Here is a 93,309-nt window from a genome sequence, read left to right on the forward strand (position 1 = left end):
CGTACGCATCGTGGCCGAGCGCGAACCCCGTATCCCCGCGCCGTGGAAGCCGTTGCCCGAGGCCGACGCGGAGCTGCTGGCCCTGACCGGGCCCTGGTACTGGGGACCGGCGCCGTACGTGGTGCGCCTCGCCGCCGGCCGGGCCCTGGAACTGGCGCCTCTTGCGGATACGGGCCGCGCCTCCCGGTTCCGGGCCGAGGAGGACGGGACATGGACCGGGCTGGACGGCTACTACGCGGGCGAGACGCTGCGGGTGGTGCGGGCCGCGGACGGGTCGGTGACCCATCTCGACCTGGGCTCGTTCGTGTTCACACGCCGTCCGTACGACGCCGGGGCCCCGGTGCCGGGCGGAGTCGACCCGAACGGCTGGCGGCCTGCGTAGGCGACCCGCAGGACGGCGGCCCGTGCAACGACGGCCGCGGCGGGCAGGCCGACACAGATCGGCCTCGGTGGCGGGGCCATGAGGAGGCGAGCCGGCGCCCCGCGAGCCCGGCCTTCGCCTCGGCGACGGGGAGGGGCGGTATGGGCTCGGCGGGCACCCAGCGGAACTGGCTGGAGGTCCAGGCTCCGCGTCCGCCCCCGCCGGATCCGCCCGTCGGCGGCCAGACAGCGCAGCACGCGGGTGGCGGGGCTGCTCGGGCCGATGGCCGCCACCGCCGCGACCAGCGGTGAGAGCGTGCGGCCGATGGGGCCGACGGCCGTGACGAGGCGGCTGTCAGCCCGTCGCCGCCATCAGGGGCGCGAAGCGGCGTCGATGATCGCCGGGGAGGTCCCGGGCGCCGTGCACCATCACGGTGCCGGCCGTGACCGCGGTGACGCCCCGGCTCTCCAGCCAGTCCTCCAGCTCCGGGTGGCGCGCGTCCACGTCCAGCCGTACCTCGTCGTCGAAGCCGTCCGTACCGACCGCGAGGTCGGCGATCAGCCGGCGGGCTGCCGCCGTGTCCTCGGCGACGACGGGGCCGATGACCGTGGTCCGCCCGCTGCGCCAAGCGGCGGCGAAGCCGAGGAGACGGTCCCCCTCCTCGACGACCCGGACCTGCTCGGCGAACGCGGGCAGCCGGGTCAGCAGATGCGTCCGGTCCGCGCCGAACACCTCGGCGTCCAGGCGGAGTATCGCCGGGAGATCCGCCGCGGTCGCGGGCCGGGTGGTGACGGTGGTCCCCGGCTCCGCCCGGAAACGGCCCCTGCGCGTCGACGTGTTGCCGAGGGGAGTGAAGCCGAGCTGTTCGTACAGCGGGCGGCCGCTCTCGGGGGTGACGAGCCGGACCGGAGTGCCCTCTGCCTCCTCCAGAGCGTGGGTCATCAGCCGGTGGCCCACCTCGTGCGCCGCGTGCCGGCCGTCGACCAGCGGGGTGCCGGCGCACGCGGTCTCCGAGCCGTAGCGGGTGAGGACCAGACACCCGATCAGGCCGTCGCCGTCCGGGTCGTCGATGCCGTATCCGGTGCCCGCGGCCAGCAGCAGCTGCCAGGCGCGGCCCTCGCGCGGCCAGCCCGAGCCGGTGGACAACTCCAGGCAGCGGGGGACATCGGTACGGGACAGACGGCGGATCGGAGCGGTCGTCAGCAGCGTCATGGAGCCAGGCTGTCCGACGCGGCCTTCGTCCGTCGACCGGAATTGCCAACAGCGGGAGAACGTGCGGTGTCGCGTGCGCGCTGCCCGCGCCGGGTGAGGCCCCATGGCTTGAGGACCGAGATCGCGGTGGCGAAGAGGTACGCGGCCGTGGCGACCGACGGCGCGACCACCAGATCGGTCGCCGTCGCACCGACCGGCAGCCCCGCCGCGACAGCCGCCGCCGCGTCGTCGATATGCGAGCGCAGCGCGACGATCGAGGCGATGACCGCGGCGAGCGTGATCCAGAACTTGGTGAGCACCCAGCGGTGCCGGGCCAGACCCCAGGGCGTACCCAGTGCCAGAACCACTCCGCTGACCAGCGAGAGCAGGCTGACGGGGACGACCAGCCAGTCGCCGAAGATCTTCATGGACCGATAGGCGGCCTCGGCGGTGGCGGCGGAACCGGTGCCCACCGCCGTGATGCCCAGGACGAGGAGCCCGGTGGTCAGACCGAGCCAGCCGACGGATGCACAGACGTGGACGACGAGGGTGGCCCGACGGGCGGGACGGGAGAGCTGCATGCCTCCACGGTCGCGGCGGAGGGGGCCGGAGCGCGTCCCACGGCGGGAGTATCCCCCGCTACGCGCGGGCGAGTACGTCTACGCTCGCGGCATGGCGACACTTCACCTCTTCGACCTCGACGGCACCTTGATGTACGGATCCGCCGCCCCGGTCGAGATCTCCCGGCAGCTCGGTCTGGCCGAGGAGATCGTCGAGATCGAGCGGGCGTTCGCGCGTCGGGAGATCGAGCCGCCGGAGTTCGCCGCCCGGGTGCGCGACCTGTGGGCGGACCTCACCGAGGCCCATGTGACGGCCGCGTTCGAGGGGGCTCCGTGGCTGTCGGGCATCCGCGAGGTGTGGGCCGACGTCCGGGCGGGCGGCGACTACTGCGCGGTGATCTCCCTGTCGCCGGGCTTCTTCGTGGAACGGCTGCTGGGCTGGGGCGCCCACGCGACGTACGGCTCGCGCTTCCCGGCGGTGCCCTTCCGGGAGCCGGTCGACCCGGCGGGCATCCTCTCCGCGGCCGCCAAGGTGCGGATCGCCGATGAGCTGTGCGGGAAGTTCGGCGTGGGCCGGGCGGACTGTGTGGCGTACGGCGACTCGATGTCGGACGCGGAGCTGTTCGGGGCTCTCCCGGTGTCGGTCGCGGTGAACGCGGACCACCATGTGAGCGATCTGGCCTCTCATGCGTACACCGGTCGTGATCTTCGCGAGGCTTACGAACTGGTGAGTAACCGTCGGTAATTCATTACTTGTGAGTTGCCTGGTGAATTCCGTGGAATGTGGGCGAGATCACGGAAATCGGGGGGTTTCCGCATGTGATCAAGATCGGGACTTGTGGTTTCATCCGCGCCCGGTATGGTCGACTCCGGTTCAGCCGCGGTTCGCTGCAGGACGTCGAGAGGGGCATGACAGCCTAACGGGAACGCGGCCCCCGTTACCCGGACATCCGGCTATTTGTACCCGGAGGTCGCGGGGAGTGGCAGGCTGCGTGGCAGGGAAATGCGGCCCATGTCACGTCAAGCGGCTTTTACCCGCCGCGTGTTGGCTTGCTGGCACTGGTGTAAGTCGTCAAGAGTTCTGACCCAGAGCGAGTAATTGCGGGCATATTCCGACGTCGGATGTGCGAAGACCGACCGAAAGACGTTCGAGGCGAGGCAGACCATGGATGCTCCGACCACTACGTCAGCCGATAACGGCGGCTCTGGCGGCAGCGGTGGGGACTGGGGCTGGTTCACTCCGGGACCGAACAGGAAACGGACCGGCTCCGGGAGCGACCAGCAGGAGCAGGAACGGGACCAGGAACAGCCGGAGCGGATACCCAGCCGTCCGGTGAGCCAGATACGTCCGGTGGGCGGCCGCGGGCACGACCGGCGGCCGGCTCCGCCCACGGGGCCCTCCCGTACGGAGCCGGAGCCTGAGCCGCGGTCCGCACCCGCCCCCAGCGCCTTCGGCAGTGGCCAGGAGCACCAGCGGCCTGCCGAGCGGGGCCCCGGCGACGGCGGTCCGTACGCCGCGGGAACCAGGCCTGCCGCTCCTGCCGATCGTGGTGCGTACGGTCCGGGTGACGGGCCTGCTGAGAGCGGCGAAGCACCCGTGTCCTATTTCGCGCGCCGTCCCGGCAATGTCGGCATGGCCGCGGAGGGCACGGTCGGGAACCAGCAGCAGCCCCCCGGCGGTGGCGTCCCTGCGGCTGCCCGGCCACAGCACCAGCCTGCATCAGGCGGCCCCTCCCCCGCCGCCCCCTCCGCCAACGGCTCCCCTGCCGCCCCCACCAGGCCCGCAGCCGCCTCCGGTGGCCGCCCCGCCTCGCCGGACGCGATCCTCCTGCGCCGCACCATGGCCGAGATCGAGCCCATCGCCGACAAGGTCACCTCGTACTTCTACGCGATGCTCTTCGTCCAGCACCCCGAACTGCGGGAGCTCTTCCCCGCCTCCATGGACTCCCAGCGGGACCGCCTCTTCAAGGCGCTGCTCACCGCTGCCCAGCGCGTCGACGACTCCGTCAGCCTCACCGAGTACCTCTCCCACCTCGGCCGCGGACACCGGAAGTACGGCACCCGCCCCGAGCACTACCCCGCCGTCGGCGAGGCCCTGCTGACCGCGCTCTCCCGCTACGCCCCCGGCAGCTGGAGCGCCGAGACCGAAGCCGCCTGGGTGCGCGCGTACACCGCGATCTCCCAGATCATGATCGACGCGGCCGCCGAGAACGAGCGGCACGCACCTGCCTGGTGGAACGCCGAGGTCGTCGCCCACGACCTGCGCACCCCCGACATCGCCATCGTGACCGTGCGCCCCGACCAGCCCTATCCCTTCCGGGCCGGCCAGTACACGACGTTGGAGACTCCCTGGTGGCCGCGCGTCTGGCGGCACTACTCCTTCTCCTCGGCGCCCCGCTCCGACGGGCTGCTCTCCTTCCATGTCAAGGCGGTCCCGGCCGGCTGGGTGTCCAACGCCCTCGTGCACCGCGCCCGCCCCGGCGACACGATCCGCCTCGGCCCGCCCGGAGGCTCGATGACCGTCGACCACAACACCGACAACGGACTGCTCTGCCTCGGCGGCGGCACGGGCATCGCCCCCATCAAGGCGCTCGTCGAGGATGTCGCCGAGCACGGTCGTCAGCGCCCCGTCGAAGTCTTCTACGGCGCTCGCAGCGACCACGACCTGTACGACATCGACACCATGCGGCGGCTGGAGAAGTCGCACCCCTGGCTCTCGGTCCGCCCGGTCGTCTCCGACGGTCCGACCCACGGCCTCAGCGGCCCCCTCCCGGACGCCGTACGGCAGTACGGCCCGTGGAACGCCTACGACGCGTACCTCTCCGGTCCCCCCGGCATGATCCGCAGTGGTGTCGACACCCTGGTCAGGATCGGTATCCCGTCCCACCGGATACGGCACGACTCCCTCGAAGAACTGGTTGCGGCAGAGGACTGACGAAGGTGGACGCGGACGTGGACGTGGACGTGAGGCACGCCGGAGATGAGCAGGAGAGGGGAACCACGGTCCGTCCCGCCCGCCCGGGCAGCGACGGGGAACACGCGCTCCAGAGGCGGATGGGCACCACCGGCCGGGCCGACCGGTTCTACGACGAGCAGGTCCTCGACCGGCTCAACGACCGGATGCGCGAGTTCGTCGGCCGCCAGGAGATGTTCTTCCTGGCCACCGCCGACCGCCACGGTGAATGCGACAGCACCTTCCGGGCCGGTCCCCCCGGCTTCCTCCAGGTCCTGGACGAGAAGACGCTCATGTACCCCGAGTACCGGGGCAACGGCGTGCTGGCCAGCCTCGGCAACATCGAGGAGAACCCCCGGCTCGGCATCCTGATGATCGACTTCCTCCGGGACCGGATCGGGTTGCATGTCAACGGCATGGCGAGGCTCGTACCCGACGAGGAGGTACGCGCCGCCCACCCCGGGCTGCCGGTCGACCCGGTGCCCGGCCGACGGGCTCAGCTGTGGGTCGAGGTCACCGTCGAGGAGGCGTACATCCACTGCGCCAAACACATCCCCCATCTGCAGAAGGTCCCCGCGCAGCAGCGCGGCCGGGCCTGGGGCACCGATGATCACAAGCGCAAGGGCGGTGACTTCTTCGGCGCCGCCGCGGAGTCCGCGGGCCGGCCGCCGTACGACCGCCCGGCCCGCGAGGCGATACCGGCGTGGGCGGAGGAGGGCAGCGAGGGGTGGCGCCGTGAAGCCGAGCGCGCTCTCGCGGAGGCCCGCCGGCGCGACGCGGCAGCGAACACCCGCCAGGCGTTCAGCGGCTGGTTCCGCTAGGGCGTGTTTCGAAAGTAGTTCCGCAGGCCCGCGACGCTGCCCCCTCCTGCGCCCCACTGGTTCCCAGCGCGGCTGGGGACCGCTCGGGCCCGTAAGAACGGCGACCGTGGGCGGACGGTACCGGAGCGCGTGGCGCCGTGGCGGTTCTTGACCGAAGCGGACGCGGACGGGGTCCGTGACCGAAGCGGAGGGCCCGGCCTCCTACGGGAGCGGCCGCAGCCGCTCCCGTACGCGAGGGAGCGCACGGGGAGATGGCACCCGGCAGCGCTTCCGGGTTCAGCCGAGATCCGGAGCGTGCATCGCGCGTACGCCCTCGATGTTGCCGTCCAGATAGTGCCGCAGGGACAGCGGTACGACCTCCACCGAGGCGATCCCGACCCGGGTGAACGGGATACGGACGATCTCGTAGTCCCCGCACGGCTCCTCGACCTCGGGGCCGTGCCGCTGCGAGGTGTCCATCGACTCCAGCCGGCACACGAAGAAGTGCTGCACCTTCACCCCGGTCACCCCGCCGCCGCTGATGTGCTCGACGGTGTCGACGAAGACCGGGACGACATCGGTGACCTTCGCGCCCAGCTCCTCGTCCACCTCGCGGTGGAGGGCGTCGACAACCGTGGCGTCCTCCGGCTCGACCCCGCCGCCCGGAGTGATCCAGTACGGCGCGTGGCCCGGCTTGGTCCGCTTGATCAGGATCATCTCGTCGCCATCGAGCAGGATGGCACGGGCGGTTCGCTTGACCACGGGGCGATCGGTCATGGGAGAGATGTGGCCCGGGACAGGCCTTCCGAAACGTTCCGGAGGAGGTCCTTCCTCTCGCGTCACCAGTCGACGGCAGCGCGCAGCAGCCACTCGTGCGCCCGCGCAATGTGCGGTAGCGCCAGAGTTCCGGCGCGCACCACGAGGAAGTAGGTGCGCAGGGGTGGCACCGGCGGATCGAGGAGCGCGACGACCTCGCCGGTGTCCAGCGCGTCCTCGCACAGATAGCGGGGGAGCACAGCCAGCCCCGCTCCGGCGGCGACGCAGGTCAGCACCGCCCGTAGATCGGGAGCGACGACCGCGCCGGAGGCGGCGGGCTTGGCGTCGAACACCGAGGCCCAGTAGCGCGAGATCAGGGGCAGGCTCTCATGCACCTCGACCACCGGCAGCTGCTCCAGTGCGGTGGGGCCCCGCGCCTGGACACCGCCGGACGCACCGATCCGGGCAGCCCAGCGGGGTGCCGCGATCAGGACATGCTCTTCGTCACACAACGGGACCGCGGCGAGCAGGCCTCCACGTGGCCGGGCGGTGGTGATGGCCAGATCGTGATGTCCGGCGGCGAGACCGTCGAGCGTTTCCTCGGCGCTGCCGAAGGTGGCGCGCAGCGCCAGCCCCTGGGCGGTGAGCGGGGTGAGCGCGGGTAACGCGCGCAGGGTGGTGAACTCGGGGGGGCCCGCGAGATGGAGGGTACGGCTGCCCACGTCGTCGTCCAGACCCGCCTCGGCGATCTCCACCAGCGCGTCGAGATGCGGGGCGATCCTGTGCGCCAGTTCGTCGCCGATGGTCGTGGGCGTGACACCGCGCGCCTGGCGGAGGAACAGGGGGCGGCCGAGCTGGCGTTCGAGGGCGCGTATCTGGCTGGTGACGGCCGGCTGGGACAGACCGAGCAGCGCGGCGGCACGGGTGAAGGACCCGGCCCGGTGCACGGTCACGAACGTACGGAGCAAGGCCAGATCCATGACGCCCCTCCGCTTGTGACTCCGGACAGTCCGCCAACTATAAATATGTCGATAGGTCTGTGTCGCTACGGTGATTGGACACTGACGCAGAGTCAACTAGCCTTGACTCCGCGGTTCGTTGCTCATTGAACCGGGGCGGCTCGAGCCATGAGGGGGGAGGCTCGAGCCGTCCGTGCGACCGGATCGATCATCGCGGAGCGCGATCCTCCGCGCTCTCGTCCAGCGCCCGTTCCACATCCGCCACCAGGTCCTCCTGGTCCTCGATCCCCACCGAGAAGCGGATGAAGCCCTCCGGTACGTCGTCCCCGCCCCACCGTCCGCGCCGCTCCGCCGTGGACCGCACACCGCCGAAGCTCGTCGCGCCGTCCACCAGCCGCAGCGCGGCCAGAAAACGCTCCGCCCGCTTCCGGTCCGGCAGTGTGAAGGACACCACGCAGCCGAACCGTCCGCCGCGCATCTGTCGCGCGGCGACGGCGTGGGAGGGGTCGTCCGGCAGGCCCGGGTGGCGCAGACCGGTCACCTCGGGCCGGTGGCGCAGCGCCTCGGCGAGGGCCAGCGCGTTCGCCGCCTGCCGGTCCACCCTCAGCTGGAGAGTGGCGAGTGAACGGTGCGCGAGCCATGCCTCCATCGGACCGAGGATCGCCCCGGCCGTGCTGCGCCACCGCCGTACGCCCGCGGCCAGTTCGGGGTCGCGGCAGGTGACGTAGCCCAGGAGTACGTCGCCGTGCCCGGTCAGCGCCTTGGTGCCGCTGGCCACCGAGAAGTCCGCGCCGAGCTCCAGAGGCCGCTGGCCGAGCGGGGTCGCGAGGGTGTTGTCCACGGCGACGAGCGCCCCGGCCTCATGCGCCGCGTCGGCGAGGCGGCGGATGTCGCACACCTCCAGCCCCGGGTTGGACGGTGACTCGATCCACAGCAGCTTCGCGCCGTCGAGACGGTCGAGCTGTGCGTCCCCCGCGGTGGGCGCGGTGCGCACCTCGACGCCGTACGCCTCCAGCTGTTCGCGCACCAGGGGCAGCGCCTGGTAGCCGTCGTCCGGCAGCACCACCGCGTCACCGGAGTGCACCTGGGAGAGCAGTACGGCCGAGACCGCGCCCATCCCGGACGGGAAGCCGACCGTCCCGACCGCCTCGCCGGGGGCCTCCAGCTCTCCGATGGCCCGCTCCAGACCGCCCCAGGTGGGGTTGTCATATCGGCCGTAGGTGTACGGGCCGACGGGCTCGCCCGGCAGGTGGTAGTGGGCGGCGAACACCGGTCCCGGCATGCTCGGCTCGTGCGCCACGGGCTCCGGCAGCCCGGCCCGTACGACCCGGGTTCCGTCACCGGTCATCGGCGGCCTCCTCGAGGAACGCATAGCGGATACGTCCGCCCATCATCCGTTACCGCCGATCAGTCCTTGTCATCGGGCAGCACCATGTGGAGTGCCCAGGAGACGATCGAGACGATCAGTCCGCCCAGCACGGCGGTCCAGAAGCCATCCACATGGAAGGCGAGATCGAGGGAGCCCGCCAGCCAGGAGGTGAGCAGGAGCATCAACGCATTGATCACCAGGGTGATCAGGCCCAGCGTGAGAATGAACAGCGGAAACGACAACAGCTTGACCACGGGCTTGACGACGAAGTTCACCAGGCCGAAGAGCAGGGCGACCAGTATGAGCGTGAGCGCTTGGCGCCCCGTGTTGCCGCCGGTCAGCGTGATGCCCTGGAGCAGCCAGATGGCCACCGCCAGGGCACCCGCGTTGGCCAGTGTCTTGACTACGAAATTCTTCATGGTGGGATCGTCGCAGAGATGACCGGATCAGTAAGGGGTGGATCGTGAAGGCCTTCCGGCTGGACGAGCTCGAAGCGGAGCGGGCCGCCAATGACGGTGCGTACCTGCAGTTTCTCCGCGAACGGAATATGTCGGTCGGCCTGTACGCGCTGGACGCCGGCACGACCGACCCGCAGCAGCCCCACCGGCAGGACGAGGTCTACTTCGTGGTCAGCGGCCGGGCCTCGATCACCGTGGGCATGGAGACCACACAGGTCGCCCGGGGCAGCGTGGTCTATGTGCCCGCCGGGGTTCCGCACAAGTTCCATCACATCAGCGAGGACCTGAGGGTCATGGTCGTCTTCTCTCCGCCCGAGAGCTGATCCGGAAGGCCTGGTCCCGTAGGGGAACGGTCAGGGAAGGACAAGGGCCCTCAGGCGTCCGTCGGCCACCTCGCCCCGCCTAGCATCGAAGACATCCCGGAGGAACCGGGCCGGCGAGAGCGGAAGCAGGGACCACAGTGGCAGTCAAGGAGATCTTCACGGGCCTGCCGGGGTGGGTGAAATGGGTCGCGGTGCCTGCCGTCGTGCTCCTCGTCTTCGGCGGGCTGAGCGTGATCGTGACCGTGGTCGGTGTCTTCGTCGGCGTGCTGTTCAAGCTGCTGCTGTGCGTCGCGATCATCGCCGGACTGGCGTACGTGGTGCGGAAGTTCAGCTCTTCCTCCCCGTCCTCCCGCGGCGACTGGTGACCCGGAGAGCGGTCAGCCGTGGCCCGGTGGGCCCCTGAGGCCCTGTCTGACAAATCCCGCCCGGCCCTGGACGCTCCCCCGGACTCCGTCTGGGTGAAGGTCTTCCCGGCCGGAGGCTGGGGGAGTGCCCCCAGCCAAGCCCGCCTGCTGTGTTGTCGGAGCATCCAGTAGCCCACTACGAGCACGCTCTCCCCCAGCCTTCGGCCGGGGGTACCCCCACCGCCTTGCAGCCGCCCCCACCTGGAGGCACCTCCCAGCTCAGCGGTAGCTGGGGGGCCGTAGGCCCGGCCTTGCCGCGGACGACGCCATGTCTCGGACAGGACCTAGCCCAGCCGGGCGACAGGCTGAATGAAAGCCCCCTGCGCCGGATGCCCTCCCGTTACAGTGCCGACGGCCGACGCTGGGGGTGTCAGTGGCTACGGTGCACACGGACGGGGCTTCCCATCCAACGCTGATCGGATCCGTGCAGCGGGCGCTGCGGCTGCTCGAAGCGGTCGGCAACCACAGCGACGGAGCTCCGGCGAAGCAGCTCGCGCGCGAGGTCGGACTACCGCTCCCCACCGCGTACCACCTGTTGCGCACCCTGACCCATGAGGGTTATCTCCGTCGGGAACAAGGTGTCTTCGTCTACGGCGATGCCGCCGCGAGCCTCACGGCGAACAGCGACCGGCAGCGCCGGCGCGCCTCCCTCGCCGCATCCGTGGAAACCATGAGCCGGCACCTCGGTGTCCCCGTCTACTTCGCCGTCTACCGCGACGGTGAGATCGATGTCGTCGCCGTCTCCGACGGGCCGGCGCTCCCCGCGGTCGAGGAGTGGGCGGACTTCCGGGAGACCGCGCACGCGCACGCTCTCGGTCAGTGCCTTCTCGCGCAACTGGACGAGGAGGGCCGGCAGGACCACCTCTCCCGGCATCCGGTCCGGGCGATCACCCCGTACACCATCGGGGACCAGCGGGCCCTGCTGAGCCGGCTGGCCTCGACCGATCTCCGGCAGCCGGTCGTCGAACAGCAGGAATACGCCCTCGGCGCCGTCTGTGCCGCCTTCCCCGTCGCGGCCGGATCCTGCGCCGCCACGATGGCCATCTCTCTCCCCTCGCACCAGGCGTCACGGCTGCTCCCCGTGGCCGAGGAGCTCCGCGGGCGCCTCGGGAGGCTCCTCGACTCCTTCGCTTTCACTATCAGTATCTGAAAACTCACTCCTTGTGATCTTTCGGGGTGTGATGGACGATGGCCCCCATGCGCGACGCGATTCAGGCAGAGCTGATGATGAGTTTCCTCGTCTCCGAGGAGCTCTCGTTCCGTATTCCGGTGGAGCTGCGGTACGAGGTGGCGGATCCGTATGCTGTCCGGCTCACCTTCCACCTTCCCGGGGACGCCCCCGTGACCTGGGCGTTCGCAAGGGAGTTGCTGCTCGACGGGCTGACCGCGCCGACCGGCGACGGAGATGTGCACATCCGCCCGATCATGCCCGGCTTCACCGCCGACGTGCTGATCAGGCTGCACGTCGGCCCGGACCGGGCCGCCTTCCGCGCCGGCGCCTCTCCACTGATCGCGTTCCTCGACCGCACCGAGCGTCTGGTCCCGCGAGGCCGGGAGCAGTGGTTCGCGGACTTCGAGGGCACCCTGGAGGCCGCACTCGAGGACATCCTCACCACGGAGCAGAACGCCGGCTGAGCGGCCCGGTCCCGGCCGGGCTCCGCCGTCCGGGCCGTCGCGGGCCGCATGGGGCGCGGCGCGGCGGACCTGGCGGCTGGGTCGGTGCTTCAGCGCGTACGGCGGAGGCCGCGGTTTCAGTGCTGACGACGGCGCTCTGCGGGTCAGTGCTGACGACGGCGGCCTCGGTCTCAGTGTTTACGACGGCGGCCGCGACCGGTCCGCCCGGCCGCCGATGCCGGCCCCGCCGTCTCCGGCCCGGGCGCCGGACGGTCGGCCGAGACGACCAGCGCGGCCAGGACCGTGGTCACCGGCACCGACGCGACCAGCCCGATGCTGCCCACCAGGGTCCGTACGATCTCCTCCGCCACGATCTCGCTGTTCGCGACCGTCCCCACGCTGCTCTGCGCCACGGAGAACAGCAGCAGAAGGGGCAGGGCCGCGCCCGCGTAGGCGAGCACGAGGGTGTTGACCACCGACGCGATGTGGTCCCGGCCGATCCGCAGCGCCGCCCGGTACAGTTGACGTACGGACATCGTCGGATCCGCCTGCTTCAGCTCCCACACGGCCGATGTCTGAGTGACCGTCACATCGTCCAGCACCCCCAGCGAACCGATGACGACCCCCGCCAGCAGCAGACCGCTCAAATCGATGTCCGGGTACAGACCGTGGATCAGCCCCGTCTCATCCGAGGTGTTGCCCGTCAGAGCGGCCCAGTCGATGAACAGCGAGCCCAACACCCCGATCAGCAGCAGCGATATCAGCGTGCCGAGCACGGCCACGGACGTACGGGCGGTCAGCCCGTGGCACATATAGAGCGAGATCAGCATGATGGCGCTGCTGCCGACCACCGCGACCACCAGCGGATTCGAACCGTGAAGGATCGCCGGAAGAATGAAGAAGGACAGCACGGCGAAACTGACGGCCAAGGCGATCAGGGCGAAGAGCCCCCGCAGCCGTCCGACGGCGACCACCGCGAGCGCGAAGATGCCCGCCAGCAGCGCCATCGGGAATCCCCGGTCGACATCGGTCACCGAGTACTGCAGATTGCGCGGGGCGTCCGGCGCATACGCCACGACGACCCCCTGCCCGTCCTCCAACTGCCGGGGCGCGTCCGGCTGGACGATCTCGGTGAACGTCCGGCCCTCGTCCTTGCCGGAGGTGACCTCGACGGTCGCCTTCTTGCAGCTGCCGCCCTGGCCGGCCCCGGCTCGACCCGGCGCCGACTGGGACGAGCCGCCCGAGGAAGGCGGCTGCTGAGGCTGGACGTTGGCGCTCGCACAGCTGATCTTCTCGATCTTCACCACCCTCCCCGACTCGGTCTGCCGGTCGAAGCCGACACCACTGGGCTTGTGGCCCGGAACGCCGCCCGGCCAGAGCACCACCAGACCAACGGCGACCGCCGTGGCGAACGGGATCAGCACCGCCGCGATGACCTTGCGGAGGTGCTTGGAGACGGGTGCGGCGGGCCCGTGGCTGTGGGCGTGGACGTGGGCGTCGGGCGAAGGGGTCACCGACCGATCATCGCAAGAGCCGGCGCCGGATCTACCCCGGCTCGGCCGTTCGGCCGACCCGGCTCACCGCCCGAACCGCCTTTGCCCGGCTTTGCCCACCGGGGGCCACCCCCTTTCCACCGTCCCGAACGACCCGTTACGGTGGTGGCACTTTGCACACGCGGGAGCTCGGAGCACCGGGCTGAGAGGGCGCTACTGGACTGGACCGGGGAGACCCCCGGACCCCGAGCTGCGTCGACCGCCGAACCTGTTACCGGGTAATGCCGGCGTAGGGAGTAGGTCTCATGACCATCCAGGATGCACACACGCCTGCCTCGACTTCTTCGGACGAGGCGAAGACGATCGGATGGCACAAGGGCTATCTGAGCGGCTCGCGCCCCGACCTCCGGGTCCCGGTGCGGCAGGTGCACCTCACCAACGGCCGCGATGTCACGCTGTACGACACCTCCGGCCCGTACACCGACCCCACCGTCGACACGGACGTGCGCCGCGGCCTCGAGCCGCTCCGCGAGAACTGGATCATCGGCCGGGGTGACACCGAGACGTACGCGGGACGTCCGCTGCGCCCCGAGGACGACGGCCTCAAGCACACCGCTCCGCGCGGGGGCTTGAAGAACCTCGACGCCGTCTTCCCGGGACGGCCGCGGCAGCCCCGCCGAGGCCGGGACGGCGCGGCGGTCACCCAGCTCGCCTACGCCCGGCGCGGCGAGATCACCGCGGAGATGGAGTACGTGGCGCTCCGCGAAAACGTCTCGCCCGAGGTCGTCCGTGACGAGATCGCCGCGGGCCGCGCGGTGCTCCCCGCCAACGTCAACCACCCGGAGATCGAGCCGATGATCATCGGCAAGCGGTTCCTGGTGAAGGTCAACGCCAACATCGGCAATTCCGCGGTCACTTCCTCCATCGAGGAGGAGGTGGAGAAGATGACCTGGGCGACGCGCTGGGGTGCCGACACGGTCATGGACCTCTCCACCGGCCGTAACATCCACACGACGCGCGAGTGGGTGCTGCGCAACTCCCCCGTCCCCATCGGCACTGTCCCCCTCTACCAGGCCCTGGAGAAGGTCGACGGCAGAGCCGAGGAACTGACCTGGGACATCTACAAGGACACCGTCATCGAACAGGCCGAGCAGGGCGTCGACTACATGACCGTCCACGCCGGAGTCCTGCTGCGCTACGTTCCCCTCACCGCCCGCCGCAAGACGGGCATCGTCTCGCGCGGCGGCTCGATCATGGCCGCCTGGTGCCTTGCGCACCACAAGGAGAGCTTCCTCTACGAGAACTTCGAAGAGCTCTGCGACATCCTGGCGACCTACGACGTCACGTTCTCCCTCGGCGACGGCCTGCGCCCGGGCTCCATCGCGGACGCCAACGACGAGGCGCAGTTCGCGGAGCTCAGGACGCTCGGCGAGCTCAACACCGTGGCCAAGGCCCATGGCGTCCAGACGATGATCGAGGGGCCGGGCCATGTCCCGATGCACAAGATCAAGGAGAATGTCGACCTCCAGCAGGAGATCTGCGAAGAGGCGCCCTTCTACACCCTCGGCCCCCTGACCACGGATGTGGCACCGGCGTACGACCACATCACGTCCGGCATCGGCGCCGCGATGATCGCCTGGTGGGGCACGGCGATGCTCTGCTATGTCACACCCAAGGAGCATCTGGGCCTGCCGGACCGCGACGATGTGAAGACCGGTGTCATCACGTACAAGATCGCGGCCCACGCGGCGGATCTCGCCAAGGGCCACCCGGGTGCACAGGAGTGGGACGACGCCCTCTCCGACGCCCGCTTCGAGTTCCGCTGGGAGGACCAGTTCAACCTGGCCCTCGACCCGGACACGGCGCGCGCCTTCCACGACGAGACCCTCCCGGCGGAGCCGGCGAAGACGGCCCACTTCTGCTCCATGTGCGGCCCCAAGTTCTGCTCGATGAAGATCTCCCAGGACATCCGGCGTGAGCACGGCGGAGACCCGGAGCTGGACGCCGACGCCGGAATGCGCCAGAAGTCCGAGGAGTTCGCCGCGAGCGGCAACCGGGTCTACCTCCCGATCGCGGATTGATACGAGGATGAGCGGGGCCCGAAGCCGCACCTTCGCCACGCGACTTCGGGCCTGCTCCCCGCTGCGAGGCGGCGAACTCCTCGTCCCGGCGGAGGTTGCGTTCTTCCAGCCGGACGATCGCCTCGACCACGTCCTTCGGCATCGCGTAGGCGGTGCTACTGCCGGTCGCGGCCGGTTGTACCTCTGACTGCTACGCCGGTCGCGGGCGCGTCGCGCCAGATGGAGACGGCGGCGGCCCACATGGTGTACCGGTTTCCGTTGCTCGAGCGAGTACGAGCCCTCCCGCTGGACGGCCATGACCACATGGGTCACCCACCGCTTGAAGGGTTCCGCTTCCGGTTCGGTGCAATTGTTTGACGGGCCGGATGGGGCCTGGGAGGTTGACGAGCTCGTATCTCGTCGCCACTCCCGGCCTGCGGGAAGCGCTCAATAGGTGTGACATGGGCTGTTCAGCTGCCCGGCGCGTACACCGGACCTGCGAGCCCTGTGCCCTGCAGCCCGTCCTGCGCCGAGGTCTGTTCAGGAGCTTTTGTCGCCCAGTGCCGTGAGGGCCTCCTTGGCGACCTTGAGCGCGCCGTCGCGCATGTCCGCCGCCGGCGCGCCTTTCCGGGTTTCGAAGTCGCTGCCGTTGTACGTCACCGTGACCACCGCGTTCGCCTGACGTACGACCACCACCGCTCCACGGGTCTCCTGCCCGTCCTCCTCGGTGGTCTCCGTGTCCGCGGACGCCTCGTCGCCCAGGCCGGACACGGCCGTTCCGCGCTTGCGCGCGGTGTAGAACGCGTGAGCTGCCTCCGTCTCGCCGGCCTCGGGGGAGACCTCGAATGACACATCGAGCCAGCGGTACTCGTAGCCCTGCAGCGCGTTCCACGAACAGCCCGTACGGCGGTCGGTGTCGCTGACCTCGAGCTCCGTTCCCGCTGTTCTGGCGCCCGGTACGAGCTCCTCGACCGTCCCCGTGCCGACCGCCGTGCACGGCGTGGGCGGCTTGGCGTACGTCGGGGCGGTCGCCGCCTTCACCGACGGGCGGGAGGCAGCGGAGGTGGGGGTGTTGGCCTCGGGCTCGGACCCGGCCGTCAGACCCCAGCCCGCGGTGGCGAGCACGGCGACGGGCAGCAGGCGGGCGACCAGGACGAGAGGCAGAGACAGCACAGCGGTGTTCTCTTCGGTCGTGGAGGGGCGACGGAAGACGAGACTGTCATATGAATCTGGCCACGAACAGTCGTGTTGGTGACCGCATCGCGCCTTCTTTGGGTCGAACAGCGCCCATATGGAGCTCCCTCGCAGGTCACGAAGCTTTTGAGGGCGTCCGTTCCGTGACGGATGACGCTCCAACGCCGTCTGTGCGAAGGAGCATCCGGGTCTCCTCCGACGCATCCGGCAACCATCGGCCTGCGGCGCGACGTGCCGGATCGCCCCTACTGGTCGGGCTGGTGCTCCGGGCCGCCATAGTCGGGGCTCGTGTAGCCCGGGCTCTTGAAGCTCGGGCGGGTGGCCGCGCTCTCCTCCGCGCCGCTCTCCGTCGCCGGGCTGCTGAAGCCCGGGCGGGAGTAGCCCAGATGCGGCGTACGGGACGGCAGTGCGGGGTCCCCGCCGTAGGCGCCCTCCGCGTTCCGGGGGACCGCCGGGTCGGTCAGAGCTTCCTGGAGGAAGGGGAGCATGCCGCGCTCCAGCAGCGCCTGCCGCCAATCTTCCCTGGCCTCGGCAACCGCCGTGGACCGCTCGTCCTCCACCGGGGCCCGCACGGAACTCGAGCCGTTGCGCAGCGCAGTGATCAGCAGTCCGGCCATGGCCACGACGATGCCTGCCGCGGTCAGGGCCACGAAGGCCCAGCCGGCGTTGATCAGCGGGTCGGCCACCGCCCGGTCCCCGCTGACCGCGTGCAGCAGATAGCCGATGAACAGGAAGATCACGGCGGCGGTGCCCGCCAGGACCGGCGCCAGGACGGAGACGACGGCCACCAGCCCCGCGCCGGAGGCGTCGGCGGCCTCTCCCATGGCGGTGGCCAGGCCGACCGAGGCGCCTCCCCGTTGCTCGTCGTCCCCGGGCTCGGGCCGGGTGCCGGTCACCGGCTCGCGTAGCTCGTCCCGGAGCTTGACGTAGTGCTGGTACTCGGCGGCCGCGCACGCGGAGATCGCGGCCGCGGCAGCGAGCGCCATCGTGCGCAGCTGCTCGGTGTTGAGCCGTCGGCCGTTGGCGGCCGGATTCTGACGCTCACTCGCCGTGCGCAGCGCGTCACCGAGGATCCGCTCGAATTCCGGGCGGTCCTCGGGAAGCAGATGCGGAGCGCTGTTCATGTGCATCCCCCGATGCTCCGTAGGCCGGCGTGCCGGCTCTCACCGGGCAGTTGGGCGGAAACGGAGGAGAGCCTGCTACGGATAAGCCGATGGTAGAGCGCTTCCGGCACGTGGTGACAGGGTGTTTCCGGAAAATGGCCGTTCCCTGAGCGCAGCGGATGCCCCCATGCCGTCCCGGATACCGGTCAATCAGCCAGGGGGAGTTGGACGACCAGAAGCTTTCCGGCCATGGTGACGCCACCGTCCATCGCGATCGCCAGTCCGTCGGCGTAGATGTGCGGCGAGTCCACGGCGGGTGCTCCGCCGTCTTCCCCGTCCTCCGAACCCACCTCGCCGAGCAGATACGGGATCGGGCTGTGGCCGTGGACGATGCGCTGCCCGCCGTACGCCGCGAGCAGTTCGTGCACCGCCTGCGGCCCGGACTCGTCGCGGAAGGCGAAGCGCTTGGTGAACTTGCGGAAGAGCTCCCAGCATTCGTCGGCGTCGCTGCGCTGGAGGATCTCGGTGACGGTGTCGTTGACGGCCTCGATCGAGTCGCCGTACTCGAGGTAGGCGGTGGTGTCGGAGTGCACCAGCAGATGCCCGTCCTCCTCCACGACCGCGTCGAGCCGGGACATCCACTGCAGGTGGTGGTCCTCCATCCGCTCCATGTCGGTGCGCTGGCCGCCGTTGAGCAGCCAGGCCGCCTGGAAGGAGGCCGTGCCGGCGCCGGAGGTGACGGGTGTGTCCCCGAACCGTTTGGCGCCGATGAGCAGCAGTTCGTGGTTGCCCATCAGGGCCTTGCAGTAGCCGCCGGCGGCCGCGGCCTCGGCGGAGAGCCGCATGACCAGGTCGATGACGCCGATGCCGTCCGGGCCGCGATCGGTGAAGTCGCCGAGGAACCAGAGCCGGGCGTTGCCCGCGGCCCAGCGGTCCTCGTCGTCGATCAGCCCCTGGGCGGCGAGGGCTTCGCGCAGCTCGTCGAGGTAGCCGTGGACATCGCCGACGACGAAGAGCGGTCCGGGACCTTCCGCCGAGGCTGCCGCGCCCTCGGTATCGAGCACCGTGTCCACCACGGTGTCGGTCGGGGTGACCGGGGTGAGGGCCATCGTCGCCCGGTCCGTGACGCCGTCACGGTGGATCACCGGCAGGTCGTGCCGGGTCGGTGTGTACTCCGGTGGCATGTCCGCAGGTACGGGGGCGTGCGCGCGTACCGGGGCATACGGGGGTACGGACTGCCCGCCCTGCGCGGGCGCGGGCGGCATTCCCGCCGCGGCCCGTACCGCGGGTCCCTGACCGGCCCCCTGAGTCATCGACCCCTCCACCATCGCGCCGCCGTGCACCGGTCGGACCTGCCTGGTCGGCGGCGGTCCGCGGTGTCGTGCGCCCATCATAGGAATGCTGCTCGCGGGTTGTGACGCACCAGGGGGCCGGGAATCGCGGTCGCGGCGTCGATCGCAGCGTATTTATCCCGAAATCACCTGGTACATCCTGCACGGGGAGCGTCTGGAGGAGCCCGGCGGCCGCGGTCGGGTCTGCGCGTCGCCCCCCGTGCGTCTGCTTCGGTGCGCCGGCCTGTCAGGTCCGCGGGGCCGGACGCGGTGCGCTGACCGTGGTGCGCGGTGGCCGGCGCTGCGAGGAAGTCCGCACGATGAGCTCGGTCGGTATGACCTGCTCCACCGGATGCTCGCCGTCCAGGCCCTCGATGGCGTCGATGAGCAGTTGGACGACGGCGGTGCCGATCCTGCGGGGTTTGAGGGAGAGCGTGGTGACGGGCGGGTCGGTTGCGGCGTACACGGTGGACTCACTGCAGCAGACGAGCAGCAGATCATCGGGTACGCGCAGACCGTAGCGGTGGGCCGCGGCGAGCAGGTCCGTGCCGTTGGGGTCGAACAGCCCGTAGACGGCGTCCGGCCGGTCGGGCCGGGCGAGCAGCCGGTCCGCGGCGACGGCGCCCGCACAGGGGTCATGAGCGGGGTACTCCTCGTAGACCGGGTCCTGTCCCACGCGCTCGCACCAGGAGAGATACGCGGTCGTGGACAGCCGGGTGTACGTGTCCGTGGTGGTGCCGGTGAGCAGGCCGATGCGCCGGGCTCCGGCGTCGGCGAGATGGTCGAGGAGGCCGAGGACGGCTGCCTCGTGGTCGTTGTCGACCCAGGCGGTGACGGGGAGCGAGCCGGTGGGCCGTCCGTCCGAGACGACGGGGAGACCCTGCCGGACCAGCTCGCTGACCATCGGGTCCTGGTCCGAGGGGTCGATGACGACGGTGCCGTCGAGAGCGACGTTGGACCACACGTCGTGGCGGGATGTTGCGGGGAGGATGACGAGCGCGTAGCCGCGTGCGAGGGCGGCGGAAGTGGCGGCGCGGGCCATCTCGGCGAAGTAGGCGAACTCGGTGAAGGTGAAAGGTTCATCCCCGTACGTGGTCACGGTCAGACCGATGAGGCCGGACCGTCCGGTACGGAGGGTGCGGGCGGCGGCGGAGGGGCGATAGCCCAGCCGGTCGGCCACCTCGCGGACGTGGCGGCGGGTGGCGTCCGGGAGCCGTCCCTTGCCGTTGAGTGCGTCGGAGACAGTCGTGATCGAGACACCGGCGGCGGCGGCCACGTCCCGGATACCCGCCCGTCCCAGCCGGCGGCCGGTCGACCGGCTCACCTGGTGCTTCCCTGCTGCTGTCATGGCGAGCCGATAGTAGGGCTCGGGTGGTACGTTCGCGGGAGTCCGCCGACGGCCTGTCGCAGGCACGTTTCTGCATGAGCGACTGCGGTCAACTGACTGGGAAGTGAAGGCAGTTGTCGTGAGCAGCGGACATCCGGCCGGGAGTGCGGGGTCCTCGCCTGCCGATTCATCTGTGTCCCGAAGAGCTCTCAAGTCACCCTCACGGGGGACGCGCGCCAGGGGGTGAGCCACCGGCGCGCGCCACGATACGAAGCGCTCCCCCAGAGCGCCGCCGCACCGCGGCTGCCGTGCCTGGGGGCGGGACGTCCGGCAGGGGGACCGTGAAGCCCAGCCCTCATAGGGTGTGGAGTATTGCTGCTGCTGAGCACAACGGTCGAGGAGGACCCGCGGTGACTGAGAAGATCCCGAAGCTGCGCGAGGCGCTGGACGGCATCCCGACCTACAAGCCCGGTCGGCCGGCCGCGGCGGGCGGCCCGGTGGCGTACAAGCTGTCCTCCAACGAGAACCCCTACCCGCCCCTGCCGGGTGTGATGGAGAGCGCGCTCGCGGCGGCAGGATCCTTCAACCGCTATCCGGATCTGGCGTGCACCGCGCTCATGAACGAGCTGGCGGAGCGCTTCGACGTCCCGGTCGGGCATCTGGCGACGGGCACCGGTTCGGTGGGCATCGCCCAGATGCTCGTCCAGTCGACCTCCGGACCCGGGGACGAAGTGATCTACGGCTGGCGGTCCTTCGAGGCGTACCCCATCGTGACCCGGATCAGCGGCGCGACTCCCGTGGAGGTGCCGCTGACCCCTGGTGATGTGCACGACCTGGAGGCAATGGCGGACGCGATCACCGACCGGACCCGGCTGATCTTCGTCTGCAATCCCAACAACCCGACCGGCACGACCGTGCGCCGAGCCGAGCTGGAGCGCTTCCTCGACCGGGTACCGTCCGATGTGCTGGTCGTCCTGGACGAGGCATACAAGGAGTTCATCCGCGACCCCGAGGTGCCGGACGGACTCGAGCTCTACCGGCGGCGGCCGAACCTCTGCGTGCTGCGCACCTTCTCCAAGGCGTACGGCCTGGCGGGGCTGCGGGTCGGGTTCGCGGTGGCCCATGAGCCGGTGGCGGCAGCCCTCCGCAAGACGGCGGTGCCGTTCGGCGTGAGCCAGCTGGCGCAGGACGCGGCCATCGCCTCCCTGCGCTGCGAGGACGAGCTGCTGGGGCGGGTGGGCTCACTGGTGTGTGAGCGCAAGCGGGTGGCGGAGACCCTGGCCGAGCAGGGCTGGACGATTCCCGAGTCGCAGGCGAACTTCGTCTGGCTGCGGTTGGGGGAGCAGACGGCCGGGTTCGCCTCGGTGTGCGAGAACGCCGGCGTAGTGGTCCGGCCGTTCCCGGGGGAGGGCGTGCGGGTCACGATCGGCGAGACCGAGGCGAACGATCTCTTCCTGCGGGCTGCCGAGTTGTTCCGCAAGGAGATGTAGGACCGGGCCGGGCGGCGGGGGCCGGTTGCGCCGCCCGCCGCATGACCGGACCGTGGACGGCTGGCGCTCGATGGTGTCCGAGCGCTGCGCGGCGGACGGACCGGACCAGGCACTCCCGTAGGCCCAGCTGCCGGAGGCGGCTCTGCCTGGGCAGAGCTCGGTGTGCCTCCGGGACCCCCCGCCCGAAGATCCCGAAAGCCTGTGCGGCATAATTGCTTGTGAATGTGAACGCGTTCACAAGCGCGTCCCGATCGCCCCGGAATGGGGCGGTTCAGAGGGACAGGCTGCCCATGCGACCACGGCGAGTAAGGAGAGACGACGTGGACCTGGCTCTGGCGCCGGAGACTCTGGCGCGCTGGCAGTTCGGCATCACCACCGTCTACCACTTCCTCTTCGTCCCCCTGACGATCTCTCTGGCCGCCCTCACGGCGGGCCTCGAGACGGCCTGGGTGCGGACAGGCAAGGACAAGTACCTCCGGGCCACCAAGTTCTGGGGGAAGCTCTTCCTGATCAATATCGCCATGGGTGTGGTCACCGGCATCGTGCAGGAGTTCCAGTTCGGTATGAACTGGTCGGACTACTCCCGCTTCGTCGGCGATGTCTTCGGGGCACCGCTCGCCTTCGAGTCGCTGATCGCGTTCTTCTTCGAGTCCACCTTCATCGGGCTGTGGATCTTCGGATGGGACAAGCTCCCGAAGAAGATCCACTGTGCCTGCATCTGGACCGTCTCGTTCGGCACCATGTGCTCGGCCTACTTCATCCTGGCGGCCAACTCCTGGATGCAACACCCGGTCGGCTACCGGATCAATCAGATCACCGGCCGTGCCGAGCTCACCGACTTCTGGCGGGTGATCAGCCAGAACACCACGCTGGTCGTCGTCTTCCACACCCTCACCGCCGCCTTCCTGACCGGCGGGGCCTTCATCGTCGGCATCGCCGCGTACCACCTGGCCCGCAAGAAGCACATCCCGGTGATGCGCACCTCCCTGCGTCTGGGCCTGGTCACCCTGGTCGTCGCGGGTCTGCTCACCGCGGTCAGCGGGGACCAGCTGGCCAAGGTGATGTTCAAGCAGCAGCCCATGAAGATGGCCGCGGCCGAGGCGCTCTGGGAGACCGAGGCGCCGGCGCCCTTCTCCGTGTTCGCGTACGGAGATGTCGACGAGGGCCACAACAAGGTGGCCGTCGAACTGCCGACGCTGCTCTCCTTCCTCGCCGAGGGCGACTTCTCCTCCCCGGTGCCCGGTATCAACGACGTCAACAAGGCCGAGGAGGCGGCGTACGGGCCGGGGGACTACCGGCCCAACATCCCCGTCGCGTACTGGGGTTTCCGCTGGATGATCGGCTTCGGTATGGCCTCCTTCGCCATCGGGGCCGTCGGCCTCTGGCTCACCCGGAAGAAGATCTGGATAGCCCGGCAGCTGCGCACGTCCGAGGATGACGTGCCCCGTCTGGCGCTCACCAGGAACAGGGAACTCGGCCCGAAACTCACCGGGTGGTATTGGCGGATCGCTCTGCTCACCCTCGCCTTCCCGCTGGTCGCCAACTCCTGGGGATGGATCTTCACAGAAATGGGGCGTCAGCCCTGGGCGGTCTACGGGGTGCTGCGTACGGCCGACGCCGTCTCCCCCGGCACGTCTCAGGGCGAGGTCCTCACCTCGATGACCGTCTTCACACTCCTCTACGCGTTCCTGGCCGTCGTCGAGGTCCGGCTCCTCGTGAAATACGTCAAGGCGGGGCCGCCCGAGCTGACGGACAGCGACCGCAACCCGCCCACCCGGGTCGGGGGCGACGACCGGGACGCCGACCGTCCCATGGCCTTCTCGTACTAGGAACGGAGAGGAGCGAGCATGGAACTCCACGACGTCTGGTTCGTCATCATCGCCGTCTTCTGGGCCGGCTACTTCTTCCTCGAGGGCTTCGACTTCGGGGTCGGGGTGCTCACCAAGCTGCTGGCCCGTGACCGGCGTGAGCGGCGGGTGCTCATCAACACCATCGGCCCGGTCTGGGACGGCAACGAGGTCTGGCTGATCACTGCGGGCGCGGCGACCTTCGCGGCGTTCCCCGAGTGGTACGCCACCCTGTTCTCCGGTTTCTACCTCCCCCTTCTGCTGATCCTCGTCTGCTTGATCGTCCGCGGGGTCGCCTTCGAATACCGTGCGAAGCGCAGCGGAGAGCGCTGGCAGACGAACTGGGAGCATGCGATCTTCTGGACCTCGCTGCTGCCCGCCCTGCTGTGGGGAGTGGCCTTCGGCAACATCGTGCACGGGGTGAAGATCGACGCCGACAAGGAGTATGTCGGGACCCTCTTCGACCTGTTGAACCCCTACGCGCTGCTGGGCGGACTGGTGACGCTCTCTCTGTTCACCTTCCACGGGGCGGTGTTCACCGCGCTCAAGACGCTGGGCGACATCAGGATCCGGGCCCGCAGGCTGGCGACCGGACTGGGTGTGGTGGCCGTGGTCCTCGCGGCGGGGTTCCTCATATGGACGCAGCTGGACACGGGCGGCGGCGCGAGCCTGATCGCGATGCTGATCGCGGCCGTGGCGCTCGTCGCGGCGGTCGGCTGCACCATGGCAGGGCGTGAGGGCTGGTCGTTCGCGCTGTCCGGGCTGGCGATCGTGGCCACCGTGGCGATGTTTTTCCTCGCCCTCTTCCCCGATGTCATGCCGTCCTCGCTGAACGACTCATGGAACCTCACGGTCAGCAACGCCTCGTCGACGCCGTACACGCTCAGGATCATGACGTGGTGCGCGGTGATCGCGGTCCCCTTGGTGATGGTGTACCAGGGGTGGACGTACTGGGTGTTCCGCAAGCGGATCGGCACCCAGCACATCGCCGAGACGCACTGACCGGGCGAGGACGTTTCACGTGAAACCAGTGGACCCGCGTCTGCTCCGGTACGCCCGCGCCACCCGGTTCTTCCTCGTCGTGGCCGTGGTGCTGGGGCTCGCCGGGGCGGCGCTGGTCATCGCCCAGGCGCTGCTCATCGCCGAGGTGGTGGTCGGTGCCTTCCGGCACCACCTCTCGGCCGGTGAGCTGACCACCCCCTTGCTGTTGCTCGCCGCGGTCGCCCTGGGGCGCGCTCTGGTCTCCTGGCTGACGGAGCTGGCGGCGCACCGGGCGAGCGCGTCGGTCAAGTCCGAGCTGAGGCTCCGGCTGGTGGAGCACGCCGTACGGCTCGGGCCGGGGTGGATCGGGGGACAGCGGACCGGTGAGCTGACCGCGGTCGCCACGCGGGGTATCGACGCGCTGGACGACTACTTCGCCCGCTATCTGCCGCAGCTCGGGCTGGCGGTCGTGGTGCCGGTGGCCGTGCTCGCCCGGATCGTCACGGAGGACTGGGTGTCGGCGGCCGTCATCGTCGGCACGCTGCCGCTCATTCCCCTTTTCATGGTGCTGATCGGCTGGGCCACCCAGGCCAGGATGGACCGTCAGTGGCGCCTGCTGTCCCGGCTGTCCGGACACTTCCTCGACGTGGTCGCCGGCCTGCCGACCCTGAAGGTGTTCGGTCGTGCCCGTGCCCAGGCCGAGTCGATTCGCGCGATCACGGACGACTACCGGCGGGCGACCCTGCGCACCCTCCGTATCGCCTTTCTCTCGTCCTTCGCTCTGGAGCTGCTCTCCACCCTGTCGGTGGCGCTGGTCGCGGTCGGCATCGGCATGCGGCTCGTCCACGGGGATCTCGATCTGTCCACCGGACTGGTGGTGCTGATCCTCGCGCCGGAGGCGTATCTACCGCTGCGCCAGGTGGGGGCGCAGTACCACGCGGCCGCCGAGGGGCTGGCCGCGGCGGACCAGGTCTTCGCCGTCCTGGAGACCCCACCGGGCGCGGAGGGTTCCGGGAGCGCGCCCGACGCGCGGGGCGCGGCGCTCCGTGTGGAGGCCCTGTCCGTACGGCATCCGGGCCGCTCCGCCCCCTCGCTGCCCGAGACCTCGTTCACGGTCGCGCCGGGTGAGACCGTGGCCGTCGTCGGCCCCAGCGGGGCGGGCAAGACGACTCTGCTGAACGCGGTGCTGGGCTTCTCCGTGCCCTCCTCGGGGCGTGTGCTGGTCGGTGGCACCGACCTGGCGGACATCTCGCGGGCGAGCTGGTGGCAGCAGGTCGCCTGGGTGCCCCAGCGGCCGTATCTCTTCGCGGGCACCGTCGCAGAGAACGTACGGCTGGCGCGGCCGGAGGCGGATGAGGAAGCGGTGCGGTCCGCGCTGCGCGCCGCGGGCGCGCTGGACTTCGTCTCGGCCCTTCCGGACGGCGCGGACACGGCCCTCGGCGAGGACGGCTCGGGCCTCTCGGCCGGACAGCGGCAGCGGATCGCTCTGGCGCGCGCCTTTCTGGCGGACCGCCCTGTGCTGTTGCTGGACGAGCCGACGGCGAACCTCGACGGTGAGACGGAGGCCTCGGTCGTCGAGGCGGTCCGCCGTCTGTCCCGGGGCCGTACGGTCCTTCTGGTGGTCCACCGGCCGGCCCTTCTGCCGCTGGCGGACCGAGTGATCGGTCCGACCGGGCTGCCCGCCTCATCGGAGGCCGCGGCCGCCCCAGGCCCGGCCCGTGACGCAGGCCCCGGGGGAATGCCGGACGGCGGGTCCCTGGCGGAGTACGCGGTGGGCGACGGTGCCCGGGTGTGCGCGGCCGCGGAACCCGGCGGGCGGGACGGTGTCGTAGCGGACGACCGCAGCGATGGAGACCGGCTGTCCGCCTCCGCGCTCCCGGCCGCAAAGGACGCTCCGGTCCGGGGGGCGGACCGCCGGAAGCGGGCCGACGGTCCGGAGAGCGGCCTGCGCCGGATACGAGGGATGGCGCAGGCGCGGCGCGGTCGGTTCGTACTCGCGCTGCTGCTCGGAAGCCTCGCGCTCGGCAGCGCCGTCGGTCTCATGGCCGTATCCGGCTGGCTCATCTCGCGCGCCTCCGAACAGCCCCCGGTGCTGTATCTGATGGTCGCCGTCACGGCCACCCGAGCGTTCGGGATCGGACGTGCCGTCTTCCGCTACGCCGAGCGGATCGTCGCCCACGACGCCGTCTTCCGCATGCTCGCCGACCTTCGGGTCGCCGTGTACGCCAGGCTGGAGCGTCTGGCCCCCGCCGGCCTCGGGGAGACCCGCCGCGGCGATCTTCTCTCCCGGCTCGTCGCCGATGCCGACTCCCTCCAGGACTACTTCCTCCGCTGGCTCCTTCCCGCCGGAGCGGCCCTGTTCGTGGGCACCGGTGCGGTGGTTTTCACCGGGTGGCTCCTCCCCGAGGCCGGTGCCGTCCTCGCCGCCGGCCTGCTCGCCGCGGGCGTCGGGGTGCCGGTTCTCTCCGGCATGCTCTCCCGCCGCGCCGAGCGGCAGCTCGCCCCTGCCCGCGGCGCTCTCTCCACCCGTGTTGTCGACCTCCTCACCGGCACGGCCGAGCTGACCGTCGCGGGAGCGCTGAACGCCCGTACGGACGGTGTGCGCCGCGCCGACCGGTCCCTGACCAGGATCGCCGCCCGGTCCGCCGCCGCGGCCGGGGCCGGTGCCGGGCTCTCCGCGTTGTTCTGCGGCCTGACCGTGGCCGCGGCCGCGTGGACCGGGGCGCGGGCCGTACAGGACGGCCGTCTCGAGGGCGTCTGGCTCGCCGTCGTGGTCCTGACCCCGCTCGCCGCGTTCGAGGCGGTCGCGGGTCTGCCCCTCGCCGTCCAGTACCGGCAGCGCACCCACCGCGCCGCCGAGCGCGTCATGGAGGTGCTGGACGCACCCGAGCCCGTACGGGAGCCCGCCCATCCCGCACCGGCGCCCCCTTACCCGTTCCCCCTGACCGTACGCAATCTGACGGTTCGCCATCCGGGCCGCCGGGCGCCCGCGCTCGACGGTCTCGATCTGACCCTGGTCCCGGGCCGCCGGATCGTCGTGGTCGGGCCTTCCGGTTCCGGCAAGACCACGCTCGCCCGGGTGCTGCTCCGCTTTCTGGACGCCGACGCCGGTACGTACACGCTCGGCGGGACCCGGGCCTGCGCGCTCGACGGGGACGCCGTACGCCGGATGGTCGGCCTCTGCGCCCAGGACGCCCATGTCTTCGACAGCTCACTGCGCGAGAACCTCCGTCTGGCCCGCCCCGCCGCGAGCGACGACGACCTGCGCGCCGCCCTCGCACGGGCCCGGCTGCTCGACTGGGTCGAGAGCCTCCCCGTGGGCCTCGACACCCTCGTCGGCGAGCACGGGGCCCGGATGTCCGGGGGGCAGCGCCAGCGGCTCGCCCTGGCCCGTGCCCTTCTCGCCGACTTCCCCGTGCTGGTCCTCGACGAGCCGGCCGAACATCTGGATCTGCCGACCGCCGACGCGCTGACCGCCGACCTGCTCGCCGTCACCGAGGGCCGGACCACCGTTCTGATCACCCACCGGTTGGCCGGTCTGGAGGCGGTCGACGAGGTGATCGTGCTGGACCGCGGCCGCGCCGTGCAGCGCGGCACCTACGAGGAGCTGGCCGCCGAGGACGGTCCGTTCCGGCGCATGCTGGACCGTGAGGAGAGCGCGGATGCTCACCACCGTGCACTTTCCCTGACAAAAGCCACTCACTAGGCTCGGCACCATGTCAGCCACGGCAGGACCGGTCGATCCTGCGCCCCTCCCCGGCCCGGAGCCGGGCGGCGCGGGTCCCGGCGGCCGGGGGGCCGGACCTGCGGATTCCGCCGGTCCCGGGCCCGCGGAGTCCGGACCCGTGCAGGCCGCAGCAGCGGACACCGGCGGAGCGGTGGACACCGGCGGCGGGGACGGGGCCCCGGCAGAAGCGACCGTCGGCCTGGGAGACCCCGGTTCGACCGTCGCGGAGGAAGCGGCCCGCAGTCTCCAAGGACTGCCCCAGGAACTGGCTGTCCGCCTTCCCCAGCTCCTGGAGGCCATGGTTTCCGTCGGCACCGGACTGCAACTGCACAGCACGCTCGACAGCATCCTCGAGACCGCCGCGAGTCTCACCGACGTCCGCTACGCCGCGATCGGTGTCATCAACGACGAGCGCGACGGCCTCGCCGACCTGGTCACCTACGGCATCTCCGACGCCGAGCGGGAGCGCATCCGCCGTCTCCCCGACGGCGACAAGGGGATTCTCGGCACGCTCATCGAGGACCCGGCGCCGATGATGATGGCCGACCTGGGCGCCCCCGCGCGTACCACCGGCTATCCCCCGCACAACGCCCTCCTCGGGGACTTCCTCGGCATCCCCATCCGGGTGGGCGGCGAGCTCTTCGGGAACCTCTATCTCGCCGAGAAGCGCGACGGCGGCGAGTTCAGCGTCTACGACCTGCACATGATGAAGGTGCTGGCGACCGAGGCCGGGATCCAGATCGGCAACGCCCGGCTGCATGAGGCCACCAAGCAGCGGCAGCGCTGGATCGAGGGGGCCAACGTCCTCACCACTGCCCTGCTGTCGAGCACCGAGTCCCGCACGGACGACGCCCTCGCCATCGTCGCCGAGCAGGGCCGCAAGCTCGCCGACGCCGCCGCCGGAGTGGTGCTGCTGCCCTACGAGGAAGGCGGTCTGGAGATCGTGCAGGTCTCCTCGGACCTTCCCGAGCCCTTCGAGGGGCTCGGCATGGTGATCGAGCCGAGCAGCCCGGTGTACGAACAACTCATCGCGGGTCAGCCCGTTTTCGTGGACGACTCCGCCACCGACCCCCGGATGGTCACACCGGCCTCCCAGGCCTACGGGCCGAACATGCTGCTGCCGCTCAGCAGCAACGGCCGGGTGCTCGGCACCCTCGCCCTGCCCCGGCTGCGCGGGGCCCGCAGCTTCACCGAGACCGAGCGCACCCTGGCCACCCAGTTCGCGTCGCAGGCAGCCCTGGCGCTCGTCCTGGCCGAGGCACAGCGCGATCGCGAGCGGCTGGCCGTCTACGAGGACCGCGACCGGATCGCCCGTGATCTGCACGATCTCGTCATCCAGCGGCTGTTCGCCACCGGGATGATGCTGGAGAGCGCACAGCGCAGGGCGGGTGACCCCGAGCTGCGGACGGGGATCGGCACGGCTGTGGACGAACTGGACGTCACCATCCAGGAGATCCGCACGGCGATCTTCGCTCTGCAGCAGGGTCCGGTCGAGGCGCCGTCGGGTCTGCGCACCCGGATCGAGCGGGAGGTCAATATGGCGGCGGTGCCGCTGGGATTCAGGCCGTCGGCACGTTTCATCGGCGCGGTGGACGCCCGGGTCGGCGAGTTGACCGGCAGGAATCTCATCGCCGCTCTCCGCGAGGCGCTGTCGAACACCTTCCGCCACGCCGGTGCCTCCCGTATCGAGGTCGTCGTCGACGCGACGGCGAAGCTGCCCGACGGGCAGGAGGGCGTACGGCTGACCGTCGCGGACGACGGGGTCGGCATACCCACGGGCGGCCGCCGCAGCGGGCTGAGGAACCTGGCGAAGCGGGCGGAGTCGCTGGGCGGCTCGAGCACGTACGGGCCGGGCCTCGGGGAGGAGGGCCGTGGGACGAGCGTGGTATGGGAAGCACCGCTCTGAGGGGGGCGGATCCGAGGGGTGGGTGGCGGAGGACCCCCGGGCAGTCGCGGGGCCGGGGCCGCGGGCTCGCCCGGGTCCACACCGCCCGGTTCACCCGGGCGTTCGGACAAACGGGTTCAGACGGGTGGCTGAGCGGCCACGATCTCCTCGATGACGACCGCGACACCGTCCTCGTTGTTCGCGACCGTACGGGCGGAGGTGGCGGCCAGCACGTCCGGATGGGCGTTCGCCATCGCGTACGAGGTCCCGGCCCAGGACAGCATCTCCACGTCGTTCGGCATGTCGCCGAAGGCCACGACCTCCTCCGGCGCGATCCCCCGCTCGGCGCAGCAGTGCGCGAGGGTCGCGGCCTTGCTGACGCCGCGACCGCTGATCTCCAGCAGGGCGGTGGGGCTGGAGCGGGTGAGGGACGCGTGCTCGCCGGCGGCCGTACGGGCCAGGGCCAGGAAGTCGTCGGGGGCCAGCCGGGGGTGGTGGGCGAGCAGCTTGAGCACGGGCTGGTCCGCGCCATGCCATCCCTCGGCGAGCAGCTTCTCCGCGGCTGCGACGGTCGCCACCGGGTCGAGGTGGAAGGGCGGGTACTCCGGTTCGTAGTGGATGCCGTTGGTGAGCTCGACCGCGAACGAGGTGCCGGGGGCGGTGGTCCGGAGGGCCTTCACGACGGTGAGCGCGTCGGACCGCTCCAGCGGCCGTACCTCCAGGATCAGCCCGTCCCGGTGCAGATCGACGACGGCGGCGCCGTTCGCGCAGATGGCGAGGCCGTGGCCGTGGACGTGGTCGCTGACGACATCCATCCAGCGGGCGGGCCGGCCGGTGACGAAGAAGACCTCGATTCCGGCCCGCTCGGCGGCGGCGAGCGCCGCGACCGTCCGGTCCGAGACGGACTTGTCGTCGCGCAGCAACGTTCCGTCGAGATCCGTGGCGATCAGCCGTACGCGCCGCCGAGCGGGCGCCGAGGGGCGGAGTTCCGGCATCTGCGGCTCGGGCCGCTCGGTAGCTGAGGTCACAGATCCATCTTCCCGCATCTGTGTGCACAGGCGTGTGATGGGGCGCACAGGCGAGCACAGGCCGTACGTGGTCTTCCGGGGTTGTCCACAGCGGTTCCGGGCCTCACGGGGACCGCTTAGGGTCGGGCCATGGCAACCTCTCTGCGACTGAGCACCGTGATCCTTCCTGTCCGCCGCTGGCAGGAGGGCGGCCGGGAGGTGTGGCGGCGGGCCGAGGAACTGGGGTTCCGGACCGCCTTCACCTACGACCACCTCTCATGGCGCGGCAGCTTCCGTGACGGCCCCTGGTTCGGTGCGCTGCCGACCCTGACGGCCGCCGCCACCGCCACCGAGCGAATGCGCCTGGGCACCCTGGTCACCTCCCCGAACTTCCGCCACCCCGTCACCCTCGCCAAGGAACTCATGTCCCTGGACGACATCAGCGGCGGCCGGGTGACCCTGGGCGTCGGGGCCGGGGGCAACGGCTTCGACGCGACAGCGCTCGGCCGGAAGGCATGGACCCCGCGCGAGCGCGCCGACCGCTTCGGGGAGTTCGTGCCGCTCCTGGACCGACTGCTCAGCGAGGACGTCGTCTCGTACGAAGGCGAGTTCTACTCGGCTGAGGAGGTCCGGAACATACCGGGGTGTGTCCAGCGGCCCCGGCTGCCCTTCGCGGTCGCCGCGACCGGCCCCCGCGGGCTGCGGCTGGCCGCCCGTCACGGGCAGGGGTGGGTCACCACGGGCAACCCCAGGGTCTCCCAGGGGGGCACCCCAAAGGAGTCGCTGGCCGCCATCCGGGACCAGGTCGAGCAGCTGTCCGAGGCGTGTGCCGAGATCGGCCGCGATCCGTCCGGACTGGAGAAGAGCCTGCTCACCGGGTTCACGCCGGACCGTCCCCTGGACTCATTCGACGCCTTCGTGGACTTCGCCGGAGCCCATGCCGAACTCGGCTTCACCGAGATCGTGCTGCACTGGCCGATCCCGGATTCGATGTTCGCCGCCGATCAGAAGGTCTTCGAGCGCATCGCGACGGACGGCCCGGCACAGCTCGACGGGACCCGTTCCTGAGGAGAGATCTGCTCCAGGCGCCGCACAGTCCCTTTACGCCGTGTATATGCGGAAAAGGGGGAGAATCGAGGAAGGAGCAGCAGAAGACAGCCGCGCTCAGGAGGTGGCTGATGCCCAGGACCAGGACCCGATTCCCCCCCGACCGCGGACTCACCACGCGCATGGTGACGACGATGTTCCTGATCGGGTTGCTGTACGTGGTGTTCGTCGGTGTCCTGCTGACCTTCCTCCGGGGTGCCTGGCCCATCATCCTGATCATCGCGGGCGGCCTGTTCGTGGCGCAGTTCTGGTTCAGCGACCGGATCGCGGCCTTCAGCATGGGCGCCCGCGAGGTCACCCCCGAGCAGGAACCCGAACTGCACGGCGCGGTCGACCGGCTCTGTGCCCTGGCCGACATGCCGAAGCCGCGCGTGGCCATCGCCCACAGCGATGTGCCGAACGCCTTCGCCACCGGCCGTAACCAGCGCTCCTCGCTGGTCTGCGCCACCACCGGCCTGCTCCGCCGACTGGAGCCCCAGGAGCTGGAGGGCGTCCTCGCGCATGAGCTGTCCCATGTCGCCCACCGCGATGTGGCGGTGATGACGATCGCCTCGTTCCTCGGCGTCCTCGCGGGGATGCTCACCCGGGTCGCGCTCTGGGGCGGGTTCGGCCGAGTCGACAACAGCCGTGACCAGAACGCCGCCATCGTGGCCATCCTGATCCCCCTGGTGAGCGCGGTCGTCTACGTCATCAGCTTCCTGCTCACCCGGATGCTCGCCCGCTACCGGGAGCTGACCGCGGACCGCGCGGCCGCTCTCCTCACGGGCCGCCCCTCCGCCCTCGCCTCCGCCCTGACCAAGGTCACCGGCGAGATGGCCCGGATCCCCACCAGGGATCTGCGGAAGGCCGAGCCCTTCAACGCCTTCTGGTTCGCGCCGGCGTTCTCCTCCAAGGCGAGCCTCGGCCGGCTCTTCTCCTCCCACCCCACGCTGGAGCAGCGTCTGGAGCAGCTCGGGCGGATCTCGGCCCAGCTCAGCCACCAGTGATCACCGAATCGAGGTGCGTGCCATGGGTCTCCTCGACACCATCCTGGGCCGGAGCAAGCCGGTCCCGCCCGACCTCGACCAGCTCTTCGCGGTGCCCTCCGCCGCGGTCACCCTGCAGGCCGGTGCCGACTTCGCGCCGACCGGACTGGGGGCGGTCTGCTTCGCCACCGTCGAAGGGGGAGCGTTCGCCCAGCTCCAGCGGGACGTACGGGATCTGCTCGACGCCGACACCGGGCGGGGCGGTGTGCCGGTCGAGTTCAGCGAGGACACCTACGGGTACACCTGGCTTCTCGTACGCCATCCCGCCGACGATCCGGCAGCACTGGTCAACGATCTCCATGCCGTCAACACCCTGCTCCAGGACGCCGGTTTCGGGCCACAGCTGCTGTGCTCACTGATCGCCTTCCGCGACGCACAGCACCGCTCCCTGGCGCTCGTCTACCTCTACAAGCGCGGGACGTTCTACCCGTTCGCGCCTCTGCCGGGGGCTCGTGAGAGACGGGACAACGCCCTGGAACTCCAGGTGCGGGCGCTGCTCGCGGACGATCTGAGGACCGAGACCGATCTGGCCCGCTGGTTCCCGGTGTGGGGTGCGCCGGGTCTGTGACCGCCGGGTCGGTGATCACGGGAGACCGTCCGACGGCGGGACGTCCACCGGCGGAAGACATCGCCGGTGGTGTGCTCCAGGAAGCCGGAGGTGTGGGTACCGCTGGTAACGACCTGGGGGCGGGGCCCCCTACGGGACATCAGCCTCGAGACGTATGCCGAACCAGCCTCCTGGTCTGACGAGAAGTGTGGGCCGCGCCACTACCGTCGACGACGTGACTGTGATCGCGACCGAAAGCCTCAGCAAGCGGTTCCCCAAGGTGACCGCGCTCGACCGGCTCTCCATGGACATCACGCAGGGAGTGACCGGCCTGGTGGGTGCCAACGGAGCCGGCAAGTCCACTCTGATCAAGATCCTGCTCGGGCTGTCCCCCGCCACCGAGGGACGCGCCGCCGTGCTCGGACTGGACGTCGCCACCCAGGGCGGCGCCATCCGCGAACAGGTCGGCTATATGCCCGAGCACGACTGTCTGCCCCCGGACGTCTCAGCCACCGAGTTCGTCGTCCATATGGCGCGTATCTCCGGGCTCCCGCCGGCCGCCGCACGCGAGCGCACCGCCGACACACTGCGCCATGTCGGCCTGTACGAGGAGCGCTACCGGCCCATCGGCGGCTACTCGACCGGGATGAAGCAGCGGGTCAAGCTCGCCCAGGCGCTGGTCCACGACCCGCGGCTGGTCCTTCTCGACGAGCCGACGAACGGCCTCGACCCGGTCGGCCGGGACGAGATGCTGGGCCTGATCCGGCGCATCCATACCGACTTCGGCATCTCGGTCCTGGTCACCTCCCATCTGCTCGGTGAACTGGAGCGCACCTGCGACCATGTCGTCGTCATCGACGGCGGCACACTGCTCCGGTCCAGCTCGACCAGCGACTTCACCCGGACCACGGCGACCGTCGCGGTCGAGGTCACCGACACCGAACGCCATCCGGACGGGACCGGCGTCCTGCGCGGCGCCCTCGCCGCCGCGGGCATCGAGGCGCACGCGGGCGGCCGGGCGCCCGGCGCGGGGCACGTCCTGCTGCTGGACGTCGACGACGAATCCACCTACGACACCGTCCGCGACACTGTCGCCGAACTCGGCCTCGGACTGGTGCGCTTGGAGCAGCGCCGCCACCGGATCGCCGAGGTCTTCCGTTCGGAAGAGGACAACGGAGGAGGCCGTGATGGAGCCTGAGACCACCGCCCTCGCCGTCCCCGCGCAGACGGCGGACCCGACCCGTATCCACAACATCGGCTACCGCTCCTACGACGGCCCGCGCCTGGGCCGGTCGTACGCCCGCCGCTCGCTCTTCGCGCAGAGCCTGCGCGGTGCGTACGGTCTCGGCCGCTCCGCGAAGTCCAAGGTGCTCCCGATGCTGCTGTTCGCCGTGATGTGCCTGCCGGCCCTCATCGTCGTCGCGGTCACCATCTTCACCAAGGCCAAGGAGCCGCTGGTCGACTACACCCGCTACGCGCTCTATCTCCAGGCGGTGATCGGCCTCTATCTCGCCTCGCAGGCTCCGCAGTCGGTCTCCCGGGACCTGCGCTTCAAGAGCGTGCCGCTCTACTTCTCCCGCCCGATCGAGCGCGTCGACTATGTGGTCGCGAAGTTCGCGGCCATGGCCTCCGCACTGTTCATCCTGACCGCGGCACCGCTCCTCGTCCTGTATGTGGGGGCGCTGCTCGCCGAACTGGATGTCGCGGACCAGACGAAGGGTTTCGGGCAGGGGCTGGTGTCCGTGGCTCTGCTGTCGCTTCTCTTCGCCGGCATCGGTCTGGTCGTCGCCGCGCTCACCCCGCGCCGGGGCTTCGGCGTCGCCGCGGTGATCGCTGTGCTGACCATTCCGTACGCCGCGGTGACCACCGTCCAGGCCATCGCCTACGGGCAGGGCAGCTTCGACGCGGTCGGCTGGCTCGGCCTCTTCTCGCCGATCACGCTCATCGATGGCGTACAGACGACGTTCCTCGGCGCCGCATCGGCCTTCCCCGGCGGCTACGGCCCGCCGAGTGTCCTCGCCGGAGTGGTCTATACGGCCGTCGTCCTCGGCCTGATCGCCGGCTCCTACGCCCTGCTGATGCGCCGCTACCGAAAGGTCGGGCTGTGACCACTCACCTTCCACCGGCCAACGCCGGGAGGGACCCCGGACCCACCACCACCCTCCTCAGGAACGGGCCGCGCTCATGACCACGCTTCACATCGACCACACCTCCCGCTGGTTCGGAAACGTCGTGGCGGTGAACGACATCACGATGTCGATCGGCCCCGGAGTGACCGGGCTGCTCGGCCCCAACGGCGCGGGAAAGTCCACCCTCATCAATATGATGGGCGGCTTCCTCGCCCCCTCGACCGGCTCCGTGACCCTCGACGGCGCGGCGGTCTGGCGCAACGAGCAGGTGTACCGGCGGATCGGCATCGTGCCCGAACGGGAGGCGATGTACGACTTCCTCACCGGCCAGGAGTTCGTCCTCGCCAACGCCGAGCTGCACGGTCTGCCGAACCCCGGTGCCGCGGCCCGCGCGGCGCTCGCCACGGTCGAGATGGAGTACGCGCGCAAGCGCAAGATCTCGACGTACAGCAAGGGCATGCGGCAGCGCGTGAAGATGGCATCCGCGCTCGTCCACGAGCCGTCGGTGCTGTTGCTCGACGAGCCGTTCAACGGCATGGACCCGCGGCAGCGGATGCAACTGATGGAGTTGCTGCGGCAGATGGGCGAGGAGGGCCGTACGGTCCTGTTCTCCTCGCACATCCTGGAGGAGGTCGAGCAGCTCGCCAGCCATATCGAGGTGGTCGTGGCCGGGCGGCACGCGGCCTCCGGCGACTTCCGCAGGATCCGCCGGCTGATGACGGACCGGCCGCACCGCTATCTCGTACGGTCCAGCGACGACCGCGCCCTCGCGGCCGCGCTGATCGCCGACCCGTCGACGGCGGGCATCGAGGTCGACGTCGCCGAGAAGGCCCTGCGCGTACAGGCCGTCGACTTCCCGCGCTTCACCGAACTGCTGCCGCGGGTCGCCCGCGAGCACGGCATCCGGCTCCTCACGGTCTCGCCCTCCGACGAGTCCCTGGAGAGCGTCTTCTCCTACCTGGTCGCGGCCTGAAGGAGCCTGAACCGATGTACAACTCCACGGTCGCCCGGCTCACCTGCCGGGCGGTGCTCGGCCGCCGCCGGGCACTGATCCTCTTCGCGCTGCCCGCGCTGCTGCTGGTCATCTCGGTCAGCGTGCGGGCACTGACCGGCGCCGACGACCAGATCGCGGCCAATGTGCTCGGCGGGTTCGCGCTGGCGACGATGGTGCCGCTGATCGGTGTGATCGCCGGTACGGGCGCGATCGGTCCCGAGATCGACGACGGTTCGATCGTCTATCTGCTCGCCAAGCCGGTGAAGCGGCCGACGATCATCGCCACCAAGCTGATCGTCGCCATAGGGGTCACGGTCGCCTTCTCCGCGGTGCCCACCCTGCTCGCCGGCTACCTCCTCAACGGCAACAGCCAGCAGGTCGCGCTGGCCTACGCGGTCGCGGCGGCCGTGGCCTCGGTGGCCTACGCCGCGCTGTTCCTGCTGTTCGGCACCCTCACCCGGCACGCGGTGGTCTTCGGCCTGGTCTACGCCCTGGTGTGGGAGTCGCTGTTCGGCAGCCTGGTGCCCGGCGCGAAGACGCTCAGCGTGCAGCAGTGGGCGCTCGCCCTCGGCCAGAAGGTCGGCGCGGGCGATCTGGTCACCTCGGACGTGGGTCCGACGACGGCGGTGGTCCTGCTGGCCCTCGTCACCGTGGGCGCCACCCTCTACGCGGGGCAGAAGCTGCGCGGACTCACGCTGGCCGGGGAGGAGTGAAGGGCACCTCTACGGGCGTCGGCCGGGGAGGGGTTGAAGGGCACCTCTACGGGCCGGGGGCGTGCACCGCGCGGTGCACGCCCTTCGTCATGCCTCGTCGTCATACCTGCGCCGCGGCCGGTCCGGCGGAAGGCGATCGCCGGCGGGCGATGTCCGGGCCCGGTTCAGACGGCGGGAAAGAGCCGCTCCAGGACGACGGCGATGCCGTCCTCGTCGTTGGAAGCGGTGATCTCGTCGGCGACGGCCTTCAGCTCGTCATGGGCGTTGGCCATGGCGACGCCGTGTGCCGCCCAGCCGAACATCGGGATGTCATTGGGCATGTCGCCGAAGGCGATCGTGTCGGCGGCCTTCATGCCGAGCCGCCGGGCAGCCAGTGAGAGGCCGGTGGCCTTCGTCAGCCCGAGGGGCAGCAGTTCGACGATCCCCTCCCCGGCCATCGTCACGCCCACCAGATGTCCCGCGACCGCGAGCGCGACGCGTGCGAGCTCGTCGTCGTCGAGGTCCGGGTGCTGGAGGTAGAGCTTGTTCAGCGGCGCGGACCAGAGCTCGGCCGGGTCCTCGTAGGACGTCACCGGCAGCGGGCCCTCCTGGACCCGGTAGCCGGGGCCGACGAGCACCTCGCCCTCCAGCCCGTCCCGGCTCGCCGCCAGGGCCAGCGGGCCGGTCTCCGCCTCGATCTTGGCGAGCGCCAGTCCGGCGAGCTGCCGGTCGAGCGTCACCGAGGTGAGCAGCCGGTGCTCGCCCGCATGGTAGACCTGACCGCCCTGCCCGCACACCGCGAGACCCCGGTAGCCGAGGTCGTCCAGGATGTGCCGCACCCAGGGCACGGCCCGTCCGGTGACGATGATGTGCGCGGCGCCCGCCGCGGTGACCGCGGCGAGTGCCTCGCGTGAGCGGTGCGAGATCGTGTCGTCGGCGCGCAGCAGCGTGCCGTCGAGGTCGGTGGCGATCAGCCGGTACGGCAGCTCGGTCGAGCTCACTTGGCGACCGGCTCAAGAACCTCGCGGCCGCCCAGATACGGCCGCAGCGCCGCGGGGACCCGTACCGAGCCGTCGGCCTGCTGGTGGTTCTCCAGCAGCGCGACGATGGTGCGGGGCACCGCGCACAGCGTGCCGTTGAGCGTGGCCAGCGGGCGGACGTGCTTGCCGTCCCGCATCCGCACCGACAGCCGTCGTGCCTGGAACTCATTGCAGTTCGAGGCCGAGGTCAGCTCACGGTACTTGCCCTGGGCCGGGATCCACGCCTCGCAGTCGAACTTTCGGGAGGCCGAGGCCCCGAGGTCGCCCGTGGCCACATCGATCACCTGGAAGGGCAGCTCCAGTCCGGTCAGCCACTGCTTCTCCCAGTCCAGAAGCCGCTGGTGCTCCGCTTCGGAGTCCTCCGGCGTCACATAGGAGAACATTTCGACCTTGTCGAACTGGTGGACGCGGAAGATGCCCCGGGTGTCCTTGCCGTACGTACCGGCCTCACGGCGGAAGCAGGGCGAGAAGCCGGCGTAGCGCAGCGGCAGCTTGTCCGCCTCGACGATCTCGTCCATGTGGTACGCGGCGAGCGGTACCTCGGAGGTGCCGACCAGGTAGTAGTCGTCGTTCTCCAAGTGGTACACGTTCTCGGCGGCCTGGCCGAGGAAGCCGGTGCCCTCCATGGCGCGCGGCTTGACCAGCGCCGGGGTGAGCATGGGGGTGAAACCGGCGGCGGTCGCCTGCGCGATGGCGGCGTTGACCAGAGCGAGTTCCAGCAGGGCGCCGACACCGGTCAGGTAGTAGAAGCGCGAGCCGGACACCTTGGCGCCCCGCTCGACGTCGATCGCTCCGAGCAGCTGGCCGAGCTCCAGGTGGTCCTTCGGCTCGAACCCCTCGCTTGCGAAGTCGCGCGGGGTGCCGATGGTCTCCAGGACGGTGAAGTCCTCCTCGCCGCCGACGGGTACGGCGGGGTGCACGAGGTTGCCCAGCTGGAGCGCCAGCCGCTGGGTCTCCTCCGCGGCCTTGTCCTGCTCGGCGTCGGCGGCCTTGACGGCGGCGGAGAGCTCGCCGGCCTTCTTCAGCAGCTCGGCCTTCTCCTCGCCGGAGGCCTTGGGGATGAGCTTGCCGAGCGCCTTCTGCTCGGCCCGGAGCTCGTCGAAGCGGACGCCGGAGGACCTCCGCCGCTCGTCGGCGGAGAGCAGTGCGTCGACGAGAGCGACGTCCTCTCCACGGGCGCGCTGGGACGCGCGGACACGGTCGGGGTCCTCACGGAGCAGACGAAGGTCAATCACCCCCCCAGGCTACCGGTGTGCGCTCCGGGCGCTCGACCCGATATTCCATTACGCCCCATTTAGTCCGCTATGCCAGGTAAGTGAGAATGAGCAAAAGCGACGTCGGGGACAATGCCGCCGCATTCGCCGGAAGGGGGCGATTGTTCCTCTCGCCGGCCGGAGTGCACTGCGTGAGCCCGGAGTTGGGTGCTGGTTGTCCACAGGCTCGCGGCGAGTCGGAGCCTTTATCCACAGGCTGTGAGAAAGATCTGTGGAAGGTGGAATTGATCATTCAGCTCGCTCTGTGCTGGGCCATGGATTCCCCTCCCAAACCTCTCCCACACACTCATTAGGGTGGGAATGACTCCCTCCAAAGAGTTGATCAATGGAATTGGGCTGACGAAGGGTGACCTGCAGGCCTGTGGGCCGAGCTGTGCGCTGTGGGGCGATTTGTCGACCATGTCGTGTTCTCGTGTCGACTTATCCCCAGGTCGAGAACCGACCCTGTGGATAACTCCGTGGATAACCGCAATCGCAGGCGGGAGGGGTCAGGCCCGGCCGTCGAGGCAGCGGGTCAGCCAGTCGGACGCCGCCGTGAACTCGCTGTCCGACGTGCCCTGCCGCAGCGTCGGCACGTCCGACGGGTCCACACCGGCCCTCGGGTACGAGCCGAGGAACCGGACGTTCGGACAGATCCGCTTCAGCCCCATCAGGGCCTCGCCCACCCGCCGGTCGGTGATGTGGCCCTCGCAGTCCACCGAGAAGCAGTAGCGGCCGATGCCCTCCCCCGTGGGCCGCGACTCGATACGCATCAGGTTCACCCCGCGCGCCGCGAACTCCTGAAGGAGCTCCAGCAGCGCGCCCGGGTGGTCGTCGCCCAGCCAGATCACCACGGACGTCTTGTCCGCTCCGGTACGGGCCGCGGGCCGGGCGGGACGGCCGACCAGCACAAAGCGGGTCATCGCGTTCTCCGCGTCATGGATGTCGGTGACCAGCGGCTCCAGCCCGTACGTCGGCGCGGCGAACTCTCCCGCGAACGCTGCGTCGTACCGGCCCTCCTGCACCAGCCGCGCGCCGTCCGCGTTCGAGGCCGCGGACTCCCAGAGCGCGTCGGGCAGATGCGCCGCCAGCCAGTTGCGCACCTGCGGCTGGGCGACCGGGTGTCCGGTCACCGTCTTCACGTCCGAGAGCGCGGTCCCGGGCCGTACGAGCAGAGCGAAGGCGATGGGCAGCAGCACCTCGCGGTAGATCATCAGGGGTTCGCCGGTGGCCAGCTCGTCCAGGGTCGCCGTGACCCCGCCCTCGACCGAGTTCTCGATCGGTACGAGCGAGCCGCCGGCCTCCCCGGACCGTACGGCGTCGAGCGCCGCCGGCACCGAGACCATCGGCATCAGCTCGCGCGTCGCGGCCTCCGGAAGGGTCCGCATGGCGGCCTCCGTGAAGGTGCCCTCGGGCCCGAGGTAGGTGTAGCGGCTCGCCGACATCGTGCTTGGCTCCTTGCGTCCGGTGGGGACCGCCCATCCCCTGTCTTCGGGGCATCGGGTCTCCCAGGCGAAGCCCGGGGACGGGGCCCCAAGCCGGTGCTGGCAACGATACCGAGCCGCCGCGCCGCGCCGTACGCCTCCGGCCGTCACCCCTCGAGCAGCCGCTGTCCCACGTACTCGCCCGGCGCGCAGCCGCCCGGCACCGCGAACAGGCCGCTCGCCTCATGGCGGATGAAGGGTGAGAGCGCGTCCCCCCGGTCGAGCTTGCGCTGCACCGGTACGAAACCCGTGAGGGGATCGGCCTGCCAGCAGATGAACAGCAGCCCGGCGTCCGGCACCCCGTCGCTGTCGAAGCCGTCGTGGAAGGAGAACGGCCGGCGCAGCATGGCGGCCCCGCCGTTGGCCTCCGGTGCCGAGATCCGGGCGTGTGCGTTCGCCGGGATCACGGCTCTCCCCGAGGCGTCCGTCCTGTCCAGGTCCATCGGTGTCGCCTCGGTGCCGCCCGACAGCGGGGCACCGTCGGACTTCCGCCGCCCGATGACCCGCTCCTGCTGCGGGACGGACAGTTTCTCCCAGTCGTCGAGGAGCATCCGGATGCGCCGGACCACCGCGTACGAACCATGGGCCATCCACCCGGGTTCGCCTCCGCCCGGTACGAAGATCCGCCGGTCGAAGTCCTGGTCCGACGGGGCCGGATTGTTGGTCCCGTCGATCTGTCCCATCAGATTCCGCGCCGTCATCGGACGGGAGGTGGCCCCGGGCGCCCGGTTGAAGCCGTTCATCTGCCAGCGCACCCTCGCCGTGTCCCCGGCCGCCTTCTGCAGCGCACGCAGGGCGTGGAAGGCGACCAGCGCGTCGTCCGCACCGATCTGCACCCACAGGTCTCCGTTGCTGCGCCCGGCGTCCAGTGCGTCCGAGGAGAAGTCCGGCAGCGGATCGAGCGCCGGCGGGCGCTCCCTCTCCAGGCCCGTACGGTCGAAAAAGGTGCGGCCGAACCCGAAGGTGACGCTCAGCGACGACGGTCCGGCGTCGAGCGCGACGCCCGTGTCGTCCGCCGTCGCGCGGCCCGCCATCAGGTCCTCCGCCGTCCGCGACCAGCGCCGCAGGAGCGCGGCGGCCGCCTTGCGGTCCGTACCCGGCGCGAGGTCGAAGGCGACGAGATGGCCGCGGGCCTGCAGCCGGGTGGTGATACCGGCCTGGTGCCTGCCGTGGAAGGCCACGGCGGTGGAGCCCACGGTCGTCAGGGCGGTCCGTTCGTCACCCTGGGCGACGGCGGTCCCGATCGCGCCGCCGGTGGCGCCCACCGCCAGGCCGGCGGCGCCTGCCGCGCCCACCGTCCCCAGCAGCCGCCGCCTGGAAACGCCGTCGGAGCCGCCCTGCGGGCCGCCCTGGGAGCCGGTCGCGGAGTTGTCCTTGGTCCTTGTGTCGCCTGTCATCAGCCGATCTTCATGGTCTTGGTCTCGGTCACCTGGTCGATGTCGGAGGTGCGCACGGTCAGGGACACCTCCCAGTTGCCCGCCATCGGGAGCTGCACCCCGTTCGCCACCCAGTGGCCCGTCTCCAGATGCACGGGAGCGACGGTGAGGGGCCCGAGGTCCCGGGAGTCGAGCCTGAAGGAGATCTTCACCTCGGGTGCGTCCAGTGCCTTGCCGTTCGGCCTGGCGATCTTGAGGTCGAGGGCGTTGCCGCCGGTGACACCCGGATCGACGGTGATCCGGGCGGTGCCCTTGCCGTCCTCGCCCCCGGTGTCGAACGGGATCTTCACCGCGGCCTGGCGGAGCGGCGGGACCACCGGGGCGCCGCCGGCCGCCCGCGCGGTCTCCGCCGTACGCCCGGGCTCGGTGCTCGTCAGCGCGGTGGTCACGGCCAGCAGAACCGCGGCGACGGCTGCCTCGGCCAGTACGGTGCGGCGCAGCCCGGACCGCTCCGGGTCCGTGTCGCGGACGCGTTTGAGGCGCGCGGTCGCCCGCGCCGTCCGCTGGCGGGCCAACTGGGCGGCGCGCCGGGGGTCGGGGGGCACGGTGACCGGCTCCTCGACCCGCTCCTCCGCGTCCTCCCGCTCCTCCTGCTGCTCTTCCTGCTGCTCCTCCGGTGTCTCGCGGGCCGGCCCCGTCTCCGCCTCGGGGGTCGGGGCCGCCGAGAGCCGCGCCGTCCAGCGGCGCGAGAACCAGCCGAATCCGACCAGCACCGCCACGAGAGCGAGCTTGACCAGCAGCAGCCGCCCGTAGGACGTCGACGTCAGGGCGTTCCAGGAGCCGACCTGCCGCCATGACTGGTACAGCCCGGTCGCCGCGAGGAGGATCACGCTGCCGAACGCCAGCCGGGAGAAGCGGCGGACCGCCGTCCGCTCCACCGCGGGCCCCCGGTACAGCGCGACCAGCAGCGCGGCCAGCCCGCCCAGCCAGGCCGCCACGGCCAGCAGATGGAGGACGTCCACCGGCATCGCCACTCCCGGCTGGAGCCCGGTCGAGGCGTGCTCGGCGAGTGCCCAGGTCGCGGCGAGCCCCGCCCCGACGACCGCTCCGCCGACTCCCAGTCCGAAGGCGAGGTCCTTGCGTTCCTTGGTCTCCTCGCGCCGCGCGTACGCCCCGAAGAGAACGGCGACGAAGACCGCGGCGGCCGCGAGGAGCAGCAGCCGGGAGACCAGTGCCGCGCCCGTCTTGGTCTCCAGCACCGCCCGCAGACCGCCCAGGTCGAAGGCGTCGCCGAGCTTTCCCGAACCGGTGTACGGGCTGCGGAGCAGCAGCAGCACGAGGGTGGAGGCGGTGAGCGCGACCCATCCCCGGACGACCAGCTGCTGCAACGGCCGTACGGCGGCCCCGGCCGGCCAGCAGGTCAGCAGGAACGCGCCGCCGCCCACGAGCAGGACGAAGCCGGCGTAGGCGGCGTACCGGGCGGCCCCGTAGAGCGCGCCGACCAGGCCCCCGCCCGCCTCCTGCACGGGAGGTGCGGCCGAGGTCTTCGACGGCGCGCCGATGGAGAAGGTGAACGCGCCGGACACCGGGTGGCTGTCGGCGGAGACCGCCTGCCACGCGACGGTGTATGTGCCGTCGCGCAGCCCGGAGCGCAGCCCGACACCGTACTGGACGACATTTCCGCTGCTCAGATCGCGCAGCTTGCGGGTGTCGACCCGGTTGCCGCGCGGGTCCAGCACCCGGATCGAATCGTCGGAGAGGGCGACACCCTCGGAGAAGGTGAGGGCGATATCCTTCGGCGCGCTGCCGACCACCGCCCCCTGCTTCGGATCGCTCCCGGTCAGCGCGGCGTGCGCCGAGGCGGGTGAGGCTCCGGCGAGCAGCGAGCCGAGAGCCGTGGCCATGAGCAGCAGCAGCGTCACGGCCGCGGCGCGCACGGGGCGATGTCCCAGGGAGGGGGCGGCGGATGGCATGGCGTCAGTCCCTCACTTCCGCGGGTCGTAGTTGGTCGCCACGACCGGGACGTCCAACGTGATCGGCTCCGACGAGGCGAAGTGGAGCACCACGGACACCTTCTCTCCCTCGGCGGGCTTGTGCGCGAGGTTCATGAACATCAGATGGCTGCCGCCACGCTTCAGTTCGAGTTCTCCGCCCGCCGGGACCTCGAGGGACCGCACGGGGCGCATCGTGTTACCGACGGTCCGGTGCATCGTCACCTCGCCCGCGAGGTCGCTGGTGACCGACGTCAGCTTGTCCGCGGTGCCGCCGGAGTTCTTCACGACCAGATAGCCGCTCGCCATGTCGGCCATCACCGGCTTCGGTACGTACGCGCCCTCGGCCTCGAGCTCGGCGCCGGAGCCGGAGGAGCACCCGGCGAGGGCGAGTCCGGCCGTGAGCGCCACGGCCGTGGCGCTCACGTGGCGCCGCCGGGTCACGGATTCCTCCCCTTGATGATCTTGGGCAGGTCCTTGGCGTACTCGCCGGCGGTGGTGTCCTCGCCGTAGAGCGCGTGGGCCTTGCCGTCCTTCGGGGAGTAGGCGAGGACCTGGGCGCTGTGCGAGGAGACCCAGGTGCCGTGCTCCTTCTTCGGCTTGTCGAGGTAGATGCCGAGCGTGCGGGCGCCGGCCTGGATGGTGTCGAAGTCCCCGGTGAGACCGATGAAGGACTTGTCGTTCTGGCTCAGCCAGGCGCCGAGCCGCTCGGGCGTGTCCTGCTGCGGGTCGGAGGTCACGAAGACGACCCGCAGCTGCTTCTGCTCCGCCGGGGACAGCTGCCGTACGGCGATGGCGATATTGCTCATCGTCAGGGGGCAGGCGTCCGGGCAGTGGGTGTAGCCGAAGTAGAGCAGGGTCGGACGGCCCTTGGTCTCCTCGATGAGGTCGAACTTCTTGCCGTGGGTGTCCGTGAGGACCAGGTCCGGCTTGTCGAACGGTTTGTCGAGGACGGTCGCTGCCTTGGTCGGACCCGCGGAGACCTCGGCGACGGACTGACTGTCCTCGCCGCCTCCGCAGGCGGACAGGGTGAGTGCTGCTGCCGCAGTGAGCGCGGTAGCGAGCACGGTGGTCGTACGCATAGAGAAATGCCCCGGTTTGATGGGTGGTGGTGGGAGTGGGAGCCGGTCAGGCGGAGCGGCGGCGTCCGGCGAGGATGCCGAAGGCGACCCCGGCGAAGCCGACGACGATGCCCACGATTCCGAGCGCGCGGGCCGTGGTGTCGCTGCTGTCGGAGGACGCGTTCTCGGCCGTGCCGGACTCGCCGGACTCCTCCGTGCCCTCGGAGTCGTGACCGTGGCCGGCCTTCGCGTCCTCCGAGGAGCCGTGCGAGTGGCCGCCGGCACCCTTCGCCGGCTCGGTCAGCCGGAGGACCGGCGCGGGGTTCTCCGGCTCCTCGCCACCTTCCTTCGGCGCCTCGATCCAACGGACGGTCTCATCGTTGTCGTATGTCTGGATGGCCTTGAGCACCAGCTGGTCGGTGTCCTCCGGCAGCTGCCCGACGGACAGCGGGAACTGCTGGAACTGGCCCGGCCCCACCTTGCCGCCGGTCCAGGTCACCTTGGTGACGGCCTCGGTGATCTTCTCGCCGTGCATCTCGATCGGCTTGTCCAGCTTGGACTTGGTGACCTTGACGTCCCAGCCCGGTACCGGCTGCGGCATCACCGAGGCCAAGGGGTGGTCGGTGGGGAGGTTGAGCTCCACCTTCACGGTCGAGGCGTTGTCGCGCTCGTTCGGGACCTTCACGGCGAGGGTGCTGAAGCCGCCCTTCTCGGCCTCGCCGGGTTCCACGGTGACGTGGGCGAAGGCCGGGCCGGCGAGCAGCAGAACGGCACCGGCGGCGACGCCGCCGACGAGGGGGAGACGAGAGATGTTCATCGCTACGGTTGCTCCAGGGGGAAAGACGGGTCGGATGGCACGCATACGGCAACGGCGCGACAACCTCCCGACGGACGAACCGGAGCTACCGGTTCCCGGTGGAAGTGCCGCGTCTGGACGGCGCGTTGCACAAGTGGCGCACTCGGCCCGGAGGGCGGGGTCCGCCGAGGTCGTCCTCGTACGGGGTCACCACGCCGAAGGCCGGGGAGTACCGGGACGAGCCCGGCAACTCCGCGTGGGGGCCTCACCAGCGGTGGGGGAGCGTGCCAGGCCTCGCGGGGCCTGAGGGCACTCCCCAGCCGTCGGCCGGGGGTACCCCACCCGGACGCAGTCACGGGAGGGACTTGTGAAACACACCTAGGCCGCGAGGGCGAACGGGGGAGGCCCACGGCGGCTGACGGAGTGCTGCAAGGCAGGCGACGGTGGCCCCGCCGTCCCCGGTGCATGGGCGAAAGGGGCCCGCGGCGGCCCAGTGAGCGCACCTGGGAATCCCGAGCGCAGCGCGTGCACGAGCGCGAGGGCGGCGCGCAGAGACCGTACGAGCGCCCCCTCGGCGAAGCCTTCCGCGACGCCACGCGCCGACAGCCGTACGAGGCGGAACAGCGCGACTTCCCCGCGCCGCAGCAGCAGCCCCAGCACGACGGCGGCGAGCAGGTGCCCGAGCAGCATCGGCAGGGTGGGGAACAGGGCCTCGGCCGGAGAAGGGGACGGCGCGGCCGCGGCCGCGTGCAGGGCGCCGGAACCCGGCCCATGACCGCCGGTGCCGCCAGTGCCGTGCAACGCCTGGGGGGCGATGCCGGAGGAGCTGATGATCCGCCGGGCCTCGGCCACCGACAGCCGTCCGGGTGCGTCCCCGCACACCAGGTCCTCGGCGAGGGCGGTCAGCCGGGACTCCGACGACCGCTCCGGGGAGAAGGCGGCCGCTGTGTGCTGGCCCAGCCAGAAGAGCGCGTGCAGCGCCAGCTGGCCCACCGCCAGGGCGGCGGAGATCGCCGGCAGTGATCGCTCCCGGCCGGCCGGGAGCGCGGCTACGGCGAACACCGCGAGAAAGCCCAGGCCCAGCGTCCAGTACGGGACCCGCGCGCAGGAGGTCAGCACATGCCCGGCCGCCGACAGCACAACGCAGACCGCGGCGAACACCGCGGCCCTGAGCAGTCGCAGATCGGCGCCGGCGCGCGCGACGGGGGCAGACATGGCCGCGCCATCATCCCACCGCGCCCACCCGCTTCCCACGGCAGGGGTGGGGGGCGTGAGGGAGCGCACGGTTCTCCGCCATACACCGACGTCATGACCCCGCGCATCCGCTGAATGAGCGTAGTCACGTTCTTCGCACGCTTACGGACCGGTACGGGCGGCAATACGTATCGGTATGTCGAGCCGCAGCCAGGAGGCTGGAGCATGAGCATCTGGTGGTCCCTCCACTTGCGGCGCGAGGCTGCGAGCGTTCCGCTCGCCCGCCGGCTCCTGCTCGGCACGATGGAGACAGCGGGGGTCGATCCGGATATTTCCTACGACCTGTCGATCGCGCTCACCGAGGCGTGTGCCAACGCGGTCGAACACGGCGGGGGTCCGTCGTCGGACGGCTCACCGGGCATCTACCGGGTGACCGCCTATCTGGACGGGGAGAAGTGCCGTATCGAGGTCACCGACTCGGGGCCCGGTTTCCCCCAGGCGCGCACCGTGCGCCGCAGATCCCCCCGGCCGCCCGCCCTCGCCCCGGCCATGCCGGACGCCCAGGCCGAACACGGCCGGGGCCTGTATCTCATCGAGGCGCTCGCCGACCACGTCCATGTGCGGAACAGGCCGGGCCAGGGAGCGGTCGTGAGTTTCGACAAGATCCTCAAATGGCGTGAGGACGCGCTCGTGAAGGCCTCCTGACAGAAGCCTCCACCTCTCCGGGAACGTCCGCTCCCGGAGAGGGCGTGAAGCAGCGGAACGGCCGGACCCACCGGGGGCCCGGCCGTTCCTCCGGCGACGAGGTGACGTCAGCCCTTGAGACGCGCCATCCAGGACTCGACCTCGTCCGCGGCGCGCGGCAGCGCGGCCGAGAGGTTGCGGTTGCCGTCCTCGGTCACCAGGATGTCGTCCTCGATCCGTACACCGATGCCGCGGTACTCCTCCGGCACGGTCAGGTCGTCGGTCTGGAAGTACAGCCCGGGCTCGACCGTCAGGCACATGCCCGGCTCCAGCGTGCCCTCCACATAGGCCTCCCGGCGGGCCACCGCGCAGTCGTGCACGTCCAGCCCGAGCATGTGGCCGGTCCCGTGCAGGGTCCAGCGGCGCTGCAGACCCAGCTCCAGCACCCGCTCCACCGGGCCCTCGACCAGGCCCCACTCGACGAGCCTCGTGGCCAGCACACGCTGTGCGGCGTCATGGAAGTCGCGGTACTTGGCGCCCGGCCGGACCGCGGCGATCCCGGCTTCCTGCGCCTCGTATACCGCGTCGTAGATCCGGCGCTGGAGCTCGCTGAACCGGCCGTTGACCGGCAGGGTCCGGGTGACGTCCGCCGTGTAGAGGGTGTGGGTCTCCACACCGGCATCGAGGAGCAGCAACTCGCCCGCGCGGACCGGGCCGTCGTTGCGGACCCAGTGCAGCGTGGTGGCGTGGGGGCCCGCGGCGCAGATCGAGCCGTAGCCGATGTCGTTGCCCTCCACCCGGGCGCGCAGGAAGAACGTTCCCTCGATGTAGCGCTCGGAGGTGGCCTCGGCCTTGTCGAGGACCTTCACGACGTCCTCGAAGCCGCGGACGGTGGAGTCGACGGCGGCCTGCAGCTGGCCGATCTCGAACTCGTCCTTGACCAGGCGCAGCTCGCTGAGGAAGACCCGCAGCTCCTCGTCGCGGTCGGCGTCGAGCTCCTCGGCCAGGGCCTCCTCGAGCTCCGCGTCATGGCCCCGCACGATACGGACCGGGCCGTCCAGCGCCGTGAGCTCCTCGACGGCCTTGCGGACGTCCCTGCAGGCCACACCCAGCAGCTGCTCGCTCTCGGCGAGGCTGTACCGGCGCCCCACCCACAGCTCCCCCTGGCCGTCGAGCCAGAACTCGCCGTTCTCGCGGTCGGAGCGCGGCAGCAGATAGAGCGTGGTGTCGTGGCCGCCGTCCACCGGTTCCAGAACGAGGATCCCGTCCTGGGTGCGGTCACCGGTCAGATGCGCGTACTCGGTGGAGACACGGAAGCTGTACTCGGTGTCGTTCGACCGGGTCTTGAGACGGCCGGCCGGGATCACCAGGCGCTCGCCGGGGAAGCGGGCGGAGAGGGCGGCGCGCCGGCGGGCGGTGTGCGGAGCCTGCTCGACCGGCTGCAGGTCACGCAGCTCGGTGTCGGCCCATCCGCTCCGCATGTTCTCGGCGAGCTCGTCGGAGACGCCTGGGTACAGGCCGTTCTTCCGCTGCTTGATGGGCTCGTCGCCTTCGGGGTTCTCGGGCGCGGGCTGCTCGGTCACGGATTCCTCCTCGGCTGGGTCCGTCGTCCCCTGGCCTGCGACACGGGGGACCCCAACCATCGTATGGGCGGAAGCACGGACCCCGGCGTGGTGCCGAAGCGGCCTCGCTGAAGTCCGGTGCGGTCCGGTCGCGCCCCGAAGGGGCGCGGGGGAACTGCGCGACCAGCCACGACGCAGCCGCAGACGCATGACGGCACCTCGCGGCACTTCCCGCGGAGCGCTTCAGTCGAACCGAACGGCGAGCAGGACGACGTCCTCCGGGCCGTCCGCCGTGGCCCTGCCGTCCGGAAGGACCGTGTGCAGGACGTGGTCGGCGACGGCCTCCGGGTCGTCCCGTACGGATCGGGGCACGCTCGCCGCGGCCGCGTGCAGCCGTGCGAAGGCCCGGTCCATCGGCTCGCCCGTGCGGTGCAGCAGCCCGTCGCTGTACAGCAGCAGGGTCTCGCCGGGCTCGACCTCGAACTCGACACTGGGCGCCTCCCAGCAGGACAGCATTCCCAGGGGCGCGGACAGCGAGGTCTCCACGAATTCGGTACGGCGGTCGCCGACGATCAGTGGCGGGCAGTGGCCGGCTCCGGCCATCAGCAGGGTGCGGCCCTCACAGTAGGCGAAGAGGGCGGTCGCGGAGCGGGCGGGCTCGGTCAGCCGCAGCAGCAGTTCCAGGTCGGAGAGGACGGCGACCGGATCCTCCCCCTCCATCACCGCGTACGCCCGCAGGGAGGCACGCAGCCGCCCCATGGCGGCGACGGCGCTCGGACCGGAGCCGGTGACCCCGCCGACGGCGAGGCCGAGCGCTCCCTCCGGGAGCGGCAGGGCGTCGTACCAGTCGCCGCCGCCCCCCGGACCGGTGCGGTGCCGTACGGCGAGGCGGACCCCGGTCAGCCGGGGCAGCCGGCTGGGCAGCAGTTCCTCACGGATGGTCTCGACGGTGGAGCGGGCGCGGGTCAGGTCGAGATGGCGGGCGAGGTGTTCAGCGGCGTAGCGGGTGTACAGGCCCACCAGGTGGCGCTGCCGCTCGACGGGCTCGGTCGGCTCGTCGTAGAGCCAGACCGCCGCGCCGAGCCGGCCGTCGGCGTCGGTGGCGAGGGGGACGGCGTAGCTGGCGGCGTAGCCGAGCCGGGCGGCCACCTCACGGTGGCGGGGGTCGAGGTCGGGCTCGTTGCGAAGATCGGGGTGGGCGACCTCGAGGCGGTCGGGGCTCCCGGCGTCCTCCTGGGGGAGGCCGTCGAGGATCCGCCCGTAGGAGGCGGCGCTCCGCGGGATGGTCTCGATGGTGCCGATGTCGGCCTGGCCGAGGCCGAGTCCGACGGTGGTGTCCGGTCCGCGGCCGTCCGCGGGCTCGAGGACGATCATGCCGCGCCGGGCGCCGACGAGGGCGGCTCCCGCGTGCACCAGCTCGTGCAGCGCGTTGTCGAGGGAGTCGGTGCGGGCGAGCCGCTCGGTGAGCTCGTGCAGCGTGGTGAGATCGGAGATCCAGCCTGCGAGACGGTCCTGTACGACGGCGAGTTGATCGACGGGGCGGACGTCCTGGGCAGGGGGCACGGGGGGCCCGCCCTCGGTCCCGGCGGGGGTCTTCGAGGGCTTCGCGGCGGAATTATGCGCCGGTGCGGGGACGGCTGGATCGATTCCAGCCACTTTCGGTACGTGGGGTGCGCTCATGACTGGCGACTTTCGCCTCTGATCGGCGGCATATTCGGCCACAGGCCGGAATCACCCGGAGTTTGTGTCCTATTTGCACTGAAGTATGGCGCTTTGTCGAGTGGTGTTGCGGGACCGGTCCGACGGTGCATTTTTCGCAATAGCATCGCAAACCCCCATGTCATGCTGCGCCGCTACCAATGCCTCCACATCTACACGCAGCCGTGGGGTGTGTCCAGCATTGTGCAGACGGGGTTGTTGGTGTCTATGGTGGTTGCAAGTTGGCTGAAAAATGCCCGTCGGTCGCCAATTTGCGGTCGACTGAGGGCACTCGACAACGCGTCATATCCACCGAGGTGGGTACGTACTCGGAGAAGGGCAGGGGCAGTTGGGGGCGCCCCGGAACCCCACGGCGCCCTCGAGCGTCCTATCCGGCGATGGCCGGGCCCGCCCCGAGTGGCGAGGACCGCAAGGGACGGCAAGCGCCATGCGAGCGCCACCCCTCGCCATGTTCCACGCTCGGCTCGCGACGTGATGCGCTGCCTTGAACGTGCAGTGACGAATGATCCACGTGGTGTGAACGGACTGAACGGACTCGTGCAGCGTCACGTACTGCCATGCAGTTCGATCGGTAGACCTGGTAGATCCTAGATCCGGTAGCGGTACGCACACCGGCACAGCGTGCGATGGACGCGATTGGATACAGCCCTCGGCGTTAACGGAAAGGAACGAGCGCTCATGCGCGAGATCCTCGGAAGGCGACGCAGGCTCCTGCTCGGGCGTAGGCGCAGCGGGAAGTCGGCCATGCTCGGTGCGGCGCTGACCTGCGCCACCGAGTGGCAGTGGCCCGTACTCCCCGGCGTGGGGTTCCGGCCCGGCGGGCGGGGGGCGAGCCGCTGCGGCTGTCCGCACCCCGACTGCGTGGTGCCCGGCGCCCACCCCTTCGACCCCGGACTGCTCGCGGCGACCACGGACGCACGGATGGTGCGCTGGTGGTGGAAGAACCGTCCCGGCGCCCCCATCGTGCTGGCCACCGGCGGCCGCGCACCCTGCGCGGTCAGCCTGCCGGCGGTCGCTGGGGCGCGGGCCCTCACCGAGCTCGACCGCATGGGGATCCGGCTCGGACCGGTCGTGGCGACCCCCACCCGCTGGTCGATCCTGGTGGCGCCGTACTCGCTCGAGGTGCTGGGGGAGCTGCTCCACAGCCAGGAGTGGGTGCCCAGCTCCCTGCGGTTCCACGGCGACGGGGGATACCTGGTGCTCCCCCCCTCGGAAACCGGCGCGGGCCAGGTGCGCTGGGAGCGGGCGCCGTTGCCGGGTTCCGCCGCGCCGTGGCTGCCCGATGTCGAGGCGGTCGTCCACGCGCTGATCGAGGCGAGCGCGAGCACGCCCGGCGGCGGAAGCCGCCTCGCGTACTGATACCTGGCCGAATCCCTACCATCACGGCCCGCGTTCACTCATACGGGTGTGAGACGGCGGCGATATCGGGGAACGGCCTCGTGGCCGTCCGATGAGCCCTTTCCCTACCGATATGTTCGGCCTACCGTCAGGCATTCTCAGCGAGTTGCAGGTAGGTCCTCTTGGAACGGGTGCCGAATCCGCGTGGGTCGGGCCTTCGCTTGTTCGCTCTCGCGAGCGCGGTGGTCCTCGCCGTCGCGCTGCCGCAGGCCGTCGCGACAGCGGGCCCGGAGGGGCCGAAGGGCCGCGCCGAGTCCGTCGGCGGTGACAGCGGGGCAGCCGCCGGGTCACCGCTCCACACCTCCGCACGGGCGACCGGCCACCGCCCGTCCGGCGGCGAAGGGATCCTGCGAGGACCCGGTCTCCCCAGCAGCCCCGACAGGCGGCGCGGGACCGCCGAGTGCGGTCCCGAACTCGTCTCCCCCGAAGGGGTCGAGGCGCAGACCTGTCTCATGAGCCAGGGCCCCGCCCTGTGGGGCCGCACCTACTACCGCAACGCGACGGGCCGGACCCTGCGCACCGTACTGGCCCTCATGCGACCGGACGGCCGGACCGTGCAGGTGCGTTGCACTGCGGAAGCCTCGAACGATCGGGGGGTCTGTGAGACCCCGCGCGAGCCGGTGGGAGCGCCTGCCGCGGAGGGACGGCCGTACGGGGCCGTGGCGGAGATCGTCTCGGTGGACCAGGGCCGGATGCTGTTGCGCTCGGGAAGCAACTCCCCGCCGTCAGCGGCCAGTTAGGGCCCCGCGCCTCGCACCGGCCGGGGCCGGGCATGGAAACGCCCGGTCGCTGGCGACGGGGGATGCACCAGCGACCGGGCTCCTAGAACGGTAACAAGAGATCTGCCGTTCGCAAATTCGATCGTGGAAATTCGGACGAGGATTTACTGCTCAGTAGGGGGAGTTGTGGCCAGAGTCACATCATGGGCCTCGTCCGCGCGACTCAGCTGAGGGTCACCTGCCGGTTGGTGAGCCCGCCGCGTGCGCGGCGCTCGTCGGCGGTCAGCGGTGCGTCGGAGGCGAGCGCCTCGGCGAGCCGCTCCCCGAAGGCCTCGGCCGGCTTCTCCACGTCCTCCGCACGGACCGTGCTCGGCAGGTCCCACACCGGCACCGTGAGCCCGTGCGCCCGGAACGAGCCGACGAGCCGCGTGCCTTCGCCCAGCGAGGACGCACCCGACGCATGCAGCCGCGCCAGGGCGTCGAGCAGCTTCTCCTCCGGATGCGGCATCACCCAGCGCAGATGGTTCTTCTCCGGGGTCTCGCACCAGTACGCGGCCTCGACACCGGAGAGCCGGACGGTCGGGATCGCGGCCTCGTTCGCCCGCTCGAGGGAGGCGGCGACCTCCGGCGTGGACTGCTCGGCGTTCTCCAGCCAGAACTCGAAGCCGTCGTGCACGACCGGCGTGAACGGCCCCGCCGGGTCGAGGAGGTCCTGGAGGCGCGCACCGGCGGCCGGGACGCGCTGAGCGGCTACGGGGGTGCCGGGCGCGGACTCCAGCGCCCGCGTCAGCACATCGGCGAGATCACGGCTGATGTCACCGGACGCCGTGTCGTTCTGCAGACCGAGCAGGACGGCTCCGCTGTCACGCCGCAGCGCGGGCCAGGCCATGGGCAGTACGGTCGCCAGGGTGACCGACGGGACGCCCTCGGGCAGCCCGTCCTTCAGGTGGAGCTCCACGGTCGCCGCGGGCACGAGCTCGCGCAGGGCGACCCAGTCGCACTCCCCCGGCAGCCCCTCGAAGGGCCGCTGCACGAGCGCGGTCACGGCCTGTGCGGCGGCCCGCCCGTGACACGCCTTGTAGCGACGGCCCGAACCACAGGGGCAGGGCTCGCGGGCGCCGACGACCGGAATCTCTCCTGCGGAGACCTGTGCGGCCGACGTCTTCCCGGTCTTTGTCTGGGGGCGCTTCTTGGCCATGGCGTGCGTGTCTCCCGGGTGCGGCGGTGGGTCCTGGCCGCCGAGCCTAGCCCTTCGCAGGGCCGGGACGGGCCGCTCGCCACCACAGCCGCCGAAGCGTCGTAGCCCCCGCCCGTCCGTACGCCCTTCGGGGCGCGCCGCTTCGGCACGGCCCGGGTGGGATCGGCTATGCGAGGTCCTCGAGGAGGTCGGCGACATCCAACGCCGGGACCGCCACGCGCGCAGAGACATCATCACGCCGAGGCGCCGCCCTGAGGACTGCCCACACCGTGACTTCGCCGGCCCTGTCGTCCCGTACACCCCAGTCCTGGGCCACGGACCTGATGATGTTGAGCCCCCGGCCGCCGCGGGCCGTCACCGAGGGAGTGGCCGGAAGGGGCCGGGTCGGGCCGCCCCCGTCCGTCACCTCGACGGTCAGCCGTCCGCAGGTGTCCACCCGCCAGGCGGCGCGCACTTCGTCGGGCCCGTCCCCGTTGGCCTGCGCGTGCAGGGGCCGACCGTGCCGACAGGCATTGCTGAGGAGTTCGGAGAGAACCAATACCGCGTCATCGACCACGGAGTCCGGAACCCCGCTCATCCGCAGTCCCTCGCGCATCCTGCGCCGCGCCGCACCCACGCCCGCTGGACCATGGGGCACGGCCATGATCGACGACGTCGGCACCTCCTGTGCCACCACCAACGCCACCCCCGAGACCTCCTTTGCCCCATGCCAGGGGATGAATGCCCCAATGGACTGGACCGGAAACCGGCCACGTACCGTCCCGTGGCGCACTCGTAACGATCGAATACGTATCGAACGCGCCGGTGCACTCCCTGTGAGGAGGGGAGCGCTGAGGGTCACAGGCGCCCGAGTTGCGACAGCACCTGCCTCGGGCGGTTGGTGATCACGGCGTCCACGCCGAGACCGGCACAGAGCTCCACATCGCCCGGGGAGTCCACGGTCCAGACATGGACCCGGTTGCCGGCCCGGTGGGCCCGGAGGACGTAGTCGGGGTGGTTCCGCAGAATACGGATGCTCGGCCCGGCGATACGGGTGCCGGGCGGCAGCCGCCCGTCGCGGTACCGGGGAGAGAGGAACTGGAGGAGATAGACGGTCGGGACGTCCGGTGCCCGGAAGTGCACGCGCTGGAGGGAACGCGCCGAGAAGCTCATGACCCGGACGGCGGAGGCGGCGCCCGGGCGTGGCGTGTCGAGGCCGAACCGGCGCAGGAGTTCCACCAGCCTCTCCTCGACCTGGCCCGCCCAGCGGGTGGGGTGCTTGGTCTCGATGGCGAGCTCGACACGGCGCCCGGCGTCGGCGACGAGCTCGAGAAGCCGTTCGAGGGTGAGGACGGAGGTGCGCTCCCAGTCGTGGGATTCGTCCCACTCCGGGGACTCGTCCCGGTCCTTCCAGGAGCCGAAGTCGAGGGCGGTGAGATCGGAGAGCTCCAGGGCGGACACCGCGCCCCGGCCGTTCGAGGTGCGGTTGATCCGCCGGTCGTGGACACAGACGAGATGCCCGTCCGCGGTGAGCCGTACGTCGCACTCGAGGGCGTCGGCCCCGTCCTCGATGGCCTTCCGGTACGCGGCCAGGGTGTGCTCCGGCGCATCCTGGGAAGCTCCGCGGTGCGCGACGACGGAGATCGTGTTCGGCCCCGGACGGATGTCGTGGGCCGGGTGCACATAGGTCACCGCGTTATGGTGCCACCGCCCGGCGGGGCACCGCTCGTACGGTCGCGGTCCCCGAGCCAGCGGATGCGTCCGTTTCGCCCGGGATAAAGGATGGCGGTCCGTGCTGCTGTCGCTGCTTACGGTGCTCTGACGCCGGGTGGGAAATGCTGTCGCCGGAGACTGGCATACGTGGGCCGTGACCCGAAGACTGTTGATGACTGTCGTGCATCTGAGGAGAAAGCTGTGAGCACCGAGAACGAGGGCGCTGCCGTTCCGCCTGTGGCGGGGCGGCCGTCGGCGCCCGAGACGCCGGGCACCTCGCCCGCGTCCGCGACCGGCGCACCGGCCACAGACTCCGCGCTGCCCGCGGAGCCGGCGCCGCCCGTACCGACTGCTCCGCCGGCCGCTCCCGGTACCGATCGGACGGCGCAGTTCCCGGTGGTCGGCGCCCCGTCCGCGACCACGGCATACGGCCAGTCCGTCCCTCCAACGGCCGAATACCCCGCCGTGGCCTCGACCGGTGGTCCCGCGGGCGGGCAGCCTCACGGCCCGGCGCAGCCGCCGTCCGCCCCGCCGCCGCAGGGGCACGGTGCCCCCGGTGTCCCGGGAGCCGCCGGAGGCGCCGGGTGGCCGCCCCCGCCACCGCCCGGTGGCGGCTGGGGCAGCGGTCCCGCGCCGACGCCCCCCGGCGGGCCGCGCAGGCGGACCGGAGGACTCGTTGCGGCCGTGCTCGCCGCCGCGCTGGTCGCGGGCGGCATCGGCGGCGGCATCGGATACGTGGCGGCGGACCGGGACGACAGCACCGGCTCGACCACGGTCTCCGCCTCCGGCGACCCCCAGGCACTCAACCGCTCGCCCACATCCGTCTCCGGAATAGCGCAGCGGGCTCTGCCGAGCGTCGTCACCATCGAGGCGCAGGGCAGCCAGGGCGACGGCGGCACGGGCACCGGCTTCGTCTACGACAAGCAGGGCCACATCCTCACGAACAACCATGTCGTGGCCTCGGCCGCCGAGGGCGGCAAGCTGACCGCGACCTTCTCCAACGGCAAGAAGTACGCCGCGCAGGTGGTCGGCCGGGCCAAGGGTTACGACGTGGCCGTGATCAAGCTCAAGGACGCCTCGGACGCGAAGCTCAATCCGCTGCCGCTCGGTGACTCGGACAAGAAGGTGGCCGTCGGCGACGCCACGATCGCGATCGGCGCGCCCTTCGGCCTCGCCGGCACGGTCACCACGGGCATCATCAGCGCCAAGAACCGCCCGGTCGCCTCCAGCGACGGGGGCAGCAGCAACGCCTCGTACATGAGCGCGCTCCAGACCGACGCCTCGATCAACCCGGGCAACTCCGGCGGGCCGCTGCTGAACGCGGAGGGCGCCGTCATCGGCATCAACTCCGCCATCCAGTCCGCCGGCAGCGGAGGCGGCTTCGGCGGCGAGACGCAGCAGTCAGGGAGCATCGGCCTCGGCTTCGCGATCCCGATCAACCAGGCGAAGCGGGTGGCCGAGACGCTGATCCGCACCGGGCAGCCGGTCTACCCGAGGATCGGCGTCCAGGTGGACATGCGGGAGCAGAGCGGCGACGGCGCGCAGATCTCCCAGAAGGGCAGCGCCGGCTCCGAACCGGTCACGCCGGGCGGACCGGCCGACAAAGCTGGTCTCAAGCCGGGCGATGTGATCACCAAGCTCGACCAGACGATGATCGACAGCGGCCCGACGCTGATCAGCACGATCTGGACGCACAAGCCGGGCGACCAGGTCACCCTCACCTACCAGCGCGACGGCAAGGAGCACACGGCGTCGGTCACCCTCAGCGCGCAGAAGGGGGACAGCTGACCTTCCCCCATGCACCGGGCTCCGGACCGGAGGGGCAGGTCTGCGCGTCACCGCTGGTCGGCGGCGCGACGGGGAGGGCTGACCGAGCGGCGTGAGGAAACGGCTTTGAAGCCGAAGTCGCCCAGAACGACCTCGAAGCTTCGAGTGGGGGAAGCTCCCCAGCACGCACAAAACGCAGGTGAGGCGGGGTGCCGGACGGTTCCGGCACCCCGCCTCACTGTTCCCTTGGGATGTCGGCGGGGGGACCGCTCAGGTCGTTTCCGGAGCTCACGGGCCAGGAACGGACCACGGGCCCCGACGGAGGGCCCCGCCCGGTAGGCTGTAGCCGCCTCCGCCGCAGGTGGGTGGGGCACGGGAGGGTTGCCCGAGCGGCCTAAGGGAACGGTCTTGAAAACCGTCGTGGCAGCGATGTCACCGTGGGTTCAAATCCCACACCCTCCGCAGGTGAGCGTCCCCTGACCAGCAGAATCGGTCAGGGGACGTTCTCGTGTCGGCCATCCGGGCGGCCACCGATGAGTTTCCGGCGCGGGCTCGGTCGATACGGGTAACAGACCCCCGTGCGAGGAGGTAACCGATGGCCACCGACGGATTCACCACGTGCCTGTGGTTCGACGGGCAAGCCGAGGAGGCGGCGAACCACTATGTCTCGATCTTCAAGAACTCCAAGCTCGGAAGGGTGGGCCGCTACAACGACGCCGGGCCCGGCCCCACAGGGTCAGTCATGGTCGTCGAGTTCGAGGCCAACGGCCAGAAGTTCGTCGCACTGAACGGCGGGCCGGAGTTCACATTCAACGAGGCCATTTCGTTCCAGATCTACTGCGATGGCCAGGATGAGGTGGACTACTACTGGAACAAGCTCACCGAGGGGGGCGAGGGCGTCGCCTGCGGCTGGCTGAAGGACAAGTACGGCGTGTCCTGGCAGGTCATCCCCGCCGGGCTGATCGAGATGATCAGCGACCCGGATCCGGAGAAGGCCAACCGGACCACCGAGGCGATGCTCTCGATGACGAAGTTCGACGTCGACGCACTCCAGCGGGCGTACGCCGGGGAATAGGGGACCGCGAGCTCCCTGGCCTGCGGCGTCGTAGGGCCGCCTCCCCTGGGCGGACCGGGGCGTCATCGTGCCCGGGGAGGCGCTCGAAGGAGGCGGAGCATCATCGTGCGGATGCGGAGCGTCACCCCCCCCTGGGAGGCGGAGCGTCACCGCGCCCCGGGGGGCCGAGTGTCGTGCGTGCCCGGGGGCGGTTGGAGCCACCTCACCGTTCGAGGGCCGGCGCCGTGTGGCGGGCCGCGGAGGTGATGGTGGCGCGGGCCTCGCGTTCCGTGAGGCCCGTACGGACCGCCGCCTCGATGAGCGCCGGGGTGAGTTCCGGGCCGTGCCCGGTCTCGTACGCCCGGCAGGCCGCCCAGAACAGCCGGTCGTTCCGTCGGCCCTGCCGTGACTCCCGTACGAACTGGATCAGCCCTGCCGCGTGATGGGCCCCCCGCGTATTCGTGCCCGCGCGCGGCGAGGTCAGGGGAGTGCGCGGGTCTGTGAGCAGTCGCAGCAGGGCCGGTGGGGCGGCCGCCGGTGCGGTGGGGCCGGGGGCGAGGCGGTACACGCCGCGGGTGCTGTACGAGCCGGGGCCGACGAGGTAGCCCCCGCTGCCGCGGATGTCGATGCCGGGCGCCAGGCGGCCGGCCGAGTTCGCTACCGGCCTGCCGGGCGGGCCGGTCAGCCACAGATGGCGCCCGCCGCTGGGGGTGAGGACCGTGACCGTGGGCGGGATGGTGAAACCGTGCTCCCCGGCCAGCCGCCGGAGCGTGGCGAGACTGTCCGTGCCGTCCTTGACATCCAGGTCGACCCCGACGAGATGGAGCGAGGCACGGCCGCAGGCGATGCCGTAGCCGGTGGCCCAGGGGGCGGCGGCGAAGAGCGCCAGGATGACCGCGGGGTCGGTGGTCGCGTCATGGACGCCGTGCCCTCCGCGGCCGCATTCTCCCCGGCACCGTACGGGCGCGGGGTCCGCGTGGTGCGGGGAGCGGACGGCCGGCAGCTTGTTGCTGGTCAGCGGGATGACGGGCAGACCGAGAGCAGCTGCGGCCAGCGCATGGCGGCGGGCCGCGGCCGCAGGTTCTCCTGCCATGAGCTGGGGTGTGCCGGTGAAGGCCATAGGGGCATTTTCGTCCTTATGTTCGAAATCGGAAAGGCCGTCCCCCGATGAATCCGGACGCGGGCTGAGGTTGGCCGAATCGCGCCCGCTTCGGCGCCGGGCGGGGCAGAGTGCGGCCGGGCGTAGCGTGGCCGCAGCGTGACCGGAGTCCGTGGCGCATTCGACGTTTGCCCGTCGGCCCTCACGCCTGCGGGCGAATGCGGTGGGAGGCGTGGTTCGCCGGGAGCGCGGTGGGCAGCACTGCTTCCGCGACGTCGTGCCAATGCCGGGGCAGCGGGCCAACTGCCTCACGGAAAACGCATAGTTCCGCTTTTGGAGGCTCATATGTCAAGCATCCGTACCGCCCGCGCTCTCGCCGTCGTCGCGTCGCTGCCCCTTTCCGCTGTGCTCTTCGTCGGTGGGGCGCAGGCCGACAACGGGCCCGGGGCGGGCGACGGATCGAACGCGAGCACGGCTGCCGTCGTCGGAAGCGGTACGGGGGGTGAGAACAGCGGGAATTCCACCACGACCCAGCAGGTCGCCACCGGCTCCGGCGCGTCGAACCAGGACAACACCGCAAGTGCGAACGGTCCCGGCACCACCTCGATCAACCAGTCCAACCAGGACGCGACGGTGAACTTCGCCCCGCTGAGGTGAGCCGCGGCCCTGAGCCGCCGCCCCTGGGCGGCCGCTCGCGGGGGGACAGGTGACAGGCTGCGCGACGGCGCCCGGGGTGCCGTCGCGCAGCCGTGTCCCACGGCGTTCCCGGGCTTGACGGTACCGACATAACTGACGGACAGTCAGTAAGATGGGTTCGTCGGCGACTCCGGGCTGTCCCCTGCCGACATCGACGGACTGGTCACTTTCACCGGTCTCCGGGAGCCCGGTGAGGTCGCCACGGTAGAAGAGTTCGGGTTCTGCGCACTGGGGGGCACCGGCTTCGTCGCCGCGGACGCGCTGCCGCTCAATACGCACGGAGGGCAGCTGGGCGAGGTGTATCTGTACGGGATGAACGGCATGGCCGAGGCCGTCCGGCAACTCCGCGGCAGCTCGGTGCACCAGACAGCCGGTGCTCTCCGGGTCCGGGTGACCGCGGGAACCGGGGTTCCGGCATCCGGGCTCGCCCTTGGTACGGACGGCTGACATCGGCCGGGACGGTCGCGTGTCTGACGGGTCTTCAGAAGAGCCGGGCCGTTCACTCCCCCTATGGGACAACGGAAGATCATTCAATATGCGGTCGCGCTGCTGATGGCGCTGTCCGCGCTTCTCGGCGGGCTGTTCACCGGGTCCGCCGCGGCCGCCAAGGACGGCTCCGACGAGGACGATCCGCTGTCCCAGGGCGCCGAGGTCTTCACCGGCCTCGGGTTCGACACCTGCGAGACCCCGTCACTCGGAGCCATGAACGCCTGGCTCGAGTCCGACTACCGCGCCGTCGGCGTCTATATCGGCGGCCGGGGACGGGCCTGCAAGGGGCAGGTCAATCTGGGGCCCCGCTGGATCCGGAGCGTGCACCAGATCGGCTGGAACGTCCTGCCCCTCTACGTGGGGTCACAGTCCCCCTGTGTCTACAGCGACAACAAGCAGCAGGTGATCATCGACGAGGAGCCGTGGGCCCAAGGGGTCGAGGAGGGGCGCGACGCGGCGCTCAGCGCGGACGGACTCGGCCTGCGGGAGGGCGGTGCGATCTACCTCGACATGGAGGCGTACGACCAGTACGACGAGGCCTGCGCCGAGACCACGCTCTCCTTCGTCCGCGGCTGGAACCGCGAGGTCCGCCGACAGGGCTTTCTGCCCGGCTTCTACAGCAGTTCGACCTCCGGCGTGCAGCACATGGACACCGCACGGCAGCTCGGAGTGACGGATCTGCCCGACGTCATGTGGTTCGCCCGCTGGAACGTCCCGCCGTCGCTGTACGAGGAGCCCTCGCTCGCCGGCGACGCCTGGACTCCCCACCGGCGCATCCACCAGTACGCGGGCAATATCACCGAGGAGTACGGCGGGGTGAGGATGACCGTCGACGCCAATATGGTGGACGCACCCGTGGCGATCGTGGAGTGAGACCCGGTGCCGGGCGGGGCGGTCCCCGCCCCGGCTGCGACCCCGACCGGCGCCCAGGCCGCGGCGGGCACGGGCTGTGACCCCGACCGCCGGCCAACAACCCCTCCACCTCTGGGAGGTGGGCCCGGCATCTGCCGTACAACCTGAGGGGGACCTCTCTTCGGCACCTCCGGCCGATCCGCGTGGACACGGTGCGCTCCTAGCGTTATGGGCATGACCACGCCTGTCTGCACCAGCGCGTCCGCTGCCGTGTTTCCCTCGTTCTCGTCGTATGTACGGGCCCGCGGGCCGGTGCTCCTGCGCACCGCCCGCTCGCTGACCGCGAACCCGTGCGACGCCGAGGACCTGCTGCAGACCGCGCTGACCAAGACCTATCTCGCGTGGGAGCGGATCGAGGACCACCGGGCGCTCGACGGGTACGTACGACGGGCGCTGCTGAACACCCGGACCTCGCAGTGGCGCAAACGCAGGATCGACGAGTTCTCCTGTGAGGAGCTTCCCGAGCGGGAGAGCGCACCGGAACCGGACCCGGCCGAGCAGCAGGTGCTGCGCGACGCGATGTGGCGGGCGGTCCTGCGGCTTCCGGACCGCCAGAGAGCGATGGTCGTCCTCCGGTACTACGAGGACCTGAGCGAGGCCCGGACCGCCGAGGTGCTCGGCGTCTCGGTCGGTACGGTCAAGAGCGCCGTCTCCCGTGCCCTGGCCAAGCTCCGTGAGGACCCCGAGCTGAGCCGCGCGGTCTGACCGCGGGCCGGTGGCGACAGCACCTCCACGGCTCCGGCCGCCGGGCACGTACGCCGAGAGTCGCTCATGTCTCACCGCGACGTTGCGCGAAGGTAGTGACATACCAATTGGTATGGACGCAGAATCTCCGCAACATTACCTCCGCGTAAAACCGCGCCCTCGGGAGGCCCCGTTGTTGAGCACGATGCAGGACGTACCGCTGACAGTGAGCCGCATTCTGCGGCACGGCTCCACTGTCCACTCAGGCTCGCAGGTCACGACCTGGACCGGGGAGGGCGCTCCGGAGCGCCGCAGTTTCGGCGAGATCGGGGCCCGCGCCGCGCAGCTGGCCCACGCCCTCCGTGACGAGCTGGGCGTGGTGGGCGACCAGCGGGTCGCCACCCTGATGTGGAACAACGCCGTCCATCTGGAGACGTATCTCGCCGTCCCCTCCATGGGCGCCGTGCTGCACACGCTCAACCTCCGACTGCCCGTCGAACAGCTCGTCTGGATCGTCCGTCACGCCGCCGACCGCGTGATCATTGTCAATGGCTCGCTGCTGCCCCTGCTGGCTCCGCTCCTCCCCCAGCTGGACCCCGTCGAGCACATCGTCGTCGCCGGCCCCGGCGACCGCTCCCTCCTCGACGGCAGCGGCGTCCGCGTCCATGAGTACGAGGAGCTGATCGCCGGCCGTCCCACCGACGTCGACTGGCCGGAGCTCGACGAGCGTGAGGCCGCGGCCCTGTGCTACACCTCCGGCACCACCGGCGACCCCAAGGGCGTCATCTACAGCCACCGCTCGCTGTATCTGCACGCGATGCAGGTCAACAGCGCCGAGTCGTTCGGCCTGACTGTGGACGACACGGCTCTTCCCGTGGTCCCCATGTTCCACGTCAACGCCTGGGGGCTGCCGTACGCCGCCTTCATGGCGGGCACTTCGGTGGTGATGCCCGACCGCTTCCTGCAGCCCGGCCCGCTGGCCGAGATGATCGAGGCCGTACGGCCCACCATCGCCGCCGCCGTCCCCACCATCTGGAGCGGCCTGCTCTCGGAACTCGACGGCGGGCAGCGCGACGTGACCTCGCTGAAGACCGTGATCATCGGCGGCTCGGCCTGTCCGCCCGCCCTGATGAAGGGGTTCGAGGAGCGGCACGGTATCCGGGTCGTCCACGCCTGGGGCATGACGGAGACCTCCCCGCTCGGGACCGTCGCCCATCCGCCCGCCGGCGTCTCGGAGGAGGAGGCGTGGACGTACCGATTGAGCCAGGGCCGCTTCACCGCCTCCGTCGAGGCCCGGCTGGCCGGTCCCGGCGGAGGGTTCCTGCCCTGGGACGGTGAGTCGGCCGGTGAGCTGGAGGTACGCGGCCCGTGGATCGCGGGGGCGTACTACGGCGGCGGCGACGGCGCCCCCCTGCGCCCCGAGGACAAGTTCAGCGAGGACGGCTGGCTGCGCACCGGCGACGTCGGCACCATCACCCCGGACGGCTATCTCACCCTCACCGACCGCGCCAAGGACGTCATCAAGTCCGGCGGGGAGTGGATCTCCTCGGTCGAGCTGGAGAACCAGCTGATGGGACACCCTGAGGTCGCCGAGGCGGCGGTCGTGGCCGTACCCGACGAGAAGTGGGGGGAGCGGCCGCTGGCCACCGTCGTCCTGAAGGAGGGCTCGACCGCCGACTACACGACGCTCAAGGCGTATCTCGCCGAGCGGATCGCCCGCTGGCAGCTGCCGGAGCGCTGGGCGGTCATCGAGGCGGTGCCGAAGACGAGCGTCGGCAAGTTCGACAAGAAGGTGCTGCGCAAGCAGTACGCAGACGGCAAGCTGGACGTCACCGAGGTGTAGGCGCGGGAGCTCCGTACGGGGTCGGCCGCGCCGGGCGCGACGGCCCCGTACGGGCCCTCCAGTCCGTACCGTTCAGTTCGTACCGATCTTGGACAGCAGGTCCACGATCCGGCCCTGCACCTCGGCGCTGGTCGAGCGCTCCGCGAGGAACAGCACCGTCTCCCCGGAGCTGAGCCGCGGCAGCTCCTCCGGATCGATGTCCGCCGAGGTGTAGACGACCAGCGGGGTCCGGTTGAGGAGTCCGTTCGCCCGCAGCCAGTCCACGATCCCGGCCCGGCGGCGGCGTACCTGCATCAGGTCCATCACCACCAGATTCGGCCGCATCTGGGTCGCGAGGGTCACCGCGTCGGCATCGGAGGCCGCGCGCGCCACCTGCATTCCGCGCCGCTCGAGCGTCGCCGTCAGGGCACCGGCGATGGCGTCGTGCGTCTCGATCAGCAGGACCCGCGACGGGTGCTGCTCGCTGTCGCGCGGGGCGAGGGCCTTCAGCAGGACGGCCGGGTCGGCGCCGTACGCGGCCTCCCGCGTCGCCTGCCCGAGCCCCGCGGTCACCAGCACCGGCACCTCGGCCGCCACCGCCGCGGTCCGCAGCGACTGCAGCGCGGTCCGGGTGATCGGCCCGGTCAGCGGGTCGACGAACAGCGCCGCCGGGTAGGCCGCGATCTGCGCGTCCACCTCCTCGCGGGAGTTCACGATCACCGGACGGTAACCGCGGTCGCTCAGCGCCTGCTGGGTGGAGACGTCCGGCGCGGGCCACACCAGCAGCCGGCGCGGGTTGTCCAGCGGCTCCGGGGGCAGTTCGTCGTCCATGGGCGGGGCGGCCTGGGAGTCGGTGACATCGATGGCGCCGTTCGGGCCGTCCAGCGGCTCCGGGCCCTCGGCGCCCTCGTCGGGTGCTCCTATGGCGTAGGCCCGGCCGCCGTTGGTGTCCAGCAGCCGCGGGGGCTGCTGCTGCCCTTCCCGGGTACGGGCGGTGGGCTCCTCGGACGGCGCGCCGCGCTCGTCCTCCTGCGGAGGGGCGGCGAGCTTCCGCCTGCGGCCTGAGCCGCCGGATGTCTGTCCGGAGGCGGGCTGCTGCGGGCGCTGCTGCTCGGTGATCTGCTGGGCGAAGGGCACTCCCTGGCCGAGCGTCCGCACGCTGATCGCGCGGGACTGCGTGGTGGAGTCGCCCCCCTGGGCCTCCGCGGGCAGCGGCTGAGCTGACTGGATCCGGCGCGGCGCGGCCTGCTGCCCGCCGTTCGGGGATCCCTGACGGCCGTACGGCTGCGGCTGCGGTTGGGGCTGGGGTTCCGGTGACCGGCTGGGCGGTACGGCCTGGGGGTACCCCGCGTTCTGCATGACGCCGGGCGAGGCCTGGCCGTCCTCGCCCCAGGGAGCCCCCCGACCGGCCTCGGCCGTCCTGTCCGCGGGCGCGCCGGTGGGCTGCGCCGGAGCGGCGGGCGCCGAGGGCCCCTGGGACGGGGTTCCGTGGGCAGGGGGCCCTTCCACTGGGCCGCCACCCGTCTGGAGCTGCTGTTCCTCCGCCGGGTCGCGGCGCGCGCGACGCCGCCCGGTGGGTGGGAGGGGGTGCGCCCGCGGCGGAGTGTGTTCGGCGTCGGGCGACGCCGGCTCGTGCCGGCCGTGCTCGTCGGCGGACCGGTCGCCGGGCTGCGCCGGACCGGCGGACGGCGGCCGCACCTGGTCGGCCGCGGCCGGTGGCAGCGCGAAGGGCCGGCGGTCCGCGCCGGGCTCGGCGCCGGTCCGGTCCTGGCCGGGGACCGACCGGTCGGCGGCGTCGGCGAGCGCCCGTCGCGCCCTGCGGCCCGTCTGCTGCCCCGGCGGCTGAGCCTGCCGCGGCACCGCGGGACCCTGCCCGTACGCCTGCGGCTCGCCGGGATGCATCGTGGGCATGGCGTCCGGGGGTACGGGGCCGGGTGCCTGGCTGTTCGCGGCGGGGAGGGCGGGCCTGGCCCCGGCGTTCGCGGTGGGCGCGGCCGGTGTCGTGTCGGTGGGCATGGGGCCCGGCTGGGCGCGTCGGCCGCCGGTGCCCTGCGGGGGCACCGTGGCACCGTTGGCCGCCGGACGACCGTACGGGGCGTTCCGCGGTCCGGTGACGTTGTCGTCACCGTCCTGGGCTGCCGGTCCGTGATCGCTGGGCGGCAGCTGTGCCGCGGCCGGACCGGGACCTTGCCCGGTGCCGCCGGGGGCCACCCAGCTGTCGCGCCGGCCGTCGTCCGAGGGCGCCCCGGGGAGCGCGGGCAGCGCCCGCCCGGTCTGCCCCCCGGCGGCGCCTCCGTTGTCCGCACTCTCCGCGGGCATCGGCGCGGGGCGCACCCGGCCACCGATGCCCTGCGGCGGTACGGCCGCGCCGTTGAGCCCGCTCGCGTACGGCGTGCTCTGAGGGCCGAAGTCGTCGTCCTCGTCGCTGTCCCATCCCTCGGCCGCGGTGGCCAGCGAACCGTACGACTGGTCCGTACCGCCGTGCCGGGCGCGGCGGCCCGACCGCGAGCCGGGCGACGGGACGGCACCCTCCTGGCCCTCGACGGGCGCTTCCTGAGGACCCTCGCCCGGCGCGGCCTCGGCAGGGCTGGGCCTGCCGCGCCGACGACCGGTGGGCCGGGCGCCGGTGTCCGCCTGCGCCGCGGCAGGAGCCGGATCGTCGACAGGCTGTCCGGCGTCGCCCCACGAGGGCTCTCCCGGCTGCGTGCCGGCTCCCGGAACGGCGGCGGACGGCAGGGCGGGCCGAGCCTGCTCCGGCGCGGCCCCGTCACCCCGCGGACCGGGAGCGGCCGTGGCACCACCCGCGGCGTCCGGCCCGATGACCCCGGCGGGGCCGATCATGCCGCCCGTATCGGCGCTCTCCGGGCCTGCGGCCGTCTCCGGGACGGCCGACGGACGGCTGCCGTGGACACCCGCACCGTTCGAGTCGTGGAGCTCCTCCTCCGCACTGCGGCGCGCCCGGCGACGGCCCGTCGGGGCCTGGGAGGCGTCCTCGCGAGCGGGCACGTCCTCCGCAACGGCGCGTCGTCCGCCGGCCGGGGCACCCGCACCCGTTCCACCACCGGCACCGCCCGCGGTGGAGCCTCGGCCGGTGGCATCCCGACGGCCCGCCACGCCCTCCGCGCCCCCGGGGCTCGAGCCGTCCGGCGCGCCCTGAAGGCCCACCGTCCCGCGCGCATGCTCCTTCGGCACCGGCATCACGGTGGTGGCGTTCTCGCGGTCCCGCTCGGTGGTCTGCCGCTCTCCGCCCGGCGAGCCGCCGGCGACGATCGGCACTTCGAGCACATACGCGCTGCCGCCGCCCGTGCCCGGCACTTCATGGGTCTGCAGTACGCCCCCGTGCCGCCGCACGATGCCGCGGACGATCGGCTCATGGACCGGGTCGCCTCCGGCGTACGGGCCGCGCACCTCGATCCGTACGACCTCGCCCCGCTGCGCCGCTGCCACCACGATCGTCGAGTCGCCGGATCCGCCCGCGGCCGGGGCGTTCCCGGTCGCGTCGACCCCGGCCACATCGGCGATCAGATGCGCGAGCGCCTGTGCCAGCCTCTCCGGATCCACCTCGGCCTCGATCGGCGGGGCGTGCACCGCGAACTGGGCGCGCCCCGGTCCGATCAGCTCGATCGCGCCCTCCACACCGGCCGCCACGACCGCATCGAGTGACACCTCTTCGCGCCGCAGCCGCTCGCTGCCCTCGTCGAGCCGCTGGTAGCTGAGCACGTTGTCGACCAGCGTCGTCATCCGCGCATAGCCGGCGGTGAGGTAGTGCAGGATCTGGTTGGCCTCCGGCCACAGCTGTCCGGCCGGGTCGGAGGCGAGGGTGCCCAGCTCCCCGCGCAGCTGTTCGAGCGGGCCTCGCAGCGATTCGCCGAGTACGGCCAGCAGCTGTGCGTGCCGGCTGGCCAGCGCGTCGTACTGCCGCCGGTCGGTGAAGGTCATCACCGCGCCGACGAGCTGGTCCCCGTCCCGTACGGGCGCGGTCGTCAGATCGACGGGCACCGCGCGCCCGTCCTTCGCCCACAGCACCTGTCCCCGCACCCGGTGCTTGCGCCCGGAGCGCAGCGAGTCGGCGAGCGGCGACTCCTCGTACGGCAGCGGGGTGCCGTCGGGCCGGGAGTGGTGGATGAGCGGGTGGAGCTCCTGACCGCCGAGGTCGCTGGCCCGGTAGCCGAGGATCTGCGCGGCCGACGGGTTGACGAGGACGACCTTGCCGTCGGTGTCGACGCCGACGACGCCCTCGGCGGCGGCCCGCAGGATCATCTCCGTCTGGCGCTGCTGGCGGGCGAGCTCCGCCTCGGTGTCCACGGTGCCGGTCAGATCCCGGACGACCAGCATGAGCAGCTCGTCGCCGGTGTAGTGGTGCTCGTACGGGTCGTCGTACGGGGTCCGGCCGTCCTCCAGATTGGCGCTCGTCACCTCGACGGGGAACTCCGTCCCGTCGGTGCGCCGCGCGACCATCCGGGTCGGCTTCGTCCGGCCGCCCTCCTCGTCGTCCTCCCGCCGCCGCATCGAACCGGGGATGCGCTTGGAGTCGAACGAGGGCAGCAGATCGAGGAGCCCCCGTCCGACCAGCGCGGTGCCGGGGGCCTCGAAGGTCTCGAGGGCGATGGTGTTGGCGTTGACGACCGTGCCGTTGCAGTTCACCAGCAACAGGGCGTCGGGCAGGGCGTCGAGTATTGCGGCGAGGCGAGCAGCGCCTCGGGATGGCCTGCTGCTCACGACGACCATTCCTCCCTGATCACTGCACCTTGCCGACAGCCCCGGTCATCTTGCCGGGCGCCCCGGGGCATGTCACTAGAGGGAGTCTACGGGCAGCGGTTGTGGGCGCGGCGGCGGATGAGAGGAGGGCGGGCGACGAGATTGTGCGACTCGCCGCACGCCCGACAAATGACATGCGGACCCCTGATGAGCGGGGAAACGGGACCATTCCAGGTCGGAGCCGGGTGGGCACCGCTCAGAACGAGGTGTCCGGCAGGAGGGGGCGGAGCCTGTTCCAGCGTTCGATCTCGCAGCCGTTCGCACGGTTGAAGCGGGCGGTCACCGGACGGCCCGCCCAGGTGCCGGTCACCTGTGCGGTGGCCGGACCGCCGTGGATCATCGTGCAGTTGGACCGCGGGGAGACCGGCGCGAAGGGGTCCGCACCCCAGCGCGTCATCTCGTCGAGCCGGTCGCACGCGTCCCGGGCGCTCGGGTGCGTACCTCCGGCGGGGTGGCAGTCGAGGGTGTACGTGCCGTCCATGCCGCGATCGCCACTGCCGGTGACGGTCACCGTGAGTCTGTCCTCGCCGGCCGGGGGCACGAACGTCGGCGGCACCGGGTCCGTGTCCGCCGCCGGTGTCTCCGAGGCGGGCAGGGGCATGGGGTACGGCACCGGGAGCGCGGCGGCACCGGCGACGGGTGCGGCGGTGAGGGCGGCGGCCGCGGAGAGAGCGGTGACGGCGAGACGGCGGAGCAGCATCGGGGGACTCCTGGGGGTGCGGTCAGGGTAGGGGGCGGCGGGGGCCGCTGACGCGAGCCCGCCATGACTAACGCTCCTGCCGAGGAGGCGTTGCGCAACCGCTCACCGCCCTACGGGTGACTCCCGCGGCAGATGGGTGTGCCCCCGGCGCGACCAGGAAGGCTTTTGCTCTGCTGCCCGCGCGCCTAGTACCGTAGGCTGCGATTGGTGACGGCCCACAGGGCTGTGCCATCATCTGCACACACCACATCGCGTCCGCGCGGGTGTGTGAGGAGGCTTCGCCTAGTCTGGTCTATGGCGCCGCACTGCTAATGCGGTTTGGGGTAACCCCCCATCCCGGGTTCAAATCCCGGAGCCTCCGCTCGATCTTATCGATCATCGAAGCCCCGGCCCCGACGGCCGGGGCTTCCCTTGTTCCTGGCGACTCCACTTGACCGGCACTTGACCGGTCCAGAGGCTGTTTTCCCAGGTCAGCGGGTGAGTGGCTAAGGGATTTCACCTCCGGCGGCGGGTCATGTAATGTTGTTCCCGCAACGCCGACCGGCGGAAAAACGCCGGAACGCAAGCGCTCGTAGCTTAACGGATAGAGCACTTGACTACGGATCAAGAGGTTGCAGGTTCGAATCCTGCCGAGCGCGCACCCTTCAGAAGCCCCTTCCTGTGATGGAAGGGGCTTCATGCGTTGCCGCGGGCGGCCGAGGCCGACGGCCACCCTGCGCGTGCTGCGATCAGTGAGCAAACGCGTCAGCGGGGCCTCGCCGCCGCTGCGGAAGCTCTGCGTGGCGTGCCGGCGCGAGTGGGGGCGCAGGGCGTCGTAGTGGTCCGTGATCACGCCGAAGGACCTCGGCGCCGCCTGATCATCTGGGCGGTGTCTCCTTGCCGCGGGGAGTTTCCTGCGGAGGGGATGCGGTCCGGCGCACGTCCACACGTGTGGCGCGGGTCACACGAGGGGCGCGCCGGGCCCTCTCTTGTGGTCCTCCCCGGGAGAGCCGGACAAGATCGACCACCGATCCCTGATGGTCGGTTCGGCAGTGATGTGCCGCCCGCCGTCCCGGGCTTCCGCCTCCGTGACCGTGAGGTCCGTGGCGGCCCCGAACTGTCCGCAGGCGGGCTCTGCCGCCTGCGGGCCCCGCGGGACTGCCGCCGGGCGCCTCCCGTCCGGCCGGCCCGTCGGCCCGGTGCGACCTGGGGTCCCGGCCGGGCCCTCCACGGCGGCCCCAGGAGCCGGAGGTAGGCCAATGGGGTTGTATTGCCAAGCATGAAGCTCGCTTCACGGTTTGACAGCCTATAAGTCCGTTTTGCGGTGGTAATACTCGATTCGTTCTTCCACTCGGAGACGCTGAGAATGGAGAGAGACATGCGCACAGCCGTCAAGGTGTCCGCGGTGGCGCTCGCCGTCGCCGCTGCGATCAGCACCTCGGCCACGACCGCCATCGCCCAGCCGGGAGGGGCGGAGTTCCAGGCGAACGCCTGCGGGAACACCTCGGTGACCGCCTTCGCCTTCGACGACTCCGAACTGCAGGACATCGAGCAGGAGGCGGAAGGGCCGGTCTTCTGCCAGAACGGCACCGACAACAGCGCGATCAGCTACACGCCGTACACCTCCATCGTCACCCACGACGACAGCTTCCTCTGACCGTCGCTGTTCCGGATCAGGCCTACCACGTCCCAGGGAAGAGACAACGCTCTTCCCTGGGACGTCCCGTGTCCGGCTCTGCCCGTGCGCAAAGCCTCAGTGCAGGATCTTTTCCTTCGCTCGCCGGAACTCGGCCTCGGAGATGTCTCCCCGCGCTTTGAGGTCCGAGAGCTTGGCCAGTTGCTCCACGCTCCCGTGGCCATCGGGACCGCCGGCCGTCTCCCGCAGATACGCGTTGAACGTGTCCTGTTGCGCCTTCGCATGCCGGATCTCGCGCTTGCCCATGTCCGCGCCCCGCACGATCACATACGCCAGGACTCCGAGGAACGGGACGACGATCACGAAGAGGATCCAGGCCGCCTTCGCCCACCCGCTCAAGTCGTGGGCGCGGAACACATCGGTGATGACCCGGAACAGCAGGATCAGCCAGAAGACCCAGAGGAATATCCACATCACGGTCCAGAAGGCACCCAGGACCGGATAGTCGTACGCCAGGAAGACATCACCGCTCATCGCTCTCCTCCTGCCCTGCTGCCGGACATCCGGGGCCGGTTCGCGACCGGCCCCGTCCGCTCACCCGAACGGGTGCATGCCCTCAGCGTGCGACGGGAGGGGGCGCAGCGCATCCCGAGAAGCCGTAGCACCCTGCTGACCTCGCGGCTCTCCCGGGCTCCCGGCCGTGGGCGGCGGGGGCCGGGAACGGTGTGTCCGACCGCCGCGGGGCGGAGGCGGCGCGGCAGCAGTCGTTCCGTCCGGTGGCAGTGTGCGGTGCCGGACCGCTGAACTCCCCGCCTCCCGAACCTCGGTACCGCGCCGTGGTGTTCGACGTCTAGGCGATGGTCCAGCAACCGGGCCTCACCGCATGGAAGTTCGGTCCTCGACAGCCGTACTACCAGGCATTCTCAGGCAATTCACAGGTGGTCCACAGCCTTCTCTCAGAAGGCGTGCCGAAGGTGGGAAGCATGACCGCGACCTCGCCCCACGGGCGCGCCGAACTGTTGCGACCCGACGGCAGCCCCGTCCGGGTCCTCGTCGTGGACGACGAGAGCGCACTGGCCGACCTGCTGTCCATGGCCCTGCGCTACGAAGGGTGGGAGGTGCGCAGTGCGGGTGACGGGACCGGGGCACTGCGGACGGCCCGGGAGTTCCGTCCGGACGCCGTCGTCCTCGACATCATGCTGCCCGACCTGGACGGCCTCACGGTGCTGGCGCGGCTGCGCCAGGACCGGCCGGATGTCCCGGTGCTGTTCCTGACCGCCAAGGACGCGGTCGAGGACCGGATCACCGGACTCACGGCCGGCGGCGACGACTATGTGACGAAGCCGTTCAGCCTGGAGGAGGTCGTGGCGCGGCTGCGCGGGCTGCTGCGGCGCTCGGGCGCGGCCGCGGCGCGAGCGGAGTCGCTGCTGGTCGTGGGTGATCTGATGCTCGACGAGGACAGCCATGAGGCGGCGCGAGCGGGGGAGCCGATCCATCTGACCGCCACCGAGTTCGAGCTGCTGCGCTACCTCATGCGCAATCCGCGGCGGGTGCTCAGCAAAGCCCAGATCCTCGACCGCGTCTGGTCGTACGACTTCGGAGGCCAGGCCAATGTGGTGGAGTTGTACATCTCGTATCTGCGCCGCAAGATCGACGCGGGGCGCGCACCGATGATCCACACCCGGCGGGGGGCCGGATATCTGATCAAGCCGGCGGAGTGAGCCATGAGTATCCCGCCACGCCCTGCGCACGAGCCCGGGCGCCGGAAGCGGCGCAGCAGGTCGCTGCGCACCCGGCTCGTCGTCTCGTCCGTCGCGCTGATCGCCGTGGTCTGCGCGATCATCGGCAGTGTCACCACCATCACCCTCCACTCGTATCTGTACGGGCAGTTGGACGACCAGCTGCAAGGAGTCGCAGCGCGTGCCCTGCGTGGCCATCCGCCGCCCCATGAGAGCAGGCTCGGCTTCGTCCTCGGCCCCGGACAGCCGCCCGGAACGCTCGGGGCGGAGGTGGCCGACGGCACGGTCACATCGGCTGTGCGCAGCACCGACGAGGGCAAGGCCAGGCCTCTCACCGACGAACAGGAGGCAGCCATCCCGTCCCTGTCGGTCGACGGCGGCTGCCACACCGCTGACATCCCGGGCGTCGGCAGCTACCGCCTGCAGGCCGTACCCGACCGGCACCGCGAGGGCGGCAGCATCGTCGTCGGGCTGCCCCTGCGCAATGTGCGGGACACGGTCGACACCTTGATCCTTGCCGAGATCTGCGTGGCCGCGGCCGCGCTCGCGGCGGCAGGGCTGGCCGGGACGGCGATGATCCGCATCGCGCTGCGCCCGCTGCGCCGGGTGGCCACGACCGCGACCCGGGTGTCCGAACTCCCGCTGGCCCGTGGAGAGGTCGCGCTCCACGAGCGCGTACCGGAGCGGGACACCGATCCGCGGACAGAAGTCGGGCAGGTCGGGGCGGCGCTGAACAGGATGCTCGGGCACGTCGGTTCGGCCCTGGCCGCGCGCCACGCCAGCGAGACGCAGGTACGGCAGTTCGTCGCCGACGCCAGCCATGAACTCCGTACGCCCCTCGCCTCGATCCGCGGCTACGCCGAACTGACACGGCGTGGACATGAGGAGACCGGGCCCGAGACCCGGTATGCCCTCGGCCGTATCGAGTCGGAGGCGGCCCGGATGACCACCCTCGTCGAGGATCTGCTGCTGCTCGCCCGGCTCGACGCGGGGCGTCCGCTCGGTCTCGCCGAGATGGATCTGTCCCCGCTGGTCGTGGACGCGGTGAGCGACGCCTGGGTGGCGGGGCCGGACCACCGCTGGCGGCTCGAACTGCCCGATGACCCCGCACTGGTGCGCGGTGACGCCGAGCGGTTGCACCAGGTGCTGGTCAATCTGCTGGCGAACGCCCGTACGCACACCCCGGCGGGGACGACGGTCACCGCGCGCGTGCTGCGGCCGGGGCCCGGTGAGGCGGGAGCCGATGAGGTGCTCATGGAGATCGTCGACGACGGGCCCGGCATCCCCGCCGGGCTGCTGCCGCACGTCTTCGAACGCTTCGCCCGGGGCGACGCCTCACGCACGCGTGCCGCGGGGAGTACGGGCCTGGGGCTGGCGATCGTCCAGGCGGTGGTGAGCGCCCACGGGGGACGCGTGGAGGTACGGAGCGTGCCGGGCCACACGGTCTTCGCCGTCCGCCTTCCCGCTGCCCACGCGCGCGGGCTCCCGCCGCAGGGGAGTGCGCAGGTCCCCCACGCGCCGGCCGGGCGACACTCACCGGCAGGGGGCCACTCACCGGCAGGGAGGCACACGCAGCCCCCGCACGCACAGCCGGGACGGCACTCACAGGCAGTCCACAGGTACAACACACAGCTGTGACAGCGTGGCCGGCGACCGTCGTTCTCATGCGAACAGACACTCCCCCGGGCGCCCTGCCCGAGCGCGGTCACCTTCCGGCCTTCCGGTCGCTGAGGGGTGACGGCGCACCGGTGCTGGACGTCGTCATCCCGGTCCACAACGAGCAGGCCGGCCTCGAGCCCTGTGTCCGCCGCCTCCACAACCACCTCGTCCGGACCTTTCCCTACGGCTTCCGGATCACCATCGCGGACAACGCGAGCACCGACCGCACGCCGGAGGTGGCGGCGCGGCTCGACGAACTGATCGGGGAGGTCACGGCCGTACGGCTGGAGGAGAAGGGCCGCGGCCGGGCGCTGCGTACGGTCTGGTCGATGTCCCCGGCAGCGGTGCTGGCCTATATGGACGTCGACCTCTCCACGGACCTCAACGCGCTGCTGCCGCTCGTCGCCCCCCTGATCTCCGGCCACTCCGACCTGGCGATCGGCTCGCGGCTGGCCCGGAGCGCGCGCGTCGTCCGTGGGCCCCAGCGGGAGTTCCTCTCCCGGTCGTACAACCTCCTCCTCCGGGGCGGTCTCTCCGCCCGCTTCAGCGACGCACAGTGCGGTTTCAAAGCCATACGCCAGGACGTCGCGGAGCGTCTGCTGCCGATGGTCGAGGACACGGGGTGGTTCTTCGACACGGAGATGCTGGTCCTCGCCGAGCGGGCGGGGCTGCGCATCCATGAGGTGCCGGTGGACTGGGTCGACGACCCGGACAGCCGGGTGGACATCGCACGGACCGTGGTGGAGGACCTCAGGGGCGTCTGGCGCGTGGGGCGCGCGCTGGCCACGGGGGCGCTGCCCCTCTCCCGGCTGAAGCGCCCCTTCGGTGACGACCCACGCGACCGCGAGCCGGCCGATGTGCCCCCGGGGCTGGCCCGCCAACTCGTCGGCTTCTGTGTCGTGGGAGCCCTCAGCACGCTCGTGTATCTCGCGCTCTACTCGCTGTTCCGGCTGGGTACGGGTCCCCAGACCGCCAATGCGGGGGCGCTGCTGCTGTCGGCCGTCGGCAATACGGCGGCCAACCGGAGGCTCACGTTCGGCGTACGGGGCCGCGACCGCGCCGTGCGGCACCAGGCCCAGGGACTGCTGGTGTTCGCCATCGGGCTGGCCCTGACCAGTGGTTCGCTGGCGGCCCTCCACCTGGCGGGCGGCGGCGATCCCTCCCACGGCACGGAACTGGCCGTGCTGATCGCCGCGAACCTGGCGGCGACGGTGCTGCGGTTCCTGCTCCTGCGCGCCTGGGTCTTCGCCGCCCGGCGGGACGGCCGGAGTCATCGCGGCGGTGCGGGGCGGATCTCCGACGACCCCCCGCAGGACGAACGGCCGTGCGCCGCTGCCCTGGCCGACGGGCCGGGGAAGGCCGCCGTCCATCCGCGGCCCGCGGACCTGCCCGCTCACAACGCGCCGCACGGTGAGACCACTTCGTCGCGCACTCGGCGCACACCTCGCCGTCACCCCGCACACCACGCCCACGACGCTTCGCACACGCACGAGGCTTCGACGACCCACCACTCCCGGAGCACCCGATGACAGCGCCCGGCGACCCGTACACCGGAGCAGGCGACCGACGGAGCCCGGCGGGCGTGGGCCGAGTGATCCCGCCGCCGCCCGCGTACACCCCGTCCGGGACCCCCGGGACCGCCGGGTCAACTGGGACGTCCGGGATCCCCGGGCCGGCCGGTGCCCGCGACGTCACGTCCCTCCGGCATCCCCGGAGCGGTGGTACGACGCGCCTCGCGTCCGCCTGGCGCGGTAAACCCGAGGACCCCCGCTGGGCACGCCCCGGGCTTCTCGCGCTCCTCCTCGGCACACTGCTGCTGTACCTCTGGAACCTCAGCGCCTCCGGGTACGCCAACTCCTTCTATTCGGCCGCGGTCCAGGCAGGCAGCGAGAGCTGGAAGGCCTTCTTCTTCGGATCCTCCGACGCCGCCAACTCCATCACCGTCGACAAGCCTCCGGCGGCCCTCTGGCCCATGGCGCTGTCCGTCCGGCTCTTCGGGCTCAATGCATGGGCCGTCCTGGTCCCCGAGGCGCTCATGGGTGTCGCGGCCGTCGGTGTCCTCCACGCCGCCGTACGACGGCGGTCGGGTCCGGCCGCCGGGCTGATCGCGGGCGGTGTGCTCGCCCTCACGCCCGTCGCCGCACTGATGTTCCGCTTCAACAACCCCGACGCCCTGCTCGCCCTGCTCATGACCGTCACGGTCCACTGCGTGCTCCGCGCCCTGGAACGTGCGAGCACCCCATGGCTCGTCGGGGCTGGCGCCGCGGTCGGAGTCGCGTTTCTCACCAAGACGCTCCAGGCGTTCGTGATCCTGCCGCCGCTGGCCCTGCTGTACGCGGTGTGCGCGCCCACGACCGTGCGGAATCGGCTCGGCCAACTCGCGCTCGCATGGCTGGCGGTCGTCGTCACCGGTGGCTGGTGGGTCGCTGTCGTCGAACTCTGGCCCGCGGCCTCCCGCCCGTACGTCGGCGGCTCGCAGACGAACAGCTTCCTGGAGCTGACCTTCGGCTACAACGGCCTCGGCCGGCTCAACGGCGAGGAGACCGGCAGCGTCGGCGGAGGAGGCGGGCCCGGCGGAGGCCGGGGCGGCGGTGCCTGGGGGGAGACGGGCGTCGGGCGGATGTTCGGTGAGTCGATCGGCGGCCAGATCTCCTGGCTGCTCCCCGCCGCACTGATCCTGCTGGTCGCGGGCCTGGTCCTGACCCGTCGCACCGGCCGTACGGGCATGGCACGTGCCGCCTTCCTGGCCTGGGGCGGCGCGCTGCTGATGACACTGGGCGTCTTCAGCTTCATGGCCGGGATCTTCCACGAGTACTACACCGTGGCGCTCGCCCCGTACATCGCCGCTCTGGTGGGCATGGGAACCGTGGCGCTGTGGGAGAGGCGCGGCGGTGTCGCGGCCCGGGCGGTGCTGGGCGGCACGGTCGCGGTCACGGCGGTCTGGGCGTACGTCCTGCTGGAGCGCAGCGCGGACTGGCTTCCGTGGCTGCGCTGGACGGTGGTGGCCGCGGGCCTGGCCGCCGCTGCCGGACTGATGCTCGCGGGACGTATGCGGCGGGAACTCGCCCTGGGCATGGCGGGGCTGGGTCTCGCGGCGTCCCTGGCGGGGCCGGTGGCCTACACGCTGAGCACGGTCGGCACCGGCCATACCGGTTCGATCGTGACGGCGGGACCGAGGGCCGCGGCCGGTATGGGCCGCCCCGGCGGCGGGCCGGACGGGGGTCCCGGTGTCACGGGAGGCGGAATGCGGCCTCCCGGCCAGGCGCCCGGGAACCTCCAGCAGGGCGGCGGAGCCCTCCCCACGCGTCCTCAGGGCGCCCCGTCGATGAACCAGGGACAGGGCCGAGGCGGCGGTTTCCCCGGCGGTGCGCCCGGACGGGGTGCTCCCGGACGCGGAGGAGGCGGAGGCGGAGCTTTCGGCGGTTTCGGCGGTCTGCTGGGCGGCCCGAGCGTCAGCGACGAGGTCGCCACCACGCTCCGGCAGAACTCCGGCGACTACACCTGGGTCGCGGCCGCCGTCGGGTCCCAGAACGCCGCGAGTCACCAACTCGCCTCCGAGCAGCCGGTGATGCCCCTCGGAGGCTTCAACGGCAGTGACCCGTCCCCCACGCTCGCACAGTTCAAGAAGTACGTGGAGCAAGGGAGGATCCACTACTTCATCGCCGAGAGCGGCGGCGGAAGGGGCCGTCCCGGCGCCCGCGGCCCCGGCGGGAACGGCGGTCCGGGCGAAACCCGCCCCGGCGGGAACGGCTCCGGACGTGTCTCCGCATCCGTCGCCGACTGGGTCGAGGACAACTTCACCGAGGTCACCGTGGACGGCACCACCCTGTACGACCTGACCCGGCCCGCCGGCTGACCGGACCCGGCCGGTGTCCGCGTCAGCGTCCCCGGCGCACCAGCAGATCCGCCACGACGGGGCGGTGGTCCGAGGCGAGAGTCCCGGCCACCGCCGCGTGGCGCACCCGGATGCCGGCCGACACCGTCACATAGTCGATCTGCCTGACCGGCTGCCGCGCCGGATACGTCAGGGCGCCACCGGCCGGTACGGCATCGGTCAGCCGCCCCCACAGCGGCGCCAACTCGGCCGCCCCCGGTGTCGCGTTGAGGTCCCCGACCAGAAGCTGCCGCGGACAGCGGCCGTGCCGGTCGCAGTCCTCCGCCATGATCCGCCGCATGTCGGCGACCTGCGCCTGCCGTACGGCCGGGTCGGCGCGGTAGTCCAGATGCGTCGCATAGAGGTGCACGCGTACGCCGTGCGCCCGTACCACCACCTCGGCGAAGCCGGGTGCCGGTGCCGGCACCGGGTCCGGGACCTGTGTCGAGAGCCGGGTGATCTCATGGTTCTCGAAGCTCACGACGGGGAAGCGGGACAGCACCGCGACCCCGAACTCCCGCCGCGGACCGCCCTCCGCCAGGGGATCGAGGCTGTACATGGGGGCGAAGGAGACCCGCATCCCCAGCGAGCCGGCGAGTTCGGCGGCCAGGTCGCGCCACTCGCTGCGGGACCCCCAGTGGACATCGACCTCCTGCAACCCGATCACATCGGCCTGCAGCGCGCGCAGCGCCTCCGCCGTACGGGCCGGATCGAAAACGTGGTCGGCGCCAGAGCCCGCCGCGATGTTGTACGTGGCGGCCCTCAGCGGCACATACCGGCCGCCACCGCCACCGCCGTCCGTGGGAACGGTGTGGGCGGGTGGTGCGGGCGTCAGTGCCACCATCCCGGCAGCGAGCAGCAGTTGAGCGCATCGACGGCGCAGCGGCATCCCCAGGCTCCTCGGTCGGGCTCGGCGCCGAAGACCGTAGCGGACCGCCCGCCGAAATCTTCTTGTACACCGTACGGGAAGCGCCCCGAGGAGGCAGGACACCGCGGTGGCGGCCCCGGGCGGTGACGGGTGCCCATGGCTGCAGGGACGGGGACACCGCCCGCGGCGCTCGCCGCTGCCCGTACGGCCGGGGAACGGGCAGCTGCCCGTACGGCCGGGGCACGGGCGCGGATCGCCGACGCCTTCGCGCCCGGGCCGGAGACCGGTCGGCCCGTCGGTGCGGTGGCCGTGCCGCTGGGCGGACCCGCCGCGGTGCCGGCGCTCACGCCGAGAGGGCAGACCGACCTGCGAAGGCGGCATAGCATCGGAGGCCGGACGGAGGGCCGGAATCTCCCCGTCCGCGTCCGGCCGCGGCCGGACGGTCGGCCTCGCGGGAGCGGAGGCGCGGACCGCCGGACCGTACGGACCGTGTGTACGGCCCGGAGTACGACCTTGAGGAGGGTGCGCCATGGCAGCTGCCGGCCGCGGATCAGGCCCGGCGCGGACCAGCGTATGGCTGGAGGCTCGCCCGGTGCCCAGACGGAAGAGCGAGCAGCCGGCCGGACTCGACCGCGACAAGATCGTCGCGGCGACGGTCCGGCTGCTCGACTCCGAGGGACTGGCGAAGTTCTCGATGCGCCGGCTCGCCGCGGAGCTGGGCGTCACCGCCATGTCGGTCTACTGGTACGTCGACACCAAGGACGACCTGCTGGAGCTGGCGCTCGACTCGGTCACCGGTGAGGTGTCGCTGCCGGAGGGGGACGGCGGGGAGGGGGACTGGCGCGAGCAGCTCCGCCATATGGCCACGGAGCACCGGCGGTTGCTGGTCAGCCATCCGTGGGTGTCCCGGCTGATGGGCGAGTACCTCAACGTGGGCCCGCGCTCGATGGCCTTCTCCAGTGCCGCGCAGCGCGTGCTGCGGGCCAGCGGACTGCGGCCCGAGCAACTGCCCGGTGCCCTGTCCCTGGTCCACCAGTTCGCCTACGGCTTCGGCACGATCGAGGGCCAGTTCGCGGCCCGCTGCCGGGAGACGGGCATCAGCCAGGACGACTACTTCCAGCAGGTCATGGAGTGCGTCGGGGACCGCCCCGAGTTCGAGGAATCCAAGGACATCATGGAGGCGCGGGGCGGCGGCACCGTCGAGGAGATGCGGGCGCGGGACTTCGACTTCGCGCTGAGCTGCGCGATCGCGGGCATCGAGGCGATGAGGGACCGCCCGCGACGGGAGCCGCTCCGCGACGGCGAGCCGGGCTCGCGCGCGGAAGCCGCATCCGGCGAGGACCGCTGACGGGCGCCCGTCCGTACGCATCGCCCGCTCCGCCGGGCAACGCTGCGTGCACCGGCGAGGTCCCGCGCATGGCGACGGGACCGGCATGCGAGACGGCCGTGCGGAGGACGCTGTGGACGGCGCCGGGCTGACGCGTCGTCGAGCGGGCCCTGCCCACCGTCCGGCCACGCCCCGCCCGGCTCCTCCCGGCCCGGCCCGACACCCGGCCGTGCCCCAGTCCTCAGTCCTCGGGCGCCAAGTGGGCCGGGAAGCCCCCCGTGGCGATCGGCCCCCAGCGTTCCGGGGTGACGCGGATCAGCGACTTGCCCTGCCGGAGCATCGCAGCGCGGTACTCGTCCCAGTCCGGGTGCTCTCCCGCGATGGTGCGGTAGTACTCGACCAGCGGCTCCACGGACTCCGGCGGGTCGATGACCTCCGCCGTCCCGTCGATCTGCACCCACGGTCCGTTCCACTCGTCCGACAGGACGATCAGGGTCGCCCGTGGGTCCCGGCGGGCGTTCCGTGCCTTGGCCCGCTCCGGGTAGGTGGACACCACCAACCGTCCGGAGTCGTCGACGCCGCAGGTCAGCGGGGATCCCTGGGGTCGTCCGTCGGCACGGGTGGTGAGCAGGACCGCCCGGTGGCGGGGGCGTACGAACTCCAGCAGCTGTTCGAGGCCGACCCTCGTGTTGGTCGCGATGTTCGGAGCCATGTCCGCAGCCTACGACCGGCTCACACGTCCGGCAGCTGATCACCCTGCACGGCCTGGATGTCCAACTCCACCTTCAGCGTGGTGCCGATCGCCGCGATCCCCACCGCGACGACCTGGTTGTAGTTCATCGCGAAGTCCTCGCGTCGCAGCTCCGCCGTCGCCCGGAACGCCGCCCGTACCCCGCCCCACGGGTCGGGTCCGGTGCCCAGGTACACCAGGTCCAGATCCACGTCGCGCTCCACGCCGTGCAGCGACAGCTCGCCGTGCACGGTCCAGCGGTCCGGACCGGCCGGGCTGAGCCCCGTACTCCGGTAGCCGATCTCCGGGAAGCGCTCGGCATCGAGGAAGTCCGGGGAGGTCAGATGCCCGTCGCGGATGCTGTTGCCGGTGTCGATGCTCGCCGACCGGATGACCGCCTCGACCCGCGATTTCTCCAGGTCCTCGGCGATCTCGACGCGTCCGCCGAAGTCCGTGAACCGGCCGTGCACACTGGAGATTCCGAGGTGCTGGGCGGCCGCGGCCACCGTCGAATGGGCCGGGTCGAGTGTCCACACACCCGGCGGCGGCAGCTCGATCCCGCCCCGCCGGGCCAGGACGACGGTGCCCACCTCGGCGCGCCCGGAGGCGGTGACGAACGCCGTCGAGGCGGCCGGGGCGTAGCCGACAGCGGTGACGATCACCGTATGAGGGCCGGGCGGGAGGGACGAGCCGGTCCTCACCGTCCCGTCCTCGTCGGCCGTCGCCCGCAGTATCTGTGTGCCTGTCATATCCGTGACAGTCAGCACCGCGTGCTGTACCGCCCATCCGTCACGGGTGCGGATCCGCGCCCGCAGCCCCGCGTCGGCGCCGATTCCTGGTGTGGTCATCACCGTTCCTGCTTCCCTCGTCCTTGTCGGGCCCCGGCCGGGCGGTACGCCGGGCCGTCCCTTGTCCCGGGTACCGCCCGGCCGGTGGTGCCCCCGCACCGGAACAGCCGGGGCGTGTCCGCGCTCCACGCGGCACACGGCCGGGGCCTGCTACTCGCCGGGGTGGGCGAGCTGGATGTCGTAGCCGTCGACACCGCGTCCGGTCACCGGCAGCGGCTGCGCGACCGGCGGATAACCGCTCGCGATGACGGTGTAGTCACCCGTGTCCAGGTCGGTGAAGGCATACGCGCCGTCCTCCCCGGTCGTGGAGGTGGCGACTACGTTTCCGGCCGCGTCGACCAGCGTCACCCGCGCGTCCGGCAGCGGACTGCGGCCCGCCCCGGCCCGTACGGTGCCCTGAACCAGGGCGCCGGACCGCAGCTCGACGGTGATCCGGGTGACGCCCCGCCCGCCGACCTCGACGGGCAGGGCCTGCGGCCGGAAACCGGGCGCGTTCACCGCCACCGTGAAGGTGCCGGGCACCAGCTCGTCGAAGCCGAACTCGCCGTTGCCGCCGGTTCTGCCGGACGCCAGGACCTCGCCGCGCACATCCGTGACGACGACCATCGCCTCCGCGACCGGCTGGTCGTCCGCGGCGCCGCGCACGGTGCCCGCGAGTCCGCTGGTGCCCGACAGCAGCAGGTCGTGGCCGAGCGGCTCGTCGGCGACGACGACCGTCGACGCCTGCGGCTGGTGCCCGCCGGCGGACGCGATGAGGACGTATGAACCGGAGCTCGGGGCGTCCAGGGTGTACGAGCCGTCGGGGCGCGCCACGGACCGGCCCAGCTGCCGCCCGTTGAGGGAGATCAGGGTGACCGCGGCCTGGGGCACGGGGTCGCCGTCGGCGTTCCGTACGAAGCCATGGACCGCCGTGCCGGAGGGCGCTCCCGCACCGCGGTCCGCCGAGGCCGACGCGGTGAGCCGCTCGGTGCCGGGTGCGACGGCCGGTGCGGCCGGGTCCGCCTCGGCGGTCCCGGGGGCGGCCGGTGCGGCGACGCTTGCGAGCGCGGGCTCGGGGCCCGGCGCCGCCGTGACGGCCGCCGGGGCGGTAACGCTCCCTGAGGCGGCCTGCTGCAGACCGCTCCGGGTCCTCAGCGGCACCTCCTTGATGAAGAGCGCCATCAGCAGGGCCAGCAGCGCGAACGGCGCCGCGTAGAGGAAGACGTCCCCCATGCCGTGCCCGTACGCGCTCTCCACGACCGTACGGACCGGGGTGGGCATCGCGTCCAGGTCGGGCAGCGTCGTGGTGCCGCCGCTCCCGCCCGCCGCACGGGCGGCCTTCGGGCCGAGCTCCTGCAGACCGTCCTCGACGTAGTGGGTGATGCGGTTGCTGAGCACCGCGCCGAGCGCCGAGACACCGACCGCGCCACCGAGGGTCCGGAAGAAGGTGACGACGGAGCTCGCCGCGCCGAGGTCCTTGGGTTCCACCTGGTTCTGGGTCGCCAGGACCAGGTTCTGCATCATCATGCCGATGCCCAGGCCGAGCACGGCCATGAAGACCGCCATGTGCCAGTACTCGGTGTCGTACCGCAGGGTCCCCAGCAGCCCGAGGCCCGCCGTCACCAGCAGACCGCCCGTGACCAGCCAGGCCTTCCAGCGGCCGGTCTTGGTGATGACCTGCCCGGAGAGCGTGGACGAGACGAACAGGCCGCCGATCATCGGGATCGTCATGACGCCGGACATGGTGGGCGACTCGCCCCGGGCCAGTTGGAAGTACTGGCTGAGGAAGACGGTGGCGCCGAACATCGCGACACCCACGAACAGGCTGGCGAACGAGGCCAGCGTGATCGTCTTGTTGCGGAAGAGGCGCAGCGGCATGATCGGCTCGCTCGCCTTCGACTCGACGACGACGAAGACGAGGCCGAGCGTGACCGAGCCGCCGACCATGGCGTAGGTCTGCCAGGAGTTCCAGTCGTACTGATCGCCGGCCAGGGTCACCCAGACCAGCAGCAGGGAGACGGCCGCGGTGATGAAGAAGGCTCCGGCCCAGTCGACCTTGACCTCCCGCTTCACGACGGGCAGTTTGAGGGTCTTCTGCAGGACGATCAGCGCGATGACTGCGAAGGGCACGCCGACGTAGAAGCACCAGCGCCAGCCCAGCCAGTCGGTGTCCGTGATGACACCGCCGATGAGCGGTCCGCCGACGGTCGCGACGGCGAAGGTCGCGCCCAGGTAGCCGCTGTAACGGCCGCGCTCCCGCGGGGAGATCATGGCGGCCATGATGATCTGGGCGAGTGCCGTCAGGCCGCCGACGCCGATGCCCTGCACGACGCGGCAGGCGATCAGCATCGGGGTGTTCTCCGACAGGCCGGCGACGACCGAGCCGATGACATAGACCACCAGCGATATCTGGACCAGTGTCTTCTTGCTGGTGAGGTCGGCGAGCTTGCCCCACAGGGGGGTGGACGCGGTGGTCGCCAGCAGTGACGCGGTGACGACCCAGGTATAGGCGCTCTGGCCGCCGTCGAGGTCCTTGATGATCTCCGGCAGCGCGTTGGCGACGATCGTCGACGACAGGATCGCGACGAACATGCCGAGCAGCAGCCCGGACAACGCCTCCAGGATCTGCCGGTGGGTCATGGGCGCGGCGTGCCCGGCGTGTGCGCCGGTGCCCGCGTGCCCCCGTACACCGGACGGTGTGGTCGTTGCCATGCTGTTCCTCTTCTTCACGCGGGTGTACGGACGGTGGGGTCGGGCTGGTGACCTCGCGACCGGCAGTCGCCGAAGCTCTCACGCAGCCGGGCCAGCAGGCCGTTCAGCTGCCCCACCTCGTCGTCGGACCAGTCCCGCAGCGCCCCGGCGAGCGTCTGCACGTAACGGTCGGAGATCAGGCCGAGAAGCCTTTCGCCGCGGGGGTTCAGACGCAGCAGCCGGGACCGTTTGTCCAGGGGGTCGGGCTGCCGGTCGATCCAGCCGTGCTCGGCGACGTGTGCGACGTGCCGGCTGGTCACGGACATGTCGATCGCGAGCAGTTCGGCGAGCCTGCTCATCCGCATCTCGCCGTGGCGGTGCAGCAGGTGCAGTACGGCCGCCGATCCGGCCGGGCACTCATACGGCAGGCTGCGGGCCAGGTCCCGCTTGACGGCGCCGATGGCGCTGAGCTGGCGGGCCAGTTCCTCGTACTGACTCTGCGCTGCCATGGGCACTCCCCTATCAAGTTGCTTAGGGCAACCATAGAAGCAATTGGTTGCTGAAGGCAAATGAATACCGGGAGGGGCCGACCGGGTGAACGATCCGAAAAGGCTCGCTCCGCGGGCGGGGCAAAGGTGTCCCGCGGTCACGGAGGCGGCCCGAGACACGGTCGCGCCCGCGCCCAGGGGTTGGGGAGGACCCGCGGGTTCGCTAGGGTCCTGGCCCATGACGAACAACCCCCACATCCCGCAGGGCAACCACGACCCGGCCGGCAACACGCAGATGTTCCGTGCCTTCGTCGACGAGGGTGAGCCCCAGCGCCGGGCCGCCCCCGCCGCGTCGTCCGGCCCGCGGGTCGGACTGATCGTTGCAGTGGTCGCCGTGATCGCGATCGTCGCCGCCGTGGCCTGGCTCGCCCTGGGCTGACGCGCTGCCCGGACCGGTCCCCGGTTCCGAGCTTCGCGCATCACCCTTACGGCCCGGGCTGCCCGGCTCGATGCGCCGCTTCGGTGGATCCCTGGAGGTCACCTCCGGTCGGCGTCCACCTGCCGCGTCTCGAGGTGCATGCCCAACGGGACGCGCCAGGCGTCCGCACACACGGTCCCACTGTTCCTTCGGCGCTGCCCGCCGGGGATGGGCACGGGCAGGCCCTGGCTCGACTCGATCGTCGCCCAGTCGATGCCGAGCGCGCCGATGATGTGCGTTCCGGAGGTGACCGCCCCGGAGGTGACCGGCTTGTCGCCGGTCTTGTGCAGGTCGAGCGTCACCTTCTCGCGCCAGCGCCGGTCGGTGGCCGAGCGCTCGGGGCGCCGACGGCGAGTGGGGCCGGGCGCTGGGGCTTCGGTGAGGTGGGCGCCGGGCGGGACGGCCTGCGCCGATGCCTCCTCGGAGCCCGGTCCGGCCGCACCCAGCGCCACAGGCCGTCGTCACCGCCGCCGCTGCCGCATCCGGCCATCAGCGCTCCCGGACACAGCACGGCCGCCGAGGCGGTCACGATGCCCCGGCGGCCGTGAAGCGGCGGGCCTCGCGTCCGTCGCATCGTGAGGCACTCCTCCAGCCTTCGGCCGGGGGAGATGCCCCACGATGCGGCGACTGGGAGACAGTCGCCGCTGACGATGCGTCAGCTGTGAAGCGGTAGGCGCTGCCTCAGTCGGCGATGAGGCCCTCCCGTAGCTGGGCGAGCGTACGGGTGAGCAGGCGCGACACATGCATCTGGGAGATGCCGACCTCCTCACCGATCTGGGACTGCGTCATGTTCGCGAAGAACCGCAGCATGATGATCTGCCGTTCGCGGGGCGGGAGTTTGGCCAGCAGCGGCTTGAGCGACTCGCGGTACTCCACCCCTTCCAGGGCCGAGTCCTCATAGCCCAGCCGGTCGGCGAGCGATCCCTCGCCGCCGTCGTCCTCCGGCGAGGGGGAGTCCAGAGAGCTCGCGGTGTAGGCGTTGCCCACCGCGAGTCCGTCGACCACGTCCTCCTCCGACACCCCGAGGCAGGTGGCGAGTTCGGTGACGGTCGGCGACCGGTCGAGCTGCTGCGCGAGGTCGTCGCTGGCCTTGGTCAGGGCGAGGCGCAGCTCCTGGAGCCGGCGCGGCACCCGCACCGACCAACTCGTGTCGCGGAAGAAGCGCTTGATCTCGCCGACGACGGTCGGCATCGCGAACGTCGGGAACTCCACGCCCCGTTCACAGTCGAACCGGTCGATCGCCTTGATCAGGCCGATCGTGCCGACCTGGACGATGTCCTCCATCGGTTCGTTGCGGCTGCGGAAGCGGGCCGCGGCGTAACGCACCAGAGGGAGGTTGAGTTCGATGAGGGTGTCGCGTACGTAGGTGCGCTCGGGGCTCTCCCGGTCGAGGGCGGCGAGCCGCAGGAACAGGGAGCGGGAGAGGGTGCGGGTGTCGATGGCGTCGCAGTCGTCGAGCACGTGCGGTGCGTCAGTGGTGAGCACCTTCGAGCTGCCCAGTTCTACGGACATGCCACCCCCTTGAGGTCGCGGACGGGTCCCATCGGCGCGCGCTCGTTCATCGAGTGACGCCTCCACCTGAATACCGGAGGCGGAGCTGCGGCAAACGCAGTTCCAGCAGAATGTCACATGTCGGCAACACGCTGTAGCGCCAAGTCGACATATCTGTGCTGGAAAGGGTCCCTCGTTCCGGTTACGAATCGATCCGATTTGCGGACCTCAGACGGGCGAAGCTGCGCGACAGCAGCCGGGACACATGCATCTGCGAAACGCCCAGCTCGGCGCTGATCTGGGACTGCGTCAGATTGCTGTAGTAGCGGAGCAGCAGGATCCGCTGCTCACGTTCGGGCAGCTGTACGAGGAGGTGGCGTACGAGGTCGCGGTGCTCCACCCCCGCCAGGGCCGGGTCCTCGTAGCCGAGCCGGTCGAGCAGTCCGGGCAGCCCGTCCCCCTCCTGCGCCGCCTCGAGCGAGGTCGCGTGGTAGGACCGGCCGGCCTCGATGCACGCCAGCACGTCCTCCTCGGCGATCTTCAGCCGTTCCGCGATCTCCGCGGTGGTGGGGGACCGGCCGTGCTGGACCGTCAGGTCCTCGGTGGCGCCGTTCACCTGGACCCAGAGCTCATGGAGCCGGCGTGGCACGTGCACCGTCCGTACGTTGTCCCTGAAGTAGCGTTTGATCTCCCCGACGACGGTCGGCATCGCGAACGTGGGGAACTGCACACCGCGCTCCGGGTCGAACCGGTCGATCGCGTTGATCAGCCCGATGGTGCCGACCTGGACCACGTCCTCCATCGGCTCGTTCCGGCTGCGGAAACGGGCGGCGGCGTAACGCACCAGCGGCAGGTTCGCCTCGATGAGCGCCGCGCGCACGCGCGCGTGCTCGGGCGTGCCCGGTTCGAGACCCGACAACTCCTTGAACAGCACCTGGGTCAGCGCCCTGGTGTCCGCGCCTCTGCTCTCACGGCTCTTTCCGGTGCCCTCCTCCTGGGGCGGCGTCGCTTCGGACGCAGTACGGGCCGACGCGGTCATGCCACCCCTTCTCGTTTTCAGGTCTCCACTCATCCGGCAAAAGCGGTCATAGCATCACAAGACATGTGCACTGTGTGCAAGCACCGTATAGAGCCGTGTTGGTGGCAAGTTGGGGCAAAACTGAGACGAGCTGAGCATGAAACAAGGCCCCTCGCCCATGCGGCGGGGGGCCTCGGACCCGTACGGATCAGACCTCGTAGTCGGCGATCACCCAGGTCGCGAATTCCCGCCACTGCGCCACCCCGGCCTGGTGCGCCGGGTGCTCCAGATAGCGACTGAGGGCGCCCTGGTCGGCGACCGCGGAGTTGATGGCGAAGTCGTAGGCGATCGGCCGGTCCGAGATGTTCCAGGCGCACTCCCAGAACTCCAGCTCCGGGATCAGGGTGCCGAGCTCCTCGAACGCCTCGACGCCGGCGACGACACGCTCGTCATCGCGCTCCACGCCGTCGTTGAGTTTGAAGAGAACCAGGTGGCGGATCATGGGGGACTCCTGGGGGACGTGCGCGGCCGATCAGTTGACCAGTTGGGTCATGAACTTACCGACGCCCTGCGCGGCGCTGGAGATGCCCTCGAAGCCTATCTGGACGAGGTCGGCCGCACGGGCGGGCGAGGTGATGATCGTGTACAGCGCGAAGACGATGACCATGTAGAGCGCGATCTTCTTCGTTTCCGCCATGCCGTGCCGCCTCCCTCGCCGTCGTGTGCCGACCGCCCGTCCCCTGCGCGGTCGCGTGAGTCTATCCACACATACGGCCGAACAGCGGAGCCGGTCGGCCATCGCTCCGGGGCGGCAGCGTTCCGCGCTCCTCCGCTCACTGAAACGGCCTTCTGTGACCAAGGGCCCGGTAAGAGGGGTCCTTCGCCCGGCCCCCCGGACGGCGCGGCCGGACAGTATGGGACGAGCTCCGCGGAACCGGCAGAATCCGTGGGGCGACGGACAGGACCTCTCTGCGGGGTCCGCGCCGCGTGAGCCCCCCGGCTGCGGCACGGACGTGACGGTCCCGTCCCCATCGGGGGAAGCGGCTCGTTCCCCCCGGGGCCGCTTCCCCCGGCCCTCCGTAAGGCGAAGGCCCCGCCGGAGGACCGGCGGGGCTTACGTCAGGGCGAAAGGGGAGGCCCGCGGCCGACGACCACGAAGGGCCCGGCTCGCATGAGCCGGGCCCTTCGCATTTCACAGCGGTAGCGGTGGGATTTGAACCCACGGAGGGCTTGCACCCTCACACGCTTTCGAGGCGTGCTCCTTAGGCCGCTCGGACACGCTACCGAGAGAGAGCTTAGCGGACGGGTGGCTGTGCTCCGAAATCAGTATCGGTCCGCCGGAAGAAGCGGGTGAGCAGAGCCGAGCACTCCTCGGCGAGCACCCGGGGGACCACTTCGGGCCGGTGGTTCAGCCGACGGTCCCGTACGACGTCCCAGAGCGAGCCGACTGCGCCCGCCTTCTCGTCGACCGCCCCATAGACCACCCGCTCGGCCCGTGACAGGACGACCGCCCCCGCGCACATCGTGCAGGGCTCCAGCGTGACCACGAGAGTGCAGCCGGTCAGCCGCCACTCCCCGACGGCACGGGCGGCCTCCCGGAGTGCGAGGACCTCCGCGTGCGCCGTGGGGTCGCCGGTGGCCTCCCGCTCGTTGTGCCCGCGCCCGAGCACCGTGCCGTCCGGGCCCAGCACGACGGCGCCGACCGGCACGTCCCCGGTCTCCGGAGCCCGTACGGCTTCCTCCAGCGCCAGGCGCATCGGCGTACGCCACGGGTCGCGCAGGGGATCGGGCCGTCCAGGGGGAGAGGTGCTCATGGGGACAGTGTCGGTCAGCGCAGGCGGGCAGCGGTCAGCGGACCGCCTCCAGCACCTCGTCGCAGCCCAGTGCCTCGGCGATGGCGCCCAGGGCGTCACCGTCCAGGGACATCAGCTGCTTCTCGGACATCCCCAGGTCGTCCAGGACCAGGGAGTCGCCGATGGGGCCGGGCGGTACGGCGTCGTCGGCGGCCGCCCGGTCCTCGTCGTCCTCGTCATCGGGCTCGCCGTCCTCCGTACCGTCGAGGTCGACCAGCCTGTCCAGGTCGTCCTCGGGATCGCGGCCGAGCAACTCGTCGGTGAGCAGGATCTCGCCGTACGAGCTTCGCGCCGCGGCGGCCGCGTCCGAGATGTAGATGCGCGGGTCCTCCTCGCCGTCCACCCGGACGACACCGAACCACGCGTCCTCCTGCTCGATAAAGGCCAGCACCGTGTCGTCGTCGACCGATGCCTCACGGGCCAGATCCGCCAGATCTGCCAAAGTCTCCACATCGTCGAGCTCTGTGTCGCTCGCTTCCCACCCGTCTTCGGTGCGCGCGAGCAGTGCGGCGAAGTACACCGTGACTCTCCCACTGGTCATAGGCGTGTGCCGGGTCCGACGGGAACAGCGCTTTTCTCCTCTGGGCCCGCCCACTCGGAATCGTGGCAGAAAGAAGGCCGTCGCGAGAGGTCTTCCGCTGTGCGTCGTGCACCAGTCCTGCAATCGGACCGCATTTCGGCCCACCGCCGGCCCCTACCAGCGGAAGGTGCGCATCCGCATCTGCTGGCGCATCCGGGCCGCTCGGGCCCGCCGCGGCTGGACCCGCTCACGCAGTTCCTTGGCCTCGTTCAGTTCACGAAGGAATTGGGCGCGTCGCCGACGCCGGTCCGCGTCGCTCTCCTGTGCGGGCGCGCCACTGGGCTGGTTCCGGTCCGGCATGGGCCACACCTCCCCGGGCTGGTTCCACTGTCCGCTGGGACAGTGCTGGGGCCCCGCCCCGAAGGCGGGGGCGTATTTGCCCACCTTCCCCCCAACATGTGGTTCGACGCCACCGGAGTGGCAGACGGCCGAGGGCCGGGCCGGCACGGGGCCCGGCAGCGCTCGGCTACTGTCGACGGATGCGGATCCATGTCGTCGACCACCCGCTGGTGGCGCACAAACTCACCACACTGCGCGACCGGCGCACCGACTCCCCCACCTTCCGGCGGCTCGCCGACGAGCTGGTCACCCTGCTCGCCTACGAGGCGACGCGCGATGTGCGCACCGAGCAGGTCGACATCGAGACCCCGGTCACGGCGACGACCGGCGTGCGCCTGTCGCACCCGCGCCCGCTGGTGGTGCCGATCCTCCGGGCGGGGCTCGGCATGCTCGAGGGCATGGTCCGGCTGCTGCCGACCGCGGAGGTCGGCTTCCTCGGCATGATCCGCGACGAGGAGACCCTCCAGGCGTCCACCTACGCCACCCGTATGCCCGAGGACCTCTCGGGCCGCCAGGTCTATGTGCTGGACCCGATGCTGGCGACCGGCGGCACACTCGTCGCGGCCATCCAGGAGCTGATCTCGCGGGGCGCGGACGACGTGACCGCGATCTGCCTGCTGACCGCGCCGGAGGGCGTGGAGCTGATGGAGCGCGAGCTCCAGGGGACGCCGGTCACGGTGGTCACGGCCGCGATCGACGAGCGTCTCAACGACCAGGGGTACATCGTCCCGGGCCTCGGCGACGCGGGCGACCGTATGTACGGCACGGCGGGCTAGGGCGTGTTTCGAAAGTCCCGCCTGGCCCGCGACGCCTGGCACGCACGCTCGCTGCGTTGTCGGGCTCGTCCGAGTACGCCCAGTACGAGGACGACCCTCCGCCTTGCGATCGCACGCACCA

Annotated in this window: 81 protein-coding genes, 4 tRNA genes and 1 pseudogene; 42 read left to right on the forward strand and 44 right to left on the reverse strand. The window is 71.2% G+C overall.

The window, feature by feature from the left end:
• The coding region (locus tag ACTWQE_RS08085; protein ID WP_443328135.1) for a DUF7586 domain-containing protein at positions 1-382 on the forward strand (382 nt) is incomplete at its 5' end.
• Positions 383-715: 333 nt separating this feature from the next.
• Here the strand turns inward: ACTWQE_RS08085 and ACTWQE_RS08090 are convergent.
• Entirely contained in the window at positions 716-1,573 is an 858-nt protein-coding gene (locus ACTWQE_RS08090) for a GNAT family N-acetyltransferase (protein ID WP_443328136.1), read from the reverse strand.
• Positions 1,570-2,133 carry a DUF2269 domain-containing protein gene (locus tag ACTWQE_RS08095; protein WP_443328137.1) on the reverse strand — a complete coding sequence of 188 codons (564 nt, stop codon included), beginning with the start codon at positions 2,131-2,133 and terminating at the stop codon, positions 1,570-1,572. The genes ACTWQE_RS08090 and ACTWQE_RS08095 overlap by 4 nt, the downstream gene beginning before the upstream one ends.
• Positions 2,134-2,224: 91 nt before the next feature.
• Here ACTWQE_RS08095 and ACTWQE_RS08100 point away from each other — a divergent pair, with 91 nt between their 5' ends.
• From ACTWQE_RS08100 to ACTWQE_RS08110, 3 genes are all read left to right on the forward strand, one after another.
• Positions 2,225-2,857: an HAD family hydrolase gene (locus tag ACTWQE_RS08100; protein ID WP_443328138.1), complete on the forward strand. Its 633-nt coding sequence runs from the start codon at positions 2,225-2,227 to the stop codon at positions 2,855-2,857.
• Between the two features lie 420 nt (positions 2,858-3,277).
• Entirely contained in the window at positions 3,278-5,047 is a 1,770-nt protein-coding gene (locus tag ACTWQE_RS08105; RefSeq protein WP_443328139.1) for a globin domain-containing protein, read from the forward strand.
• Between the two features lie 119 nt (positions 5,048-5,166).
• Complete coding sequence (locus ACTWQE_RS08110) at positions 5,167-5,886, forward strand: pyridoxamine 5'-phosphate oxidase family protein (protein ID WP_443328213.1); 720 nt, start codon at positions 5,167-5,169, stop codon at positions 5,884-5,886.
• Positions 5,887-6,162: 276 nt separating this feature from the next.
• Here ACTWQE_RS08110 and ACTWQE_RS08115 read toward each other — a convergent pair whose 3' ends face one another.
• The 4 genes from ACTWQE_RS08115 to ACTWQE_RS08130 all read right to left on the reverse strand — a co-directional run bounded on the left by ACTWQE_RS08115 (position 6,163) and on the right by ACTWQE_RS08130 (position 9,368).
• Positions 6,163-6,642, reverse strand: a complete 480-nt coding sequence (locus ACTWQE_RS08115; protein ID WP_443328140.1) for an NUDIX domain-containing protein — start codon at positions 6,640-6,642, stop codon at positions 6,163-6,165.
• Positions 6,643-6,704: 62 nt separating this feature from the next.
• Positions 6,705-7,601 carry a LysR family transcriptional regulator gene (locus ACTWQE_RS08120; RefSeq protein ID WP_443328141.1) on the reverse strand — a complete coding sequence of 299 codons (897 nt, stop codon included), beginning with the start codon at positions 7,599-7,601 and terminating at the stop codon, positions 6,705-6,707.
• 187 nt (positions 7,602-7,788) lie between these two features.
• A complete protein-coding gene (locus ACTWQE_RS08125; RefSeq protein ID WP_443328142.1) occupies positions 7,789-8,952 on the reverse strand; it encodes a cystathionine gamma-lyase in 1,164 nt (387 codons plus the stop codon).
• 35 nt (positions 8,953-8,987) lie between these two features.
• Positions 8,988-9,368, reverse strand: a complete 381-nt coding sequence (locus ACTWQE_RS08130) for a phage holin family protein (protein WP_443328143.1) — start codon at positions 9,366-9,368, stop codon at positions 8,988-8,990.
• 44 nt (positions 9,369-9,412) lie between these two features.
• Between ACTWQE_RS08130 and ACTWQE_RS08135 the strand changes: the two genes are divergently transcribed.
• From ACTWQE_RS08135 to ACTWQE_RS08150, 4 genes are all read left to right on the forward strand, one after another.
• The gene (locus tag ACTWQE_RS08135; protein WP_443328144.1) at positions 9,413-9,730 is read left to right on the forward strand and encodes a cupin domain-containing protein; all 318 of its coding nucleotides are present in this window, start codon (positions 9,413-9,415) and stop codon (positions 9,728-9,730) included.
• Positions 9,731-9,867: 137 nt separating this feature from the next.
• Complete coding sequence (locus tag ACTWQE_RS08140) at positions 9,868-10,095, forward strand: DUF5326 family protein (protein WP_443328145.1); 228 nt, start codon at positions 9,868-9,870, stop codon at positions 10,093-10,095.
• A 412-nt stretch (positions 10,096-10,507) separates the two neighbouring features.
• Positions 10,508-11,284, forward strand: coding sequence for an IclR family transcriptional regulator (locus ACTWQE_RS08145; RefSeq protein ID WP_443328146.1), 777 nt, complete (start codon positions 10,508-10,510; stop codon positions 11,282-11,284).
• Between the two features lie 47 nt (positions 11,285-11,331).
• Entirely contained in the window at positions 11,332-11,769 is a 438-nt protein-coding gene (locus ACTWQE_RS08150) for an SsgA family sporulation/cell division regulator (protein ID WP_443328147.1), read from the forward strand.
• A gap of 170 nt (positions 11,770-11,939) precedes the next feature.
• Here the strand turns inward: ACTWQE_RS08150 and ACTWQE_RS08155 are convergent, their stop codons facing one another.
• Positions 11,940-13,262 carry a YibE/F family protein gene (locus ACTWQE_RS08155; RefSeq protein WP_443328148.1) on the reverse strand — a complete coding sequence of 441 codons (1,323 nt, stop codon included), beginning with the start codon at positions 13,260-13,262 and terminating at the stop codon, positions 11,940-11,942.
• Positions 13,263-13,546: 284 nt separating this feature from the next.
• Here ACTWQE_RS08155 and thiC point away from each other — a divergent pair, with 284 nt between their 5' ends.
• The gene (thiC, locus tag ACTWQE_RS08160) at positions 13,547-15,322 is read left to right on the forward strand and encodes a phosphomethylpyrimidine synthase ThiC (protein ID WP_443328149.1); all 1,776 of its coding nucleotides are present in this window, start codon (positions 13,547-13,549) and stop codon (positions 15,320-15,322) included.
• Positions 15,323-15,841: 519 nt separating this feature from the next.
• Here the strand turns inward: thiC and ACTWQE_RS08165 are convergent.
• From ACTWQE_RS08165 to ACTWQE_RS08180, 4 genes are all read right to left on the reverse strand, one after another.
• Entirely contained in the window at positions 15,842-16,474 is a 633-nt protein-coding gene (locus ACTWQE_RS08165) for a hypothetical protein (protein ID WP_443328150.1), read from the reverse strand.
• 266 nt (positions 16,475-16,740) lie between these two features.
• Positions 16,741-17,625: a hypothetical protein gene (locus ACTWQE_RS08170; RefSeq protein ID WP_443328151.1), complete on the reverse strand. Its 885-nt coding sequence runs from the start codon at positions 17,623-17,625 to the stop codon at positions 16,741-16,743.
• A gap of 179 nt (positions 17,626-17,804) precedes the next feature.
• Positions 17,805-18,911, reverse strand: a complete 1,107-nt coding sequence (locus ACTWQE_RS08175; protein ID WP_443328152.1) for a metallophosphoesterase — start codon at positions 18,909-18,911, stop codon at positions 17,805-17,807.
• Between the two features lie 265 nt (positions 18,912-19,176).
• Positions 19,177-20,277: a LacI family DNA-binding transcriptional regulator gene (locus ACTWQE_RS08180; protein WP_443328153.1), complete on the reverse strand. Its 1,101-nt coding sequence runs from the start codon at positions 20,275-20,277 to the stop codon at positions 19,177-19,179.
• A 389-nt stretch (positions 20,278-20,666) separates the two neighbouring features.
• Between ACTWQE_RS08180 and hisC the strand changes: the two genes are divergently transcribed.
• The 5 genes from hisC (at position 20,667) to ACTWQE_RS08205 (ending at position 30,207) form a co-directional block, all read left to right on the forward strand.
• Positions 20,667-21,746 carry a histidinol-phosphate transaminase gene (hisC, locus tag ACTWQE_RS08185; protein ID WP_443328154.1) on the forward strand — a complete coding sequence of 360 codons (1,080 nt, stop codon included), beginning with the start codon at positions 20,667-20,669 and terminating at the stop codon, positions 21,744-21,746.
• Between the two features lie 320 nt (positions 21,747-22,066).
• Positions 22,067-23,575 (forward strand): cytochrome ubiquinol oxidase subunit I, encoded by a 1,509-nt coding sequence (locus ACTWQE_RS08190; RefSeq protein ID WP_443328155.1) that lies wholly within the window; start codon positions 22,067-22,069, stop codon positions 23,573-23,575.
• Between the two features lie 18 nt (positions 23,576-23,593).
• Positions 23,594-24,595 (forward strand): cytochrome d ubiquinol oxidase subunit II, encoded by a 1,002-nt coding sequence (gene cydB / locus ACTWQE_RS08195; protein ID WP_443328156.1) that lies wholly within the window; start codon positions 23,594-23,596, stop codon positions 24,593-24,595.
• Between the two features lie 19 nt (positions 24,596-24,614).
• Positions 24,615-28,280, forward strand: a complete 3,666-nt coding sequence (gene cydD, locus ACTWQE_RS08200) for a thiol reductant ABC exporter subunit CydD (protein ID WP_443328157.1) — start codon at positions 24,615-24,617, stop codon at positions 28,278-28,280.
• Positions 28,281-28,290: 10 nt separating this feature from the next.
• Positions 28,291-30,207, forward strand: a complete 1,917-nt coding sequence (locus tag ACTWQE_RS08205) for a sensor histidine kinase (protein WP_443328158.1) — start codon at positions 28,291-28,293, stop codon at positions 30,205-30,207.
• A gap of 116 nt (positions 30,208-30,323) precedes the next feature.
• Here ACTWQE_RS08205 and ACTWQE_RS08210 read toward each other — a convergent pair whose 3' ends face one another.
• A complete protein-coding gene (locus tag ACTWQE_RS08210) occupies positions 30,324-31,181 on the reverse strand; it encodes a Cof-type HAD-IIB family hydrolase (RefSeq protein WP_443328214.1) in 858 nt (285 codons plus the stop codon).
• Positions 31,182-31,343: 162 nt separating this feature from the next.
• On the opposite strand from ACTWQE_RS08210, the gene ACTWQE_RS08215 reads away from it, so the two are divergent.
• The 7 genes from ACTWQE_RS08215 (at position 31,344) to ACTWQE_RS08245 (ending at position 37,708) form a co-directional block, all read left to right on the forward strand.
• Positions 31,344-32,261: an LLM class flavin-dependent oxidoreductase gene (locus tag ACTWQE_RS08215; RefSeq protein ID WP_443328159.1), complete on the forward strand. Its 918-nt coding sequence runs from the start codon at positions 31,344-31,346 to the stop codon at positions 32,259-32,261.
• A 110-nt stretch (positions 32,262-32,371) separates the two neighbouring features.
• Positions 32,372-33,286, forward strand: a complete 915-nt coding sequence (gene htpX / locus ACTWQE_RS08220) for a zinc metalloprotease HtpX (protein WP_443328160.1) — start codon at positions 32,372-32,374, stop codon at positions 33,284-33,286.
• Positions 33,287-33,308: 22 nt separating this feature from the next.
• A complete protein-coding gene (gene pspAB, locus ACTWQE_RS08225; RefSeq protein WP_443328161.1) occupies positions 33,309-33,893 on the forward strand; it encodes a PspA-associated protein PspAB in 585 nt (194 codons plus the stop codon).
• Positions 33,894-34,047: 154 nt separating this feature from the next.
• Positions 34,048-35,070: an ABC transporter ATP-binding protein gene (locus ACTWQE_RS08230; RefSeq protein WP_443328162.1), complete on the forward strand. Its 1,023-nt coding sequence runs from the start codon at positions 34,048-34,050 to the stop codon at positions 35,068-35,070.
• Positions 35,060-35,980 (forward strand): ABC transporter permease, encoded by a 921-nt coding sequence (locus ACTWQE_RS08235; RefSeq protein WP_443328163.1) that lies wholly within the window; start codon positions 35,060-35,062, stop codon positions 35,978-35,980. Before ACTWQE_RS08230 ends, ACTWQE_RS08235 begins: the two co-directional genes overlap by 11 nt.
• Positions 35,981-36,056: 76 nt before the next feature.
• Positions 36,057-36,974 (forward strand): ABC transporter ATP-binding protein, encoded by a 918-nt coding sequence (locus tag ACTWQE_RS08240; RefSeq protein WP_443328164.1) that lies wholly within the window; start codon positions 36,057-36,059, stop codon positions 36,972-36,974.
• A gap of 14 nt (positions 36,975-36,988) precedes the next feature.
• Positions 36,989-37,708, forward strand: a complete 720-nt coding sequence (locus tag ACTWQE_RS08245; protein WP_443328165.1) for an ABC transporter permease subunit — start codon at positions 36,989-36,991, stop codon at positions 37,706-37,708.
• Between the two features lie 164 nt (positions 37,709-37,872).
• Here ACTWQE_RS08245 and ACTWQE_RS08250 read toward each other — a convergent pair whose 3' ends face one another.
• From ACTWQE_RS08250 to ACTWQE_RS08290, 9 genes are all read right to left on the reverse strand, one after another.
• The gene (locus tag ACTWQE_RS08250; RefSeq protein ID WP_443328166.1) at positions 37,873-38,688 is read right to left on the reverse strand and encodes an HAD family hydrolase; all 816 of its coding nucleotides are present in this window, start codon (positions 38,686-38,688) and stop codon (positions 37,873-37,875) included.
• The gene (serS, locus tag ACTWQE_RS08255) at positions 38,685-39,962 is read right to left on the reverse strand and encodes a serine--tRNA ligase (RefSeq protein WP_443328167.1); all 1,278 of its coding nucleotides are present in this window, start codon (positions 39,960-39,962) and stop codon (positions 38,685-38,687) included. The genes ACTWQE_RS08250 and serS overlap by 4 nt, the downstream gene beginning before the upstream one ends.
• Positions 39,963-40,489: 527 nt before the next feature.
• Positions 40,490-41,425, reverse strand: a complete 936-nt coding sequence (pheA, locus tag ACTWQE_RS08260) for a prephenate dehydratase (RefSeq protein WP_443328168.1) — start codon at positions 41,423-41,425, stop codon at positions 40,490-40,492.
• Positions 41,426-41,571: 146 nt separating this feature from the next.
• On the reverse strand, positions 41,572-42,861 hold the full coding sequence (gene efeB, locus ACTWQE_RS08265) for an iron uptake transporter deferrochelatase/peroxidase subunit (RefSeq protein ID WP_443328169.1): 1,290 nt from the start codon (positions 42,859-42,861) through the stop codon (positions 41,572-41,574).
• Positions 42,861-44,813 (reverse strand): copper resistance CopC/CopD family protein, encoded by a 1,953-nt coding sequence (locus ACTWQE_RS08270; RefSeq protein ID WP_443328170.1) that lies wholly within the window; start codon positions 44,811-44,813, stop codon positions 42,861-42,863. Before ACTWQE_RS08270 ends, efeB begins: the two co-directional genes overlap by 1 nt.
• Positions 44,814-44,825: 12 nt before the next feature.
• On the reverse strand, positions 44,826-45,275 hold the full coding sequence (locus ACTWQE_RS08275; protein WP_443328171.1) for a copper chaperone PCu(A)C: 450 nt from the start codon (positions 45,273-45,275) through the stop codon (positions 44,826-44,828).
• The gene (locus ACTWQE_RS08280) at positions 45,272-45,913 is read right to left on the reverse strand and encodes an SCO family protein (RefSeq protein ID WP_443328172.1); all 642 of its coding nucleotides are present in this window, start codon (positions 45,911-45,913) and stop codon (positions 45,272-45,274) included. The genes ACTWQE_RS08275 and ACTWQE_RS08280 overlap by 4 nt, the downstream gene beginning before the upstream one ends.
• Positions 45,914-45,959: 46 nt before the next feature.
• Positions 45,960-46,709, reverse strand: coding sequence for a YcnI family copper-binding membrane protein (locus ACTWQE_RS08285; protein ID WP_443328173.1), 750 nt, complete (start codon positions 46,707-46,709; stop codon positions 45,960-45,962).
• A 357-nt stretch (positions 46,710-47,066) separates the two neighbouring features.
• Positions 47,067-47,903, reverse strand: a complete 837-nt coding sequence (locus tag ACTWQE_RS08290) for a hypothetical protein (protein ID WP_443328174.1) — start codon at positions 47,901-47,903, stop codon at positions 47,067-47,069.
• A gap of 204 nt (positions 47,904-48,107) precedes the next feature.
• Here ACTWQE_RS08290 and ACTWQE_RS08295 point away from each other — a divergent pair, with 204 nt between their 5' ends.
• Entirely contained in the window at positions 48,108-48,587 is a 480-nt protein-coding gene (locus tag ACTWQE_RS08295) for an ATP-binding protein (protein ID WP_443328175.1), read from the forward strand.
• A 107-nt stretch (positions 48,588-48,694) separates the two neighbouring features.
• Here ACTWQE_RS08295 and ACTWQE_RS08300 read toward each other — a convergent pair whose 3' ends face one another.
• Both ACTWQE_RS08300 and ACTWQE_RS08305 read right to left on the reverse strand, forming a co-directional pair.
• On the reverse strand, positions 48,695-50,149 hold the full coding sequence (locus ACTWQE_RS08300) for an aminopeptidase P family protein (RefSeq protein WP_443328176.1): 1,455 nt from the start codon (positions 50,147-50,149) through the stop codon (positions 48,695-48,697).
• A 222-nt stretch (positions 50,150-50,371) separates the two neighbouring features.
• Positions 50,372-51,808, reverse strand: a complete 1,437-nt coding sequence (locus tag ACTWQE_RS08305; protein ID WP_443328177.1) for a PP2C family protein-serine/threonine phosphatase — start codon at positions 51,806-51,808, stop codon at positions 50,372-50,374.
• Between the two features lie 717 nt (positions 51,809-52,525).
• On the opposite strand from ACTWQE_RS08305, the gene ACTWQE_RS08310 reads away from it, so the two are divergent.
• Positions 52,526-53,206: a bifunctional DNA primase/polymerase gene (locus ACTWQE_RS08310; protein WP_443328178.1), complete on the forward strand. Its 681-nt coding sequence runs from the start codon at positions 52,526-52,528 to the stop codon at positions 53,204-53,206.
• 200 nt (positions 53,207-53,406) lie between these two features.
• Complete coding sequence (locus tag ACTWQE_RS08315; RefSeq protein WP_443328179.1) at positions 53,407-53,985, forward strand: hypothetical protein; 579 nt, start codon at positions 53,407-53,409, stop codon at positions 53,983-53,985.
• 202 nt (positions 53,986-54,187) lie between these two features.
• Here the strand turns inward: ACTWQE_RS08315 and ACTWQE_RS08320 are convergent, their stop codons facing one another.
• From ACTWQE_RS08320 to ACTWQE_RS08330, 3 genes are all read right to left on the reverse strand, one after another.
• Positions 54,188-55,162 carry a DUF5926 family protein gene (locus tag ACTWQE_RS08320; protein WP_443328180.1) on the reverse strand — a complete coding sequence of 325 codons (975 nt, stop codon included), beginning with the start codon at positions 55,160-55,162 and terminating at the stop codon, positions 54,188-54,190.
• Positions 55,163-55,328: 166 nt separating this feature from the next.
• A complete protein-coding gene (locus tag ACTWQE_RS08325) occupies positions 55,329-55,934 on the reverse strand; it encodes an ATP-binding protein (RefSeq protein WP_443328181.1) in 606 nt (201 codons plus the stop codon).
• A 65-nt stretch (positions 55,935-55,999) separates the two neighbouring features.
• Complete coding sequence (locus ACTWQE_RS08330) at positions 56,000-56,833, reverse strand: glycerophosphodiester phosphodiesterase (protein WP_443328182.1); 834 nt, start codon at positions 56,831-56,833, stop codon at positions 56,000-56,002.
• A 222-nt stretch (positions 56,834-57,055) separates the two neighbouring features.
• On the opposite strand from ACTWQE_RS08330, the gene ACTWQE_RS08335 reads away from it, so the two are divergent.
• From ACTWQE_RS08335 to ACTWQE_RS08345, 3 genes are all read left to right on the forward strand, one after another.
• Positions 57,056-58,642, forward strand: coding sequence for a S1C family serine protease (locus tag ACTWQE_RS08335; protein ID WP_443328183.1), 1,587 nt, complete (start codon positions 57,056-57,058; stop codon positions 58,640-58,642).
• Between the two features lie 354 nt (positions 58,643-58,996).
• Positions 58,997-59,083, forward strand: a tRNA-Ser gene (locus tag ACTWQE_RS08340).
• 133 nt (positions 59,084-59,216) lie between these two features.
• Entirely contained in the window at positions 59,217-59,696 is a 480-nt protein-coding gene (locus ACTWQE_RS08345; RefSeq protein ID WP_443328184.1) for a VOC family protein, read from the forward strand.
• A gap of 202 nt (positions 59,697-59,898) precedes the next feature.
• Here the strand turns inward: ACTWQE_RS08345 and ACTWQE_RS08350 are convergent, their stop codons facing one another.
• Entirely contained in the window at positions 59,899-60,768 is an 870-nt protein-coding gene (locus tag ACTWQE_RS08350) for a bifunctional DNA primase/polymerase (protein ID WP_443328185.1), read from the reverse strand.
• 351 nt (positions 60,769-61,119) lie between these two features.
• Between ACTWQE_RS08350 and ACTWQE_RS08355 the strand changes: the two genes are divergently transcribed.
• The 5 genes and pseudogenes from ACTWQE_RS08355 (at position 61,120) to ACTWQE_RS08375 (ending at position 65,398) form a co-directional block, all read left to right on the forward strand.
• On the forward strand, positions 61,120-61,431 hold the full coding sequence (locus tag ACTWQE_RS08355; protein WP_443328186.1) for a hypothetical protein: 312 nt from the start codon (positions 61,120-61,122) through the stop codon (positions 61,429-61,431).
• Between the two features lie 168 nt (positions 61,432-61,599).
• A pseudogene (locus ACTWQE_RS08360) lies at positions 61,600-61,917 on the forward strand (thiolase C-terminal domain-containing protein); the annotation flags it as partial.
• 63 nt (positions 61,918-61,980) lie between these two features.
• A complete protein-coding gene (locus ACTWQE_RS08365) occupies positions 61,981-62,832 on the forward strand; it encodes a DUF1906 domain-containing protein (protein WP_443328187.1) in 852 nt (283 codons plus the stop codon).
• A gap of 213 nt (positions 62,833-63,045) precedes the next feature.
• On the forward strand, positions 63,046-63,576 hold the full coding sequence (locus ACTWQE_RS08370; RefSeq protein ID WP_443328188.1) for a SigE family RNA polymerase sigma factor: 531 nt from the start codon (positions 63,046-63,048) through the stop codon (positions 63,574-63,576).
• A 172-nt stretch (positions 63,577-63,748) separates the two neighbouring features.
• The gene (locus ACTWQE_RS08375) at positions 63,749-65,398 is read left to right on the forward strand and encodes a long-chain fatty acid--CoA ligase (protein WP_443328189.1); all 1,650 of its coding nucleotides are present in this window, start codon (positions 63,749-63,751) and stop codon (positions 65,396-65,398) included.
• 72 nt (positions 65,399-65,470) lie between these two features.
• Here the strand turns inward: ACTWQE_RS08375 and ACTWQE_RS08380 are convergent, their stop codons facing one another.
• Positions 65,471-70,096, reverse strand: coding sequence for a PAS domain-containing protein (locus ACTWQE_RS08380; protein WP_443328190.1), 4,626 nt, complete (start codon positions 70,094-70,096; stop codon positions 65,471-65,473).
• Positions 70,097-70,331: 235 nt separating this feature from the next.
• The gene (locus ACTWQE_RS08385) at positions 70,332-70,835 is read right to left on the reverse strand and encodes an SSI family serine proteinase inhibitor (protein ID WP_443328191.1); all 504 of its coding nucleotides are present in this window, start codon (positions 70,833-70,835) and stop codon (positions 70,332-70,334) included.
• 271 nt (positions 70,836-71,106) lie between these two features.
• Here ACTWQE_RS08385 and ACTWQE_RS08390 point away from each other — a divergent pair.
• The 3 genes from ACTWQE_RS08390 to ACTWQE_RS08400 all read left to right on the forward strand — a co-directional run bounded on the left by ACTWQE_RS08390 (position 71,107) and on the right by ACTWQE_RS08400 (position 72,471).
• A tRNA-Ser gene (locus ACTWQE_RS08390) sits at positions 71,107-71,196 on the forward strand.
• 204 nt (positions 71,197-71,400) lie between these two features.
• Positions 71,401-71,473: transfer RNA gene (locus ACTWQE_RS08395), tRNA-Arg, on the forward strand.
• 719 nt (positions 71,474-72,192) lie between these two features.
• Positions 72,193-72,471 carry a hypothetical protein gene (locus tag ACTWQE_RS08400; protein WP_443328192.1) on the forward strand — a complete coding sequence of 93 codons (279 nt, stop codon included), beginning with the start codon at positions 72,193-72,195 and terminating at the stop codon, positions 72,469-72,471.
• A 96-nt stretch (positions 72,472-72,567) separates the two neighbouring features.
• Here ACTWQE_RS08400 and ACTWQE_RS08405 read toward each other — a convergent pair whose 3' ends face one another.
• A complete protein-coding gene (locus ACTWQE_RS08405) occupies positions 72,568-72,984 on the reverse strand; it encodes an SHOCT domain-containing protein (RefSeq protein ID WP_443328193.1) in 417 nt (138 codons plus the stop codon).
• A gap of 449 nt (positions 72,985-73,433) precedes the next feature.
• On the opposite strand from ACTWQE_RS08405, the gene ACTWQE_RS08410 reads away from it, so the two are divergent.
• The 4 genes from ACTWQE_RS08410 to ACTWQE_RS08425 are packed head-to-tail and all read left to right on the forward strand — an operon-like array spanning position 73,434 to position 79,704.
• Positions 73,434-74,171, forward strand: coding sequence for a response regulator transcription factor (locus ACTWQE_RS08410; protein WP_443328194.1), 738 nt, complete (start codon positions 73,434-73,436; stop codon positions 74,169-74,171).
• A 3-nt stretch (positions 74,172-74,174) separates the two neighbouring features.
• Entirely contained in the window at positions 74,175-75,827 is a 1,653-nt protein-coding gene (locus ACTWQE_RS08415; protein ID WP_443328195.1) for a sensor histidine kinase, read from the forward strand.
• Positions 75,828-75,853: 26 nt separating this feature from the next.
• Positions 75,854-77,377 (forward strand): glycosyltransferase, encoded by a 1,524-nt coding sequence (locus ACTWQE_RS08420; RefSeq protein ID WP_443328196.1) that lies wholly within the window; start codon positions 75,854-75,856, stop codon positions 77,375-77,377.
• Positions 77,374-79,704, forward strand: a complete 2,331-nt coding sequence (locus ACTWQE_RS08425; RefSeq protein ID WP_443328197.1) for an ArnT family glycosyltransferase — start codon at positions 77,374-77,376, stop codon at positions 79,702-79,704. The genes ACTWQE_RS08420 and ACTWQE_RS08425 overlap by 4 nt, the downstream gene beginning before the upstream one ends.
• A 22-nt stretch (positions 79,705-79,726) precedes the next feature.
• Here the strand turns inward: ACTWQE_RS08425 and ACTWQE_RS08430 are convergent, their stop codons facing one another.
• Positions 79,727-80,611 carry an endonuclease/exonuclease/phosphatase family protein gene (locus ACTWQE_RS08430; protein WP_443328198.1) on the reverse strand — a complete coding sequence of 295 codons (885 nt, stop codon included), beginning with the start codon at positions 80,609-80,611 and terminating at the stop codon, positions 79,727-79,729.
• Positions 80,612-81,119: 508 nt separating this feature from the next.
• Between ACTWQE_RS08430 and ACTWQE_RS08435 the strand changes: the two genes are divergently transcribed.
• Entirely contained in the window at positions 81,120-81,938 is an 819-nt protein-coding gene (locus ACTWQE_RS08435; protein ID WP_443328199.1) for a TetR/AcrR family transcriptional regulator, read from the forward strand.
• A 220-nt stretch (positions 81,939-82,158) separates the two neighbouring features.
• On the opposite strand, the gene ACTWQE_RS08440 is transcribed toward ACTWQE_RS08435, so the two are convergent.
• From ACTWQE_RS08440 to ACTWQE_RS08455, 4 genes are all read right to left on the reverse strand, one after another.
• Positions 82,159-82,629 carry a PPOX class F420-dependent oxidoreductase gene (locus tag ACTWQE_RS08440; protein ID WP_443328200.1) on the reverse strand — a complete coding sequence of 157 codons (471 nt, stop codon included), beginning with the start codon at positions 82,627-82,629 and terminating at the stop codon, positions 82,159-82,161.
• 20 nt (positions 82,630-82,649) lie between these two features.
• The gene (locus ACTWQE_RS08445) at positions 82,650-83,495 is read right to left on the reverse strand and encodes a YceI family protein (protein WP_443328201.1); all 846 of its coding nucleotides are present in this window, start codon (positions 83,493-83,495) and stop codon (positions 82,650-82,652) included.
• A gap of 150 nt (positions 83,496-83,645) precedes the next feature.
• Positions 83,646-86,186: an MFS transporter gene (locus ACTWQE_RS08450; RefSeq protein ID WP_443328202.1), complete on the reverse strand. Its 2,541-nt coding sequence runs from the start codon at positions 86,184-86,186 to the stop codon at positions 83,646-83,648.
• A gap of 14 nt (positions 86,187-86,200) precedes the next feature.
• On the reverse strand, positions 86,201-86,674 hold the full coding sequence (locus tag ACTWQE_RS08455) for a MarR family winged helix-turn-helix transcriptional regulator (protein WP_443328203.1): 474 nt from the start codon (positions 86,672-86,674) through the stop codon (positions 86,201-86,203).
• A 217-nt stretch (positions 86,675-86,891) separates the two neighbouring features.
• Between ACTWQE_RS08455 and ACTWQE_RS08460 the strand changes: the two genes are divergently transcribed.
• On the forward strand, positions 86,892-87,092 hold the full coding sequence (locus ACTWQE_RS08460; RefSeq protein WP_443328204.1) for a hypothetical protein: 201 nt from the start codon (positions 86,892-86,894) through the stop codon (positions 87,090-87,092).
• A gap of 98 nt (positions 87,093-87,190) precedes the next feature.
• Here the strand turns inward: ACTWQE_RS08460 and ACTWQE_RS08465 are convergent, their stop codons facing one another.
• The 9 genes from ACTWQE_RS08465 to ACTWQE_RS08505 form a co-directional block, all read right to left on the reverse strand.
• A complete protein-coding gene (locus ACTWQE_RS08465; protein ID WP_443328205.1) occupies positions 87,191-87,583 on the reverse strand; it encodes a hypothetical protein in 393 nt (130 codons plus the stop codon).
• Between the two features lie 229 nt (positions 87,584-87,812).
• Complete coding sequence (locus ACTWQE_RS08470) at positions 87,813-88,643, reverse strand: RNA polymerase sigma factor SigF (RefSeq protein WP_443328206.1); 831 nt, start codon at positions 88,641-88,643, stop codon at positions 87,813-87,815.
• Positions 88,644-88,824: 181 nt separating this feature from the next.
• On the reverse strand, positions 88,825-89,661 hold the full coding sequence (locus tag ACTWQE_RS08475; protein WP_443328207.1) for an RNA polymerase sigma factor SigF: 837 nt from the start codon (positions 89,659-89,661) through the stop codon (positions 88,825-88,827).
• A 187-nt stretch (positions 89,662-89,848) separates the two neighbouring features.
• A complete protein-coding gene (locus ACTWQE_RS08480) occupies positions 89,849-90,142 on the reverse strand; it encodes a Dabb family protein (protein ID WP_443328208.1) in 294 nt (97 codons plus the stop codon).
• Positions 90,143-90,172: 30 nt separating this feature from the next.
• Positions 90,173-90,337, reverse strand: a complete 165-nt coding sequence (locus ACTWQE_RS08485) for a hypothetical protein (protein WP_443328209.1) — start codon at positions 90,335-90,337, stop codon at positions 90,173-90,175.
• A 501-nt stretch (positions 90,338-90,838) separates the two neighbouring features.
• Positions 90,839-90,925: transfer RNA gene (locus ACTWQE_RS08490), tRNA-Ser, on the reverse strand.
• A gap of 10 nt (positions 90,926-90,935) precedes the next feature.
• A complete protein-coding gene (gene tadA / locus ACTWQE_RS08495) occupies positions 90,936-91,454 on the reverse strand; it encodes a tRNA adenosine(34) deaminase TadA (protein WP_443328210.1) in 519 nt (172 codons plus the stop codon).
• A 34-nt stretch (positions 91,455-91,488) separates the two neighbouring features.
• Positions 91,489-92,013, reverse strand: coding sequence for a tRNA adenosine deaminase-associated protein (locus tag ACTWQE_RS08500; protein WP_443328215.1), 525 nt, complete (start codon positions 92,011-92,013; stop codon positions 91,489-91,491).
• Positions 92,014-92,187: 174 nt separating this feature from the next.
• Positions 92,188-92,373: a hypothetical protein gene (locus ACTWQE_RS08505; protein WP_443328211.1), complete on the reverse strand. Its 186-nt coding sequence runs from the start codon at positions 92,371-92,373 to the stop codon at positions 92,188-92,190.
• A 179-nt stretch (positions 92,374-92,552) separates the two neighbouring features.
• Here ACTWQE_RS08505 and upp point away from each other — a divergent pair, with 179 nt between their 5' ends.
• A complete protein-coding gene (gene upp / locus ACTWQE_RS08510) occupies positions 92,553-93,188 on the forward strand; it encodes a uracil phosphoribosyltransferase (RefSeq protein WP_443328212.1) in 636 nt (211 codons plus the stop codon).
• Positions 93,189-93,309 lie beyond the last annotated feature (121 nt).

It is taken from the genome of Streptomyces sp. 8N706 (genome assembly GCF_052245415.1).
Classification (GTDB): domain Bacteria; phylum Actinomycetota; class Actinomycetes; order Streptomycetales; family Streptomycetaceae; genus Streptomyces.

Bases quoted from the DNA above. Each gene is read 5' to 3' on its own strand.
- thiC (WP_443328149.1), top strand. From the start codon at position 13,547: ATGACCATCCAGGATGCACACACGCCTGCCTCGACTTCTTCGGACGAG.
- ACTWQE_RS08180 (WP_443328153.1), bottom strand. From the start codon at position 20,277: ATGACAGCAGCAGGGAAGCACCAGGTGAGCCGGTCGACCGGCCGCCGG.
- ACTWQE_RS08400 (WP_443328192.1), top strand. From the start codon at position 72,193: ATGCGCACAGCCGTCAAGGTGTCCGCGGTGGCGCTCGCCGTCGCCGCT.
- ACTWQE_RS08270 (WP_443328170.1), bottom strand. From the start codon at position 44,813: ATGCCATCCGCCGCCCCCTCCCTGGGACATCGCCCCGTGCGCGCCGCG.
- upp (WP_443328212.1), top strand. From the start codon at position 92,553: ATGCGGATCCATGTCGTCGACCACCCGCTGGTGGCGCACAAACTCACC.
- ACTWQE_RS08150 (WP_443328147.1), top strand. From the start codon at position 11,332: ATGCGCGACGCGATTCAGGCAGAGCTGATGATGAGTTTCCTCGTCTCC.
- efeB (WP_443328169.1), bottom strand. From the start codon at position 42,861: ATGACAGGCGACACAAGGACCAAGGACAACTCCGCGACCGGCTCCCAG.
- ACTWQE_RS08405 (WP_443328193.1), bottom strand. From the start codon at position 72,984: ATGAGCGGTGATGTCTTCCTGGCGTACGACTATCCGGTCCTGGGTGCC.
- ACTWQE_RS08455 (WP_443328203.1), bottom strand. From the start codon at position 86,674: ATGGCAGCGCAGAGTCAGTACGAGGAACTGGCCCGCCAGCTCAGCGCC.
- ACTWQE_RS08355 (WP_443328186.1), top strand. From the start codon at position 61,120: ATGTCAAGCATCCGTACCGCCCGCGCTCTCGCCGTCGTCGCGTCGCTG.
- ACTWQE_RS08230 (WP_443328162.1), top strand. From the start codon at position 34,048: ATGCCGAACCAGCCTCCTGGTCTGACGAGAAGTGTGGGCCGCGCCACT.
- ACTWQE_RS08120 (WP_443328141.1), bottom strand. From the start codon at position 7,601: ATGGATCTGGCCTTGCTCCGTACGTTCGTGACCGTGCACCGGGCCGGG.
- ACTWQE_RS08090 (WP_443328136.1), bottom strand. From the start codon at position 1,573: ATGACGCTGCTGACGACCGCTCCGATCCGCCGTCTGTCCCGTACCGAT.
- ACTWQE_RS08105 (WP_443328139.1), top strand. From the start codon at position 3,278: ATGGATGCTCCGACCACTACGTCAGCCGATAACGGCGGCTCTGGCGGC.
- pheA (WP_443328168.1), bottom strand. From the start codon at position 41,425: ATGTCGGCGAGCCGCTACACCTACCTCGGGCCCGAGGGCACCTTCACG.
- tadA (WP_443328210.1), bottom strand. From the start codon at position 91,454: ATGAGCACCTCTCCCCCTGGACGGCCCGATCCCCTGCGCGACCCGTGG.
- ACTWQE_RS08215 (WP_443328159.1), top strand. From the start codon at position 31,344: ATGGCAACCTCTCTGCGACTGAGCACCGTGATCCTTCCTGTCCGCCGC.
- htpX (WP_443328160.1), top strand. From the start codon at position 32,372: ATGCCCAGGACCAGGACCCGATTCCCCCCCGACCGCGGACTCACCACG.
- ACTWQE_RS08310 (WP_443328178.1), top strand. From the start codon at position 52,526: ATGCGCGAGATCCTCGGAAGGCGACGCAGGCTCCTGCTCGGGCGTAGG.
- ACTWQE_RS08305 (WP_443328177.1), bottom strand. From the start codon at position 51,808: ATGAGCGCACCCCACGTACCGAAAGTGGCTGGAATCGATCCAGCCGTC.
- ACTWQE_RS08210 (WP_443328214.1), bottom strand. From the start codon at position 31,181: ATGCCGGAACTCCGCCCCTCGGCGCCCGCTCGGCGGCGCGTACGGCTG.
- ACTWQE_RS08245 (WP_443328165.1), top strand. From the start codon at position 36,989: ATGTACAACTCCACGGTCGCCCGGCTCACCTGCCGGGCGGTGCTCGGC.
- ACTWQE_RS08280 (WP_443328172.1), bottom strand. From the start codon at position 45,913: ATGCGTACGACCACCGTGCTCGCTACCGCGCTCACTGCGGCAGCAGCA.
- ACTWQE_RS08350 (WP_443328185.1), bottom strand. From the start codon at position 60,768: ATGGCAGGAGAACCTGCGGCCGCGGCCCGCCGCCATGCGCTGGCCGCA.
- ACTWQE_RS08240 (WP_443328164.1), top strand. From the start codon at position 36,057: ATGACCACGCTTCACATCGACCACACCTCCCGCTGGTTCGGAAACGTC.
- ACTWQE_RS08440 (WP_443328200.1), bottom strand. From the start codon at position 82,629: ATGGCTCCGAACATCGCGACCAACACGAGGGTCGGCCTCGAACAGCTG.
- ACTWQE_RS08425 (WP_443328197.1), top strand. From the start codon at position 77,374: ATGACAGCGCCCGGCGACCCGTACACCGGAGCAGGCGACCGACGGAGC.
- ACTWQE_RS08445 (WP_443328201.1), bottom strand. From the start codon at position 83,495: ATGACCACACCAGGAATCGGCGCCGACGCGGGGCTGCGGGCGCGGATC.
- ACTWQE_RS08435 (WP_443328199.1), top strand. From the start codon at position 81,120: ATGGCAGCTGCCGGCCGCGGATCAGGCCCGGCGCGGACCAGCGTATGG.
- ACTWQE_RS08345 (WP_443328184.1), top strand. From the start codon at position 59,217: ATGGCCACCGACGGATTCACCACGTGCCTGTGGTTCGACGGGCAAGCC.
- ACTWQE_RS08365 (WP_443328187.1), top strand. From the start codon at position 61,981: ATGGGACAACGGAAGATCATTCAATATGCGGTCGCGCTGCTGATGGCG.
- ACTWQE_RS08485 (WP_443328209.1), bottom strand. From the start codon at position 90,337: ATGGCGGAAACGAAGAAGATCGCGCTCTACATGGTCATCGTCTTCGCG.
- ACTWQE_RS08285 (WP_443328173.1), bottom strand. From the start codon at position 46,709: ATGAACATCTCTCGTCTCCCCCTCGTCGGCGGCGTCGCCGCCGGTGCC.
- ACTWQE_RS08415 (WP_443328195.1), top strand. From the start codon at position 74,175: ATGAGTATCCCGCCACGCCCTGCGCACGAGCCCGGGCGCCGGAAGCGG.
- ACTWQE_RS08115 (WP_443328140.1), bottom strand. From the start codon at position 6,642: ATGACCGATCGCCCCGTGGTCAAGCGAACCGCCCGTGCCATCCTGCTC.
- ACTWQE_RS08290 (WP_443328174.1), bottom strand. From the start codon at position 47,903: ATGTCTGCCCCCGTCGCGCGCGCCGGCGCCGATCTGCGACTGCTCAGG.
- ACTWQE_RS08370 (WP_443328188.1), top strand. From the start codon at position 63,046: ATGACCACGCCTGTCTGCACCAGCGCGTCCGCTGCCGTGTTTCCCTCG.
- ACTWQE_RS08170 (WP_443328151.1), bottom strand. From the start codon at position 17,625: ATGCACATGAACAGCGCTCCGCATCTGCTTCCCGAGGACCGCCCGGAA.
- ACTWQE_RS08100 (WP_443328138.1), top strand. From the start codon at position 2,225: ATGGCGACACTTCACCTCTTCGACCTCGACGGCACCTTGATGTACGGA.
- ACTWQE_RS08450 (WP_443328202.1), bottom strand. From the start codon at position 86,186: ATGGCAACGACCACACCGTCCGGTGTACGGGGGCACGCGGGCACCGGC.
- cydB (WP_443328156.1), top strand. From the start codon at position 23,594: ATGGAACTCCACGACGTCTGGTTCGTCATCATCGCCGTCTTCTGGGCC.
- ACTWQE_RS08475 (WP_443328207.1), bottom strand. From the start codon at position 89,661: ATGACCGCGTCGGCCCGTACTGCGTCCGAAGCGACGCCGCCCCAGGAG.
- ACTWQE_RS08480 (WP_443328208.1), bottom strand. From the start codon at position 90,142: ATGATCCGCCACCTGGTTCTCTTCAAACTCAACGACGGCGTGGAGCGC.
- ACTWQE_RS08125 (WP_443328142.1), bottom strand. From the start codon at position 8,952: ATGCGTTCCTCGAGGAGGCCGCCGATGACCGGTGACGGAACCCGGGTC.
- ACTWQE_RS08410 (WP_443328194.1), top strand. From the start codon at position 73,434: ATGACCGCGACCTCGCCCCACGGGCGCGCCGAACTGTTGCGACCCGAC.
- ACTWQE_RS08295 (WP_443328175.1), top strand. From the start codon at position 48,108: ATGAGCATCTGGTGGTCCCTCCACTTGCGGCGCGAGGCTGCGAGCGTT.
- ACTWQE_RS08130 (WP_443328143.1), bottom strand. From the start codon at position 9,368: ATGAAGAATTTCGTAGTCAAGACACTGGCCAACGCGGGTGCCCTGGCG.
- ACTWQE_RS08205 (WP_443328158.1), top strand. From the start codon at position 28,291: ATGTCAGCCACGGCAGGACCGGTCGATCCTGCGCCCCTCCCCGGCCCG.
- ACTWQE_RS08505 (WP_443328211.1), bottom strand. From the start codon at position 92,373: ATGCCGGACCGGAACCAGCCCAGTGGCGCGCCCGCACAGGAGAGCGAC.
- pspAB (WP_443328161.1), top strand. From the start codon at position 33,309: ATGGGTCTCCTCGACACCATCCTGGGCCGGAGCAAGCCGGTCCCGCCC.
- ACTWQE_RS08460 (WP_443328204.1), top strand. From the start codon at position 86,892: ATGACGAACAACCCCCACATCCCGCAGGGCAACCACGACCCGGCCGGC.
- ACTWQE_RS08175 (WP_443328152.1), bottom strand. From the start codon at position 18,911: ATGACTCAGGGGGCCGGTCAGGGACCCGCGGTACGGGCCGCGGCGGGA.
- ACTWQE_RS08095 (WP_443328137.1), bottom strand. From the start codon at position 2,133: ATGCAGCTCTCCCGTCCCGCCCGTCGGGCCACCCTCGTCGTCCACGTC.
- ACTWQE_RS08110 (WP_443328213.1), top strand. From the start codon at position 5,167: ATGGGCACCACCGGCCGGGCCGACCGGTTCTACGACGAGCAGGTCCTC.
- ACTWQE_RS08235 (WP_443328163.1), top strand. From the start codon at position 35,060: ATGGAGCCTGAGACCACCGCCCTCGCCGTCCCCGCGCAGACGGCGGAC.
- ACTWQE_RS08470 (WP_443328206.1), bottom strand. From the start codon at position 88,643: ATGTCCGTAGAACTGGGCAGCTCGAAGGTGCTCACCACTGACGCACCG.
- ACTWQE_RS08430 (WP_443328198.1), bottom strand. From the start codon at position 80,611: ATGCCGCTGCGCCGTCGATGCGCTCAACTGCTGCTCGCTGCCGGGATG.
- ACTWQE_RS08420 (WP_443328196.1), top strand. From the start codon at position 75,854: ATGCGAACAGACACTCCCCCGGGCGCCCTGCCCGAGCGCGGTCACCTT.
- ACTWQE_RS08320 (WP_443328180.1), bottom strand. From the start codon at position 55,162: ATGGCCAAGAAGCGCCCCCAGACAAAGACCGGGAAGACGTCGGCCGCA.
- ACTWQE_RS08385 (WP_443328191.1), bottom strand. From the start codon at position 70,835: ATGCTGCTCCGCCGTCTCGCCGTCACCGCTCTCTCCGCGGCCGCCGCC.